This window comes from Lactobacillus colini, from assembly GCF_017874575.1.
Taxonomy (GTDB): Bacteria; Bacillota; Bacilli; order Lactobacillales; family Lactobacillaceae; genus Lactobacillus; species Lactobacillus colini.
Map to the genome: position 1 here is coordinate 115,343 of NZ_JAGGLU010000001.1, position 115,343 is coordinate 230,685.

Below are 115,343 nucleotides of genomic sequence, written 5' to 3' on the forward strand. Positions count from 1 at the left end.
TAATGTTCAAATTAAGAAGAATGACTATTTAGGTATCATTGATGGCGATATTAGTGTTGATAATCCTGACTTAGTTGCTGCAACCGTAGAAATGGTCGAGAAGATGCTTGACGAAGATAGTGAAATTATTACTTTAATGTATGGTAGTGATGCTACTGAATCTCAAGCTCAAGCCGTTGTAGACCAACTTGAACAAAAGCATGATGACCTAGAATTTGAAATTCATGATGGTGGTCAGCCTGTATACTACTTCTTAGTTTCAGTAGAATAAAATGAAAGAACAAACTGAGGATTTATTCTTACCCGTTACTTCCTTGAAGGGAGTAGGAGCTAAGACTGCAGAGTCTTTAGCTTCATTAGGGATTAATAGTGTTTATGATTTACTTTTTTATTTTCCATTTAGATACGATGATTTAGAAACTTTACCTTTGGACCAAATAATGGATGGACAAAAAGTCCTTCTCAAGGGTATTGTTACTACTGAACCATTTGTTAGTCATTTTGGTTATCGTAAAAGTCGGCTCAGTTTTAAGATGAGAATTGACCATGAGGTAATCATGGTCAATTTTTTTAACCAAGCATGGCTAAAAAAGAGTATTGAGACAGGGGCAGAAATTGCCATTTATGGCAAATATAATGTAGTTAGACAGAGCTTATCAGGATATAAAGTAGTAGCTCAAAAAGAAGAAGATAAAGATCTAATGCCAATCTATTCTGTTAATAAGCATATTAAGCAAAAAAAGCTGCAATCTTTGATAGACTTAGCAATTGGAGCGGATCTTACTCTGATAAAAGATACTGTGCCACTTGAATTAAGAAGAAAATATCGCTTAATGACTGACCAAGAGATTATTACTAACTTGCATCATCCTCAAGACTCAAATAGTGCCAAGTTAGCTAGAAGAAGTGCTATTTTCAGAGAATTTTTCTTATTTCAGGTTCAACTAGCTCAAATTGTTAATCAGCGTGATAGTCATTTGCAAGGCATTAGCAAAAAATATGATTTAGAAGCAGTCAAGGATCTAATTACTTCGCTTCCATTTGAGCTTTCACAAGATCAAAAGAAAGTTGTTAATGAAATATATGCAGATATGCATGAACCAATTCAAATGCACCGTCTTTTGCAAGGTGATGTAGGTAGCGGTAAGACTGTGGTAGCAGTATTTGCAATTTATGCAGCGATTACTGCGGGTTTTCAAGCAACATTAATGGTTCCAACCGAAATTCTAGCCCAGCAGCATTTTAATAAGATTGACAGCATTCTTAGACCATTGGGTGTTAGAGTAGCCTTGCTTACAGGAACAACTAAAGAATTAGAGAAGCAAGAAATTTATCGTGAATTAAAAGATGGCACAATTAATGTAGTTGTGGGAACTCATGCCTTAATTCAACCTAAAGTTGAATTTAAAGATTTGGGCTTAGTAATTATTGATGAACAGCATCGCTTTGGGGTTAACCAACGTAGTGAATTAGTTGCTAAAGGAGATAACCCAGATATTTTAGCAATGACAGCTACACCAATTCCAAGGACTTTAGCATTAACTGTATATGGTGATATGGCCGTGTCTGAGATTCATACTTTGCCTAATGGTCGTAAGCCTATTGAGTCGCAATGGGTAACTTCTAATCACTTAGATCGAGTTCTAATTAAGATGCGCCAGCAGCTAGAGGCGGGGTTTCAGATTTATGTGGTAACGCCTTTAATCTCAGAATCAGAAAAAAGCGACCTCAAAAATGCGGAAGATTTGCATAAAAAGATTGCCGAGTACTTTTCAGATTATAATGTCGCCTTATTGCATGGTCAGATGAAGGGCGATGATAAGAACGATATTATGTCTGAATTTGTGCAGGGCAATATTAATATTTTAGTAACGACTAGCGTAATTGAAGTCGGGGTTGATGTGCCTAATGCTAATATGATGATTATCTTTAATGCAGAAAGATTTGGTCTAAGTCAATTGCACCAACTTCGAGGACGTATTGGTCGTGGGCAGACAGCCAGTTATTGCTTCTTTGTTAGTGATCCTAAGAATGAAGAAGCTAAGAGAAGGATGGAGATCATTTCGACCACTTCTGACGGCTTTGAACTAGCTCAAGAAGACCTAAAGCTACGTGGCGAAGGAGATGTCTTTGGTAAGGCACAATCGGGTCTACCTCAGTTTAAGACTGGTGATGTAGTGACGAATTATAATACTCTAGTAGTTGCTAAAAAAGAAGCACGTAATTTAATTAACGATGATCCAAATTTAGAAAAAGAAGAAAATCATTTCTTAAAGAAAGTTATCCAGTATACTAATAAGCTGCAAAACGATTAAAAAAGTGAGAGTGATTAAATGAAAACTATCGCAATTGATGCAATGGGTGGCGAGAATGCCCCTAAGGCAATTATTGATGCTGTAAATAAAGCTAAGAAAAAAATGACTAATACCAAGTTCATTTTATTTGGTAATGAAGATGAAATTTTTAAATTTCTCAAAAAAGAAGAAATGGGTCAGCAAATTGAAGTAGTTAATACTACAGAAGTTATTACTGACAGTGATGAACCAGTTAAAGCTATTCGAAGAAAAAAAGATTCTTCGATGGTTGTAGCTGCTAGGTATGTTAAAGAAAAGAAAGCCGATGCCCTACTTTCTCTAGGAAATACGGGAGCCTTACTTGCGTGCGGTATCTTTATTGTTGGTAGGATTAAGGGTGTAGATCGCCCAGGATTGATGCCAACTATGCCAAGTGAGAAGGGAGATCAAGGTTTTAACATTATTGATGTTGGTGCTAATGCTCAAAGTAAACCAGAGTATTTGATTCAATGGGCTGAAATGGCAAATTTCTATGCTGAAAAGATTAGAAATGTCAAAAATCCTAAAGTAGCCCTGTTAAATAACGGTGCTGAATCAGATAAAGGTGATCCACTTCATCAACAAGCTTATGAAATGCTTGCTAAAACTGATTTGAACTTTATTGGAAATATTGAAGGTAATGAAGTTATGACTGGTAAAGCTGATGTAATTGTAACTGACGGCTTTACTGGCAATGCTGCCTTGAAATCTATTGAAGGTATGGCAAGCGTTCTGCTACATATGCTAAAGGATTCGCTGCTTAATAATGGCTTGAAAACTAAGATTGGTGCTGCTTTAGCTAAGCCAGCATTGAACTCATTAAAGAAGCGCTTTGATACTGCTAGACATGGCGGGGCGGTTTTATTAGGAATTGATGCTCCAGTAGTTAAGACCCATGGTCGTTCAGATGAAAGGCCAATCTATTACACCTTATTACAAATTGATAAGATGCTTGATCAACACTTAGTTGAAATATTAAGAGAACGTTTTAGTAAGTCAAACTAGACTTTAGCGCTTAATTGAATTAAACTAAAATTAAACTTTTGGAGGTTGCATATTATGACTGAACAGGAAATTTTTAATAAAATTGCTGATATGATTGCAGAACGTTTTGAAATTGATCGAGATAAGATTACTAATGATCTTAATTTCCAAAATGATCTCGATGCTGATTCAATTGATTTTGTGGAATTAGTAATGGATATGGAAGATACATTCGGTTCAGAAATTCCAGATGATGAAGCTGAAAAACTTCAAACAGTTGGTGAAGCTGTAAATTATGTTAAAGAGCATCAGAACTAAGTTTAATTCTTAGATTTGGAAAAGATACTATCATTATTTTTAAAACTTTAATTGCAAAGGTTATTGAAATGATGGTATCTTTTGTTTATAATAATGACATTAAATTGAAATTCTAATTGACTTTTAATATTGAATTTTATTAAAAGGTTGAGAGGAGAATGACCTTTGGAGAAGCAGAGCGATCTATTGTTAGATATACAACATCTGCACACGGCGTATCGTCTACAAGGTAACTTCTATGATGCAGCTGACGACATTAATTTAACACTGAAACGTGATGAAATTTTAGCGATTGTTGGTGAATCTGGAAGTGGCAAGAGTACGATTGCCTCAAGTATTATTGGATTGTATGATCACAAGAATACTAGAGTTACAGGTGATATTTTATATAATGAATTGAACTTGGTAGGATTGAACGAATCATTGTTTAATAAGATTCGTGGTAATAATATTGGAATGATCTTCCAAGATCCTTTGGCAAGTTTGAATCCGTTAATGAAGGTAGGAGATCAAGTAGCAGAAACTCTTTACTACCATACTGATATGAATGAGAAGCAGAGAGTTACACGTGTTATTGAGCTCTTCAATCAAGTAGGGATGCCACGTCCTGAAGAGATGTACAACATGTATCCACATGAGTTGTCAGGTGGACTGCGTCAACGTGTAGTTATCGCTATGGCAATTGCATGTAAGCCGGAGATTATTATCGCCGATGAGCCAACTACTGCTTTAGATGTAACCATTCAAGCGCAGATTCTAGACCTACTAGAAAGTATTCAAAAAGAATCACATTCAGGCATTATCTTAATCACTCACGACTTGGGTGTTGTTGCTGAAACAGCTGATGAAGTTGCAGTTATGTATGCTGGTCAAATCGTAGAGAAGGCAGATGTTAAGACAATCTTTGAGCATCCGCTTCATCCATATACTCGTTCACTGCTGAATTCTATGCCTCAAAGTGATGATGAAGATGAAGAACTTCACGTTATTCAAGGAACTGTACCTTCATTGAAGAATATGCCACGTACTGGTGATCGCTTTGCAGCAAGAATTCCTTGGATTCCAGCAAGTGCTCATGAAGATGAGCCAAAGGTACATGAAGTTGAACCGGGTCACTTTGTCAGATGTACTTGTTGGCAAGAGTTCCACTTCTTAGATGACGACAGTAATAAAGAAGTAGTAAAGAATAAGTAGGGAGTAGCATATGGCAGAAGAAATTATTCAAATCAAAGATTTAAAAGTCCATTATCCTATTCGCTCTGGCTTCTGGAATAGAATTACTGATTATGTCCGTGCTGTTGACGGTATTAACCTCTCTATTAAAGAAGGGGAAACCTACGGCCTAATCGGTGAATCTGGTTCAGGTAAGTCTACTACTGGTAAGGCAATCGTCGGAGTTGAGAAAGTAACTAGTGGGCAGATTCTTTATAAAGGACTTGACGTAACTAAGGCAAGTAATCGTAAGAAGCTTAACTACAATAAGGATGTTCAGATGATCTTTCAAGATTCAATGTCTAGCTTGAATCCACGTAAGAGAATTGAGGACATTATTGCTGAACCAATTAGAAATTTCGAGAACTTGACAACTGATGAAGAAAGAAAACGAGTTCAAGAACTATTAGATATCGTAGGTATGCCAAGCGATGCTATTTATAAATTCCCACATGAATTCTCAGGTGGTCAAAGACAAAGAATCGGTGTTGCTCGTGCAGTAGCCACTAATCCTAAGTTAATTGTAGCTGATGAGCCTACTTCAGCTCTAGACTTATCTGTTCAAGCTCAAGTGTTGAACTTTATGAAGCAGATTCAGCAACAATACAATATTGCCTTCTTATTCATCTCCCACGATTTAGGTGTTGTTAAGCATATGTCAGAAGATATTGCGATTATGCACCGTGGTCGTTTTGTAGAAATTGGTAAGCGGGATCAGATTTATAGCAATCCAATGCATATTTATACCAAGCGTCTATTATCTGCTATTCCGGTTGTTGATGTTGAGAATCGTGATCAGCATAAAAAAGACCGCCAAAGAGTAGAAAAAGAATTCCTAGAAAATCAAAGCAAATGGTATGACAAAGATGGTAGGGTACTCCCACTTAAGAAGGTTGGCGACCGCCACTGGGTAGCTTTACCTGATGATATTATTCAAGAAGAATTGAAGGAGGGAGAATAGACATGTGGAAAACGGTTTTACGTAGAATCCTGATTATGATCCCGCAATTGATTATTCTTAGTATGTTAGTTTTCATATTAGCTAAAATGATGCCGGGAGACCCATTCTCTGGAATGATTAATCCTAACTCTGACCCTAAAACCATTGCACGTCTAAAGCAAGAATATGGTTTAAATGATCCAGCTTGGGTTCAATATACTCGCTGGTTGGGGAATTTATTGCATGGTGACTTAGGCCAATCTTATATTCAGAAGGTTCCTGTTGCTTCTCTAATCTGGGATCGTGCGGTTAATACCTTCTGGTTATCATTGTTAACAGTTATCTTAACTTATGCAATTGCAATTCCTTTAGGTATTTCTGCTGGTCGTCACCAAGACCAATGGCAAGACCAAAGTATCCAAGTCTTTAACTATATTACATTTGCTGTTCCAGCATTCGTATTCTTTATTTTAGGTTTATGGTTATTTGGATTTACTTTAGGTTGGTTCCCAATTTCTGGATCTGTTAGTGGGGATGTCAATCCAGGAACGTTTGCCTATTATTGGAGCAGGTTATATCATATGCTCTTGCCGGCCATCTTAACCGCTTTAATAACAACTACTGGAACGGTTCAATACTTAAGAACGGGAATTGTTGATAACAAGGTTGAAGATTATGTTAGAACTGCTAGAAGTAAAGGTGTCCCTGAAAAAGTTGTCTTTAATAAGCATATTTTAAGAAACTCACTCCTACCAATTGCAGCTTTCTTCGGTAATACTATTACTGGATTACTCTCTGGTTCAATGGTTGTTGAAATGGTCTTCTCATACCCTGGTATGGGTAAGCTATTCCTTGACTCAATTAGTCAACGTGACTACACTACTTTAACTGCCTTGATACTTATCTTCGGTATCTTGACTTTAATTGGTAACTTGTTGTCAGATATTATTATGAGTATTGTTGACCCTAGAATTAGGGTTAAATAGGAGGAGAGGAGTTTAAAATGGCTAAAGAAAAAGAAAACAAAAATACCGAAACTAACCAACAGCCTTCTCTTCCACCTTCTGGCTTTAAAGTTGTTGTAAGAGAAATACTTCGTGATAAGGTGGCAATGGTTGCCTTCACGATTGTTGTCTTGATCTTATTGTTGACCTTCGGTGGTTCATTACTACTAAGTGGACAAAATGTAACCGAGATTAACGTTGCTGACGCTTACTATGGTTGGGGTGAAGCAGGACACTTACTAGGAACTGACGATGGTGGTCGAGACATCCTTAAGTTAGTAATTGTCGGTGGTAGGAATTCTATCTTAATTGGTCTAGCAGTTACTGTTATTACCGAATGCGTAGGGCTAGTTATTGGATTAATTACTGGTTATTATGGCGGTACTGTTGATGGTATTATCATGCGTATCGTAGACTTCATCCAGATTCTGCCACAAATGCCAATTATCATTGTCTTAACTACTGTTATTCCTAACTATAATGCCTTTACTTTAGTTTGGTTAGTGGCAATGTTTGGTTGGACAACTACTGTCAGATATTACCGTAGTTTTATCTTATCGCAACGTGGAAGAGACTATGTTCTAGCTTCTAAGACATCTGGATCATCAGATCTTAAAATTATGTTTAGAGAAGTATTGCCTAATATTACTTCAATGATTATTATTGATGTCGTCTTGACTGTTGCAGGTAACATTGGTATCGAAACTACTCTTTCATTCTTAGGTTATGGGTTACCAACTACAACACCATCACTTGGTACCTTAATTGGATTCGCTAATGATCCGGTTAATGTTACGACTAGACCATGGTTATGGTTGCCAGCAACTATCTTATTGTTACTTATTTCAATGAGTATTAACTATGTTGGTCGTGCACTTCAAAGAGCTGGTGATGCTCGTCAACGTGAAAATTAATTTATTTATTAAAAAGCATTCTGTTAGTGAGCAGAATGCTTTTTTATACATATAGATAATTCTAAAATTCGTGTAGATTTATTCATAATTATCCTTAAGTTTGAATTGGCGATAAATAAACAGGTATGTATTAATGATTTAAACCGCTTAACAATTAATATAATTTATAACTTATTATGAATCAAAGCTAAAATAAATTGAATAATTATAAGAAAACCGCTTGATAAAATTAGAATATGATGATAATATTTAATCATCAACTTGATCCAACAATAATGGGGGAAATAAATATGAAAAAAGCTAAATTATTCGGAAGTTTAACTTTACTTTCTGGTGTTGCGCTAACTTTAGCCGCATGTGGAAGTAGCAGTTCAAATAGTAATTCTGCATCCGATGTAAACAAACTTAAGTCAAGTACTCCTGAAAAGGCAACTAAAAAAGGTGGCACTGTAACTAGAGCTATTGAAACTGATACGCCGTTTACTGGTATCTTTTCAGACGAACTGTCTACATCTGCAACTGATAGTGAAGTTTCTGCTCCTGCAGATGAGTCACTATTTGGAACGGATGATAATTTTCAATTTAATAATAAGGGCGCTGCAACCATTAAACTTGATAATAAAGCTAAGACCGCAACTATTGAAATTAAGAAGGGCGTTAAATGGTCTGATGGTAAGCAAGTAACTGCCAAAGATTATGAATATTCTTATGAAATAATCGGTAATAAGGATACTAAGTCTCAACGTTATACTTCAAGCTTAGCTAACTTAGTTGGCTTCGAAGAATACCATGAAGGCAAGGCTAAGACTATTTCAGGGTTTGAAATGCCAGATGGTGAAAATGGACGTAAGGTTGTACTTCACTTCAAGGAAATGAAGCCAGGTATGAAGTTTAGTGGTAATGGTTACTTCTGGGAATCTGCTGCACCATACCACTACTTGAAGGATGTTCCATTTAAGAAGCTTGAATCTTCAGATCAAATTAGAAAGAACCCAATCTTCTTTGGTCCATATAAGGTAAGTAAGGTTGTTCGTGGTCAATCAGTAACTTTTGTACCAAACAAGTATTACTGGCGTGGTACTCCTAAATTGGATAAGATTACCTTCTCAGTAATTACTCCTAACTCAGCTACCCAAGCTATTAAGTCTAATAAGTTTGATATTGCTGGTGTTATTAATTCACAATGGACTAACGTTAAAAGTGCTAAGAACGTTAATTTTGTTGCTAGTGTTCCTTTGTCTTATGGATACTTAGGCTTTAAAGTTGGTAAGTGGGATGCTAAGGCTGGCAAGAACGTTATGAATCCTAATGCTAAGATGAGTAACAAGGCTCTTCGTCAGGCTATTGCTTATGGTATGAATATTGCTCCTGTTGCTAAGCGTTACACTCATGGTCTTAGCTTCCAAGTACCTACTCTAATTCCTAAGCAATTCGGTGATTACTATGACTCATCAATTAAGCCATATACCCAAAACTTAAAGAAGGCTAACAAGTTGTTGGACGATGCAGGTTACAAGAAGAAGGGTAAGTGGCGTGTACAACCTAATGGTAAGCCATTAACTATCCATTTAGCTGCAATGACTGGTTCATCTATTCAAGAACCAATTATTCAAAACTACATCCAACAATGGAAGAAGTTAGGCTTGAATGTTAAGTTAACTGGTGGTCGTCTAATTGAATTTAACTCATTCTATGATAAAGTTGAAAATGACTCTAAAGACGTTGATATGTTCTTAGGTGCTTGGTCACTTTCATCAGAACCATCACCAAATGACCTATACAGTGAGAAAGCCCCATTTAACTTCTCTCGCTTCGTAACTAAGAAGAATACTGAATTGTTACAAGAAATGGACTCTACTAAGGCATTCAATACTGATTACCGTGTCAAGAAGTTCCACGAATGGCAACAATACATGAAGGATGAAGCCTTTGTAGTACCAACAACTAATGCTTACTCCGTAGTTGCTGTAAACAATAAGTTAACTGGTTACTCAACTAAGCCATCTAAATCAAATGGTAATGGTTTTCCTAACTGGTTCTACATTGGTTACGCAAAATAATTTAAATTTTATACTTTTTTTGAAAGCTGCCCTCTTAGGCGGCTTTTTTCTAACTATAAAAATAGGTATAATTAAGAAGTTAAAGAAAGGAGAACAAATGGTTACAGAATCTTTTAAAAAGAATCTTAAAGAAAAATATGGAGTTAGCTTTCATAATGAACAACTTTTAGAAAATGCTTTTACACATTCTTCTTATGCAAATGAAAATCCAGGTACAACCAATTATGAAAAATTAGAATTTTTAGGTGATGCTGTCTTAGAGCTGGCAGTATCAGATTATTTATACCGCCATTTTCCTAAATTACATGAAGGCGAATTAACACGTTTACGTTCTAATGTTGTTAGGACAGAAGGATTTTCTAAGTTTGCAATTGAATGTGGTTTTCCTGACCAAATTAATTTGGGTAAAGGAGAAGAAAAATCTGGTGCTCGCAGTCGTAAGACCTTACTTGAAGATGTATTTGAGGCCTTTAATGGGGCATTATTCTTAGATAGTGGAATGCCTGCTGTGCAACATTTTTTACATTTGACAGTTTATCCAATGATTGCAGAAGGCGACTTCGATGATTCACGTGATTATAAGACGGAACTGCAAGAACGCTTGCAAGTCAATGGACCAGTTGATATTAAGTATGAAGTAATTGAGCAAGACGAAACTAAGCCGATGTTTACGGTTCAGTTATTTGTGAATGGTAGTGCCAAGACAACAGGCAAAGGTAGAAACAAGAAGACAGCGGAACAACAAGCTGCATCCCAAGAATTAAAAAATATTAAATAAGAATAGGTGAGATTTTGCCTTTACAAGAACTTATAATTAACGGCTTTAAGTCATTTGCCGATAAAACAATTATCAAATTTGACTCTGGAATAACAGGAATAGTTGGTCCTAATGGTAGTGGTAAGAGTAACATCACCGAGGCAGTTAGGTGGGTGATGGGAGAGAGTTCAGCTAAGTCACTACGCGGCGAGAATATGAAGGACATAATCTTTGCTGGGAGTCAATTTCGTACGCCAATGAATCATGCTGAAGTTACATTAATATTTGATAATCATAAGCATGATTTGAATTTGGATAGTGATCAAGTTGCTGTTACGCGCAAGATTTTGCGTAATGGAGACAGCCAGTATTTTATTAATAATAAGCAAGTAAGGCTACGTGATTTACGAAGTCTATTTGTAGATGCAGGAATGTCACAGAATAGTTTGGCGATTATTTCTCAAGGCAAGGTAGATCAAATTCTTAATTCTCGTCCCCAAGATCGCCGGAGTATTTTTGAAGAAGCGGCTGGAGTATTACACTTTAAAGAACAAAAGCAAACGGCACTTAAGCAACTGGAGAAGACTAATGACAATTTAATTCGAATTAACGACTTAGTTAAAGAATTATCTGATCGTGTTGAACCACTTGCCCAGCAAAGTTCTCTTGCTAAACAATATAAGTTTCAGAAGGCTCAACTAGATAAAAAAATGAAGCAGCTTTTAGCTATTCAGATTTATCAACTAAACGAGCAAAAAGAAGCTTTAGAAACAGAGGCTAAAAAGAATAGTCGTATCCTGTCTAAGTTAGATAATGAAGTTAAAAAATCTCAAACTAACCTAGAAGAAAAACGAAATCAATCAGAGTTGTTACATAACCGCAAGGATCAAGCGCAGAAGGCTGTTTTGGAATTGACACAAGAAGTGGCTGCTTTGAATACTAAAATTCAAATGCAAGAACAGACTTCAAAATACGATGCAGCAACTAAGAAAGAATATCAAGCTCAAAAACAAGAGCTTATAGGACGTGAGGAAGAATTAAAGCAGCAATTAAAAGAAAGTAATTCTGATTTTGAGAAGACTAAGACTACCCTTGAAAAATTAAAGTCAGAGCTACATTCTCTTAATGAACGCTTGCAAGAAGATCCTGATCAGCTTAACCATGCCTTGGAGCAGACCCGAAGCGACTATATCCAAACCCTTCAAGATCAAACTAGTATTAACAATGAGATCGTTTATACTCAAAATGAAATCACAAAATTAAAAAACAGTTCTAATGCTGATGAGTTACAACTAGAAGATGAATTAAATCGATCGACTAAACAGCTAAAGGACTTGAAGAGAGATGGTAGCGACTTAGAAGATAAGCGTGAAATCCTAAATAATAAATTAAGCAAGTTAACTGACGAATTAGAAAACAGCCAGACTGCGGCTAATCGAATTAAGCAGACGATTAATAACTTAATTACACTATTGAATCGCCAGACAGCACAAGTTGAAGGTTTAAATCGCTTAAAAGAGCGACATGAGGGTTACTACTATGGTGTTAAGTATGTTTTAAATCATGCAGCTGACTTCAGTGGGATTATTGGTGTAATCGGTGAATTAATTAGCTTTTCAAGTAAGTATCAAGCGGCAATGACTACTGCATTAGGAGCAGGAGTACAAGATTTAGTAGCAATTGACCGAACTAGTGCTAGGAATGCAATTTATAAATTAAAGCAAAGTGGTGGTGGTCGTGCGACCTTCCTACCATTAGATGGGTTACGCTATAATCCAATCCCAGAGTCGACCATTAACACCTTAAAATCAATCGAAGGCTTTTTAGGTGTGGCTAATCAATTGATTACAACTAAGTCTAAAGTAGACATAAGTAATGCGATTAATTACTTGCTTGGAAGTGTAATTGTTGTTGATAACATGGATACGGCTCTTCAAGTCCAAAGTAAGATGGGGAAGTTTTATCGGATTGTGACACTTGATGGGGATGTTATCAATCCTGGTGGTTCAATGACAGGTGGCGCGCGTAATCAGCGGACAAATTCTCCTTTAGCAACGAATACTGAAATTAATAAGTTAAATGCTGCAATCAAAGAAGAAAAATTAAGTCTAGCAGATAATAAGAAGGACTACGAAGCATGGACCAAAAAACTTGCTGACCAGCAAGATCGGCAAGCCAAGTTACAAGCTAGTTTGCAGACTATTTCAAGTAAGATTAGTGAATTAACTATGAGCTATCGAAGTCAAGAACGCGAAGTTAGACGCCTTGAGGACCTCCACCAGCGTCAATTATTAACTAAGAAGCAGAAGGCTAATGAACTAGAAGCTTTAAAGCAAAAACTGGTTGAGCAGAAGTCTAAAAAGCAAGAATTAGCCACTAAAGCAACAAAGCAAAAGTCTAAAATGGATCAAATTAAGCAAGACTTGTCTAACTTAGATATTGCCTATAACAAGGTTAAGGGACAAGTCAGTGACTTAAAGGCCAAGATTGCAGTTGCCAAAAACAAACTAGAAAATAGTTCCAATCAAAAGAATCAAACTCAACAGCAACTGCAATTAACTCAAGATCAGATTAATAACTTAACTACTAAGATAAATAATATAAATACTGATAGTACTGGTAACCAGGATAAGTCAACTCTGAAGTCCAAGATTGCTCGACTAGAAGCCAATAAGTCTAAGCGTCAAGCAGAATTATCTGATATCAATGAAGAATTGGGTAAATTAGATGCCCAGATTAATAACTTCGAATCAATCGCTTCACGTAACTATGACTTAAGAAAAGGAGCCGCCCAGCAGCAAGAAGACTATTCCGTCAAAAAAGCCCAGCTTTCTGAAAAGATTAATCATAATCTAACTCAACTAAGTGAAGATTATTCTTTAACTTATGAAGCAGCACTCAGCTTAACTAATGGCAAGCATGATAACGACAGCTTAGCCAGTCTTAAAAAGGCAGTTCATTTGCATAAGATGTCGATTGAAGATATTGGCCCCGTAAACTTAAAAGCGATTGAAGAGTATGATGAAGTTAAACAACGTTATGACTTTTTGAATAATCAACAAAATGACTTGCTAAAGGCTCGAGAAGATATTCAAAAGTCTATGTTAAAGCTTGATACTGAAGTAGAAGGTCGTTTTGGCAGTACATTTAATAAGATCGCCAAGAGTTTTAGTGAAATCTTTCCAATTATGTTTGGTGGAGGTCATGCTAAATTAGTTTTAACTGAACCGGATAATTTACTGGAAACAGGCGTCAAGATTGTAGCCCAGCCACCTGGTAAAAAACTCCAAAACTTATCATTACTTTCTGGCGGAGAAAGAGCTTTAACAGCGATTACCTTGCTATTTGCTATGTTGCAGGTTAATCCAGTACCATTTTGTATTTTAGACGAAGTAGAGGCAGCCTTGGATGAGGCTAATGTAGTTAGATTTGCCAAATTTTTAAATCGTTATGAATTTGCTACACAATTTATTGTAATTACACACCGTCGTGGTACTATGCAGAATGTCGATAACTTATATGGAGTAGTGATGCAGGAATCTGGTGTTTCACAAGTATTATCTGTATCATTGAAAGAATTAAGGAAAGAAGTGAATGATTAGTGGGATTATTTGATCGAATTAAAAAGTCTCTTTTTGGTAAAAAAGACGATGAAGAGCAATTATCAGCTCCTGAAACTAAAGTAACCAATGATGAAATATCTGAAGAAGCGGAAAAATCTACTGAGCAAGTAGCAACTGATAAAAAAGAAGTAAGTAATGAAGAGGACAAGAAGTCAGTTGAATCAGAAGATACACAAGATGTTCCTGAAACATTTGAAACTGAATCTGAAGTCCAAGTTGAAGAGCAACCTCAGGAAGTAGATATAGATGAGAATAATGATGAAGATTCTAATTCTGAGACAAGTGATTCACATCTGCAAGAAACTGAAACTGAACAAGAAAAGTATGACCGGGGTCTAAAAAAGACTAATAGCTCTTTTGGAGCTAAGCTAAATGCATTTTTTGCTAAGTTTAGAAGTGTTGATGAAGACTTCTTTGATGACTTGGAAGATTTATTAATTGAATCTGATGTTGGCTTTGAAACCGCTGAAGAACTAACTGATTCTCTACGTGATGAAGCTAAACTTCAAAACGCTAAAAGTCACGACGAGTTAAAACAAGTCATTGTTGAGAAACTAGTTGACATTTACGATAAAGGTGGTACCGGTAAGGATACAAGTCTAGCTTACGATCCTGATGCTAAGCCTAATGTGTACTTGTTTGTTGGTGTCAATGGTGCTGGTAAGACTACTACTATTGGCAAGTTAGCTAAACGCTTAAAAGATTCAGGTAAGTCGGTAATTATGGTGGCTGCTGATACATTCAGAGCTGGTGCGGTTGAGCAACTAGTAGAGTGGGGTAGACGAGATGAAGTTAGCGTAATTACTGGTAAGGAGAAGGCAGATCCCGCTTCCGTTGTCTTTGATGGTGTAAGCAAGGCCAAGCAAGAAGGAGTAGATTATGTCTTAGTTGATACTGCTGGTCGCTTGCAAAATAAAGTTAACTTGATGAATGAGCTAGACAAGATTGAAAGAACTATTAAAAAGATCTTACCAGATCAGCCAAATGAAGTACTTTTAGTCTTAGATGGCTCAACTGGTCAAAACGCCTTGTTGCAAGCTAAGGACTTCGATAAGACAACTAAGTTGACGGGATTAATTTTAACTAAGCTTGACGGCTCATCTAAAGGTGGGGTTGTTTTAGCGATTAGAAATGAAATGGACTTGCCAGTTAAACTAGTTGGTCTAGGTGAAAAGGTAGATGATCTAGCAGATTTTGATTCGGAAAAATTTGCAATTGGTCTTTTCCAAGGTTTGATTTAAAATAAAGTTATGTAATTTTTATTAAGAAAACGAGGAATTTTTTATGAAAGAGTATAGTGCTTGTACATCCATCCTAGTTGGTAAAAAAGCTTCTATTGACGGCTCAACTATGATTGCACGTAATGATGATACTTTTAGACCAATTACACCACAAAAATTTATTATTGAACCAGCTGCACACGGCGAAAAAGGTAGAAAAATTAAATCTTGGCTAAACAAGTTTGAAATGGACTTACCTGAAGATGCTCAACGTGTACCAGCAGTTCCTAATGTTGATTATAAGCATCGCGGTTATTATGATGAGAGTGGTATCAATGAAAAGAATGTTGCCATGTCTTGTACCGAGTCAACATATGGTAACGAAAGAACTTTGGCATTTGATCCACTAGTAGAAGATGGTCTTGATGAAGATTGTATGCAAACAGTTGTCTTACCATATATTGATTCTGCTCGCGATGGTGTACGCCGTTTAGGTAGCTTGATTGCTAAATATGGTTCACCAGCAGGTAATTCTGTTTTATTCAGTGATAAAGATGAAGTATGGTATATGGAAATTGTTACCGGTCACCACTGGTTAGCTCAACGCATTCCTGACGATTGCTATGCCACTACTGGTAATCGTGTAGCAATCCAGCAAGTTAACTTTGATGATCCTGATAATTTTATGTGGAGCGAAGGTATTCAAGAATTCGTTGAAGAGCATCATTTGAATCCTGACCATGAAGGTTGGAACTTCCGTCATATTTTTGGTACTTTTACTGAACAAGATCGTCACTATAATACAAGTCGTCAATGGTATATTCAAAAATTATTTAACCCTGAAATTGAACAAGATCCAGAAGATCCGGATATTCCATTTATCCGTAAGGCAAGCAAGAAGATTGCTAAGGAAGATATTGAATTTGCTTTAGGATCACATTATCAAGATACACCATTTGATCCATTTGGTAAGGGGACAGAGGAAGAGAAGCATCGCTATCGTCCAATCGGCTTGAACAGAACTCAGAATTCACATATTTTACAAATTAGAAGTGATGTTCCAGCTGAGATGGCTGCAATTATGTGGTTATGTATTGGTGGTCCAACATTTACACCATATATTCCATTCTTTACTAATATGAATGAAACTGATCCTTCATTTAACAATACTTCTATGACTTATAATAGAAATGATGCATGGTGGTATTACAAGTCACTTGCTGTTTTAGTAGAAAGCCACTATCCACAATTCGTTCAATTAGATACCACTTACTTGACTGAATTAAATAGATATTATCGCGGTCGTGTTGAAGAAATTATAGCTGGTGCTAAGGGCTTAAGTGGAGAAGATTTGACCAATTACTTAACACAAGAAAACCAAAAGACTGTAGCACATACTAAAGAAGACAGCGAAAAATTAATGGGACAAATGTTTACTGACGCTATTAATCTTTCTAAGTTGACTTTTAATATGGATGCTAATCTTTAATTAAAAATCGAAATAAAGCAGCTCAAGGTAGCTGTTTTATTTTTTAACAATTTTGATATACTGATTATTGGTGAGTTATATGGATGAATTAGTAAAAAGTGAAAAATTAGGTGACTTGTATGCGTATTATGGGCCGCTTTTAACTAAAGGACAGCGCCAATATTTTGAGGATTATTATTATAATGATCTTTCTTTAGGAGAAATTGCTGATAACCATCATGTCACTAGGCAAGCAGTTTATGATAATTTAAAGCGATCAAGTCGCGCACTTGAAAAATATGAGCAAAAACTGCATATGCAAAAAGATTATCAAGATTTAAGTAATCTTGCTTGGGATTTAGCTTGGGCAATTGATCATCGTCAATTAGATGAGGCTCATGATGAAGTAGGAGAACTATTGAAAAAATTAGGAGAAATGGAATAATGGCTTTTGAAAATTTAAGTGAACGACTTCAAAAAGCGTTACGTAGCTTAACTGGCAAGGGAAAAATTTCCGAAGAAGACATTAATAAGGCTAGTCGTGAGATCAGATTAGCGCTTTTAGAAGCTGACGTTAATTTTAAAGTTGTAAAAGACTTTATTAAGCAGATCAAAAAAGACGCTTTAGGCAAAGAAGTCCAAGAAAGTTTAAACCCGGGTCAACAAATCATCAAAATAGTTGATGAAGAATTGACTAAGATGATGGGGGAAGAGTCTGTTTCTTTAAATAAGTCCCCACATATTCCAACAATTATTATGATGGTAGGTCTGCAAGGTACTGGTAAGACTACTACTGTAGGTAAGCTTGCTAATTATCTGATGAAAAAAGACAAGGCACGGCCTCTCTTAATTGCGGGTGATATTTATCGGCCTGCTGCTATTGACCAATTAAAGCAAATCGGTGACAATCTAAATGTACCTGTTTATAGTGAATTAGATAATAAAGATGTTGCTGAGATCGTTAAGCACGGCTTGCAAGAAGCGGATAAAAATAAAAATGACTATGTCTTAATTGATACAGCCGGTCGACTAGAAATTGACGAGCAATTGATGGACGAGTTGAAACGAGTAACTGAAGTAGCTCACCCTGACAATACCTTGCTGGTAGTTGACGCAATGACTGGACAAGCAGCTACTAAGGTTGCCGAAGGCTTTAATGCTGATCTTGATTTAACGGGTATTATTTTAACTAAGCTTGATGGTGATACTCGTGGTGGTGCGGCGCTTTCAATTCGTGCGGTGACTGGACTGCCAATTATCTTCACTGGACAAGGTGAGAAGTTAACTGACTTAGATAGCTTCTATCCAGACCGTATGGCGTCCAGAATCTTAGGTATGGGCGACATGTTGACTTTAATTGAAAAAGCTCAACAAGATTACGATACTAAAGAAGCCGAAAAGATGGCTGAGAAGATGCGTGAGAACACCTTCGACTTCAATGACTTTGTTGACCAGATGGAACAAGTTCAAAAGCTAGGTCCTATTGACCAATTGATCAAAATGATTCCGGGAATGGCAAATAATCCGGCCTTAAAAAATATCCAAATTCCCGATAATGAAATTGATCATATTAAGGCAATTGTTTATTCAATGACGCCAGAAGAGCGTGAGAATCCAGATATTTTGAATCCGTCACGTCGTCGTAGAATAGCTGCAGGTTCAGGGATGCCAATCGTTCAAGTTAATAGAATGATTAAACAATTCAAGCAATCTAAAGAAATGATGCAGAAGATGACTTCTGGAAATATGAAGGGACTAGAAAATCTACCCGGAATGGATTCACCAATGGCACGACGTGCAATGCGTTCAATGGGGAAAAAATTTAAGAAGAATAAGAAGAAACGTCTCAAGAAGCTGAAACGATTCCATTCATAAAAAATAAAGGTGTTAAGTAAAAATACTTTACACTCCTTAAATGATGTGATATATTATTTAAGTCAAGAAATTTAGGAGGAATTTATTAATGTCTGTTAAAATTCGTATGCGCCGTATGGGCTCAAAGAGAAAACCTTTTTATCGTATCGTTGTAGCTGATTCACGTATGCCACGTGATGGTCGCTTCATCGAAGAAGTTGGTTACTACAACCCACTTACTAAGCCTGAAGCAGAAGTTAAGCTTGAAGAAGACAGAGTCTTCGATTGGCTTCAAAAGGGTGCACAACCATCTGATACTGTAAGAAGCTTGCTTTCAAAAGCTGGTTTAATGAAGAAATACCACGACGCAAAATACAGTAAATAATTACTGATGAATTAAGAGTTTGGGAGCAATTTCCCAAACTTTTTTGTTACTGCATTTTTAGAAAGCTATTTTATGAACGAATATTTTGAAGTAGGGAAAATTCTAACCACCCATGGCTTAAAGGGTGAAGTTAAGGTTAATGTTACAACTGACTTTCCTGAGGAACGTTTTTCTGAAGGAAGCAGGTTATTTGTAGAACTAAACGGTGACATGAAAGAGTTGACCGTTGAGTCTGCAAGAAGGCAAAAGCAATTTTATTTAGTATTCTTTGAAGGGATTCTTGATATTGATTCTGCAGAAAAAATTTGTCAGCATGAACTTTATGTAGCAGATGAAGATCGTCAAGACTTGCCTGAAGGAAGCTACTATTTTAAAGATATTATTGGCTGCCCAGTTTATGACCATGATAGTGGTGAAAAACTTGGTATCTTAAATGCTATTGAAACTCCTGGTGCAAATGATATTTGGGAGATTAAGCCAAACAAGGGGAAGAGCTTTTGGATTCCAAATATTACCTCAGTAGTAAATAAAATTGATTTAGCCAATAATAGGATTGAAGTTATTTTGCTTGAGGGATTAAGATAATGAAAATTAATGTTTTAACACTATTTCCAGATATGTTTACCCCCTTACAAGTATCAATGCTAGGGCGAGGATTAGAAGATGGTAAGTGGAAATTAAATTTAGTAAATTTTCGTGATTTTACCACCGATGTTCACCACCATGTAGATGATACCCCTTATGGCGGTGGAGCAGGAATGGTTTTACAAATCATGCCAATAAAAAAGGCCCTCGACTCTCTAAAAGAAAAGGGAAAAGTAATAATTACTGCACCTCAAGGAAAAACATTTAATGAAGAAATGGCTCAAAGCTGGTCAAAAGAAGAGAATTTAACTTTTATTTGCGGGCATTATGAAGGCTTTGATCAACGGATTTATGACCTGGCTGATGAAACTGTATCAATTGGTGATTATGTGTTGACTGGTGGGGAATTACCTACTATGAGCATGATAGATGCTACTGTTCGCTTATTACCAGGCATTTTAGGTAATAGTGCCTCTGCAGTGGAGGAGAGCTTTTCTCATGGATTGTTAGAGTATCCGCAATATACTCGACCAGCAGATTTTGAAGGAAAGAAGGTACCTGAAGTATTGACTTCAGGTAACCACCAAAAAATTGCGCAATGGCGACACAAACAAGCACTTAAAGCAACTTTATTACATCGACCAGATATGCTTGAAAAACGAGAATTGACTATCCAAGAGCAGGAGATGCTCAATGAAATAAAAGCAGAACTTAATGAATAACTATTTACAATGATAGTCTGATTTGTTAAACTATTACACGTGGCGACTTGCCATTATTATGGGTATTCCGCTGGCGCAGGACGTTAATGAATGCCGTAGAAGGAGAAGAAATAATGAATCCATTAATTCAAGAATTAACTAAAGATCAATTACGTAGTGATTTACCTGACTTCCGTCCTGGTGACACTATTCGTGTTCACGTTCGTGTTGTTGAAGGTAGCCATGAACGTATTCAAATTTTTGAAGGTGTTGTAATTAAGCGTAAGGGTGCTGGAATTAGTGCAACTTACACTGTACGTAAGATTTCATCTGGTATTGGTGTTGAACGTACTTTCCCAGTTAATGACCCACGTGTTGCTAAGGTTGAAGTTAAGCGCCAAGGTCGTGTACGTCGTGCTAAGCTTTACTACTTACGTGAACGTCACGGTAAGTCAGCAAGAATTGCTGAAAAGCACCGTTAATTCTAATAAATTGACGTTTTTTAGAACCGGATCGTTGATTCGGTTCTTTTTTCTACTTAAAATTAAATAATTTAATATCAAATCGGAGGAGTTATCTTTGAATCATACATTAAGTAAGCATCGCCTTCATGTAGTGCTGGCAATGTTTGTTTTAATTTCATTTATGCTGGGATGTAATGAATTCATGGTGGTTGGTAATCTGACGCTAATAGCTGATTCTTATCATGAGTCTTTAAGCCAAATTTCGTGGTTAGTGTCGGTTTTTGCTTGGACATATGCGTTTGCTACACCATTTATGGCTATTTTTACGAGTCGCTTTAATAAGTTTTATTTATTATTGAGTCTGTTATTTATCTTTTTAATTGGAACAGTAATGAGTGCGCTATCGCCCAACTTAAGTATTTTATTGCTTTCAAGAATTATTACTGCTGCAGTTGCTGGATTAATTGAGTCTATTCTTTCTGTGATTATTTATCAGCTGACAACAGACATTAAGCAACGTTCTCTGGCGGTGGCTTGGATTTATACTGGTTTTAGCCTGGCTTCAGTTATTGGAATTCCGATTGGAACAATTATAGCAGACCATTGGCGCTGGCAAGATTCATTTATTATGGTAGCTGTAATAACAGCTGTGGCTGGATTGATAACAGTTATCTTGTTACCAAGAAATTTACCTGGTGAAAAATCACACTTTAAAAATCAATTAGTGCTTTTTACTGATAAGGAAATTTGGTATGGCATTATTTTTATTGCTTGTTCATCTGCAAGTTTATATGGATATTATACCTATGTTAGACCTTTAATTAGGCAAACTTTAGATTTTACTGCCAGTCAGTTAAGTTTGATATTGCTAATTATTGGTGTAATTGACATTTTTGCTAACCAAACTTCAGGCAGATTAGCATCTAAGAATGGATTTAAAACATTGCGCTTCATTTATATTTTAGATATGTTTTTACTGCTTAGTTTTAGATTGATGATGCAGAACCAATGGACTGGCTTGATTTTAATTTTGGCTTTGGCTTATTTTATTGCGCTCTCTGGGTCACCTACACAAGTTTATTTTTTAGATTTAGCAACTGAGAAATATCCCACTGCAATAAATTTAGCCTCTACTTTAAATGCGGTTTTTTATAACGTTGGAATAGCCCTATCTTCAATGACGGCTGGAATTGTGTTGAAATATACTGATTTAAGCCATTTAGGTTGGAATTCGCTTGCGTATTGTATTGTTGCAGCGATCATGACATTCATACTTGCTAAAACTAAGATTGCTAATCATCAATAAAATTATGTTAATTTAGTAGAATACAAATTATTACACACTAACTAATTGAAACTTGAAAGCTGAAAATCACGTTCTTTTTGCGTTGTGTACATAAATTAGGTAAAAAATATGTGTCTAGTTTTTTCACAGACACTTCTTTGGTAACTTCATTATACAGAATTGGAGAGAATTATCATGTTAACAAAGGTTACAATTGTATGTGCTATTATTTTTGTTTTACTTTGCATTATTACGGTTTTTTCTACATGGAAAACTAATAAACTAAAAAGTAAAGTAGAACAAAAAAGGAATTATCGGAAAATGAACGTATTGTAAAAATATCTAGACAAAAATAAAATAAGCAAATATAAGATATACAAAGATACAGGTATATCTAAAATGACTTTGCCTCGTGCTTTGGCGGTGATGGGTATCTGCCATGCAATAATCTGAAGATTGGAAAGTTTTAATAATATAAATAACCACCTTAGAGGGGATTCTCTAAAGTGGTTATTTTTGTGCTTATGTTACCAAAAGAATTTAATATCAATTCTTATCTTGGATATAACAGCATTCTTTCTTTTAAATAAGGAGAGTACAGACTAAATTATAAAATTCTATAAAAACGGATGTGCTTAATGACGGCATTTTTTGGCAAAATAAAGCTTTATAAAATCCTATAAATTTTATAAATGGTGCACACATTAGTGCACAAAATCATCTAAGACATTCTCTATTTTGTTATCTTCTTGCGCCTTAAATTCATCAATCATATGAGAATATATTTTAGCGGTAACTAACATATTAGAGTGACCTAATCTCTTACTAATAGCGTACAACTGAACACCATTAAAAAGCAATAATGAAGCATGAGTGTGTCTAAGACTGTGAAAGTGAAATGTTTTACGGTAACAATCGCACTCTTTTAAATGTTTACGTAGTACTTTATTAACCCCAGCTGGAGAGGGTACAGAACCTTTGTCGTTAGCAAAAACAAATGGCTGTTTGTTTTCTTGTAAGTCACTTAATAAAGTTAACAGAAAATCATTCACTCTAATTACTCGTACCGAGGAAGCATTTTTAGGTCCTTTAAGCTTTTTATTTATATAATCGTATGATTTAGTAATGTCAATGGTTTTCTCTTTAAAATTGATATCTGACCATTTTAAAGCCATAATTTCACCTAAACGCATCCCTGTATAAAGAGCAGTAAGAATCATATATCTTGAAGTGAATTTAGGGTTAATCTTAGTTAGTAGATTCTTTTCTAATTTTTTGGCTTCATTTTCTGAAAGATAATCTTGCTTTCTGGTTAACTCAGCATTCCATACTAAATTGGTTCTTTCGGTAAAGTTATTAGTGATTATGTTGTCTATTTTTGCATCTTCTACACAAGCTTTTATGGTGCCATGGTTCTTTTGTACAGTAGATTTGGACTTATTAGAGCCGTATTCATTAATAAATTTTTGGTATTGTCTATGAGTAATAGTACTGATCTTTTGTTTACCAAAATAATCTTTTAAATATTTTTCTATTTGATCGTATCTTTGAATAGATGTAGTGGTTTTCCCTATTTTTCTGTAAGTTTTAGCCCACTCATTAAAATACTCGGCAAATACAGGATTTAACTTAGTAATTTGATGGTTATCTTTTTGGACTTCGTATTTATTAGCCCATCTCTTTGCCTCTGCTTTAGTTTTAAAGCCGGATTTACTTTTATAATTTCTTTTTCCGCTAGTGTACCAAGTTACACGAGCTTGCCATACTTCGCCTCGTTTTTTTATTGAAGCCATTTTAAAATTCTCCTTATTTTTGTTAAAATAGGGTAAGCAAAAGGTACTGATTTTGCATCAGTTAATTTTGTTTACACACATTTTTTATTTGAGCTATTGGCGTAGCTCTTTAAGTTCCCTCACTGTTGGTGCAGTGGGGGTTTTTGTTTATTTAAATTTATCAATTAAGTGCTGATCAGTATTCAGTTTTTTAATTGCTTCTAATTAAAACCAGTCGAAATCGACGGGTTTAAAACACGAATATAAAAATGCTTTTATGCTTTATATTGCTAAGACTATTGGACGTTTAATTTATGTCACTTAATTGACTCACTAGCTGTTGGCGCAGCTGGTGAGTTTTTTTGTTTTGTTTAGATTATTTATCTAAGTGTTGAATTGCATATTCGGCTTGAGCTTCGGTAAATTTATCTCCAGCGCTGGCAGTCAATTGTTGTTTAATTGCTGCTTTAGACATGCTTTGGTCTTTTTGGTAAGATTTAGCAGCTTTTAAAGCATTTTTATTCCAATCAGCCTTGATGTTATCAATTGCATATTTAGCTTGAGATTCAGTAAATTTATTACCGGCATCAGCAATTAATTGATCGTAAATAGCTTGCTTAGACATATGCATAGTGTCTGAGTAAGTTTCAGCACTCTTTAAAGCATTTTTGTTCCAATCAGCATCAACATTATCAACGGCATACTTAGCGGCTTTAGCTGGAAATTTATCGCCGGCATCGGCAGTCAGTTGTTCATAAATACCACGCTTAGACATGTGCATAGCATCAGCATAAGTCTTAGCTTTATTTAAAGCGGAAGTATATTCGGCTGATACTTTAGGTTTAGATGATGATTTCTTGCTACTACTTTTGGTAGTTTGTGAAGATTTCTCACTACTACTATTATCTGAATCACTACCGGGGTTCATGCCTCCAATACCAGCTATTACAATTACAACGATGACAATCCAAAACCACACGCGCTTATAAATTGGTTTTTTTACCTTGCCTTGCTTCTTACTCATTCGTTGTCCTCCTTTATATAAAAAATTGATTAACATTCAGCTTTTAATGTCTTCAGTAGTTGGACAAAAAGTTTAAAATAGTCCCCAATGTGATTTAACTATTGCGCCTGATATAATTAGAGTAAACACTCTAAGATAGAAGATAGGTGATTGATAATGAAAAATTTGAAAAATATTATTTATTTCACTAAGGAAGATGGTCAAAATAAACTTCTATTTTCTGTTGAAAGTGGTGGTTACTTTGAAGATGTACCTTTAGAACTTATTAAAAAAGCAACTAAAACACTTGGACACAAGCCATTAAATTGGTATTGTTTTGTAGACGGTACAGAGTTTAAGATAATCCCAAATGTGATTTAACTATTGAGGTTGCTAAGTCAGCTAATACAGGTATAGAAATATTTCCTAGCTTTGAAGCTATTTTTTTAGTTTCAGCCCAAACTTTATTACTTATGCTGCTAGTTCATCTAATACACTATTGCGCTCGGTAAATAGAACTGGTTTTATATTCTGTTCAATAAGTAATTCTTTAATCTCGGGTTTAATGGTTATTATCTTATCATCTGATGAACTATCATTTAAAAATACATAGAATGACGAGTTCTTTCTTAATTCTCTTGTTTGTAAAATATCTGTTAAAGCAGCTTTGGCGAATAAAGGATTATTAGGAGTAGATATTGTTTTAATAAAACGGGTAGGAATATCTTTATATCCAGAAATTAAATAATCAAAGTTAAAGGTAATACCACTTGAACCAGGAATAGAAACATCGGGTGTTGCACGAATATTATTTTCTTCCAGAAATACGCCTACATCTTCAAAGAATAACGACTTAGTATTATTTTTTGAAAGCATGAACATATCATTAACGGCTAAAATTGCCTGTAATAATCTATTTTTTGCCAAGGGGAAGTCTTTATATTTAACAGTAGTGGTTAACTCTTCATCTATTTCATTAATTCCGAATGCGTTAAGCCTTTCAGTAAATATTTTTTTGCGATTTTTTGATCTAGAAATCGTAACACCCTTACTCTCTAGATTAGCTAATGTCCAACCATCATCAGTAAGAGTAATAGTATTATCTTTATTTTTAATAACATACATAACTATTTCATCAGAAAATGAGTCCAAAAAAGGAACGTCAATTCTAATGATATTTTCTGAAAGGTCTCTAAACTTAGCTTCTTTTTTGTACCAGCTAAGATAATCAGTTAATAGACTATTTGAGAGTGTCACTGTTATCGCCTCCTATATGAACGAAATTTAGAAACTTATGAATAGCATCTCCAAGTTTATCAGTTGAGTTAAATATATAATCATCTAAAGGATATGCATAATCAAAAATATTATTATTAGCATATTTATAAATGTGAATGTGGTTTCCGTTTACTATTGTACCATCGTAATTATGATGATTTGAGCCGTTTATGCATAGACGAACCAGATGCACATTATTTTGCTTAAAGCGAATATGAAGAGAATATTTAGACTCTAGTGCTCCTCTATAGGCAAACCAAATATATTCTAAGTTGCTACTTTCGCCTAGTACATTTCTATTTTCTTTAAATTTTCCCAGAGGAACACTAAGTACAAAGTTTTCTAAAAAATGCTTAGCTTCATGTATTAATTCATTAACTTCATTATCAGTTAGTTTTTCTAAATCCATTGAATCGTTCCTTTTTTGTATTGTAGATAATTTTTTTAATTTTCTAAGCACTTTCCGGGGTGCTTTTTATTTTGTCCGACTAAATTGATTCGCTATGCATGTACTTTGCTAGTTCTTCGCGAACTAACCAGTAATTTTTAATTCCTATGCTTTTAGAAAAGTCTAACCAGTTTGCGCGTTCTATATCATTACCAAGGTCGATATATTTCTTGATAAAGTGTTTAATCATGAAGCTATTAGCCTTAGATTCGCTATGGAGGTGGCAAGCAGAACTAACATCACTATAATTACCGCTAATGTCGTTATCGTATTCTTTATGTCCAATTTCGTGTAGAATAACTCTTTCAACTTCTTCATCGGTTGCGTGTATTGGGACTACTATAAAATCAGGGTCATCATCATTAGTCGGCACTAAAAAGCCAGGACCGTGTATATCTTCATATCTTAGTTCTAAGTTATGATCTTTAAGCATTTGGGTCAGTTGCTTATCCATAACTGTTAACCTTCTTTACCTATATAGTATCCTTTTAACATGTTTTTGATTACTTCGCGGTCGTGGTCATCCATCGGCTTACCATCAAAACTACGAGCATTATCAATCATTTTATCTAGGTCTGTATCTGTAACTTTTTTATTTTCATTAGAAGTTGAAAAACGGGGATCTATTTCAGATTTATCAACATTGAAGAATTTAGCTAATTTAATAAGATTATCCTCAGAGGGTAGAGTTTTGCCACCAAAATAATCACTTATAGTACTTCTAGGAATATTGGTTGCTCTTTGCACGTCTACCTTTTTTAAATTTTTTTGATGTAATAGTTCATTTAAATTAGTTGAAATGATATTTTTTGCTTTTAATTCACTAGGTGTTAAATTACTTCGTCCCATTTTTTTGCTACCTCCGAATTAATTTCATCTATATTCTAACATTTTTTCAAAAAAAATTGAAAAAATACTTGATGTCCGACTTAATTCGGTGTAATATATTCATGTAAGGTCAAGCAAGACCTTAACACTAAGGAAAGGAGAAAGCTATGATTGAGAGCATAATAATAGCCCTTGGCTTAGCTTACGGCTTCTACAAGGTTAGACTTGAAAGAGCCAAAGCTATCAACCAAGAGCTACAAAACAAAAAGCTCAAACGTGAGCTTAACAAGTAATAAAACACTAGGCGGGTAACCGCCTGCTTAGTGTACGCTCTAATCATAGCAAGATATGATGATGATTGCAATTAGAATTGCAGCTTTAATTATTGCACTTATCTTAGTTGTAGCATGGTGCTACTACAGGATTAGATTAGTTAAAGCTAGAAAAGAAGGGCAAAAGTTGCAAGCCCGTTTAAAGCAAAAGGAGGCAGAGGATGCCAAAAATAACCGCTAAGGCGGCTAGGGTTAATGCTAATCTAACCCTTAAAGAGGCTGCTGAAAAATTAGGAATAGCCTATCAAACATTATCTTCTCTGGAAAATGATGAAGATAAAATATCTTTAGGCTTAGCTAAAAAGATGGCAAAAATCTATCAAATTCCGATGGATTTTATTTTTAAGTAAAACATCCGATTTAAATAGGATAAAAGGAGAAAGAAATGAAAGAATTACAACTATTTAACTTTGAAGGTAATCAAGTCAGAACGGTTTTGATTGATGAAACACCTTACTTCGTTGGTAAAGACGTGGCAATCATTTTGGATTACAAAAATACAAGGGATGCATTAATTAAACATGTTGATAAAGAAGATAAAAGAAACGAGATTGTGAAAGCTTCACAATTGTCGCAAAACGCGACAGGCTTTATGAATGTTGATTTAATCACTGAATCGGGTGTATATTCTCTGATTTTTGGTAGCAAAATGCCAAACGCCAAAAAGTTCAAGCACTGGGTTACAAGCGAGGTCCTACCATCAATCAGGAAACACGGGGCTTACATGACACCTGAAAAGATTGAAGAAGCACTTCTTAATCCGGATACAATCATTAACCTGGCTAAGCAGCTAAAGAGTGAACGTGAAAAACGCTTAATTGCAGAACAGAAGGTTAATGAATTAACACCTAAGGCAACTTATTACGACAAGGTTCTAGCAGATAAATCTTTAGTAAGCATTTCAATCATTGCTAAAGATTATGGTATGTCTGGTCAAGCAATGAATAAGACATTGCATGAGTTAGGTGTGATTTATAAGCAAGGTAAGACTTGGCTACTGTATGCAAAATATCAAAAAACCGGTTGGACACATTCAGAAACGGTAATGGTTAAGAAGAAAGATGGCACTGAAAAAGCAGTTCTCAACACTAAATGGACTCAAAAAGGTCGCTTAGGCTTATACGAACTGCTTAAGAATAATGATATTTTGCCACTGATTGAACGTGAGGATGTGGCTTAGGGAGTAGATAGCCCTAGAAAGAAGTTGAAACAAATGAAATTGGAAGTTAACGATGCGATTCTTACTGAAGCAGTGGACAAGATCATGCGCCAACGTGGTTATGTCCCTGAAGACGAGCTTACAGGTAAGACGATTACAATTAGGGAATTTGCCAAAAAGTATTGTTACCCACATGGCATTAGCTGGGTAAAGAGTGAAATCTTTTACAGGTTTAAGCCTGATTGGGTGGCGGACTTATATCCCGGCCGGGGTCGAAGCTTTACAATCTTTGAAAAACCAGCTGCTGAGTGGATGGAAAAACATCGCTCAGAAATTAACTGGAAATCTGAATAAATGTGTGTGAACAAATTAACTGAAAGGAAATTATTATGCTTAGCAAAAATCAAACCACTCAAGTGGGAGTAGACGTAAATGGAGCATTCACTAGAAATGCTAGTGAACGCTTGAAAGAAAGCCAACGCCGACAGGAAATTCTCGACGAAAAAGAGCACCGCTTAGCAGTCGGCTTCATGGGTTGGGCAATTGTTGCTGTATTCATTGCCTTGCTAGTTGGGTTAGCAATTTAAGGGACTAAGAGATGAAAGTGAAAGCAAAAAAAGAGCCTTGATACCCGACATATCAAGACTCAGCAAAAAAATATTATTCGCTATTTATTATAGCAGTTTCAATGAGGTTTAAACATGAAAAACATTTTTGAAATAAATGCTGCAATTAAAGCAGTACAAGAAAAGGACTTAGATCCTGAATTGATTCAGGACACCCTAGATAGCTTAGCTTTAGCCAGAGATGAAAAGCTTGATGGTGTAGCGGGCTGGATCGAAAGCAACAACGCAAAAATTGACTGGCTTTCTGAAAAAATCAAACAGCTTCAAGAAGTAAAGAAACGTTTCAACAATCAAAATACTAGGTTGATGGATTACCTAACCGCGGCAATTGATAACACTGGTAAGAAAGAAATCAAGACTGAACATCATTTACTTAAGCCTAGAAATTACCGGGCTTCAGTAATTGTTGAAAGTAGTAAAGATTTACCGGTTGACTACATCAAGTTCGAAGAAATTCAAAAAGTCGATAAAACCAAGCTTTATGAAGACTTAAAGAAGGGTAAAGAAATTACCGGTGCTTATCTTAAAGAAAACCGTAAAACAAGGATTATGTAATGAAATTCTTACAGTTTGTTACAGCTGCAGCTTTAAACAATAGGAAATTAGCATTATCTATCGTTAAAACTGAAGCTATTGAAAGCAATAAAAGCTTAGATACAGTCTTGCATGAGTACGCCCAATAAGCTGCTAATCAGAATTCATTAAGTGCCTTTGCTATGGCTACTAGGTTATTGAAAGAGAGGAAAGAGTGTATAAATTAAGACCCTATCAAACTGAATTAATCAAGAAGATTACTAATTCAATGAGAAAAGGCAATAAAAAAATCATCGTCCAGTCACCACCTCGCACGGGTAAGACCGTGGTGATGGCTGAAATAGCCCGCAGAACCACATTAAAAAGTAATCGTGTGATGTTCCTTATTCATAGAAAAGAAGTCCTAGACCAAGCGATTAAAACTTTTAGAGAGCAACAGGTTAATCAGCGCTTGCTAAAAGCTGGTATGGTTCAAACCTTAACTCGTAGAGTGGATAAGATGACGCATCCACCTAATTTAATTTTGGTTGATGAAGCTCATCACGTTTTAGCCAAGAGTTACCAAAGAATTTTAAAGAAGTTTCCTGATGCTTATGTGTTGATGTTTACGGCAACTCCACGCAGAACAGGCAAACAACAACTAGATTTAATTGCTGATGATATTATTGTTGGTCAATCTATCCACGATCTAACTGAACAAGGATTCTTAGCACCGTTTGATTATTATTCAATCGATGATATCAATTCCAAGAAGCTTAAAAAATCCTCTACGGGTGATTACACTAAGCAATCTATGGAAGACGCTGTGAGCCGTAAAATTTACGGACACATTGTCGAAAACTATCAACGACTAGCTTCAGGAAAACAAGCGGTAGTTTTTACTTATTCGATTGAATCAGCCAAAGAAATTACTAAGCAATTCAAGAAAGCTAATATAAGCGCATATGAGCTTGATGGAACGACTGAAGATAATCTTAGGAGTCGAGTTGTAAAAGCCTTTAGAAGTAAAAAGATTAGGGCTCTCGTTAACGTTAACTTGTTTACTGAAGGTGTGGACTTGCCGGACGTTGATTGTGTCATCATGGCACGACCAACACAGAGCTTAGCCTTATATTTACAGTTTTCAATGCGATGCTTAAATCCTAGACCAGGCAAACGGGCAATTATTATTGACCATGTTGCTAACTGGAAAACTTTCGGACTTCCTAATAGTGATAGAGATTGGAAAAATGCAATTAAAACCACTGATAGGAGTAAGACAATTAAAAATTCTACTCCAGAAGGTCCGCAAATCACACAATGCGATTACTGTTTTGCAGTAGTTGAAGTGAAAACTATTAAAGATGGTAGTTGTCCGATGTGTGGGAATCCTATCAAGGTTCATGACCCGGTAAAAGTTACCAACGATAAGCTAGTGAAGATTGAGCAAGATAGGCAAGCCAAAAAGCGAAAAGAAGTAATTGATAAGATGATGCACGATGATTTAGCTAAAAGAGTTGCTAATAAGTCAGTTAGTGAGCTGAAATCTTTCAAAGAATTACAAGTTTATGGAGAACTGCATGGATATAAAAAAGGTTGGGCATTCTTCATGGCTAAAAGAAAGGGAATATTTAGAAGATGATTACTTTACCTAAAGTAGAAAAATTACAACCAAAAACGCAACCACACAATTTTTTCTTGTGGGGAGCTACGATGTCAGGGAAGTCTTACTTTGCTAGTTTCTTCCCAAACCCATTAGTTTTAAACACTGATGGAAATAGTGAACAAGGTTCAGCACCTAGCATTCAAATTCGCAATATCAGGGATGCAAATGGACATCTTAAGCAATCAGCAATTAAACAACTTGATGATGTGATTACAGCCCTTCAGGTTGAGAATCCTAAGCGATCTAAGGAACAACAATTCCAAACTTTGGTGGTTGATGTAATTGATGACATCTGTGTAATGATTGAACAGGCTATTTGTATTGATGCCGGTGTTCAAGCTTTAAGTGATATTCCTTACGGTAAGGGCTATGCAATGTTTAACACTGCGCTGCAGCAATTCGTAATGGATCTTAAGGCATTGCCGATGAATGTAATTTATATCAGTCGCGAAATATCAATTACTGATGAAAATAGTGGTGTAACTACATTCGAACCTAGTCTAAAAACTAAGTACTACAACATCGTTAACGGTAATTGTGACTTAGTGATTAGAACTAAGAAAGTTGGTGATGGTCAAAATGCTTCATACTTCCGTGAAATTAAAGCAATCAGGACGAAGTATGAACCAGAAAACATTACTAACCACCGGGTACTGCAGTTACTTGAGAGCTGCAGCGGAATGTTTACTAAAGAACAAATGGAAAGATTAAAGAATAAGAAAGAGAGTAAATAAGAATGAGTTTATTAGATGCATTTAACACTTTAAAGCAGTCAGGTTTTGATGCTAAGAAGGACAAAGATTACAACCCTTACAAGGAAATTCCAGATGGTGAATATTTAGTTTCGCTTGATGGGGTAACTCACAACGCTAAAAATGATAGGGATTTCTTGATGATTAGCTTCATGGTTGTGCAAGGCGAGTATGAAGGGCAGAAAGAATCAGTCTTCCCAAGTTTGGCAACTAAGAAAGCAAACGGTGATCCAATGCCAAATTCAGTAATTGCACGCGGAATCGCTGAAATTCAATTAATTGGTGAAGCTGTAGGTGCTCCAATTCCTGATAGCTGCTTTGCTCATGATAATGAGACAGATGCATATGAAGCAATCGTTCCGGTTTTATCTCAAGCTAAAAATAAAGTTTTAAAGCTTACTAAGAAAACTACACCTAACAAGCGTAACCCGGACTATCCTTACAAGAATTATGAGTTTGAAAAGGCTGAACAACCTAGAGCTTTAGATATTGAAGGTGAAAATGACCCATTTAAAGATAGCAAGAACAATGTAGAGGTTAATGGAAGTGATTTTCCCTTTTAGGAGTTAAAAAATGCTAGTTAACTTAGTAAATTACGCAGTTAGTTACGCACAACATGGCTTCTCAGTAATTCCAATGGGTGCAGGTAAGAAGCCCTTAATTAAATTCGCTAATAAACCAGCCCTTACGCCAGAAGAAGTTAAAAAGTTGTGGGCTAAATATCCACTAGCTAATATCGCACTTAAAACTGATAAGTTTTTTGTGATCGATGTTGACCGTCACAATAGTGTTGATGGCATGAAAGCTATCAAAGAACTAGGTCATGATGAGTGGTTTAAAGATACCTTAACTGAAAAAACAGCACATGATGGTTATCATTTCTTCTTTCAAAAACCGAAAGATGTGGAGATAACTCAACAAATTGGAATGCTTGAGGGCGTAGACCTAAAAGCCCATGTTAATAACTATGTTGTCGTGGCTCCTAGCAGTAATGGAGATAAAAGATATAAGTGGTTAAATAAAGAACCAATTCGACCGGCTCCGGCCGGTTTGCTGGAATTAATTGAACAAAAGGCAAAAGAACATAAGCCAGTGACTATGCTTGAAGGTTATCAGTATAAGCCGACTGGTAAAACTCAAACAACTAAGCTTTTCGAAGCAATTGTTAACGGCTTAGGTCCAACAGGTGGAAGAAATAATGCACTAGCCGCTTTCGTGGGTGGCTTACTTTATCGAAACGTTGACCCGGACGTTGCAGCCAAGCTTGCCGTTTTAGCTAATGCTGCAACAGAAAGTTCTCTTCCACTTGAAGAAGTTCAAAGAACAGTTAATTCCATGATTGAAAAGGAAGATAGAAGAAGGGAGGCAGAATAGTGACCGATGAAATAAAAATCGATGAGAAGAAAGCCGATAAGCTTCGCAAGAAGCAAGTCCAACCACATAAGACAATTTTTGAAATTAAGCGTGATGGAACTTTAAAGACTAATTCTGTTAAAAATGTCGTTTTAATCCTTAAAACCGATAAGAACTTACAAAATTTGTTCAGATATAACGAATTCACTGCAGAAATTGATGTTGTAAGGGATGCAGATATTCAAACCGACTTTGGCTTAATTGAAATCTCAAAAGGTAAATTCACTGACCAAGTTTCTAACTCAGTTGAACTTTATATTGAGTCTAGTAATAAATACTTAGGTGCAGCTTTTAAAAATCAAATTATCGATCAAGGCATTTCAAACGTTGCTTATATGGATAAATACAATCCGGTTAAAGATTATATGAATAAAGCTTATACCTTATGGGATAAAAAGAAACGTTTAGATAAATTCTTTCATATTTATCTGGGGGCTGAAGAAAATGAAAGTTTAATTCTTATTACCAGATTATTCTTTATGGGCGTGGTGGCTAAAATTTATAATCCGAAAGTTAAATTTGATTTTGTTTTGGACTTAGTAGGTGGACAAGGTGCAGGTAAAACCACGCTGCTGCAAAGTATAGCCCCACTTGGCTTATACACAGACCAGTTTAACAGCTTCACAAATAAGGACGATTTCGAAGTTATGAAAAATGCGGTCATTGTAAATGATGATGAAATGACAGCTTCAAATGCGGCTAGTTTTGAAGAAATTAAGAAGTTCATCACTATGCAACAATTTGAATACCGCCGCTCATACGCTCGTAAATCTGAAAGATTTGCTAAGAAGTTTGTGATGACTAGAACCACCAACGAAAAGCGACACTTAAAGGACCGTTCTGGTGATAGAAGATTTATTTCAATTTTCGTTAATAAGGCTAAGCAAGAAAAGAGCCCAGTTACTGATTTAACTGATGAGTACATTCAACAGCTTTGGGGTGAAGCAGTGCACCTTTATAAAAATACCAAGGATCCATTTCTTCTTACTAAAGGTCAGGAAGAATTACTTAAAGAAAATAGAAATCAATTCCGTTACACTTCTGGTCTGGAAGATACTCTTATGGATGTTCTTGAAAATAAATTTAAAGGTGCTGAATTTATCCCTAACACGAAACTTGCATTTGAAATTTTTGCAGATAGGGATGCATTAAGCCGTAATAACAAAGAAACTCGTGATATTAGATATTACATGAGCCATTTAGGTTATGATACTGGAGCTAGAAGATGGGAAAATGGAAAAGCAGTAAGAGGCTTCAAAAAAGAATGACAGTACTGACAGTATCCTGACGGTTACTGTCATGGACTCAATCCATTGAGAGAGTAGGACTGTTATATGGTTACTGACACCATGACAGTAATATTAGAATAAACTTTTATAAATAATAATTAAGTAATAGTAATTAATATTTATATAAAGTTATAGGAAAAATTTCGTTTTACTGTCAGTAAAGTTTGTTAAAGCCTTGAGGGAGTAAGAATTAATAGCATGACAGTAACTGTCATTTTACTGTCACGGAACTGTCAACCAGGAGGTAAAAAATGTGTAAATTTTGTGAAATTAACAAAAAAACTCACCGCGGACGTGATTTTTATTCAGAAGAATATCTGAGTGACGATTACATTAGTAACTTAGATGGTGGCGATGCCTATCTAACTTATATTGAGAAAACTGAGCAAGATTTCTATCTGGTAATTAATGAACCAGATAATGAAATGTACGGCAGACAAATTTCAGAGTTGCTAATTAACAACTGTCCTTGGTGCGGTAGAAAACTAAATTAAATTATAGCGAGTTTGCATTTTATGCAAGGGTAAGTGGTGGGTGATTGGAGTGAAAAACGTGAGCAATAGAATAAAAGAGTTACGAAAAAAGAAAAATCTTACCTTAAGAGAACTAGGTGAGGCATTGAAGATGCGTGATAACACACTAAGTCAATATGAAAACGAAAAACGAAACCCTAAAAAAGAAACATGGCAAAAATTAGCTGATTTCTTTGGCGTATCTATTTCCTATTTACAAGGTTTTAACAAACCTAATTGCAACTTAAAAGGAATTTGTTTGCGGTGTGGTTTCACGTTCTACTTTGAATACCATTTATTGGGCAATGAACATTTTATTTGCCCTAAATGTGGATGCAAAACGGTATCTATTGAAGGATATTAACCATATGACAATCGAAGAATTAAAACTAGCCTTGCATGAGTATAACCCCAACTTTACTCTAAAAGGCTTTACCAAAGATAAGTACATACTCAGATATAAGAGCGAAAAGATTTTAAAAATTAGCTGGGATGCAGAGCTGGACTGGAGTGTGCAATTTCTGATGCATCCCTGTGACTGGTATCCAATCGCTAATTGGGCACCGGCTCCAATCTTGGATATGGTGGACTTATCTGAAGCATTAAGATTAATTTCTAAATTAGATTTGAGGTAAAAATGAAAGAATTTAAATCTGAAACAAAAGTAGTATATAGCTCAAAAGAGCTTGAAAATCCATTTCTTAGATACACCGATGAACTAGCCCAAGTTTTATTGCAAAAAAATAAAGCTTATGGAGATAGCTTTACTAAGTCGGTTGATGATTATGGCTTGCCTGTGATCGGCATTAGGCTGAGTGATAAATACAACCGTATTCATACCCTTATCACTAAAAAAGATATTGATGTAGGGGATGAATCTTTACAAGATACCCTGCTAGACACAGCAGGCTATGCGATTCTAGCTTATAAATATCTGAAGGAGAATGAAAGTGATGCAAAAACGAAAAGTCAGTAAAAAGGAAAGATTAAAAATAGATGGCTTTTATAAAAATAAAGCTATTAAAGAAGCTAGAATTTTAGCTTTAAATGTAGCTCATGCTAATGGATACAAGTACGGACGAGATGAAAGTAGTTGGATGCCGTTTATTAGTAGCCACATTAAGCCATCGGAAGCGCTGGAGGGCATCAAGATAATGGCTAGAGATAGTTTTAGCACTATTATGAATTCTGGCATTTGTGATACAGATATAAGAATCAAGTCTTTGTTTTGGGACATGTATCATGTCTTCAAGAAAGGAAAATATCAAAGAATGGTGGTAATACGTGAAAAACGAAACCATTAAGGCAGCTCATAGAGTCATCGATGAAATCAAAGTTGATGTAGTTGTTTTAGTAGATGCCTTAGACCAAAACGATAAGATAGCAGCAAAATTATACGCCAGTGATTTAGTTGATTGGGCGGATGAGCTACGAGAGATACTAGAGGAGGCTTAATGAAGATACAAGTATTCGAACGCAACGTTCTTACTAGTGAAGATTTAGCCGCTGAATTCAATGAGTGGCTAGACTTACACAAAAAGAATATCAAAGTTAACAAGTTAAATTACGGCTATAGTCGTCAAGGCTACTTAACAACTATAGTTGTTGAATATGATTTTAAATATTAAGGAGAAAATTATGCACGGTAAGGTTATTAGATTTAATGGTAACATTAACAACTTCAAGTCAAACGGTGAAAAGGTAACGATTACTTTAAGTGTCGATACTGCTGATATTTCATTAGATGCCTTAAATGATATCGCTGCTGGTCCTATCATGATTCAGCTCGAAGCAAGTCAAATTGAATTGCTTCCACAGGTTGAGGCTAGTGATGAAGAATAAGTCTGAGCATACAATACAGAAAGAAATTCAGTTAGCATTATCTCAGAGTGGCTGCAGTGTCTTTCGTACGAATGTCGGTAAGGTAAAAATGCAGGATGGTCGCTGGTTTGATACCGGATTGCCTAAAGGGTTCCCCGATTTAGAAGGTTTTAGGTGGTCAGATAATAAAATATTTTTTATTGAAGTAAAGAATGTAAGTGGTCGTATCCGTGACGATCAGATTAGGTTTCATGAATTTTTACAATCTCATGGAGTAATTCACGGTATTGCTAGAAGTAAAGAGGATGCTTTAAAGATCATATCTGAAGATTTAGTTGGATACGGATATTAGTTAGATTTGGAGTGAAATTAAATGAGTTTGTTATTCCCAGAGTTAAATAGAGCACGTACATTACAAAATGTGTCAGATTTCTTTGAGTACGATTTAGATCGTTTAGTTTTAATGAGTGGGAAGAATCTAACTGATTTAAAATCACCTCAAATCAGTAAAGCTCCAATTCATAGTACTGGCAGCAATAGTCGTGAAGACACTATGATTCGCGGTTTAGATGCTGGTGCTATGGTTGATGCTGTGAAAGATACGATCTTACATTGTTCATACGATTCGCGAGTTATATTGATTGAACTTTTTATAAATCACAAGACTTGGTTCGAAGTTGAAAATATTCTTTTTTGTAATCACAAACGCTTAGGATTTTTAAGAAAAAAAGCAATGTTTGAGTTTGCAGATGGGTTTGATTACTGGCAGAGGAGGCACAATTGCGAACCTATCATTGATCTGCATGCTTATAAAAGAAACTTTGGGGATACAAAATAGATACAAACTGGATACTTCAATGCTTATACTTCATGCAATAATAGTATTGTAGGATTTTTAGAAAAAGTCCTATCCAAACCGGTAGTAACAATTTATGTTCATTAGTTGAATCTCCTTTTATTGACTGGTTGCCATAGGTGGTCCGTAGGTCGGTTCGATTCCGGCTATGGCAATTGTGCTAGTAACTAGCACAAACCGCACGTATAGTGTAATTAGTTAGCACATCACCGCCGTTGAAGCTGTAGTAGACTGGGAGCGTAACCCGGTGCGTGCATTGCCTGCAATGCGGGCAAAAGCAAATTTATTATTCTTCTGTTATTGCTTCAAGTGATGTAAGGTATAGTCAGCCGTTGGTGAGCTGAGGCTATAATAATCGTAGCTGAGTATTGAAGCATGGCGCAGTGCTTACTCTCATCGGTTCAATTCCGATATACCTTATAGGTCCGAGATGACTTTAAACTATTGGAATAGGCATCCCCCTGAACAAATATAAAATAAATCCCCTTCACTTATGCGCATTAAATGTGTATAATGTATGTAGGAAGGAGGTTAAGAGTATGCCGTGGAAACCTGCTAAAATGCTTAGATTCCTTAAGAAACATGGGTTTGTAGAAATAAGTAGATATACAAGGCATGGTACTAGTCATATCAAACTTATCAATCATGAAACAGGTAGATATACAGAGGTACCAATGCATAAAGGTAAGGAATTGCGTAAGGGAACTCAGGATGGAATTTTAAAGCAGGCTGATTTAATTGAAGAAGCACGTTCAGAGTAACGCGCTTTTGGCGTATTCAAGATATTATGAGACGACAAGTTTTATATCCAGTCATTGTTAAAGAATATAATGACGATGAACATTATTTTGTGATTACTTCGCCAAACGTTCAAGGAATGGTAGCCGAAGGTGAAACTTTAGAAGAAGCTGTTGATGAGGCATCATACGATATTGCTGACTGGTTTGTAGTTAAAAAGCATATTGAAAAACCTCAAAACCCATCTAATTGGCATTTAGATGAAGGTGAAAGGATCGCATATATTCAAGTTGATCTTTCAAGATTCTATGAAAAATATGGTAAGAAAGTCAGGAGAAATATTACAGTTCCTGAATATTTATCTGATTGGGCAACAGAAAACAAAGTAAACGTTTCTTTAGTCGCATCTAATGCATTAAAAAAGTTACAAGAACAAGGTTAAGTAATAAAGTCAGCTAACAGCTGGCTTTTTATTATGCCCTAGGGGGCATAGAGATATGAGTGTTAGTCTTTAAATACCCCGGGGGATTTAAAAGATATCTGCCTATAGATTGAAGGTAGATGACACATGTAGACCGTAGGTTTAGAGTTTTATAGTACCCCTATCCTAGTTGTCATATATAGGCATCGCAGCAGATAGTATAGGTTTAATTATGTTGGTGATAATGATGATAAATCCTAGATATGCAAATGGTTCGCTTCGTCGTCGCAATCGTGAACGAATGAAGATAATGCAACTTCCTTGTGGAATTTGTAAAGGAAAGCTTGGACCAATTCATTATGATGAACCAAGCGATAGCAAGCATCCATTAAGCTTCGTGATTGATGAGATTAAACCAATCTCAAGATGGAAAGAGTTTGGTTATAGTTCGAAGCGTGAAGCAGCTGAAGATTGGAATAATCTTCAAGCAAGTCATTATTGTTGCAATGCGTTTAAATCGAATAAAACATTGAATGAGCTTACAGATGGTTACAGTCAAAATAAAAATGTCTTGAGAATGAATATAAACGTTTCTGACGGCGATTGGTAATCTTAGGTGGGGAGATACCCCGGCCCCGCATTAACGGCGACCAGCCCCGTCCAGCGCCTACACTCTTAAAATTAAAATCCACAATAGGAGGTGGTAGAATGCCAAAAAACAAACAGCCAAAATCCACAATACCGATGAGTATTGAACAAGCTTGGCGTAAAGGTGGAGAAATTGAAATGACTAAGGCGTTAATTGTTAAATATGCAAAAGTCTTAGACATGACTGACTCAGGCCGTGACATTAAACCACTAGCTACAGGGTTACTTGAATCGGTAGATAGACTAAAGTCTTTAGAAGCTCAAGATAGTAAGTCAACTAAAGATACACCATTAATGAAAATTTTAGGTGAAGCCAATGGTTAGAAGGGGTAATCAACAACCAACCTTTAGATATACAGCTAAATATAGTCAAACAGAGGGCGACCAAGCGGCCGCCCTTTCTGCTGCATATGATTTAAAACCGCATCCCTGGCAAAAAATGGTTTTGCAGGATTGGCTTGCTACCAATGAATACGGGGCTTTATTAAATAGCTACTGTATTCTTGAGGTACCAAGACAAAACGGAAAAACTGGTGTGTCTGATCCCCGCGAAACTTGGGGACTTGTAAAGCGCGGTGAACAAATATTACATACTGCTCAAGAATTTCAAACTGCTAAAAAAGCATTTGATAGGTTGCGTAAGAAGTTTGGTACTTGCAAAAATGATCCTTTTGCCGAATATCCTGAATTGAATGCATTAGTTGACCACTATACAGTTAGCGCAGGGCAAATGGTCTTAGATTTAGTGAATGGTGGTCATATTGAATTTCGTACTCGTGGTAGTAATTCTGATATGGGGCGTGGTGGTACTTTCGACTTAGTAGTTATTGATGAGGCTCAATCTTATACTGAAGCTCAAGATGCCGCTTTAAGCCCGCTAAATTCTGCAGCACCAAGTGGTAGTCCACAAACAATTTTAATGGGGACACCACCAACACCCGAAGCTGTGCACAAAGGCTTTATCTTTAGTAATTCAATCAAAATGCTGCACGATAATCCTAAACCGGGAATGTGCTTACACCAATGGTCAGTAGAACAAGTAGGCGATCCTTTAGATAAGAAAAGATGGTATAGAACTAATCCTTCACTTGGATTTCAATTACTTGAATCAGCACTAGATAAAGACAGCATTTCAATGGCTCCTGATATGTTTGCAAGGGAACACTTGGGCTTTATCAATCTTGACGAAATATTTAACTCTGATTTGGCTATTGATCCTGAAAAGTGGCAAGCTTGTGTGTCTGATTCCACAAAGCCAGAGGGAAAAACAGCTTACGGAATTAAATTTAGTCTTGATGGTTCAAGAGTTAGCTTGTGTGGCGCGGTAATTCCTAAAAATGGCAAAGCCAGGATTTCTCTTATAAAAGAAGAACCTACTTCAATTGGCTTGACATGGTTAGTTGATTGGCTAAGTGATAGATATACTAAAGCTTCTTGTGTAGTCATTGATGGAAAAAACGGTGTAGACATTTTAATTGATCGTATTAAGCCTATTTGGCGAGCTAAAACCTCTATTGTTCGTCCTAGCGCTACAGAAATGATTGATTGTGCAAGTTTATTAATAAATTCAATCAATGAAAATAAGTTGACTTGGTATCAAGGTCAAGAAATGCTTAATCAATCTGCAATTACTGCAACTAAGAGAAAAATAGCTGGAGGTTTTGGCTTTGGTGGCGATCAATCGGGACCAATTGAAGCATGTTCCCTTGCTTTATGGGGTGCAAAACACAGTAAGCGAAATCCAAAAAGAAAGATGAGGATAGGTTAATGTTAACGATGGGACTGGTTAAAAACTTGCCAACATATGAACAAAGCCTAGTGCGAGAATTGATAGATATTCTTAATGCTCATAATTCTAAGAATCGTCAAAAAATTAGGTATTATGAGGGTCATGTGACTGTTCAGGAAGTAAATTTAGATATTGCTTTACCTAGAGGACTTAGGAACTTAACAGTTGGCTGTTCTTGGGGACAAAAATGTGTTGATGTTCTTGCTGCAAGGTCTAAGTTTGATGGATTTGTTGACCAAAATGGTGCAGAAAATGATTTAATTAATAAAATTGTTCAAGATAATCAACTGGTTTATGAATATCAAAAGGCAACAAGAGATGAATTGAAATTTGGAAGTTCATTTGCGACTTTAGCAATGAACGGTGATAAAGTTTCAATTCGCTTTCATAGTCCCTTAGAGGCAAGTGGATTATGGGATGGTGAAAATAATCGCCTTCAAGCTGGATTAGCCATTATGGATAGTGTTCCAGATGAAACTCAGAAAGGTACTTGGCGTCCCTCAATGATTAACTTATACACTGATTCAGCTACATGGGTGTTAGAAAGACCATTTGGAGCTTCAGATTGGTTTGCTACAGAGTATAGTCACAAAATGGGGCGTCCTTTAATGGAAGCCATGACTTGGGATGCAACATCGAACAAGCCGTTTGGACGATCAAGGTTAAAAAAGCCTATTAGGAGCCTAATTGATGGGTATATTCGTACTATAGCCAATGCTTCAATTGCCTTAGAATTTGATACCACACCACAAAAGTATTTATTAGGTGTATCTGATGAGCAGTATGACGCTATTATTAGTGATAAGTTTAAGCAATATGTAGGTTCTATCTTAACTTCAACTTCTAATCCAGAAACTGGAGAAAATCCTGAGTTTGGTCAATTGGCTCAAGGTAATATTGAACCTCATATTCAAATGCTTCGAGCTTTAGCTACACAATTTAGTGCGGCAACAGGTTTAACTGTTACTGACACAGGTGTAGTTAATGATGCTAATCCAACTTCAAGTGATGCTATTTTAGCTCAGTCACAAACTTTAGTCTTGTTAGCGGAGCAATTAAACGCTGGTAATGCTAATGCATTAAAAAATATTGCTATGATGGCTCAAGCGATGCAGTTAAATACTACTTTAGATAAGTTAAGCGAAGAACAGACTAATGTAGTTGCCCATTTCAAGAACCCGGCAATGCCTAGTGTGTCTGTTACTGCAGATGCAGCAATAAAAATTGCTAGTGCGAGAAAGAATTTTGCTCAAACAGATGTCTTTATGGAAATGATTGGCTTTGACCAGGCTGATATTAGGCGTATTAAAGCTCAGGAATTGCGAGCAGAAGGCGCAAATGTACTTAATGAGGAATTCACCATAAACGCCGAAGAAGCCTCTCAGGTAGAAGAAAATGAACCAGACCAAGCAATTACTGATAAAGGTGTAGAAGATGAGAGTTAGTTATGCAGCTTGGTCAGAATATCGTGAAAAATTGCATCAGATTAATGCTAAAGCTGAAAAAGCTATGGACGATTTTATGAAGGCTAATTGGCCAGCAGATAGTCAAGCAATGATTGATTACGCATATTCATTAACTCAACATTATGGTAGTGCTGCAGCAGAGTTAGCATGTAGAATGTATGACAAGACGGCTAAGGCTAGCGGTGTAAGTGTCCCAAGTGCTGAACCAGCAGAATTAGCTTCTTATGAAGATGTTCAAAAGGGTGTTTATGGAACTTTAAAAAATCCTAGGGAAACTCCTAGAATGGTAAACCGATTAGTAAAACGAACAGCTGCAGATACTACTTTAAAAAATGCAATAAGAGACAAAGCACAGTGGGCTTGGATTCCAAGCGGAGAAACTTGTGCTTTTTGTTTGACCTTAGCAAGCCGTGGTTGGCAAAATGCTTCGAAGAAAGTATTAAAGGGTAATCATGCTGAACACATTCATGCCAACTGTGATTGTAATTTTCAAATTAGGTTTAGCGAAAAGGACACTGTTGAAGGATATGATCCAGATAAATATCTAAAGATGTATGAAAATGCTGAAGGTAATAGTCCAGAAGATAAGATTAACGCTTTAAGGCGGGAACATTACAAAATTTCTTCAGATCATAGTATGCCTAAGACTGGTGAGCCTTTGTCTATTTTGGATCATAAAAATAAAAATGGAATCATTGATAAAAGAAGATTTTATGATGAACATGGTATAATGAATTTAGATATCCATACTACAAATCATGGAAACCAAAAGCATCATGACTACGGTAAGCACGGAGAGCATGCACATGATTATGTTTTTGATAATAAAGGAAATTTCATTTCTAAAAACACACGGGAATTGACTGAAGAAGAGAGAAAGGAGAATAAGGATATATTATGAAACTACAACAATTAAAAGATTACCTTGACGATTATTCTTTAGATTTTTATTTTCAAGTAAATAAAAAAGACTGTGGTATTGAAACCGAAGTAAAAAATTATATCCCTACTTTCACTCTTTGGTATGGCGATTTTTATAGAGATTATAAAGACAAAGATTTATTAGTTAACGACAAAATTTTTGATGGAAAATCTTTGAGGCAATTATTGCCTAAATTAAATATAGAAGTGTATTAATATGTCTAAAGACGATTATGATGTTCTAGCCTTTAAAGTTCTTTTATATCTGTATGCTATTTTTAAAGGCAAGCAAGTATTCGACATCAATATATTTAAAAAAGCTGTCACTAATATTGATGATGGCTATTTAAATAGAATTCTATCTATGATGAAGGATGAAAAATTAATTCAAGGATTGGCTTTTCAAAAAGTTTGGGGCAATGAAAAGATTATCATCAATGATTTAAGTGATATGTCGATTACCAGCGATGGAATACATTATTTACTTGAAAATAAGAGAATGACCAAGGTTAAAAAATTATTATTGAATCAGACTGGAACAATAGGAAGTTTAATAAAAATGATATTTTAAGCGATTAACGAAAGTTGATCGCTTTTTATTTTGGCAACGCGTGCCACCTTAGTGAAAAACGCGGTATTTTTACACTCATTTAGGAGGAATTTTGTCATGGACGACAACAAAACTGTGGATCAGGTAAAGACCTTTACGCAAGAAGAATTAGATCAAGTAGTTAAAGAGCGTGTAGCACGTGAACGCGCAAAGTATAGTGACTATGATGATTTAAAAACTAAAGCTGGAAAATTTGATGAAATTGAAGAGGCTAATAAATCAGAATTAGAAAAATTAACTGAAACTAACCAAAAACTTCAATCTCAAATTGATAACTTTAATAAAGCTAACACCTTGCGTGAAGCACAAGATAAAGTTGCTGCTGAAACAGGATTACCACTATCAGTAGTTAAAACTTTATCGGGTAAGAATGTGGATGAATTAACCCAAAGTGCAAAAACGATTTTAGATTTTAATAAAAATCAAGGTAGTTCATATCCACGGGTTAAAAATTCAAGTAGTAGTAAATCTAGACCAGTATCTAAAGAAAATGAATTTTTAGACTGGTTGAATAGTAATTTAAAATAGGAGAAAGATATGGCAAATTTAGATTATGCAACTGACAAGTCAATTGAATTACCAGCAGAGTTTGCGAGTGAAATTATTCAAAAAACACAAGAATCTTCTGCAATTATGCAATTAGCAAGAAAGGTGAATCTTCCTGGAACTGGTGTAGATGTTCCAGTAATTATGAGTGATCCAGAAGCTTCATGGGTAGGTAGCGAAACAGATCAGCGTTCAGTATCAACTGGTAAGCTTGAGACTAAGCAATTAAGACCATATATTCTATCTGTAATTGTTCCGTTCTCAAATAAGTTTAGACGAGATGCTGCAGGATTATATAGTGCAATTGTAAATCGTTTACCAGGTGCTTTATCTAAGAAGTTTGATGAAACTGTTATGGGATCAGTTACTAAGCCTGGCGATAAGTTTGATAACTTTTCTAATGCAGTTAAACAAGTTTTAACTAAGGAAGATGCTTACAATACTTTAGTAGCAGCAGATGCAGATGTTTCAGCTCATGATGGTGTAGTAAATGGATATGTCTTGTCACCTAAAGCACGTTCTATTCTTTTAACCGCAACCGATAATAATAAGCGACCATTATTTATTAATAATGTTTCTGATGGTGCGATTCCAATGATTTTGGGTTCTCAAGTAATTCAATCACGTGGAGCTTATTCAAAAGGTGACTCTGAGAGTATAGTTGGAGTAGTTGGTGATTGGACTAAAGCAGTGTACGGGACAGTTGAAGGTGTAAATGTAACTCTATCTGACCAAGCTACATTAGTTGATGGTGAAACTACTATTAATTTATTCCAACAAGGTATGTTTGCGGTTAAAGCTGAAATTGAATTAGGATTCCGTGCAGATACTTCAGTATTTAATACTTTAGCTATTACCAATGCATAAGGGGGTATTTTAAATGATTAAGTTGATTACTGATTTTGGTACTGTTGCTTTTGTTCCTGAGGATAAGAAAGCAGAGTATTTAGAGCGTGGTTATACGGAACCGGAGAAACCAAAGAAAAAGATTCCTAAAAATAAAGAGGAAAAGGTTCCTAAAAATAATAAAGAGGAAAAATAATGTCTTATGCGACAGTTGACGATGTAGCAGCAAGTTTTAGAGAACTTACTGAAGTGGAAAAAGTACAGGCAGAGGCGTTACTTAAAGAGGCAGCTGTAGTAGTTGATGCATATAGCAAAAAAGCCACTGATGATGCTAAAAAAGTTGTATCTTGCCGCCTTGTTAGACGTCAGTTAGGTGATGGACAGTCTACTGGCTTACCAATTGGTGCTACTCAAGGGACAATGTCAGCTTTAGGCTATTCTCAATCTTGGACAGTAGGCAGTGGTTCCTATGGTGAGATGTACTTAACTAAGCTTGATAAAAAGCTGCTTGGCACAGCCACTAAACTAGGTATGGTTTCACCTTGGGAGGATTCACATGATAGCAACTGAAACAGTGATTTTGATTACTAAAATTCAAACTGGTGTAGACGATTTTAATGCTCCGGTTTATCAAGAAGAAAAAATTAAAGTCGATGATGTAGTTGTTGGATCCCCTACATTTGAGGAACAAGTTTCAGACTTAAATCTTACAGGTAAACATCTAACTTTTATTCTCGGCATCCCTAAAGGGGATAAGAATAAGTGGGAAGATAGTGAGGTTTTAATTCGAGGACATCGGTTCCAGACTTATGGTCCAGTTTTAGAACAAACTGAAGCTAATGTTCCTTTGAGATGGAATAAGCAAGTAAAGGTGGAATTGTATGAGTGATATTAAATTTACTCTAAATAGATCTGGTGTACGTGAACTTCTTAAAGGTTCGGCGATGCAAAATATGCTTACTAAGATGGGGAATGATGTCGCTAGTCGTGCAGGTAGTGATTATAAGGCAGTTACCTCTGTAAAAGGTACGCGTGCAATTAACACCATCATGCCCGATTCAGTACAAGCCCACTACAAAAATTTAAAGCATAATACGCTTTTAAAAGCTTTAGGTGGTGGTAATTAATGATTGAAATTGATTTAGTTCATTACTTATCTAGCCACAACTTCAAATGCGGGTTAGAAAGACAAAAAAATATTGATGTAATATTAGAAAAAACTGGTGGTCAACTTAAGGATCACCAGTTTTTGCATATATTTGCTATTCAAACTTATGGATCAAGCAAGCAAAAAGCCGCTGAGTTAGCTTATCAGGTAATGAATGTAATGTTAGCTTGGATGTCTAATAGAGTTGCTAATGTTGTCTTAAATGCTGGACCATATGATTTTACGGATACTAGTACAAAAGAATATCGCTACCAAGCGGTATATGAAATTTACGAATTTTAGGAGGAAACGCAATGTCAGATGTAAATTTAGTTTCTACTTTTAAACCAGATTTAGCAGGAGCAGTAAGTTATGCACCAGTTGGCACAACTTTACCAACTGATGCTACCACTGCATTAGATGCTAAATTTACTAAGCTAGGATATATATCTGAAGATGGTATGACAAAAGCTTCGGATTTTGATAGTGATACAGAGAAGGCTTGGGGTGGTGCCGTAGTTAATAACGTTTTCAATGGTAAAACTATTACCTTTGAATTCAAGTTAATTGAGTTATTAAACAAGGCAGTTAATCAAGCTGTATTTGGTCCAGATAATGTTACTGGCGACTTAGATACAGGTATGGTAGTTAAAGATACTAACACTGAGCCTGAAACATTTTCTTGGATTGTGGATACTATTGCAAAAAATGGAACGCTAGTAAGGATTGTTATTCCAAGTGCTTCTATTACTGATATGGACGATTTAGTTTTTGCAACTAGCGAAAGTGCAGGTTATGACATTACTATTACTGCAAATCCAGATGATAAAGGTGTTACTAATTACACTTATATGAAATCAGTAACTAACAGTGTTGAGAAAGAGAGTTAATTAAATGGCAAAGAATCGAAAGCAATATTTTGAGGGCGTGACAAAGACAGGATTTCGTTATCATGTAGAGCGAGATGTTATTGATGATATGGAATTGATTGATTTACTTGCTGACTTAGAAGATGGAAGTATTTCAGCCTTGCCCAAAATTTTAGTAAAGCTTCTAGGTGAAAAACAAAAACGAGCTTTATATGACCACTGTAAAGATAAGATGTCTAGTAGAATTCCTTCTTCAAAAGTTATGTCTGAAATCCAAGATATTATGACTAACCCAAATTTAAAAAAGTCCTAATTCTTTATGCAATGTTAAATCTTGATAGGGATGCATTAGAATGTGATTTTGCTGAAACCTATCACTTATATAACATTGAAGAATTAGGATTAAGAAAATTATCAATTTATGCTTATGGTTTACCAGAAAATAGCCGAATAAAGCAGAAAATTAGTGGCGAAAAAGTTTCAACTGATACTTATCTATTAGCCATGGCTGTTGATTCTCTCCAATTGTTAGTTTGGTCAAAAACTAAAGATGCGCAACATGGAATTAATCGGCCTAAGTCAATTGCCAAGGCATTTATTTCTACTAAAAATGACAATCGAACTTATAAGAGTGGGCAAGAATTCGAACAAGCTCGTGCAGCAATTTTAAGAGAAATAGAAGGCGGTGAGTAGATGGCTGATATAGGTAAGGCGTATGTTCAAATTGTTCCTAGTGCTAAAGGGATTAAAGGTCAAGTTGAAGCAATTTTAGGCAAAGAAATTCCAGCAGCTGGTAATTCTGGCGGTGAAAGTTTAGGTAGTTCAATTATTGGCAAAATGAAAGCCGTGATAGGTGCCGCAGCAATAGGTAAATTTATTGGGTCTGCAGTTACCCAAGGCGGTAAACTCCAGCAGTCACTAGGTGGGGTTGAAACTTTATTTAAAAATTCCGCTGGTATTGTTAAAGCTAACGCAACTAACGCTTTCAAAACGGCAGGTATGAGTGCTAATGATTACATGGAAAATGTAACTAGTTTTAGTGCCAGTTTGATAAGTTCTTTAGGTGGTAATACTAAAGATGCTGCTAACCTAGCAAACGTAGCCATGGTTGATATGTCAGATAATGCCAACAAAATGGGTACGAATCTTGATACTATTAACCAGACTTATCAATCCTTAGCCCGCGGTAATTATGCGATGTTAGATAACCTTAAACTGGGTTATGGTGGTACAAAATCCGAAATGGAGCGCTTAATGGCTGATGCTGAAAAGCTGACTGGTGAACACTACACTGTCGGTGATTTTGCTGATACAGTCAAAGCAATCCATGCAGTGCAAAAATCCTTAGGTATAACGGGTACAACCGCCAAAGAAGCTAGTCAAACCTTGGAAGGATCTTTCAATATGTTGAAAGGTTCATGGCAGAATTTTTTAGGTGCCTTAACAGGTGAAAGTCCTATTCCAGTAAAACAGGCTTTAGATGATTTGATTTCATCGGCAGGTACATTTTTAAGTAACTTGTCTCCAATGATCTTGCAAACACTGCAGGGTATTGGGGATGCTATTATGCAAGCGATCGGTAAGTTGCCTGCTCAGTTTCAACCGATAGCAGCAGGAGCGGCTGGATTCATCGGGGCTTTTATGGCATTTAAGAGTGTGATCTCCATAGTAAATATGGTTAAAAATTCTATGGTTGCACTTAACACTGTAATGATGGCTAATCCGTATATTCTTCTTGCTGCAGCAATAGCAGGTGTAGTAGCAGGTTTGATTTACTTCTTTACACAGACTAAAACTGGTAGGCAGTTGTGGCAACAATTTACTGATTTTCTTGGTAATGCTTGGAATAATTTGGTTAATATTGCTACCAATATTTGGAATTCAATAACTCAAGCTTTTCAGGGGCCAATTCAAATAATTCAAACAGCTTGGCAAGGAATATCAACCTTCTTTAGTAATTTATGGAACACTATTGTCACGGTTGCCTCTAATGTATGGAATAGCTTTATTACTGGTATGCAACCAATTATTATGGCTATTCAAAATTTATGGAATGCATTAGGACCATTTTTTAGTACTCTTTGGAATACGATAGTTACAGTTGCAACTACTATATGGAATACCTTGGTTATGATTATGCAGCCGATAATCACGACTATTTCGACAATTTGGCAGACACTAAGCCCAATATTCCAAGCGGTTATGACAACTATTCAAACAATCTGGCAAACGGCTTGGACTATAATTTCTACTGTTGTTCAAACTATCTGGACGGTAATTTCAACTATAGTTTCAACTGCAATTAATGTTGTTGCTGGCATAATTAGAGCTGTTACAGCAATTATGAAAGGCGATTGGTCTGCAGCTTGGAATGCAATCAAAGGTGTTGCCCAAACTATTTGGAATGGTATTAAAACTGTTGCTCAAACCATTTTTAATGCCATTAAATCAGTTATTACTACGGTTTGGAATGGCATTAAGTCTGTAACTTCTTCAATTTGGAACGGCATTAAGGGTGTTGTTTCTAATTTATGGAATGGACTTAAGTCCTTAGCGAGTTCCATTTTCAATAGTATTAAGTCGGTTATTACTAATATTTGGAACAGTATCAAATCTGTTACTTCAAGTATTTGGAATGGAATAAAGTCAACTGTTTCAGGTATCTGGAATGGAATAAAATCATTGGCTAAGTCAGTATTTGATGGTATTAAATCAACTATTTCTAACATCTGGAATACTGTAAAGTCTACAACTGTTAATACTTGGAATAATATTAGATCATCAGCCTCCAATATATGGAATGCAATAAAAACGGCTATTACTCGGCCAATTGAAACTGCTAAATCAACTGTAAGTAATATCATTGACCGTATCAAGGGTATTTTGAAAAGCGTTGGCAATGTAAACTTATTCTCAGCTGGTAAAGCTATAATTGATGGTTTTGTTAAAGGCTTGCAATCGGCTTGGGAAGCAGGTAAGAAGTTCGTTGGTGGAATTGGTAATTGGATTAAGCAACATAAAGGTCCTATTCAATATGACCGAAAGCTTTTAATTCCAGCAGGTCATGCAATTATGCAAGGATTTGGTCAAGGATTACAAGATCAATTTAAAGAAGTTCAATCCTTGATAGGCAGCGTAACCGGTCAAATTTCAACTAATGTTAATGCCAATATTTCTAGATATAATCCTGATTCAAGTAACTTCAAGAATGGTGATTCTACTTCAATAGAAGCTCCAACAACAATTAATGTTTATGCATCAAAAGACCAAGACGAAGAAGAAATAGCCAATAGGGTAATGGATAAGATGAGCAGAATTTACAGGCGTAAGAAGGCGGTGATTTAGTGCAAAAGTTAAAAATTGATGGTATAGATTTAGGTACTATTGGGATGTATATTTCACAAACTCAAGTTTTCAACGCACCCAAGAATCGGTTTGAAACTATTAGTATTCCGGGTCGCAATGGTGATTTAGTAACAGGCGAAGAAGCGTGGGATAACATTAAAGTTAGCTATAACTGTTATGTTCCTAAAAATGCTAAGCAAGTAATTGAGTACTTGAAGCAATTACTTTTCAATACCTCTGGTTATGTTCGCATAGAGGATACAATAAATGGAGATAAATTTAGATTAGGATTTTATGATTCTGGTTTGGATGATATTTCTATGTCTTTAAATGCAATTCAAGCAAGTTTCACTTTGACTTTTAATTGTAAGCCACAGCACTTTTTAAGAATCGGCGAAACTTGGTATGATTTTTTAAATAAGACTTCTAGCGGTGCGGTTAACCAAGTAAGAAACTTGCCTATTTTTTCTAGCCCTACTACGTTCCCATCATCGCCAATCATAAAAGTTTTAACTAATAACCAGTGGGGCTATTTTAAAATCGATGATGAAAAAATCGAAGTTGCTAATCTGCATAATAAAGTTTTAGTAATTGATACAGAAACTTTAAATTGTTTTGATGAGAATGGAAACTTGCAAAATGATTGTGTAAAGTTTTCATTTAATAAATCATTAAAAGTTAATTTCAATACTGCTAAGACACAATGCACTGATAATATAAGTAGAATTAGGGTTCAACCGAGGTGGTTCACACTATGAGCATTCCGACTTTATTTGGAGAAAATGCTACTGACTTTAATTCGAATGGCATTGGTAGATTATATGAAACTACTGAATCTCAGGTAAAAGAAAAAATCAATGGTGAATATGAATTAGAAATGAAGTATCCAATAACGGGTACTTTTTTTAATGATTTAAAAATTAATCGAATAATTGTTGCTACCATAGATGGTGAAAGTAATGTTCAACCCTTTAGCATTTATGAAATTTCAGAACCTATAAATGGTCAAGTTACAATTTACGCTGAACATATTAGCTACCGTCTAAAATTCATGATAGTAGCACCATTTCAAGCAATTGGAACACCTAAGCAATGCTGGGAAAAGTTAAAAGAAAATGCTTTGACCCCAATCCCGTTTAATTTCGAGTCAGATATACCTTCTACAAATTTGATAGTAGTTGACAAACCTACAAGTGTTAAAGAAATTTTACAAGGTACTGAGGGATCTTTTTTAGATCAATTTGGTGGTGAATATGAGTGGGATGGGTGGACTATCCGACTACATAAACATCGCGGCCAAGATAATGGATATTCTATTAGATATGGTAGTAATTTAACCGATTTGACTCGTCAAACTAATAATCAGGAAGCTTATTCCGGAATTGTTCCATATATCACACAAAAACAAGATAATGGAATAACTGTAGCTAAAATGCTACCAGAGAAAAAGTTGATGGGTAAATATGCAGCTAGTTATCCCTATGCTAAGCTGAAAGCTGTTGATTTAACAAGCAAGTTTAAAACTGATAACAATACACCAATCACTGAAGATCAGATTAGGTCTGAAGCTAAAAAATATATTTCTAACAATCAAATTGGGAAAAATAAAATATCTTTAGATATAAAGTTTGTTAATTTAGCTGATACGATTGAATACAAAAACTTAAAGCAAAGAAATATAAAAATTGGTGATTCAGTTCATATTACTGAGGAAAACTTAAACTTAAATCTTGTGGAAGAAGTAACAGAAATAAATTGGGACTCTTTACGTGATAAGTATAAGGAACTTCACTTGGGTGATCCTAAGCAAACTTTGATTACTCAAATTAGAACTGAAGAATTAGATAAGAATCAGCAAATCTCTAATATTAAAGTTGAACAGCAAAAAGACTATGATACTTATCTTGCTCAGATTCAGAGCATAGAAAAACAAGGAAAAGTTTTACAGCAAAATATAGATAAAGAGCGCGAAGAACGAATTGCTGCCCTTGAAAAAGAGGGATTAACGCGTGAACAAGCACTTGCTGAACTTCAAAAAGAAGAAGAGGCAAAGAGAAAAGCTGCAATTGATAAGTTGAGATCTGATTTAAGTCAAGACTATAAATCTCAAATTGGTCTGACTTCTGAAGATTTGAAGAAGCATTTTAATGAGCAGTTAAACAAAATCAATCAAGATTTTACTCAAGAAATGCGAACCAAAGTTGGTGAAGAGCATTTTAATAAAATTGTTAATGGAATTAAAGAAGACTTTGAAAAGGCACAAGGTGAAGTAGATCAAAAGTGGTCTAATCAAGTCAAAATTATTAATAGTGATATTAATAAGATTAATCAGGTTATGAGTTCTGATACTACGGGAACAATCAAATTGATTCGTTCTCCTAATAATCCGACTGAAATAAACCAACTCATTATCCAGAATAACAATGGCTCCAGCTTTCAAATGAATGGTAATGGTCTGGTTTACCGTGATAGATGGGGTAATATCACCACGGCTTTTACTGCTGATGGCCATGTTGCCGGGTCGGTTATCGATGGTGCCGTTGTCAATTCGTTGGTTCTTAATTCTGCAGCCATTTCAGCCGGAACAATTGAAGGTTCATCTATTTCAGGAACAGCTATCACAGGTGGTTCTCTCACTGCAACTAATATCTATGGCTCGAATATTTCAGGTGGGACAATCGTCGGTGGTCAAATTTATGGACCACTTGAGTTCTATACTGGCGACGGCGGTACTATGGCAATTCACATCGGTGCAGATAGCTATGGTGGTCTATATCCGCAAAATGGTGGTGAAGCGATTTTTGTGACTTCACAAAACTATACTTCAATGGTTTCTTCTGGTCAGGTTGCTGTTACTGGAGATAATGGGACTACCTCTATTCACCCTAGTTATATCGACATTAATAATAATACTGCTCTCCATACTGGTAATTGGGATTATTATTTAAGAGATACTATAAAGCAATGGGTACAGGATTGGGTCGCTGACTATGTAACCGAAACTGGCAATAAGGGCCACAGATTAATTATTTGGAAAGGATAGCCATGAAAGAAGAATCACAGTACGACATTTTTGCAGACCACTCTATGAGAATATTAAGAATGGTATTGAAAGAAAATGCTGCATTAACAGAAAGTGTCGTTAAGTTGTCTAATGAAAATACTGATTTAAAAGACCAATTAAAGAAAATGCAAGATAAAGCTAAGAAATAGAGAGGGGGGTTCTAAATGGTAGAAAATCCAAATAATCCGGTTCTTATCTTAGATGTGCAAAAAATGCAGACCTGGGTTGCTCCACCTAAGCTAATGTATCAGGGCGATAAAGGATATATTCAGCCGTTTCGCTTAACCAAAGCCTGGGTTGATTATACCGTGTCAGCCGATAATTTGTGTTTCTCAGCAACAAAGCCAGATGGTCAAATTATCCAAGTGACACATGAACCAGATAGATTTGAGAAAAAAGATGATATTTGGTATTTCAAACTTCCAAACGAATTAACGCAAGCTGTTGGCACGGTTAATTGCTTTTTCTATGTTCAAGATGAGAGAAATAATATTAACGCTTCAACTACTAAATTTTCATATGCAGTCGAAGCTAAGTTTTCTGATGCAGAACGATCATTGCCATATATATCTACCCTAGAAGAAATTGAGAAAAAATTTCAAGACTATCTTGAGCATGCTCGTGTTGATGTAAACAATATGGATTCGTTAACTGAAGACTATAAGCGGATGCTAAATACTCGCTTAGAGAACCTGTCTAAGCAAGTATCGGACTGGATCAATGGTAAGAAAGCTGAAATTGATACTAATATCGGCCAGCGTCAGACTAAATTGGATAAACTTTATTCTGATTATCAGACTCAGTACAATAATTTAGCCACTAAGTGGAATGACGAAATCACAAAAGCAGCAACGGAATTTCAAGCTTCACAGGAACAGCGGGCAAGTGAATTTTCTAAGGCACAAACTGATAGACTGACATCTTGGGAAATCGTGCTTAAAGCTTGGGGCTCTGATTATCACAAAGCCCGAGATAACTGGCTAGCTCAAGCAAATACCGATAAAGCTGCTAAACTTGCTGAGATAGATGCTGACTGGGCTAAAAAGCTGAAAGATTTGCAATTCAGTATAGACGCGTTTAAGGACGGTATAGTAACAGATTTTCAGAATATAAGAGATGGTATTCAACGAATATTGGGTACTGATCTTCCAGAGGCTAACAAGAAGCTAGATCAACTTAAACAATCTCTAAGTTCTGTTGACTTTACTAAACTTGCTACTAAAGATGAAGTAGCTAATCTGAATAAAAATGTAACTAGTGCTAACAATCAGATTCAAGATCTACAAACACAACTTCAAAGTTTTAATGACAAGATCAAGCTTGAGGGCTTTAGCTCAGATGCGGAAGCTAAACAGTGGTCAATTAATAATCATGGGATAACTTACTATCCTGATTAGTCTAGAAAGGAATAATTTATGAGTTTATTTGTTAACGGTGAGGAAGTACCAACCACTGAAAATTTAACATCTAAAGCATTTTCAGGGGTTAAAAATCTTAACAAAGATTCTGATTTAAATAATCTTTCGCCTGGAATTTGGTATTGTAGTGGGTTAGTAATTAAAAACTCACCATATACTACTAAAAATTGGTATTTAGTAGTCGTCTTTTCGAATTACTACCAATTGATTTTAAGTACTCGGAGTGATATTCAATTCAGATGTAAAACCGGTTATCCAATGGCTTGGGTACCGTGGAACCACATCGGGGGGGTAATTAAGTCCCTCTATATCAAGGCTTTAAGCCACTTTGCTTTAAGAAAGGCGGTGGCTTAAATGTCGATATACATTAATGGGATCAATATATTGAACAATTTACCTAATCCCAATCTATTAGTGGGCACTAAGGATTATAGTGGCGAATGGTTACAAGCTTCAAAAATATGGAGTCACGAATTTGATGGCACTTACCATGGCTTTAAAGTTCTAAAACAAATGCAGTCGTGGGGTGGATTAGGCTCGTATATCTATGTTGAAGCAGGCAAAGCGTATACATTTTCGGCTTACATAAAATCAACTGCAAGTTCTTGGGTGAGTTTTTACTATTCTATGAATGGTAATAATGAAAATGGATATACTCCATCTGCAACAACGACGCCTAATGGAAGTCTTAGAATAATGGCTACTGATTGGAAAAGGATTAGTCAAACTTTCACTGTTAAAACATCTGGATATATCCATCCTAGAGTTGAAAAATCTGTAGAAGATGGAGTTTTGTATATTGCTGGTATGAAGCTTGAAGAGGGATCGAGGGATACTGATTGGTGTCCAAATGTTAATGATTTTGCCAGTGCTTCAGAACTTGAAAGTTTAAAGAAGACTGTTGAAGAGCTAAAATCCCGCATTGGGGGGGGTAACTAGCCCTACCGTATGCGCTGCTTATCTTCCAGAAATGGAGGTGGCAGTATAATTAGTATTTTTGTAAATGGAGAAAAGATAGTAACAGAGGCTGCTTTAGCAGCTTTTTTAAATGCTTCAAATGCCCTAACCGTATCAAAAGGTAATCCAAATGATGACCTATTTAATGTGAAAAAAAGTGGAATAGTTGTATACCATGGCACTTACCATAGTGTTAAGAATAAGCCAATCGATGCAGAAAACACGATTGTTTTACATTTGAGGGCAGATATAAATAATCAAGGCCCTATTTGGGGTGTATGCTTGGTATTTTATCCAAGTGCTAATATCTGCTATGCAGCATCACAGTATGGCACTGATAAATGGAGCTCATGGAAAAAGATTTTTTAATTTGTTTTCTCGATGAGAGCAATTTTTTTAGAAAGGAAGTTATTATGTCAAAAGATGTTAAAGTATATATTTCAGGTGTTTTTGGCGGTCGTACAGTCGACTGCGAAGTAGCTAATTTATCTACGGGACTAGCTGGTACAGAAACCAACTGGCCTTTTGTTTTTGAAGCACCAGATCCAAGTTTTAGTCATCCAAAGTACGACTGGAGCAAAGGCGAGTGGGTTGATCAGTCAGAAGCTAGCCAGGCTCAGAAGCTTACTAGCCTTCAGGATGCGATCGATGGTCTAAAAAAACAGGCTGGCGCAATTGTTGAAAAACAAAAAACAATTGAGGGACAAAATGCAACCACCGCTGAAATGGTCAATGCTATTCCGCGGCAATTTGGTGTTTTATCTCAACAAATCACCACTGTAATGTCCCAACTAAATCAGTTAACTAGCTACGTTTCAGACTCAAAGGAGGCAGCAACAAATGAGTAAATTTAAGTATGTAAGACTATCTATGGCACCAGTATATAAGCTGAATTATCAGTTAGGCTGGATGACTAAGGATGACTTGCGTGATCTGGTCAAGGATAGTCCCGTTTCTGTCTTTTTACCTTCTGAATACGAAGAGATTACGGGTGAGTCATATGAGATTACTGCAGAAGCTAAGTAACCATCCTCTGCACTTATTGCTGGGCTATATAGCTATCTGCTTGGGATTAATCTTAATCTTTAATGATAATTATTATTTTTGGCCACCGTATGCAGCTCACTTTTTTAATTCTGATTTTGTTGGAGCTTGGGGCTTGTTTTCGGGTGTAGGGGTTACCTATGTAGCTGCACAATCTAGCTTTCCAATCCAAGCTAATCAAGTTTGGCTTATATCTCTATGTGGGTTCTTTGGCTTTGAAACAGGGCTAGAATTATCTCATGCAATTGCACTTGCCGACTCACATATGCTAGTAACATCATTGTTGTTTTCGGGATTTCTCTTTTTGACCTTTATCGCAATTAGAAAAGATACACATATAAAGGTTAAGCTAGAACAGCGTGATGAAAAGATGAAAGAAGGTCGATCAAAATTGAAAAAGATTGGATTTTAATCCTTACATCTAGTGTTTTTACAAGTCTAGTATCAATTTTGATTGGTGCATATCAAGAGCGCGTTAAGTATAAGGATAAGCGCAGAGATAAGCTCTTAAAGCGTGATACTAGTGACTTTTACAGTCGGTGGATTAGTGCAGAAGATGAAATAGATAGGCTAAAAGATGAAAATCGAAGATTGAAAGATCAAATAGCACGATTAAAGATAGAAAGGAATAAAAATGAATAACATTTTAATTGATTTAGCGGCTGTTATAGTCGCTATTTCTGTTTCATACGGAGTTTTTTGGTATAAAAAACATCAAACAGAAATAGATGCAAAACGTGAGAAAGGTGATGCATTGGCTTATACAATGGACATCTTGGGTAAGCTAGCAACTAATTTTGTCTATGATTTAAAGGACAGTGGCGAAACTGGCAAGGCTAAAAAGCAAGCTGTCACTACTAAAGTTAAATCAGCCCTTGGGGATGCTCACTTGCCAATACCTAGTGATGCGGCAATTAGTGGGGCAATTGAAAAGGCTGTGCTTGCTATGAAACTATCAGAAGATAAGACGAAAGAGAGTGAAAAGAATGACAAGTAGAAAGATTGTCATCGACATGGCAAGCTATCAAGCTGGGCTAACTATAGCCGACTATAAAATGATTAGTGCAGATTACGGAATCGTTAAAATTAGTGAAGGTACTAATTATGTCAATACTGCTGCACGTCAGATAATTAATTGTTCTGCTGCAGGTGGCATTAAGGGCTTCGCTTTTTATCATTTTTCACGTTTTACCACTGTAGCAGGTGCTAAAGCTGAAGCTGAATACTTCATCAAACAAGCTAAGGCTATTGCTAATATTCAGCCTGGGACTTTATTAATTGACGATGCCGAGATTCAAGGGATGACTACTGACAGTCATATCGCCTTCTTAAAGACATTACGTGAAGCTGGGTATCACACAGGCTTTTACACTTATAAGTACATGCTTCCGCAGTTTAACATGAAAGAAATTATGAAGTATGCAGATTTCTTCTGGTTAGCTGCATATCCTTTAGGCAATGGTGTAAAAGCAGATAAGAATCCTAACTTCGCTTACTTCCCATCTGCTGATAAGGTTGACTTGTGGCAGTATACGGATAACTTGTTAGGCTTTAATGTCGATGGATCTATTAGCTTGACTGATAATGCGATTAAGTTGTTTAATCCAAGTAAAGTTAAGAGTACTTGGGTTAAAGAGTCGGGTACTTTTATCTTAGGTGAGTCACTGAAAATTCATGAGAGCCCACACATTGACTCACCAGCAATTGCTAAATTGCCAAAAGGTAGTGTCATTAAGTATGATGCAACCTTACAAGGGCCGTTAAGATTATGGTTAAGACAACCACGCTCAGGCGGTAAATATGGCTATATCGTGGGTAAAGACAAGTATGGTAAAGCACTAGGTAAGTTTAAGTAAAAAAATAACCCCTCTGGAGATTTATTTCTCTGGAGGGGTTATTTTTATGCGTAAAAATTATTTATTAAAAAATAGCTTACAGTAGAGCTGAAGCTATTTGACCTATATGATGATGTTTAGCTAATAACATTATCATATAGGGCTTTTTTATAGACTCAAGTTATTCAAAAATGCAAAAAAGCTATTCCGGAAGATTTTTCCTCTGGAGTGGCTTTTTTGATGCTTGGTGCACAAATGGTGCACACATAGCTTTTTAAATACTGATATATCAAGCATTATAAACAAGTATATAAGGAGAGTACAGGATTTGAACCTGCGCGCCGGTATAAGCCGGTTCGCCGGATTTCGAGTCCGGTGCATTACCACTCTGCCAACTCTCCACATCGTTAATAATTATATCATACTTTATACCGAATAAGACAACTAATAATACATCTGTAGAGAAAAATTTAAGTAATCAGATATTTTTTTGAATTAAGTATCTTGAGATGTATAAAAAATACCTCTATAGCTTCCTTTTGATACTATAGAGGTATTTATCGTATAAATATAATTATCTGTTCTTCATAATTGGTTGGTAAATTAAATCAATAATTATAGCGGCAATAACTGCAACAATAATGGTTAATCCTAAGTTTATCAAACTTATCTTGGCCATTGCTAGACCGCAAATGGCTAAAATAAATGTTAATAGAACATCAATAATTTGCACACTTCCGACTAACTTGGATGGATGAGATTGCCAGAAGAACTTTCTAGTACGAGTAATTAGGACAATTAACATTGCGCTCAGTACTAAGTAAACATAAACCATAGTTGAAACAGTTCCTTGGGCGTAATTGTGAGAAACTAAGTACCAAACAAAAGCGAAACCAATTATGGTCCAGCCTGCAGCCAGTGAAAATGCGATTTTTGCAAGTTTGGCCATGTTCCAACTTTCTGGCTTATAAGTAATGTGGGTTCTATCTGTACCAATCATCATTGTAACCATATTATTCATGATAGTATAGATAACCATAGCATTAAGTGCCATAGGGATATAATTGAAACATAGGTATCCAAACGTCAATAACATTGTTAATTCAGCTGTACGAGAAAGCTTAGTTAATGACCAAGTAGTCATTCTTTGATAAACGCGGTGACCAGCGTCTAGAATTTTAACAATTGGACTTAATCCATCTTCTAAAAGAACCATCTTACCACTACGTTTAGCAACGTCAGCTGCATTTGCGACGGCAATACCAACTTCCGCTTGCTTAAGTGCAGGGGCATCATTAACACCGTCACCAGTCATACCAACAATATAGCCAGCTTTTTGGAATGTTTTAACCATTCTTAATTTATCTTCTGGTAAAACGTCAGCAATACCCGCTAATTCATTAATATCAGTTTCATCATCAAATTCATGGATAGAGATAACTTTGCCTTTTAAATCAACTTGTTTAGCTACAGCAGCAGCTGTTTTTTGATTATCACCGGTTAGCATAACAGGTTTAATGCCACGTTTTCTAAGTTCAGCTAAGGCAGACTTAGAATCAGAGCGTACCTTATCTTGTAAAATGAAAACCCCAGCCAGCTTGTTATTAATTAATGCAGCAACTGACCTACCAGCTTCAAAATCTACATCGTCTAGGTTTTTTTCGGCATTCTTATCAATTAAAGATAATTGCTTGAATGAGCCTAATTTAATATTGTAATTGTCAACGTCAGCTGTTGAGTAACCTGTATCAGATGTAAATGGAATAAAATTATCTGGAGTTGAAGCTGAGATATTATTCTCTTTTAAGTAATCGTCAATTGCTGTATCAATGATACTAGGACTTCTTTTATCTGTAGCTGATCCGATTAATGCTAAAACGTTGCTATTAGATAAATCGCTAAGGTTCTTCCATGTAGAGACAGCTGTCTTGTTTTCTGTGATAGTACCTGTCTTATCAAGTAATAGTAAGTTTAGGTTAGCTGCGTCTTGAATACCGGTTAAATCAGAAGTTAAAATTCCCTCCTTACTCAATCTAGTTGCTTCAAATGAATTAGAAAGGGCAAAGGTGGATGGCATAGCTACTGGAATTGATGCAATAAACATCATTGCTAGAAATGGTAGCATTTGAATTACGTCTTGACCGCGGATTAGTGCAGCAATAACTAAGATTAAAGTTAGGATGCCATCTAGTAAACATAGGTAGTAAATAATCTTTGTTAAAAGTTGTTGCAAGTGACCAGGTGCGGCTGATTGGTTAATTAAGTTAATCGTCTTACCTGAACGAGAGTTGCTACCGGTGGCAATAACATAGGCAAGTGCATCACCACTCATAACAGTTGTACCAGCATAAGCTATTTGATCGTTTGTTTTAGAAATGGCTTTTGATTCACCAGTGATTGAGCTTTCATCAACACTAATTTTTCCTTGGGCAATTTTAATATCGGCAGCTAAGACATCCCCACGCTTAAGGCTTATTAAATCTCCAACAGCTAAAAATTTAGAATCGAGTTTTAGCCACTTATTATCTCTCATAACTGCAACAGTTGGCGTCAATTTGTGAGAAATAGTATTGAGTACACGACGAGATTTTTTCTTTTGTGTAGCACCATTAAAAGCTGCAAATAGTAACATTAATAGTACAAAAATTGATTGTATCCACTTACCTAAGAAGCACTCAAGAAGCAGGGCGGCTTCTAGAATCCAGGCAGAAAGATTCCAGAGTTTAGACATAAATTCTTTGAAAAAGTTGAATTTAGGTTCTGGAACTTCATTAAGACCATCTTTTTGTAATCTTTTTTCGGCTTGAGCTTGTGTCAAACCTTGTAAGCTTTTTTCTTCCATAATAAGATCCTCCCGTACTGATTCCTTACTTAGCTAAGTTTAGCGCAGATATTGATATTTAGAAAATATTATTTTAAAATATCTGATATATAAAAAATTAATATTTACTAAGGTGAAAATATGAATATTAAGCAATTGAAGTATTTTTTAGTTGTGGCACAGGAGAGGCAAATTACAGCGGCAGCTCATCGCTTATATATTGCACAACCGCCATTATCTTATCAACTTAAGCAACTCGAAAAAGAACTGAATTCTACTTTATTTAATAGAACTGCATATGGGATAGAATTAACAGACGCTGGTAAGAAGTTTCAAAAATATGCTGAAGAAATTGTTAATTTAAGCCAAAAGGCAAAAGATGAGTTAGGTAAAGAAGAAGCAGGTGAAGTAGGAACAATTAGATTGGGTCTTATTTCTTCCAGTGGTGATATAGTACCAACTAATCAGTTTCCTAAGTTAACCCAATTTTACCCTGACCTAAATTTTGAAATTTATGAGAATAACACATTCGGCGTAATTGAAGACATGAAGAAAGACTTTATTGATATGGGAATAGTTCGCACACCCTTTAACATGAAAGGATTAGAGAATATTGAATTAAATACTGATCCAATGGTAGCCGTTTTCAATCCGAATTTTTATAACTTAGGTCAAGGTACTTTACAAATTAAAGACTTAAAAAATCTGCCTTTGATTCTATATCGTCGCTTTGAGGCTATCTTTAATGAAAGTTTTAGTCATCAGGGAGTTACGCCATTTTATGCTGTTAAGTGTGATGATGCAAGAACTGCAATTTTATGGTCAGATAAAGGTATGGGTGTAGCGTTAGTTCCTAAGTCGATTGCATGTGCATATTCTAAACAAGATTTTAGCATTATTGATCATTCAAGTTGGATAACCCATTTAGAACTTATTTGGAGCAAAGAAAAAGCTGTTACGCCAATTATGAAGAAAGTAATTGATAGCTTTCATAGTCAATCAAAAAAATAATTTAATTTATGTAAAGCTAATAATATTTATTTACAATTTGCTAAAGTTTATCCCATTTTATAAAAATCCTGATAAACTATTATTTGGAATTAATATTGGGTGTTGAGGTAATATTGTGGATTTTAGGTGCTTTGTAGATACGATAATAGCTGCAATAGTTTTAGCGGTATTAATTTTTAATATTAGAAATTCGCGCTTATTTAATTTTTATGATCATTGGTTACATCATAAATTGATAAGAAAAAATGAGTCATGTTTATGGAAAATAATAACTTTTTTAAATGAGCCAAAGTTAATTGTAGTTTGGGACTTAGTATTGGCTTTCCTTTTGTTTACTACTAAACATTATTATTTGGCAATTTGGGTAATCGCTACCTTAGCTTTTTCAGATGCAGTAGGGATTATTTTGAAGAAATCCATAAAACGGCGACGGCCAATTAATCCTAATCAAAAAAGAGAAGGGTATAGCTTTCCTAGCGGTCATGTATTAAGTATCACAGTTATGAGCTTAATTATTTGGAAGATTTTTGGCAGACAGCTAGGATTAGGGCTGTTTATATTTTTGCTTGCTGCTTGGCTATTGGTAGTAGTATCTCGCTTAAATATGAGGGCACATTATCCGTCAGATATTTTAGGGGCGACAACGCTTGGAATATTATGTTTTACAATCGCTCAACAATTTTTAAGTCTAGTCTAAGCACTAGACTTTTTATTTTTACTAGAAAAATTTTGATTAAAAGTTTACATACTCACAAAGTTGCATTAAAATAAGTCTGTAGTCAAAAAGGGCAGGTTGCCCAAAGGTGATAAGAGAGACTATCTAGTTAAGTAATTAATTAGTACGTATTTTTTGTCACAATTTCTAAGGAGGATTTTTTTACTAATGCTCAAATCAGTTATTGAAAACGTACATGCACTTGAAATCTTTGACTCACGTGGTAACCCAACTGTTGAAGTTTTCGTTACTCTTTCAAATGGTGTTGTAGGTAAGGCTGAAGTTCCTTCAGGTGCTTCAACTGGTGAAAACGAAGCTGTTGAATTACGTGATGGTGGCGAACGCCTTGGTGGTAAAGGTGTCATGAAGGCTGTTAACAATGTTAACACTGAAATTAATGATGCTTTAAAGGGCTTAGATCCACATGACCAAGCAAACATTGACGCAACTATGATTGCTTTGGATGGTACTCCAAACAAGGGTCGTCTTGGTGCTAACGCTATCTTGGGTGTATCTATGGCTACTGCTGCTGCAGCTGCTAAAGACAACCACCAACCATTATACAGATACCTTGGTGGTACTGATCTTGAAATGCCACAAACTTTCCACAATGTTATTAACGGTGGTGAACACGCTGACAACGGTATTGACATTCAAGAATTCATGATTACTCCAGTTGCTAAGACTTCATTCCGTGACGGTTTTGAAAAGATCGTTAACGTATACCACACTTTGAAGAAAGTTCTTGAAGACATGGGTTACGAAACTGGCTTAGGTGATGAAGGTGGTTTCGCTCCTAACATGAAGAACTCAGAAGAAGCTTTAAAGGCTTTACATGAATCAATTATTAAAGCTGGTTACAAGCCAGGTGAAGATATTGCTATTGCATGTGACTGTGCTGCTTCTTACTTCTACAACAAAGAAGATGGCAAGTACCATTTGGAAGGTAAAGTTCTTACTGATGAAGAATTAGCAGACTACTACGACAAGTTACTTGACGAATTCCCAGAATTAATTTCTATGGAAGACCCATACGACGAAAACGACGTAGAAGGTATGGTTAAGTTCACTGAAAGCCACAAAGACCGTATTCAAATCGTTCTTGATGACTTCATTTGTACTAACCCTAAGCTTTTGAACAAGGCTATTCACGAAGGTGCAGGTAACGCTTCATTAATTAAGTTGAACCAAATTGGTACTGTAACTGAAACTCTTGAAACTATTCGTCTTTCACGTAAGAATGGTTATAACACTATGATTTCTCACCGTTCTGGTGAAACTGGTGATACTTTCATCGCTGACTTCGCAGTTGCTGTTAACGGTGGTCAATTGAAGACCGGTGCACCAGCTCGTTCAGAACGTGTTGAAAAGTACAATCGCTTACTTGAAATTGAAGAAGAACTTGGTAAGGGTGAACGCTTAGCATTCTTCCCAGACAACGTTGACTTAGACTAATTTTGTTAGTATTAAATTAGTAAAAAAGAATCGACTTAGGTCGGTTCTTTTTTCTTTCAAAATGCAAACATCTATTCCTTTTTAATGTTACATCATGATATAATTACACTCATAGTAATTTTAGTAAGAAGAATATGACATAAATTGAAAGGACATCAAAAATTTGATTACAGTATCTGACTTAAGCTTAAATTTATCAGGCCGTACTTTATATGAAGATGTAAACTTAAAGTTTACTCCAGGTAATTGCTATGGAATTATTGGAGCAAATGGGGCTGGTAAATCAACTTTCCTCAAATTACTGGAAGGAAAAATTGAACCTACAACTGGAAATATTGCCATTGATCCTAATGAAAGAATGTCTAGTCTTAATCAGGACCACTTTGCCTTTGAAGACTTCACTGTAATTGATACAGTTATTCAAGGTCATAAAGAACTTTACCAAGTAATGAAGGAAAAAGATGCTTTATATGCAAAGCCTGATTTTGGTGATGAAGATGGCGTTAAAGCCGCAGAATTGGAAACTAAATTTGCGGAACTTGATGGTTGGAATGCTGAAGCTGATGCTTCAAGACTACTTCAATCTTTAGATATTCCTGAAAGTGTTCACCAGAGTATGATGAGTGAATTATCTGAAGCGGATAAGGTTAAGGTTTTACTTGCACAAGCTCTGTTTGGCGAGCCTGATATCCTTTTAATGGACGAGCCTACCAATGGTTTAGACGTTCATACAATTAATTGGCTAGAGAATTTCTTGGCTGATTATCCTAATATTGTTATCGTTGTTTCTCACGATCGTCATTTTTTGAATCAAGTATGTACACAGATGTGTGATGTCGATTATGGCAAAATTCAGCTTTATGTCGGAAACTATGATTTTTGGTATAAATCTAGTAAACTAGCTGCAGAATTAGCAGCTAATCAAAATGCTAAAAAAGAAGAAAAAATTAAAGAGTTACAAGAGTTTATTGCTCGCTTTTCTGCTAATGCATCTAAATCAAAACAAGCAACATCTCGTAAGAAACAGTTGGAGAAGATTACTTTGGATGATATTCGTCCATCTTTACGTAAATATCCATATGTAAAATTTGAACCTCATCGCGATTTAGGCAATGATTTACTTAGAATAGAAGATGTTTCTTATTCTGTTGATGGCGAAAAGATATTGGATAATGTCTCCTTTATTATCCGACCAGGTGATAAAGTAGCATTTTTATCTAAGAATACCTTGGCTACTACTGCATTAATGAATATTATTGCAGGCAAGCTTAAGCCAGATACGGGAACTGTAACTTGGGGTCAGACTACTTCATTTAATTACATGGCACGTGACTTGAATGCTAACTTTAATAATGATGAACTGACCATCTTAGATTGGTTAAGGCAATATGCATCTAAGGAGCAGGATGACAATACTTTCTTACGTGGATTCTTAGGAAGAATGCTATTTAGTGGTGATGAAATTGAAAAGCAAATCAAGGTTCTTTCTGGTGGAGAAAAGGTACGTTGTCAATTATCGAGAATGATGTTGCAACCAGCTAATGTCTTAGTAATGGATGATCCAACTAATCATTTAGATTTAGAATCAATTACTTCATTAAATGATGCATTAGAAGATTATCCTGGTTCAATCTTATTTACTTCCCATGACCACGAATTTATCCAAACTATCGCTAATCATATTATTGAAGTTGGGCCTAAAGGGATCGTTAGTCGAGCAGACACTGATTATGATGAATTTTTAAATAGAAATAGTATTCAAGAACAAGTTGCAAAAATATACTAATTTTAAATTAAAGTAAATAAATCCTTGACTATTTATGCTTAACATTATAATATATTTTTAACAATTAAATTTAAACATTTTTTAGTTGAGTAAATACTGAATCTACTTTTAGAGAGTCTATGTGTGGTGGAAATAGACAGAGATAGGTGTTGAACATGGACTAGTATTTTGAAAATGGCAGTAGTGAATTAGTTTAACTACTGACGGGGTTGCGCTCGTTAACATTGCAAGGTAATTCTTCACACATATGAGGAGCTACTTGTTGAGGCCAATTTAAACGTAAGTTGTTGGTAAATTAAGGTGGTAACGCGAAGCATTCGTCCTTTTATTGGGATGGGTGCTTTTTTTGTTAGGAGGAAAGTAATTATGCATAAACGTAAGGTAAGAAATAGAGTTATTTGGAGCGTAGTTGCAATTTTAATTATAATTGCTGGTTGGTTTAGCTTTGGACCAGTGGATAGTTCAAACAATGCTAAACAAAAGATAGTTACAATTGGCGTTGTTGGTTTGACTAAAGAGGATGAGACTATTTGGAATAGTGTAGAAAAAACCGCCCAAGAAAAATATGGCATTACAATAAAAATAAAAAACTTTACGGATTATAATCAACCTAATAAAGCTTTGGCTAATGGTGATATTGATCTAAATTCATTCCAGCACTATGCATTTTTAGATGCTTGGAATAAGGCAAATCATGGTACATTAGTTTCTATTGGTAATACTTACATTGCGCCAATAAGAATTTATTCTAAAAAGTATAAAAATATTAAAGATTTACCGAACGGTGCGACTATTGCAGTACCAAATGATGCTTCTAATGAATCAAGAGCCTTATACGTCTTAAAGAATGCAGGATTAATTAAGCTAAAAAAGGGTACTAAATTAGTAACTGTTGCTGATATTGAATCTAATCCAAAAAATCTAAAAATTAAAGAAGTATCTGCTGAGCAAACAGCTAGAGTAATTGATGATGTAGATGCAAGTATTGTCAATAATACTTACGCTACTCCTGCTAAATTAGGAGATAAAGAAACTATCTATATTGAGCCTTTGAATAAGGATTCTGAACAATGGATCAATTTGATCGCTGTCGACAAGAAAAATAAAAATAAAAAGATTTATAAGGAAGTAGTCAAAGCCTTTCAAACTGAAAAAACTAAAAAGTTAGTTAAAAAACTTTATGGTAATACTGAAGTTACCGCATGGGGCTTGAATTTAAAATAGGGAGGAGATAAGTATGACTGCACAAATTAATTTAAAAAACGTTAGTGTCCAATTTGGAGATAATAAAGCTGTTAATAATGTGAATTTAAAGATAGATAAAGGAGATATTTATGGTGTTATTGGATTTTCTGGAGCAGGAAAATCTACTTTAGTAAGGACTATTAACTTATTGCAGCAGCCTTCTGCAGGTTCAGTTGAAGTGAATGGAGATTTACTTTTTGATGATGGTAAACTAAAAGTTTCTAAAAAACAACTTCAACAAAAACGTCGTAAAATTGGGATGATTTTTCAACATTTTAATTTACTAAATGAAGAAACAGTTTTAGAAAACGTTGCTTTTTCTTTAAGTCATGCGGGGTTGACAGACAATGAATTGGAAAAAAAGTCACTGCACTTACTTGAATTAGTAGGTCTAAAAGATAAGGCGGACTTTTATCCAGCTCAGCTATCAGGTGGTCAGCAACAAAGAGTAGCTATAGCAAGAGCATTAGCCAATGAACCAGATATTTTAATTTCAGATGAAGCGACTAGTGCATTAGATCCTAAAACAACTAATCAAATTTTGGATTTACTGTATGATTTGAACAAAAAATTGAAATTAACTGTAGTTTTGATTACACATGAAATGGAAGCTGTTAAGCGAGTTGCCAATAAAATTGCTGTAATGGAAAATGGTCAAATAATTGAAAGAGGAACCTTAAGAGAAGTTTTTTTGCATCCACAAAAAGATCTTACCCGTCAATTTGTAGGAGGCGCCTTACAAGTGCGTCATATTTTGAATAATTATAATTTTGATGCAATAGCTCCTGATGATCAATTATTCCAACTTGTTTATAGCATCAATGATGTCACCAAATCTGTAGTAGCAGATTTAGATGTCGCTTTAGATACTAAGGCAAGTATTTTATATGGGAACGTAGAGGTTCTAAGTGGCGAACCAATTGGAACTTTAGCAATCTTGCTAAAATTAGATGCTGAGAAACAAAAGCAAGCTATTAAATTTTTAGAAAATAGAAACGTAGTAGTAACTAAGTTAGATAAAGGAGTGCTGACAAATGATTAATTTTTTTGCAAAGTATTTTCCTAATGTAATTTCTTTGGGTTGGAATGGAGATGCTGGCTGGGGGACATCAATTTTTCAGACTTTATTTATGACATTTTGGTCAGCAATTTTTGGTGGCATTTTAGGAATAATTTTTGGTTTATTATTAGTCTTAACTAAGCCAAAAGGAATATTAGCTAATAAGATAATGTATAGTATCGTTGATAAAGTAGTTTCGATTTTTAGAGCAGTGCCTTTTATTATTTTGTTAGCATTTGTTGCTCCACTAACTCAAAAGATCGTTGGTACTCAAATCGGTATGAAGGCGGCCCTTGTACCATTAACTCTAGGTGTATTTCCTTTCTTTGCTCGCCAAGTTCAAGTAGCATTAGAAAGTGTTGACCCAGGCAAGATTGAGGCAGCCCAAGCCTTAGGAGCATCTACAAAAGATATAATTTTTAGTGTTTATTTAAGAGAAAGCCGCTCAGAATTAATTAGAGTATCTACAGTAACTTTAATTAGTCTAATTGGGCTAACAGCAATGGCTGGTGCAGTTGGTGCTGGAGGATTAGGTAATACTGCCATTTCTTATGGTTATAATCGGTTTAATAATGATGTAACTTTAGTGGCTACTTTGTTAGTTTTGCTATTGGTCTTGCTAGTTCAAGTGTTGGGTGACTGGTTAGCCAAGAAGCTTAATCATCAAGAGCGCTAACTAAAAAATAAATTCATAAAACGCTTTCTTATAACTCTTAAAGTGTGTATACTAAGTTTGTGATAATAATAATTTAGATATATTTAGGAGCAATTATGAGTACAAGAAAAGTATTTTTAGTTGGTGATGGTCGAGTAGGTTCAACTTTTGCTAACGATTTATTGCAGAATGTTAAGATTGATGAATTGATAATTAGCGATGTAGTTAAAAAGGTACCCGAAGGGGATGCATTAGATCTTGAAGACTTGGCCCCATTTGTAGGTCAATGCAAGATTCGCGCTGGAGAATACGCAGATGCCAAGGATGCAGATATTGCAGTAATCACAGCTGGTGCTGCACGTAAGCCTGGCGAAACACGTTTAGATTTAGTTGATAAGAATGTTAAGATTTTAAAGTCAATCATTCCACCAATTGTTGAATCAGGATTTAAAGGTATTTTTGTTGTATCAGCTAATCCGGTTGATATTTTAACAACTTTAACGCAAAAGTTATCTGGATTCCCTAAGAATAGAGTTATTGGTACTGGAACATCACTAGATACTGCACGTTTGAGAGTGGCTTTATCTCATAAGACAGGTATTAATGTTAACCAAATTGATGCCTATGTTTTAGGCGAACATGGTGATACTTCTTTTGAAAACTTTGATGAAGCATTAATTGCACATAAGCCAATTAAGTCATATGAAGAATTAAATCAGGCAACTCTTGATGAATTAGAAACAGAGGTCCGTCAAAAGGGTGGCAAGATCATTGCTAATAAGGGAGCTACTTTCTATGGTGTAGCGATGTGTTTGACTCAAATTGTAAAGGCAATTTTTGAAAATCAATCACGTGTAATGGCTTTGTCTGCACCGATGGAAGGAGAATATGGCATTAATAATCTATATCTTGGCAATCCTTGTGTAATTAATGCTAACGGAATTGCTGATGTGATAGAATTACATCTTTCCGATGAAGAAAAAGCTAAAATGAAATATTCTGCACAAAAAATGCAAGAAGTTCTTAACGGTATAAACCTATAAATTACAAATTTAAAAGACCTGAACTTAAATTAAAAAAGGTTCAGGCCTTTTTTTGTGATAAAATCTTTAATGAAAATAATTTAAATTGGAAAGTGCAAAATGAATAAGAACAAAGAAGATAATATTACAAATCAAAATCGTAAATATACTTTGTCACACCATCATCATATGAGAATTCGCTGGCAAGAGTTTTACACTAGCGATAATATTACTCCGGCTAGAGATGCAACCTTAGCTGAAAAATCAATTATGGTTGGGCATATTGGAGTCATGTTATTGTCATGTGGTACTGGTGCTTGGCGGGTACGCGCAGCTATGAATACCATTGCACGGAGCTTGGATATGACTTGCAGCGCTGATATTGGATTAGTGTCACTAGAATATACTTGTGTAGACAGAGATGGACACAGTTATACTCAAGCGTTGAGTCTGCCCTCTACGGGAGTTAATACAGCTAAGTTAAATAAGATGGAAGCATTTGTTCAAGAATTCGAAAAGGATAAGGGAAATTGGACAATTGGTCAGATTCATAATCGCCTAGATGAAATTTCAAAGATGAAATCTCAATTTAAGCCTTGGCAAGTGGGATTATCAGCCGGTCTTGCTTGTGGGGGGTTTATTTTTTTACTAGGTGGAGGAATAATTGAGGTAATTTGTGCCTTTTTCGGTGCAGCAGCAGGCAATTATGTCAGAAGAAAAATGATTGATAGACATTTAACTATTCTCGCTAATACAGCTATAGGTGTAGCTGTTGCATGCTGCGTATACTTTTTAGTATTTACTTTGTTACATATGTTTGTCGAAATTAGCCCGCGAAGGTTAGATGGTTATATTGGGGCAATGTTGTTTGTTATTCCAGGTTTTCCATTTATTACTTCAGGATTAGACATGTCTAAGCTAGATATGAGATCTGGGCTTGAGCGAATGGCTTATGCAATTATGATAATTGTAGTTGCTACTGCAGTTGGCTGGGTTGTAGCTTTATGCTTAGGATTACATCCACAAGACTTTTTACCATTAAATTTGGATCCCGTTACTTTAACGCTTCTACGCTTACTTGCTAGTTTTTGTGGTGTATTTGGATTTTCAATTATGTTTAATAGTATTCCCAAAATGGCAGCTGTTGCTGGCTTAATTGGTGCCGTAGCCAATACAACAAGATTGAGCTTAACAGATTGGACTAGTGTTCCTCCTGCTGCTGCCGCATTTATCGGTGCATTTATTGCAGGGATGCTTGCATCAATTGTTCGGCGAAAGGTTGGTTATCCTAGAATCGGAATTACAGTTCCATCTATTGTAATTATGGTTCCTGGTCTTTATATGTACCGAGCAATGTTCAATTTTGGGTTAGTATCATTGAATGCAGGTGCATTATGGGCTGTTAAAGCTGTAATGATTGTTTTATGCCTACCTTTAGGCTTAATTGCTGCAAGAATTATTACTGATAAGAAATGGCGTCATGCTGGATAAATTAAATGCGTTGAATTCTCACAATTCAGCGCATTTTTTATAAGATTTATTCAATTAAGTCAACAAAATCGGCCTCGGTAATTTTTTGAAGTTGTTTAGGATTTATTTTAATACTTCGACCCACTTCACCACTTGATACAATAATTTGATCATGGTCTAGCATTTCTTTATCAAGGTAAATAGGAAAATGATGTTGTTCATATATTCCAATTGGTGTGTTTGCTCCATGAACGTAGCCAGTAGTAGCTACAAGCTTTTTAAGGGGTAGGAGCTCGCATTTTTTATTTCCAGATGCTTTTGCGAGTTTTTTCATGCTCAGATGTTCTGTAATTGGAATTACTCCTACGATAGGACTGATCTTATTTCCTTCACAAACTAGAGTTTTGTAGACCAAATGTTCATCTTCGTCTAAAATAGAAGTATCCATCTGTTTAACATCACCTTGTTGAACAGTAGCAAAAGACACTTGCTCATAGGGAATCTTTTTTTGATCTAACATTTTTTCGACTAAAGTTTTCTTGAGTTTTTTATTTTTATTTTTTTTCGACATATTATCACCGCTACTTATCATAACTGGTGATAAAGAGTGTGTCAAAGGGAGTACTGTATGAAATTATTAGCAATAAAAATCAATAGTAGTCATGAAATTGAAGATGGTTTAACGTACTTTTTGCAAGAAGAGCTTCAGGCTAAAGGAATTGAAGTTAGAAAGCGTAGTGATTTTATAGATCAAGGTAAGCTTCATGACTCTACTTTAGTAGAACTTGACGATATTGAAGACTTACCTGAAGATATGGAATTAACAGCTTATTTTGATGAAGATTGTGATAAAGATAAGTTGATTAGGAATATTGAATCTAAGATTTATACTATGAAGAGTTATGGCTTGGATGCTGGTAGAGTTTCTATTAGTACAAAATATATTGCAGATGAAGATTGGAATACTGTTTGGCAACAATACTATCATGTGATTGACTTCTCACGTCATCTTGCAATCGTGCCTGAATGGGAGAATTATCATCCTGCGTTTGAAGATCAGAAGCTAATCTTCCTTGATCCAGGTCTTGCATTTGGCACAGGAGGTCACACAACAACCCAGTTAGTGCTCCTAGCTCTAGAACGTGCTATGATTAAGCCGATGGATGTTATGGATATAGGTACTGGTTCAGGTATTTTAGCAATTGCAGCTTCTAAATTAGGTGCTAAAAGTGTGTTAGCGACTGATATTTCAGATGAAGCAGTAAGCGCAGCTAAAGAAAATATTAAGCTAAATGGTGTTAATAATATTGAGGTTCATAAGGCTAACCTATTAAAAGATACTGATCAAAAGTTTGACTTGATACTGGCTAATATTTTAGCTGAGATTTTGCTAGATTTAATTCCTGATTTAGATAGTCATCTGAATCAAGCTGGTCAAGTAATTTTTTCAGGAATTGATTATCTTCAGCTTCCTAAAATTCAAAGTAAGTTAGAAGAATATGGCTTTGAAATTAAGATGAAAATGAGAGAAAATCGGTGGATAGGTATTTTAATTGCAAGAAAAGGCAATTAAAGTGTTAAAATTATAACAAAGAAAAGTAGGGATACTATGAAAATGGCTTATGGCTTAATTGATTTTTTTAAGAATTTGAATAAGCATGAATATATGATTATTATTTGGCTGATTTTACTGGCATGTGCTATCTGGATTATCTGTTCCTTAATCCATCTTCCTGTTGTATGGCGCATAGGAGTAGTTTTTGCTATTTTTAATAATATTGTTGCATATATGATTGGTAGAATCGTAGAAAAAAGACAATTAAGTTTTTGGTGGCTATTACTTTTTCCGATAGTATTTGCTATTGCCGTAATAATTCACTATGCTCAATATAATTATTTATTCTGTGTAATTTACTTGTGCTTAGAATTATTTGGTTTGTGGCATGATAATTTCTATCATGAGAAGAACTAATTAGATTAGGTGAGGTGATCTTGATGTCAAAATATCATGAAATGACACATGAAGAGGTTTTTAACGAATGTAAGAAATATATGAACGAAGACCATCTAAAGTTCGTGGAATCTGCCTATGAGTTTGCTAGGGATGCACATGAAGGACAATATCGGGTTTCTGGGCAGCCTTATATCATTCACCCTACGCAAGTTGCAGGAACTTTAGCTAGTCTTCGTTTAGATCCAGATACAGTTGCGGCAGGTTATTTACATGACACTGTTGAAGATACCCCGGTTACTAATGATGATATAAAGGAAAAATTTGGCAAGGATGTAGCTTTCATCGTTGATGGAGTTACTAAACTAAAAAAGATTCAGTATAAATCAAAAACTCACGAAGAATATTTAGCAGATAATCATCGAAAAATGCTAATTGCAATGGCTAAAGATCTAAGAGTGATTATGGTCAAACTCGCAGATCGTTTGCATAATATGCATACGTTGGATCACTTGCGCCCTGATAAGCAACGTAGAATTGCTGATGAAACTTTAGATATTTATGCTCCTTTGGCAGATAGACTAGGTATTGGTTCTGTTAAGTGGGAATTGGAAGATATGAGCTTACACTATCTTAACCCACAGCAATACTATAGAATCGTTAACCTAATGCAATCTAAACGCAGTGAACGAGAGAAGTATATTGCAGATGCCATTAAGATTTTAAAACAGAATCTTGATAGTTTAGGAATTGAATATGAAGTATATGGTAGACCTAAGCATATCTATTCTATTTATAAAAAAATGGTTAATAAGCATAAGGACTTCAGTGAAATATATGATCTATTAGCTGTAAGAGTAATTGTAAAGTCAGTACGGGATTGTTATGCTGTTCTAGGTGCTGTACATACTAAGTGGAAGCCAATGCCAGGTAGGTTTAAGGATTATATTGCAGTTCCTAAGGTTAATGGTTACCAGTCGCTTCATACTACAATCATCGGCCCTGGTGGTAAGCCTTTAGAGATTCAAATTAGGACAGAAAAAATGCATCAAGTTGCTGAATATGGTGTAGCAGCACACTGGGCCTATAAAGAGGGCGTTAAGGGTGAAGTAGAACAGACTGAGTCTAATAAGAAACTAAATATGTTCCAAGAAATCCTTGAGCTTCAAGATGAAACTATGGACTCACACGAGTTTATGAAGAGTGTCAAGACTGATATCTTTTCAGACAGGGTTTATGTTTTTACTCCTAAAGGAGATGTTTATGAACTTCCTAAAGGATCAGTTCCACTAGACTTCGCCTACATGGTCCATTCGGAAGTTGGTGCTCATTCGGTTGGTGCCAGAATTAACGATAAGATAGTGCCATTAGATTACAAATTAAAAAATGGTGATGTTGTTGAGATGCTGACCCAGACAAGTGCGCGCCCATCTCGCGATTGGATTAATATTGTTAAAACGTCACGTGCCCGCAATAAGATTAAGCGTTTCTTTAAGACTGAAGATCGAGCTGAAAATATTGAAAAGGGTAAGAATTTAGTTGAGCAAGAGCTCCTTAATCGTGAACTGACTCCAAAAGACTTTTTAGATAAAAATCATGTTAACAAAGTAATTGCTCACTTTAATTTTCATAATGAAGACGAATTATTTGCGGCAGTAGGTTTTGGTGAAGTTTCTACACCAACGGTTGTTAATCGTTTAACTGAAGATATTAGAAAAGCTGCCGAAGATGAAAAACAACGTCAACTCGAAGAAAAAATTATGAACAAAGGCCAGCAAAGTGTAACAGAAGATAATACTTCAGACGCACCTGCTGATGTCATGCGCGTTAAGCATAATAATGGTGTGATGGTTCAAGGTGTTTCTGATTTAATGCTACACCTAGCTAAGTGTTGTAACCCAGTTCCGGGAGATCCAATTATTGGTTACGTTACTATGGGACGTGGGGTAACGGTACACAGAGCTGATTGTCCTAATATCACTAAAGAAGCCAAGCAACAGGGAAGATTAATTGATGTTGCTTGGGAAAATATTGCCAAAAATAATAAAAACGAAAGCTATAATGCTGACATTGAAGTTTATGGCTTTAATAGGTCACGCTTATTGAGCGATATTATTACTGCACTTAATTCCAAGACTAAAAATATTGTTAATATTTCTGGAAAAGTTGATAGTAATAATATGGCGCATATCTATGCTACAGTTTCTGTTAGGGATGCTGCCCATTTAGATGAGATTTTAAGCAGGATGAGAGATGTTCCAAATGTCTATGAAGCAAAGAGGTCGATAAATTAATGCGTGTAGTAATTCAAAGAGTGAATCATGCGCAAGTAGTGATTGATAATCAAGTCGTTGGTAAAATTAATAAAGGATTTTTATTATTAGTTGGTTTAAAAGATGGCGATGAACTAGGTGTCGTCAAAAAAGCGGCTGATAAGATTGCTAAGATGCGTATTTTTGAAGATGAAAATGGTAAGACAAATCTTTCTCTGAAAGAAGTTAATGGTGAAATTTTGAGTGTCAGTCAATTTACTTTGTTAGCCAATACTAAAAAAGGTAATCGTCCCAGCTTTGTTGAAGCGATGCGTCCGCCTAAATCGAAGCAACTATGGGAAGAATTTAATCATGAATTAGAATTTAAAGGATTTAAAGTTGAAACAGGTGAATTTGGTGCAGATATGCAAGTTAGTCTTGAAAATGACGGACCATTTACGATTGTTTTAGACATTTAAAAAATGTAACAAAATATTAGATAAAGGTTGACTTTATAGTCTTAAAAATATAAGCTAAAAAAGAATTATCAATGACAAAGATTGAAGACTGGTACGGTTCATTTCAGAGAATGCTTGTTTGGTGAAAGAGCATATGAACTACTGTCTGTGACACCTTTAACAGATAATGGGTCGTGTCGCGAGCGTTAATCGCAGCAGGCAAAAGGTGGTACCGTGCTGTTTTCAAGCGCCCTTGATTTTTTCAAGGACGCTTTTTATTTTTTAATTAAAAGGATGGATTTAATGAGAGTTCAAAGACCAAAAGGTACAGTTGACATCCTCCCTGAAGTGTCTTACCAATGGGAAAAGGTAGAGCAAACTGCTAGAGATTTCTTTTCACGTTCTAATTATCATGAGATAAGAACGCCAATGTTTGAAAATTATGAAGTATTTTCACGTTCAAGTGGTGAAACATCAGATATAGTTGAAAAAGAAATGTATGATTTCTACGATAAAGGAAATCGTCATATTGCACTTCGTCCAGAAGGAACCGCTGGAGTAGTGCGAGCATATGTCGAAAATAAGCTTTATGGCCCAGATGTAGTTAAGCCATTTAATGTTTTTTATATTGATCCAACTTTTCGTTATGAACGTCCTCAAGCAGGTCGACAACGTGAATTTCATCAAATTGGAATTGAAAGTTTTGGCTCAAGCAGTCCTTTAGCTGATGTAGAAACTATCATGATGGGGCATGATTTATTAGCTGAATTAGGCGTCAAAAATTATGAATTACATATTAATTCATTAGGTAATGCGCAAGTAAGACAAGATTATCATGATGCTTTGGTAGATTACTTTACTCCATTACGAGATCAGCTTTCAGAAGATTCTCAAAGAAGATTAGATAAAAATCCTCTAAGAATTTTAGATTCTAAAGCTCCGGAAGATCAGGAATTCTTGCCCAACGCCCCTAAGATAGTTGACTACTTAGATAATGATTCAAAGAATAATTTTGATACCATTACTAACACACTTAGTCAATTGGGGATTGATTACGTAATAGATGACGATTTGGTTCGTGGATTAGATTATTATACCGGTATTATTTTTGAATTTATGGTTGATGATAAGAGTTTATGGGAATCACCAACTACTATTCTTGGTGGTGGTAGATATGACCACTTAGTTGAAGAATTTGACGGTCCTGAAACTCCAGCAGTAGGATTCGGTATCGGTGAAGAGAGGTTGATGCTTGTCTTACAAAGACAAAATTCTGAATTCTTTGTTAATCCAGGAATTGATTTCTTTGTCACTAATATTGGTGCTGGTACTGATATAAAAGCTGTTGAAATTGTACGCTCACTTCGAAATCAAGGTTTTAAGGCACAATATGATGTTGACCAAAAGAAACTCAAAGCGCAATTTAAGAAGGCAGATCGTGTACATGCTAAATATGTAATTACTTTAGGTGCTAAAGAATTAGAAAACGGCGTGTTGAATATTAAGCGCTTAGCTGACGGAAAAACAATTGATTTAAGTTTAGAGGACTTAAATAATATAAAATCTGTAATGAAAGAAATAGAGGAATAATGATGGAACATATGGATAAAAGAACTGATTACTGCGGTAATATTACTGCTGAATATCTTAATCAAGAAGTAACTTTATATGGTTGGGTACAACGTGTACGTAATTTAGGTAATCTTGTATTTATTGATTTGCGTGATCGTGAAGGCATTGTTCAAGTGGTCGTTAACAAAGACTCTGGTGAAAAATTAATGGCTACTGCCGATGCTTTAGGTAATGAATATGTTATTGAAGTAAAGGGTCAAGTAGTAAAGCGCTCAAGCGTTAACCCTAAAATGAAAACTGGTGAGATAGAAGTTGATGCTAGTGATATTGAGATTCTAAATAAGTCACAAGTTCCACCATTTGAAGTTAAGGATGATATTACTGCAGCTGAACAAACTAGATTGAAATATCGTTATTTAGACTTACGCCGTCCAGCTTTACAAAAGAACATTATTTTACGTTCTAAGATTATGAAGGCTATTCATGAGTACTTTGACGAAAATGGCTTTATTGACATTGAAACCCCAATTTTAGGTAAGTCATCTCCAGAAGGTGCACGTGATTACTTAGTTCCTTCAAGAATTTATCCAGGGAGCTTTTATGCTTTACCACAATCACCACAATTGTTCAAACAATTATTAATGGGAGCAGGATTTGATAAGTATTACCAAATTTCTCGTTGTTTCCGTGATGAAGACTTACGTGGGGATCGTCAACCAGAATTCACCCAAATTGATATGGAAACTTCTTTCTTAGATGAACAAGGTGTGCAAGATTATACTGAAGGCCTTTTGAAGAAGATTATGAAAGATGTTAAGGGTATTGACTTAAAGACTCCAATCAAGCGCATTACCTGGGATGAAGCAATGAATAAGTATGGGTCTGATAAGCCTGATACTCGTTATGAAATGTACCTACATGATTTAAGTCCAATCTTCAAAGATAGTGGTTTTAAAGTATTTTCTGGTGCAATTGCTGACGGTGGTGTTGTTAAGGGAATCGCTGTTAAAAACGGTGCTAAGCAATATTCACGTAAGCATATCGAGCAAAAACAAGCCTATATTAAACGTTACCACGCTAAAGGTTTAGCATGGGTTAAGTATGAAGATGGTGAATTTTCTGGACCTGTTGCTAAATTCTTAACTGATGAAAATAAAGAGGCTTTGAAGAAGGAATTTAGTCTTGAAGGCGGAGAATTAGTAGTAATTGTTGCTGATAAGTGGAAGGTTGTAACTGATTCGCTTGACCACTTACGTCGTGAATTTGCTAAAGAAACTGGCATCATTCCAGAAGGTGTATATGACTTTGCTTGGGTTGTTGATTGGCCATTATTTGAATATGATGAAGGTTTAGGCCGCTGGATAGCTGCGCATCACCCATTCACAATGCCAGATGATGAAGGAATTAAGTTACTTGATACTGATCCACATAAAGCACATGCTCGTTCATATGATATTGTTATGAATGGTGATGAAATGGGTGGTGGCTCAATTCGTATTCATAAGCGCTCTATTCAAGAAAAAATGCTCAAGGCACTTGGATTTTCTAAAAAACGTGCTTATGAGCAATTTGGTTACTTGCTTGATGCTTTAGACATGGGATTCCCACCACACGCAGGGCTTGCGATTGGACTTGATCGTTTGGTAATGATGCTTGCAAATAAAGACAATATTCGTGATGTTATTGCCTTCCCTAAGAATGCTAGTGCTTCTGAACCAATGATGCATGCTCCAGCACCGGTTGCTGACCAACAATTAATTGACTTGGGTATTGAAGTTGAAAATCAATATCTAGATAGTGTAAAAGAAACGCAAGAACGTCTTGAAAAGGAAGCAGCAGAAGATGCTGCTAAAAATTCAACTTGGGATGAATAATCATAGCTAAGAAAAATGCTATCAGATTTTGTTATCTGATAGCATTTTTTTAGATGTGTGTCGGGCATGATATTTATCTAGTCTGGTGAAAATCCAGATTACGGGTATTTGTCGCCAAGTGTAGTGAACCACAAGCTGGTAGCGGTGACGCTATGAGAGAAGGAAGTGGCTAGCAAGTTTTCCAAACTTACGTACAGAAATCTGGTCAGGCCAAATGGTGGATAAGACTGCCTCACAAGTCGAAGTCCAAATGACAAACGTAAAACCAAGACGGTAAACTAGGAAGTTGTGGAGAATTAGAGATAAATGTCTTACCCCGAGAGATTTCATGGACAGGCGAAGCCGAGTAAGCTTTAACAACAGTGATCGTAAGCCTGGCCGAAAAAGGTTAATCATGACTAGTCATGAGGTCATAGTAGCGATGAAGACTCTGTAATGGAGCTGGATGCGAAGGACCTAATGTTTGTAGAAGTATATCCCACTATAAGCAATCTTCAGACAGTCCGAAAGAGAGAATAACCGTATCGGGGACAGTTCTGAATAAATTTGCAAGTAGAAATGGAGATATCAAGAGTATGGAATTAATAGAAGAGATTTTGAGTCAAAACAATCTCAAAGAAGCCATTAGGAGAGCCAAAATAAATAAAGGAGCTCCAGGTGTTGATCAAAGAAGTGTCGATGAACTCGATAGTTATTTTGAAAAGCACCAGGCTGAAATCAAAGAAGCGATTATGCATATGAAATATCGCCCACAAGCAGTTAGAAGAGTTTATATTCCTAAGCCAAATGGTAAGAAAAGACCTTTAGGAATCCCAACGGTAGTTGATCGAGTAATCCAACAAGCAGTAGCATAACCACTATCCTTGGTATTCACTAAGGTAAATCAAGTGGTCAGAGGATGGATCAATTACTTCAGAATTGGCAGTATGAACACTTTTCTAAAAGAATTTGGACAATGGCTCCGCCATAAAATTAGGATGGTCATTATCAAGCGGTGGAAGATTCCAAAACGAATCTACACTAACTTGATGTGAATTAATAAAGCTTTCAAGTGCAGTTTTAGCGATGAAGATATTTATATTTACAAAACAGCCAATACAAGACTAGGCTGGTATAAAAGAGCAATAGGCAATGTAATTAATTACCTATTAAGTTCCAAAGTATTAGGAATAAAGAAAGCGGATCGCCAGGCTGGGTCGATCCGCTAGAATACTATAAAGCTCGTATAATAATACAAATGTAGCGCCGTATACGGAACCGTACGTACGGTGCAATGAGAGGGGCAGAATTAATCTTCCTCTACTCTATTGAATTTAAAAAATCAGTGATTCTTTTTAAAGCTTCTTTTAAATTTTTAGTAGAAGATGCGTATGACATTCTCACATATCCTTGGCCACCTTTACCAAAATATCGTCCAGGTGTTACACCAACGTGAGCTTTTTTAGCTAATTCGGTAGCAAATGTTACATCATCTTGACCAAATTTTTTTGGAATTTTAGCAAAAATATAGAAAGCACCTTGTGGAGTAGCTAATTCAAAACCTAATTTTTCAAGTCCAGATTTCATGAAATTAAGGCGCTTTTCATAAACTTTTCTGGCATTAATAGGGTCATTTTGACCGTTAGTCAGCGCTTCAGTTGCAGCTACTTGAACATTATTAGTAACTGAAGTTATGAGGTAGGAATTCATTTTAATAATGCTTTTCATAATCTGATTAGGGGCAGCAATATAGCCTAATCGCCACCCGGTCATTGCGTATGCCTTGGAGAATCCAGAAATTAAAATATTGCGTTCAGGAATATACTGAGATAGAGAATGGTGCTGGTTATTGCCATAAACTAATTCACCATAAATTTCATCTGTAATAGAAAACAGATGATTTTTCGTAATGACATGTGCAAGCTGCTCTAATAATTCAGCATGGTATACGCGACCAGTAGGATTAGAAGGATCTGTCAAAATAATTGCTTTGGCACCTTTTCCTTCGTTCTCTAATACTTCTTGTAAGTGATCTGGAGTTAGGATAAATCCATCTTTTGAAGTGTCTATTTGAATCGGGATAGCTCCAATTACCTTAATTAATTGGAAGTATAATGCCCAAACAGGAGTAGGAACTAAAATTTTGTCACCAGGATTCAAAATTGACATAAAGACATTATTTAAAGCACCAGTTGCTCCAACTGTAACGCATATTTCTGATTCAGGGTTGTAATCAACTCCAAGGCTACGTTTCAAGTAATTGGCAATCGCTTCCTTAAGCTCTGGCTTACCGGATTGTGGAGCATAATGGGAATCATTAGCTTTAATATCATTAATAGCTGCTTGTTTTATGTGTTCAGGGGTATCTAGATCTGGCTCACCAATAGTTAATTTAATAATGTTTGGAATTGAAGAAATTTGCTGATCAAATGAGCGAATACGAGATGGTGTTAACTCATTAAGCCTATGATTAATAACTGATGATAAATCGCTAGCTAGTTTTGGCATGTACGATATTCACACTTTCTTTTAAAAATATTATTACTACAATTTTAAGGCAAGCTAAATCTAGTATCAATATAAAAATAAATAAATTATTAATTGCAATTTAGCGCCTAATTGTTAGAATGTTAAGGTACAAAGATTAATTTTTATAAAAGGGATAATTTATGGATCAATTTGAAAAACTTGCACGCCGTCATAATTATCTTTCTAGGATTTCTGCAGCCTTTTTATATGCATTAGCAGTTGCTGTAGCGCTGAACTTTTTTTGGACACCGGGAAAAATTTATGCTTCAGGTATTACTGGCTTTGCTCAAGTTTTGCAGTCTGTTTCAGAGAGATTTTTGCCATTTACATTAACTACATCAGTGATGTATTTTGTGTTAAACATTCCATTATTTATCTTGGGATGGTTTAAAATTGGACATAAGTTTACAATATTTACTATTATAGCTGTATTACTCGGTTCAATCATGATGAAGTTAATCTCTCCGATTAAGATAACTTATGATCCAATAATTTGCGCTATTTTTGGTGGCGTAGTAAATGGAGTAGGAACAGGTCTAGCTTTGAAGTCAGGGATTTCTACAGGTGGACTAGATGTTTTAGGTATTATTTTAAGAAGAAAAACAGGTAAAAGCTTTGGACAGATAAACATCTTTTTTAACTTAATAATTGTTATCTGTGCTGGCTTTGTTTTTGGATGGAGTAGAGCTTTATATACTGCGTTAAATATTTTTATTAATGGTAGAGTAATTGACGCTGTATATACTCAGCACCAAAAGATGCAGGTCATTATTGTTACTGAACATCCTAAGCATATTGTCGAAGGAATCCAAGAGAAGATGCACCGTGGAATTACAATTTTGCATGATGCTGAAGGTGGTTTTAGTCATACAGAGAAGACAGTATTGCTAACTGTAATTGATCGCTATGATATGTATGACATTTATAATATTGTTTTGAAAAATGATCCATATGCTTTTATGAGCTGTAGTGAGGTTTCGAAGGTGTATGGTCGCTTTATTGAGCAAAAGCCTGTGTAGCTAATTGTCGAATAAATCAGAATATACTAAAAAGCCAAAGCTCTTGTTAACTTGAGCTTTGGCTTTTTAATTACATCCTATCTAGCGTAATCGTCTAAACCTAAATGTTCTAAAATGAGTGCCGCTGTTTCTTCGATAGAACGATGAGCAACGTTAATTACATAGCAGCCGAGTTTATCATATAATGCTTGAGCAGATGACAACTCTTTATTAATAGCATCCATATTTGAATAGGTTGTATCTGGATCTAAGCCATATGCGATCATTCTTTGACGTCTAATTTCATTTAGAACCGATGGATCATTGGTTAAACCAATAATCTTTTTAGGATCAATTTCATAAATTTCCTTAGGAATATGGGTTTGAGGAACTAAAGGTAAGTTGGCTACTTTCAAATTTTTATTAGCTAAAAATAGTGAAAGCGGGGTCTTAGAAGTTCTAGATACACCTAGTAAAACTACATCTGCTTCTAAGAAGCCCTTGGGATCCTTACCATCATCATACATAACAGCAAATTCCATAGCGGAAATTCTATCAAAATAATTTTTACCCATTTCATGAACAGCGCCAATATTATGATTGGGCTCAACACCAGTCAGACTATGGATATTTTCAATTATGCCAGATAGTAAATCGACATATTTCATTTTATGTTCACGGGCGAATTTAATAACTGATAGTTGTTCAGACTCATTAACTAAGGTAAATGCAATCATGACATTATCCAAATTTTCAACTTCAGAAAATACTTTCTCAAGCTTCTTTTTATCTGTAATAAATGGATAGCGGCGGTAGATGAAGTTGACATCAGGATATTGAACAGCTCCTGCTTGTACCATGTTAAAGGCCGTATCGCCAACTGCATCAGAAATAATAATTAGGTTTACGATTTGTTTATTTTCTATTTTTTCCTTCATAAAATCACCTCATTACAATATAGATTTTATCATTTTTTGGAAACTTTTTTTATAATAAAAGCATTAAACTATTGACCGATTTTTATCGGTTAGCTATAATCTAATTATATTGTTGTGGCACGTATGTGCCAAGAAATGGAAGGAGGGATCACACATGGCTAAGACAATCGTTCACGAAAACGAGTCTATTGATGATGCTCTTCGTCGTTTCAAACGTTCCGTTTCTAGAAGTGGTACCTTGCAAGAATACCGCAAACGTGAATTCTACGAGAAACCAAGTGTTCGCAGAAAGTTAAAATCTGAAGCAGCTCGTAAGCGTAGACATTATTAAGAAAAAAAGCTCTGTTAGATTCGTTTCTATCAGAGCTTTTTTTCTATAAAAAGTTTACAATAGTAAGAGTAAAGAAAAATATAGAGAAAGGAATATGGATTATGTCATTAACTGATACATTGATGCAAGATATGAAGTCTGCTATGAAGGAACACGACAAGGAAGCTTTAACAACTATTCGCTCTTTGAAGGCTGCTTTAATGAATTATAAAATTAAGGTAAATCATGAACTTACTAATGATGATGAATTGAATGTATTGTCAAGTGCAATGAAGCAACGCAAGGAATCATTAGAAGAATTCACTAAGGCAAAACGTGAAGACTTAATAGAACAAACTCAAAATGAAATAAAAATAATTGAGAAGTATTTACCAAAACAAATGTCATTAGAGGAATTAGAAACAGTGGTTGAAGAAGTTATTAAAGAAACTGGTGCAACTTCTAAGAAAGATTTTGGTAAAGTTATGCAAGCTTTGATGCCTAAAATTAAGGGAAAAGCTGACGGTAAGCAAGCTTCAAATGTTGTAGGTAAAAAGCTTAACTAAAAAAGCACAGGGAGGCCCATTAGTGGAAAAGTCTTTATTAATTGGAACATTTACACCTACTCATCCTGATAATATTGTAAATTTAGTTGGGATTAATGATTCAAATTTAAAGTTAATTGAAGAAACATATGATGTAGTGATTACTGATACTGGTAATGAAATAGAGGTTAAGGGTCCCGATGACTTAGTAAAAAATGTAATGCAAATTCTTACTGCCTTGGATAAGGTGGTCACTAAGGGCGTGACTATTACTGCTACTGATGTTGTAAGTGCCGTTAAAATGGCAGATAAAGGTACGTTAGAATTCTTTGGTGAATTATATAATAAAGTTTTGATTAAAGATGCTAAAGGCCGCCCTGTCAGAGTAAAAAATATGGGTCAAAAACGTTATGTTGAGGCTATTAAGAAATATGACGTCGTATTTGGAATCGGACCTGCCGGAACAGGTAAGACTTTCTTAGCTGTTGTGATGGCTATCTCAGCTTTTAAGAAGGGTGAAGTTTCTAGAATTATATTAACCCGTCCTGCTGTAGAGGCTGGAGAATCTTTGGGATTTTTGCCAGGTGATTTAAAAGAAAAGGTGGATCCGTATTTAAGACCAATTTATGATTCATTATTTGCTATCTTAGGTGTAGAAACCACTAATCGATTAATGGATAGAGGATTAATTGAGGTCGCACCACTGGCATATATGCGTGGTCGTACATTAGATGATGCTTTTGTTATCTTGGATGAAGCTCAAAATACAACTCAGGCTCAAATGAAGATGTTTTTAACGCGTTTAGGCTTTAATTCAAAAATGGTAGTTAATGGTGATCAAACGCAGATAGATTTGCCAGGAAAGGCAAAAAGCGGCTTATTGCAAGCTAAGCGTATTTTAGCTAAGATTGAACAAGTAAAATTTATTGATTTTACATTTAATGATGTTGTAAGACACCCAGTTGTTGCTAAAATTGTCAAAGCATATGATGAAGAGGGACATTAGTGAATAATTTAGATATTTCTTTTAATGACGAAATAGATTTTTTAAAAGACAATACACGTTCATGGATTCCGTGGATTACCAATTTACTTTTGTCAGCTAAAAAAGAAATTGGCAAAAAAAATCCTCAAGAAGTAAGTATTAACTTTGTTTCCAGTGAAAAAATACATGAAATAAATAAAAAATATCGCGGTAAAGATCGTCCGACAGATGTGATTTCTTTTGCAATTGAAGATGGCGAAGAAGACGACTTGATGAGTAAGTTTGCAATTGAAGATCCTGATTTTGTTGAAGATATTGGTGATTTATTTATTTGTATTAATGTAGTAAAAAAACAAAGTATTGACTATGGAACGGGGTTTGATCGAGAATTTGGATATACGCTAGTACATGGGTATTTACATTTAAATGGCTATGATCATATTGAAGATCAAGAAGCTGAAAAAATGTTCTCTATTCAAGGTAAAGTATTGCGTGAATACGGCTTACCGCTTTATCCAGATCAGGAAACTCATGGTAAACAGATTCATTAATCTGAAAATACCGTATCTTTCAAAAGATGCGGTATTTTACATATTAAGAAAGGCACATTATGGAAGAAAAAAAGAATTTTAAGTCAGGTTTTGTAGCTTTAATTGGACGGCCTAATGTTGGTAAGTCTACATTATTAAATTACTTAGTTGGGCAAAAGGTAGCAATTATGTCACCTCAGCCACAAACGACTAGAAATAAGATCTCTGGTATTTATACTAATGAAAATGAGCAAATTGTATTTATTGATACGCCAGGCATTCATAAGCCAAAAAATAAATTAGATGATTTTATGGATAAGTCAAGTTATTCAGCTTTAGATGAAGTGGATGCCGTTGTATTTATGGTAGAACCTGAACCTGCTGGTAAAGGGGATCACTATATTGCTGAACTTTTGAACAAAGTTAATAAGCCAGTAATTTTAGTAATTAATAAAATAGACATGGTTCATCCAGATAAGTTATTACCTGTTTTAGACTCTTATAAAGATCTAGGTGATTTTGCAGATATTGTACCTATTTCAGCAAGTCAAGGTAACAATGTTTCGGAACTAATTAAGACAATTTCTGAGTACTTACCGTTAGGACCGCAATTTTATGATGAGGAACAGATTACAGATAGACCAGAATATTTTATTGTTGCAGAATTAATTCGTGAGCAAGTTTTACGATTGACTCATGAAGAAGTACCTCATGCAGCAGCGGTTGTAGTGGAGAGAATGAAGGATTATCAAGCTGGTAAGTTGCAAGTTGAAGCTACTATTTATGTAGAGCGTGATGGGCAAAAAGGTATCATTATTGGCAAGGGTGGTAAAATGCTAAAGCAAATTGGTATCGCTGCACGCCATGAAATTGAAAATCTTTTAGGTGAAAAAATTAATCTTAGATTATGGGTAAAAATTCAAAAAAATTGGCGCTCAGATCCAATCTTTTTGAAAAAAAATGGTTATAATGCTAAGGAATTACGTTAATGACACGTCAATTAGTTGAAGTAGAAGGAATAGTCTTTAAAAGAAAGAAATTTAAAGAAGCCGATATTTTAGCTAAAATTCTTACTGATCAGTATGGAATCATCACTCTAGAAATCAAAGGAGCATTGAAGGCAAAATCTCGGCTAGGTGGGGCTACCTTAAACTTTTCTTATGGAAATTATGTAATTAATACTAATTTTAGAGGAATTAGTACCTTACGAACTTTCAAACAAGTAAAGCAATTTGATGAAATATATTTAGATTTATTAAAAAATTCATATGCAAGCTATTTATTAGACTTAGTTGATCATGCTTTTTTAGAATATCAGTCTATCGGAGAATACTATCCTTTAATCATGACTGCATTAAAAAAAATAAATGATGGTTTTGATGTTGAGATCATTACACAATTAGTGCAACTAAAAATGTTGAAGGCCTTTGGTGTAGAACCGCAAATGAGGAAGTGTATAATTTGTGGCAAAGAAAAGGGAGTATTTGATTATTCAATCGAATTAGGCGGTATTATTTGCAACGATCATTTTAACGAAAATATTTCTAGAATGCATCTACAGTCTAAAACTGTCAGCTTATTGAGAACGTTGATGTTAATAAATATTGATCAAATCTCAAATATTAATATAAGTAAACAGCTCAAGCTAGATTCTAAAAAAGTAATAGACAGAGTCTACGCTAGTTATTTGGAATTAAATTTAAAAACTAAAAAATTTTTAGATGAATTGGTCTTGCTTTAGAGAAGACTATGACTAGTTTTTTTAGCTAAAAAATGATAAAATTAACAATGTATTTTGGCAAATATAAAGGATTAGAAAAGTACTAGTTCAGCGAGTGTGAGATGGTGAAAGCATACCTAGGAAAAGGCACCTTTTAGCCAATGCAAATTAAGAGCAGGAAGAATAACTTCCTGAATTAGGGTGGAACCGCGAATCAAATCGTCCCTATGCAATTTTTGCATAGGCTTTTTTTATGGCCTATGTCGTAAGGAGAGAAAAAGATGTCAGAAAAACTGAATATTCAGAATATGATTTTCAAATTGGAACAGTTCTGGGCCTCTAAAGGTTGTATGATTATGCCATCATATGATGAGCAAAAAGGTGCTGGAACGATGAGTCCGTATACCTTTTTGCGTGCAGTTGGGCCTGAGCCATGGGCTGCATGTTATGTTGAACCTTCAAGAAGACCAGCAGATGGGCGTTATGGTGATAATCCTAACCGCTTGTACCAACACCACCAATTCCAAGTAGTTATTAAACCTGCTCCAGAAGATATTCAACAATATTACTTAGATAGCTTACGTGTTTTAGGAATTGAGCCTTTAGAACATGATATTCGATTTGTTGAAGATAACTGGGCTAACCCATCAATGGGATGTGCTGGTGTCGGTTGGGAAGTATGGCTTGATGGAATGGAAGTTTCACAATTTACATATTTCCAAGTGGTAGGTGAATTAGACGTTAAGCCAACTATGAGTGAAATTACTTACGGTGTTGAGCGCTTAGCTTCATACATTCAAGATGTTAATTCTGTGTTTGATCTTGAGTGGGGCGATGGTGTACTTTATCGTGATATTTTTAAGCAGCCTGAATATGAGCACTCTAAGTATGCATTTGAAGAAAGTAATCAAGAAGAGTTGCTTAAGTTCTTTGACGTATATGAAGCTACTGCCAAGAATTTATTAAGTAAGAACTTAATTCATCCAGCTTACGACTATATCTTAAAATGTAGTCATACGTTTAACTTGCTCGATGCACGTGGTGCAGTTTCAGTTACTGAACGTGCAGGTTATCTTTCAAGAATTAGAAATTTAGCCCATCTTGCTGCAAAAGGATTTGTTGAAGAGCGTGAAAAGCGTGGCTTTCCATTATTAAAGCACCAAGAAGAAAAACAGAAAGCGGGGCAAGACAATGACTAAGGATTATTTATTTGAAATTGGTACAGAAGAAATGCCAGCCCATGTTGTTTCTAAAAGTGTAAAGCAATTGGCTGACAGGACTAAAAAATTTTTAAAGGAAAATGGCTTATCTTTTAAAGATATAAAGACTTTTTCTACACCGCGTCGCTTGACTATTTTGGTTGAAGAATTAGCTGATAAGCAAGATGATATTGATGAAGTGAAAAAGGGCCCAGCTAAAAAGATCGCTCAAGATCAAGATGGAAACTGGACTAAGGCTGCACAAGGTTTTGCCCGTGGTCAAGGCATGACAGTCGATGACATCTATTTTGAAGAGCTAAAGGGAACAGAATATGCTTATGTCCATGTTCAAAAGGAAGGTAAAAAAGCTTCTGATATTTTGATGGGTATGAGTGATGTTGTTAAAGCTATGACCTTCCCAACTAAGATGCGTTGGGGAAGTTATGATTTTGAATTTGTTCGTCCGATTCATTGGATGGTTTCATTATTAGATAGTGAAGTTGTGCCTGTTAAGATATTAGATATAGTTGCTGGTCGAAAGACACGCGGTCATCGCTTCTTAGGTGATAGCTTAGTTTTAGCTAATGCTGATGATTATGAAGAAGCTTTAAAGAGTCAATATGTTATAGCTAATGCAGTTGAACGTAAAGACATAATTAGAAACCAAATAGAAGAATTGGCTGCACAACACAATTGGAAAGTTAAGCTTGACAAGGGACTACTTGAAGAAGTCACTAATTTAGTAGAATATCCAACTGTATTTGCGGGCAATTTTGATAAGAAGTATTTAAATATTCCAGATGAAGTATTAATTACTTCAATGAAGGATAATCAGAGATACTTTGAAGTATATGATGAAGATGGTAATCTAATTAATCACTTTATTTCTATCAGAAACGGTAATAGTGAGTACCTTGATAACGTTATTTCTGGTAATGAAAAAGTTTTAGTTGCTCGTTTAGATGATGCACAATTTTTCTATGATGAAGATAAGAAATATCCTCTATCACACTTTGTTGATAAATTAGAAAATGTATCATTCCATGATAAGATTGGTTCAGTTTCTGAACACATGATGCGTGTTAAGATAATTGGAGACTACTTGGCTAAAAAGTTCGGACTTTCAGATGAAGTCGTACAGGACTTTAATCGTGCAGCTGATATTTATAAGTTTGACTTAGTAACTTCAATGGTTGGCGAATTTGCTGAGCTTCAAGGAATAATGGGAACACATTATGCTCGTCTAGCTGGTGAAAAAGAAGATGTTGCTACTGCAATTAAAGAAAGTTATATGCCTATAAGCGCTGAAGGCGATTTGCCACAAACACAAGTGGGGTCATTACTATCAGTAGCTGATAAGTTAGATACTATTATTTCGTTCTTTGGTGCAGGAATGATTCCAACATCATCTAATGATCCATATGCTTTAAGAAGAAATGCATATGGTATTGTAAGAATTCTTTTGAATGAGGGCTGGTCATTATCTATTAAAGATACTTTACCTGAATTAATTAAATTGCTCTCAGGTAAAACTCCAGCTAAACTTCCAAAGAACGAAGAATCTGAGAATGAAATTTCTGACTTTATTCGTGACCGTATTAAGCAATATCTCCAAGTTAATGACTATAAGTATGATGTTATTGATGGTGTGCTAGCATCAAGCCAGCAAGATCCAATTGAAGTCTTAGCTGCAGCTAAGACCTTGCAAAGCCATCATGACGATGATGCTTTCAAACCAGTTGTAGAGAGTTTAACTCGCATTTCCAATATCTTAAAGAAGGCAAAATTCAAAGCTATTCCCGAAATAAACGAAGAATTACTTGATTCTGCTAGTGAAAGAGAACTTTATACAGCTGTTGCTCAATTACAAAAGCAGGAAGAATTAACTATTGCTAATTTATACAAAGGCTTCGTTGAATTGCAGCCGGTAATTGATAACTACTTTGAAAATAATATGATTATGGATAAGAACGAAAGTGTTAAGAATAATCGCTTAGCACAGCTTGCACAAATCAATCAATTAGCAACTCGTATGGGTGACTTAAGTAAATTAGTTATTAAATAATAGAAAAAGGGCGATTAAATGGCAGGACGTATTCCAGAAAACTTCATTAATGAAGTACGCAATTCTGTCAATATTGTTGATGTAATTAGTCAATATGTTTCGCTAGAAAAGAAAGGTAAGGATTATATTGGTCTTTGTCCCTTTCATCAAGAAAAAACTCCGTCTTTTACGGTGAGTGAATCTAAGCAGTTTTTTAAATGCTTTGGATGTGGTAAGGGAGGAAATGTGTTCAAGTTTATGATGTATAAAGAGAACTTGAACTTCCCCGAAAGTGTAAAAGCTGTAGCCAAGTTTGCAAATGTCACTATGCCAGAAGGTATAGGAATGGGTGCTGCTAAGCTAAGTCCACTAAAGCAAATGTATAAAGAAGCTACAGAATTTTACCACCATATTTTAATGACAACAAAAATCGGTCAAAGAGCGCGCGATTATGCTGCTAAACGACAATTAAATGAAGATTTGTTGCAGCACTTTAATATAGGATATGCACCAAATAATGAGAATATTCTGTTGACATATTTACGCCAACAAGGTTATGAAAATAAGTTATTAGAAGAAAGTGGTCTTTTTGTTAAATCACAACAAGGTGAACTATTTGATCGATTTAGAGATCGATTGATGTTTCCACTGGCTGATGAGGGAGGATATACTGTTGGCTTTTCCGGGAGACGCATTTCAGATGACCCCGAAGTTGCTAAGTATATGAATAGTCCTGAAACTGAGATTTTTAATAAATCTAAGTTACTCTTTCATTTTTTTGAAGCTAAGAAGGCCGCTCGTTCTGAGAATAGACTAATTCTTTATGAGGGATATATGGATGTGATTGCTGCCTATAGGGCTGGAATCAAGTCTGGTGTTGCCTCAATGGGAACTAGTCTAACTGAGGACCAGGTCTATATGCTTAGACGGATAACCCCGAATATTATTATTAATTATGATGGTGATAATCCAGGTGTTCATGCAGCTGAGCGTGCAACTAAGCTATTTGACAAGGTTCCAGGATTTAACTTGGGTATAGTAGTTTTACCAGATAATCTTGATCCTGACGAGTATGTGAAAAAATACGGCGTTGAACGTTATCAAGGTGAGATTGCGGGGGCCTTAGCGCCTTTGGAATTTTTGCTTAAACGTTTAGCTTCTAAATACAATTTGCAAAATGATCGAGAAAAATTAGCCTATATTAATGAAGCTATCAAGCTAATTGCTCAAGTAAACGATCCAGTAGCAAATGATTTATACATCGAAAAGCTAGCTAAGCAAACGTCAGCAACAAGGGAATCTTTGAAGGCTAGCCTTTTAAGAGAACAGAGGAGACTTAGACAAGTCCAAAGACATAAGACTGTAGTTTCAAAAGCCAATAACTCAGATCCACCGCAAATAGATCTAGCCCCAATTCATGAGGATGAAGATCCTGCAATTATTCGTCTGTTTTATCTTTTTATTCATAGTGAAGAATCGCGCAAGTACTTATTAAGTAAAAGATTTCTTTTTCCTGATGAAAGTTATGCTGAATTAGCTGAATTATGGTTAAAGTATCATCAAAGTCATGAGAATGCGGATATTAAAGGTTTCGTAGATTTTATTCCTGATAGACTTCAGGAAATTGTTGCAAATGTAGAGATGACCGATATGCCGCCAGAATATTCCAAAAAAGAAGTAGACGATCAACTAGAGTCTTTAAGGCGCAAGAATATCCGTAAAAAATTAGCAAATTTACAGTCCGAAATTAAGGAAGCGCAGATTAAGCAAGATAATGCAACTGTGTTGAAGTTAGTAAGCGAATTGATTACACTAAAAAGGCAAGTAAATTAGAGGAGGCTTTTTGTATGGCAGAAAAAAAGACTACCAAAATGACGACTCAAAGTGTAGCTTCCCAAGAAGGGGCTGGTTTAACACTTGATAAAGTAGTTAAGCAAATCGTTAAGGAAGTAAAAAAAGACAAGCAAATTACTGATACAGAATTTACTGAACGATTAATTACACCTTATCATTTAGAAGGAAAAGCAGTTGACCAGCTTGTTCAGGAATTTGAAGACAATGGTATTTCTATTGTTGATGAAAAGGGTGAACCCTCTCAATTAGCTTTAAAAAAGCAAAAAGATGTTGAAAAAGCTGAATTAAAAGATATGTCTGCACCTTCAAGTGTTAGAATGAATGACCCGGTACGTATGTATCTGAAAGAAATTGGACGGGTATCTTTGTTAAGTGCAGATGAAGAAATATCTTTGGCAAAAAGAATTGAATCTGGTGATGAAGAAGCTAAGCAAGAATTAGCTGAGGCAAACTTGCGTTTAGTTGTTTCAATCGCAAAAAGATACGTTGGACGAGGGATGTCATTTTTGGACTTAATCCAAGAAGGTAATATGGGTTTAATGAAGGCTGTTGATAAGTTCGACTATCGATTAGGCTTCAAGTTTTCAACTTATGCTACTTGGTGGATTAGACAGGCTATTACTCGTGCAATTGCCGATCAAGCCAGAACTATTAGAATCCCTGTTCATATGGTTGAGACCATTAACAAATTGATCAGAATCCAGCGCCAATTACTTCAAGATTTAGGTCGTGAACCTACCCCAGAAGAAATTGGTGCCGAAATGGATATGCCTACTGACAAGGTTCGTGAAATTTTAAAAATTGCTCAGGAGCCAGTTTCAATGGAAACTCCTATTGGTGAGGAAGATGATTCACATTTGGGTGATTTCATTGAAGACAAAGATGCAACTAGTCCAGAACAACATGCATCTTATGAATTGTTAAAGGAACAATTGGAAGAGGTACTAGATACATTGACTGATAGAGAAGAAAATGTGTTACGTTTAAGATTCGGTCTAGATGACGGTCGTACTCGTACCCTTGAAGAAGTAGGTCGTGTATTTGGTGTTACTAGAGAACGTATTAGACAGATTGAAGCTAAAGCTTTACGTAAACTTCGTCACCCTAGTCGTTCTAACCAATTAAAGGACTTTTTAGATTAGTTTTTTTATTAAACGAGTTCTCTTTTTACAAAATTAGCGAGAACTCGTTTTTATTATGCTAAAATTTTTAATTGAGGAGGCGATTATTTTTGGAAGAAAGATTAGCTCAATTAGCTAAGATGGTAGATCAGGGAGCAAGAATCGCTGATATAGGTACGGATCATGCTTACTTGCCAATTGAATTAGTAAAGGATGGTAAAGTTAACTTTGCAGTTGCGAGTGATGTAGCTAAAGGCCCCTTACAGAATGCTCAAGATGATATTGAACAGGCTGGCTTACTTACTCAAATTTCTACCAGACTTGGTTCAGGATTGTCTACTATTAGAGAAGAAGATAAAATTGATACTGTAATTATTGCCGGAATGGGTGGAAAGCTAATGGTAGATCTACTCGAAAAAGCTAAAGAAAATAAGCAAGTATATCCTACTTTGATTTTAGAACCCAATGTTGGTGAAGCTAATGTAAGAAGTTGGTTGTCAAACAATAATTACAAAATTATTCAAGAAAAAATCATTAAGGTTGCGGGTCATATTTATGAACTGATTAAAGCTGAGCATAGCCACAAAGCAGTTCCACTATCTTTAAAAGATATAATCTTCGGCCCTATACTGGTAAAAGAAAAGAATGAAGTTTTTCATGAGAAGTGGACTAATCAATTAGCATATCAAAAAAATTTGATTAATAATCTAAGTAAAGCTAAAAATATTAATACTGAAAAAATTAATCAATCAAAAGAATTGATAAAAATGATCAAGGAAGTAATTGAAAAATGACCAAAGTTATAGATATTGTCGAAAGATTAAGGAAAGACTTTCCAGAAGATATTGCAAGTAAAGGAGATCCTGTAGGTATCCAAATTGGTTCTTTTGACCAAAAAGTTACCAATATAATGACAACTTTAGATGTACGCCCACAAGTGGTTAAAGAAGCCGTTGAAAAGGGAGTGGACTTCATTATTAGTCATCATCCGGTAATGTTTCGTCCAGCAAAAAATTTAGATTATTCTGATCCCCAAAATCTTATGTATGCAGATATTATAAAAAATGGCATTACAGTTTACTCAATTCATACTAATTCAGATAAGGCTCAAGATGGCTCATCTGATTGGGAAGCAGAGGAATTAGGCTTGCAAGACGTTAAGCCATTTGCTTTAGATGAGGATGGTATAGCTATTGGACGTAAAGGTGTCCTGCCTAAAGCAATGAGTGCATATGACTTTGCTTACTATGTCAAAGATAAGATGGATATCAAAATGTCACGTTTAATTACTAATGATAATGATAAAATGATTTCTACTGTTGGCCTTATTTGCGGGGATGGAGGTAAGTTTTGGCGTCAAGCTCTTGAAGATAAATTAGATGCATTTATTACTGGTGATGTATACTATCATGTAGGTCATGATATAGTTTCATCTGGCCTAACAGTTATTGATCCAGGACACTATACAGAAAAACTATTTAAATATAAGTTAGCTGATAGATTAAGGGAATGGAATAAAGAGAATAATTGGAAAATTTCTGTTGAGATTTCTGAAGTAACAACTAATCCATTTCAAGATTTATTTTAGATAAGGAGAATAATAATGACTGAATATTCAACACTTCTACCTCGTTTTTTAAAGTATGTAAAAGTAAACTCTCGTTCTGATGAACACAGTAATCGTTTTCCTTCAACTGAAAGAGAAGAAAAGTTTCAAAAAGACGTAATTATGAGAGACCTAGAGGATTTAGGCTTAGAAGATGTTCACTACAATCAAAAAAGTGGCTGCGTAATTGCAACCATTCCATCAAATATCGATTATGATGTACCAGTATTTGGATTGCTTGCTCATTGTGATACTGCTGATTTTAATTCAGAAGATGTTAAGCCGCAAATCACGGAGAATTATGATGGTAAGTCTAAGATACAACTAGGTGATAGCGAATTTTATCTTGATCCTGATGTTTTCCCACATTTAAAAAATTATAAGGGTAAAACTATCATTTCAGCTTCTGGTGATACTCTACTTGGTGGAGATGATAAGTGTGGTATTGCTGAATTAATTACATTTGCGGAATACTTGATGAATCATCCAGAAGAAAAGCATGGAAAGATTAGGTTAGCATTTACTCCAGATGAAGAAATTGGTACCGGAGCTAGTCATTTTGATGTAGATGAATTTGGTGCAGAATTTGCCTATACAGTTGATGGTGAAGCACCTGGAAAATTAGATTGGGGAACCTTTTCTGCTGCACAGTTTAGCTTAGATATTCAAGGTGTGAATGTCCATCCTGCTGTTGCTAAGGGACAGATGATAAATGCAATACAAGTGGGGATAGAATTTCAAAATAATTTACCACAAGGTGAGGTACCAGAAGAAACATCTGGTAGAGAAGGATTTTATCATTTGATGAACTTTGATGGTACTGTTGATAATGCTCATCTGGACTATATTATTCGTGACTTTGAACGTAAAGGTCTGGAAGAAAGAAAAAATCTTGTTAAATCTATTGTTAAGGAAATGAATGACAGATTTGGCACTGAACGCATAAAGTTGAAAATGTGGGATCAATATTACAATATGGCGGATGAACTTAAGAAAAATATGCATATTGTTGATCTAGCTAGGGATGCTTATAAAGCAGTTGGCTTAACGATTAATGAGGATCCGGTTCGTGGTGGTACTGATGGATCACAGTTAACTTACATGGGATTACCATGTCCAAACTTATTTGCCGGTGAAGAGAATATGCATGGCAGATATGAATATACAGTCTTAGAATCTATGTGGTTAGCTGTTGATGTTTTACGTGAAATTAACCGTTTGAATGTGGAAAGAAATAAGTAATATTAAGGAAAAGAGAGATAGCATTTATGCTATCTCTCTTTTGCATTGTTTTGCGTATTTAATGCAAAAAGCGAAAATTTTTTATTTTTTTCACCTATCTTAAGTTTAATTTTACTTTTAATGCATCAGTAAGAGCAGCTGAAAAGTTAATATCAGATTCTTTCGCTAATGTCTTTTTTACAAGCTTGTTTTGTTCTTTTTCGCGTTCAAGCTTTAAATCTACTTGAACAGGAACTAAGAAATCTGGAGCAACAACATCAAACTTATCTGAATTTTCAGTTGGTGCAAGAACGGCTTCATTGAAATCTTCTTGAGTAAGTAAGAAACCAACTAATGAATCATGGGCGCTTTGAATTGCTTCTTCTAAAGTATTACCGAAAGTAGCGGCATTAGGCTCTAAATCTAGAAATGTTACTTCATACTAGCCATGAGAGTTCTTGTGAAATTTTGCAAAGTACAACAACATAGTTTGTCCTCCGTATAAATCGAAAAGCATTGCCTATACACTCAAGATATCAAAATAAATGGATTATTTCCATTATTAGTGCAAGAATTCTTGGTGACACAGGTATTTATAAGTTGACGTATTACCCTATTACTAAGCACTAACCAGCACGGCTAGTGCTATTTTTATACCGTAATTGATCCGGTTGAATGTTCATTATCTTAGAATAAAATATTTAAAATCGTGAAACAAAAATCGACAAATTTTGCTTAGCTTAACTTTAATTAAACAAGTTTTTCTTTCTTATAAATACTATAATATCAATAATTTAATTTGAAATTATTCTTAAATTAAGTTTTACACTGATAGTGTTTATTTCAAAATTATATTTAATTAGTAGCTATATTACGGCAAATATTTATTTATTTGTCTACTAAATGCTCTTTAATCTAATTTTGTGAAACAAATAAAATTTTAGAGGTTGTAATATTAAACATACTTGATATAATAATAGTGTAGTAGATGTCTAATACACTAACTGCTAGGAGGGCACAAAATTGCAATTCCAAGATAATATTCCAATATATGTTCAAATAGAGAAGTACTTATATCGCCAAATTGCATTAGGCCAATTGAAACCAGGTGAGAAGGTTCCGTCTGTACGACAACTGGCTGTAGAACTGACAGTTAACGTAAATACAGTCCAGCGCGCATTAAATCAGATGAACAATGAAGGAATTCTTTATGTTAAACGAGGCTTAGGATCTTTTGTGACAGAGGACGTGGAGCTAATTTCTCAAAAAAGGCAGGAATTAGTAGAAGAGGCGCTGAGCGAATTTCTTAAGAGTACAGCTCAATTAGGTTTAACAGCTAAGCAAACATTAACTGCACTGAAGAAATATATTGAAGAGGAGAAGTAATATGTCAGATTTGCTAGAAATTAAAGATTTAACTTACCGGAAGAATTTGCGAGTAATTTTGGATAATGTGAATTTAAATATAGAATCAGGTAAGATCATTGCCTTATTAGGAGAAAATGGTGCAGGTAAGACTACCTTAATGAGAATTATTACCGGAATAGCTAAGCATTACAAGGGAAGTGTTGCTGTAGCTGGTAAGGAGAAAGAAGCAGAACGCAAATCTGCTCTCTCCATGACTGATTCTTTAAAGGGATTTAGCGATTCTGTAACAATAGGCTGGGTAAGAGATTTCTATAATAAAATTTATTCAGACTTTGATAAAGAACAATTTGAAGAACTACTGAAGTTTATGAAACTAAACTATGATATGAAGTTGGGACAGATTTCTAGAGGGATGAGAGAAAAATTAGTCATTGCCTTAACTCTAAGCAGGAAGGTTAAACTATATCTTCTTGATGAGCCATTCTCTGGAATTGATCCGATGTCGAGAAAGAGAATTATTAATTCAATCTTACTTTGGAAAGATGAGGACAGCACTTTAATTATTTCTGATCACTTTGTTAACGAAATCAGTAGTATCTTAGATGAAGTAATAATCGTTAAGGATAAAACGATTGCAAGTCATATATCAGCTGATGAAATCCGTGAACAAGGCAAAAGCATTGAACAATATTATGAGGATTTTTATCAAGATGAGGTGAGTGAATAATGACTAGATTTATAGATTTATTTGACGAGCTTTTTAAGACTAAAAGACGTGGCGTACACTTAATTATACTTTTACAGGTTGTAGCGGCCATAGTTCTAACCATTTGGGCTTTAATTGCTAAGTTTGAGATAGGGGAGCCAATGCTCTATTTTTGGGAGATGATGGCAGCTGCTTCAGTTTTTGCTGATTTAGCATATGTAGTAGTATCAACCTGGCAAAATGAGCGGATTTATAAATATCAGACCTGGCGTTTAATCCCTATATCCCCAACCAAAACCTATGTTGCAAATATCTTGTCAGGATTTGTTGCTGGAGTGTACTTAGTTATTATTCAAATAGGCTTAATGCTCATTTCGCTGTTGCCACTTCTGACTTCTAAGGATATTAGGATTCAAATTGGAGATGCAGCCCATCATTTAAAGAAAGTAAACACACATGTATTATGGTCTAAGTTCTGGGCTTTGTTTAGTTGGCAAGATCTGCTTAGTTTTTTAATAGCTTTCTTTTTATTTGCCATCCTGGTTTATAGTGCTGTATCGACCATTGATCTAAGTTCAAAAACAATTGCAGACTTTTTACCTGAAAAGTTTAATAAAATCGCTCGCTTCTGTATTATCTTAGTTCTTATAATTGTGGGAGATATTTTGTTAAGTAATTTATCTGATGCAGTTAATGGCTTTTTAAATAGTTTAATGGATCCTAATCATGCTTCTACTTATGGTATTTGGATCTCTAATGGTACTTTCTGCATTATAGATATAATTTTATCCGGAGTTAATATTTGGCTTCTTAGAGCTTATCATGAAGGAAAATAGAAGGGTGTTATAGTTGACAAGTTTCACTACGGTTTTTAAAATGTCTTTTACTAATAAAAGGCGATTTGTTCAAAGATTAGCTATTTTGCAATTTGTTGCAGCTATCTTGATTGCAATCTGGTGGCTGATATCGGAACATCAGGTAGGAACAACTTGGCGAATTAGTGGATTAGTAATGTTCTTGACGCTGTTACCAGTTGTCGATATTTTTTTCTTATGTGCGTCATCATATCAAAATGAAAAGTTAATCCATACTCAGTCATGGAATTTAATACCTATTTCAACTAGCAATTTATATATTGCAAATTTATGTTCTGCGATTGCTGAAGGAATATATTTAATTTTTATTCAAGTTATAATGGCTATAGTGTTGCTGATCCCAGCTGCTACAACACAGGACTTTTGGAAAAGCATGCAGAAGCAATTAGGAGCAATTGCTGAAGAGAAACTATGGCAATATATAAGAATACAAGATGTGATAGGCTTAGCCATATTTATATTCTTAGTTGCAATTTTCTTCTATTGTTTGGTTTCAATGTTGAATGTATCAAGTACAATTCTAAGCGATTTTGTCAGTGAAAATTACAATAAGATTGTTAAACTTATTATTGAAGTGATTTTATTAGTACTTGCTATTATTTTACTTTCTAAATTGGCCAGCTTTTTGTTTGACACAATTGAAGCATATCTACAATTGGGGATGTTCAAACATGTCTTAGGTAATAATATGACTGTTGACCCAAGTATTTGGGTTACAATTATAATTACTGCTATTTTAGACAGTATTATGTTAATAATTAATATTTACCTTCTAAAAAACTTTTATGAAGCAAAATAAAAAGAGATGAAATTCTGACTCTAAAAAATAGATAATCAGGATTTCATCTCTTTTTGATTGTTAAAACTTAGACCTGCTGACTTTGGATATAATTTAAAACTTGTTCAGCCTCTTCAATAGTATAAGTTTCTTCTCCAGCCTTCATAGCATGAATCTTTTCAACTGATAAATGACTAGAAAAAGCAAGAGCAGTGTCATTCACACCGTGTTTAACTTCAAAGTTAATAATTGCGTTAGTTAGTTCTTCTTGATTCATCATAAAAACTCCTTCTCTAAAATGCTTTTATTTGATTGAATGGGTAGTAACGTAGTTTTACCTCACCAACAATTGCGCTACGTTTAATGAAGCCAATCATTCTTGAATCTTTGGAAACGTTACGATGGTCCCCCATGACAAAATAACTATCTTTTGGGACTTTATTCACACCAAAAAGTTGTTTTAAAGAGAAATTATTGGTGTAAAGTTCCCCTTTAGGCAATCTTTTTTCATATTCTTTTAGGTAGGGTTGCTTAATTGGCTTGCCATTTATATACATTACATCATTCTTAGACTTAATTGTATCACCAGGTAAACCAATAATGCGTTTAATATATAATGCACCAGGTTCATCAGGCGCTTTTAAAATGACGATATCACCACGCTGTAAGCTAGAGTGCCGAACTGCAATAATGCGGTCGCCATTCTCAAATGTTGGCTGCATTGACGGACCTGAAACAGTTTCATTAGAAAATACAAACCTGAATAAAAGGAAGTATATTCCCATGAAAATAATAACCATTATCAGAATTTGAAGTATAGACTTACCCCAAGATTCTTGCTCAGGATCTTGTTTTTTTGATTTAGTCATAAATTTTAACTCCTTTTCTCGTTACTTTCTATTATAACTGTTTTTATCTTATATGAATGGTAAAATCATTTGGTAAAGGAATTTTTAACTATGGCAAATTTTGTAAAACAATTAATAAAAATCGACCAACAACTTAATATTCAAGCCCTACACCGGCAAGTGGAAGAAATAGTAAAGATATTAAATTACTTGAATCAAAAGCAGGTCTTGCCTGCAGCGCCTGATCCAATTGGATTCATGCCAGACGAATATGAGGAATTATCTCTTCTACTTGATCGACATGATACTCTCTTATTAAAGCAAGCAGATAATTTATTAAACAACTTTAGAAGCTATTTATCAAGAAACTATGGTCTGTGGTCACTTGCAAATTTGACTACCGCTAAGATGATTAGAAGGCAATATCATATTAAGAATAGTTTAGAAGTTATGGCTGGTAATAGCTATTGGTCGGCTGCCTTTGATAGAATAGGAGTACAAGCGATTAGTACTGATTCTATGTCATGGGCTAAAACATCTGAAACGGGTCGATATAGCTTTTATAGGACTGAACAACTTAGTGCACCGGCTGCTATTAAGAAATATCATGATGTAGACTTAGTTATTTGTTGCTGGGCTCCTAATTTTGGAAAAGGTGATCTAGATGTTTTAAAAGCTTTTAGAAAATATAATAATCAAGGACATTTACTATTTATTGGTGAAAAGGATGGCGCAACAAATACCGATGAATTTTGGAAAAATGCAAAAATCATACATAATTCCAAAATAAAATTAGTTAATCAAACTTTCCCCAATTTTGATTTTATTGATGAAAAAATTTACGAGATAAGATAAACAATGAAGTTAAAGAAAGTAATTATATTTTTGATATCGTTATTATGCTTTATAGGATTAGGCATAACTTTATCAATTCAGCAATCGCAGCAAGCAGATCAAGTTTTAAATAATAATGGCTTGTCTACTAAGTACTATGTTTATACAGTTAAAAAGCAGATCAAAGTAAAGAATTTATTGGATTTTCTTAATAAAACTCACAATAAACATCTTCAAGTTCATTTAAAATCAAAATATGATTCTAGTAGAATTCTTATTTGGGCAAACTATGATATTCCTAGTCAACCTTTGGCTACAACGACTTCACGCTATTTTACTAAGTCAGACTTTGATAGCCAAATACCACTAGCAGTAATTTCAGCTCAAACCCAAGAAGATATTGTAACTTTTCAAGGACATCGTTATTTGAAAGAAGATAATGATTATATTACTATCATTGGTCAGTTAAAGAGTAATAGTGAAAGTGAAAATAGTCAGAAAGTTTATTACCTAACAACTGGTATTTATCAACCTACGGCAGATGAGTTTTTAGGAGATTATCTTGTGTCAATTGATGGCTTAAATAATAAGCAAGCTACTAATGTTAGAAAGTTCTTAGGTGGAAAGCAAGAAATTGTTGATTTTGCCAAGACTTATAATCGTCAGCATGGAATTAATCCTACTAAGAAGTTCTTGTTTGCATTACTATGTGTCATTATTATTTTAGGCTCAAGTGTTGTTATTGGAATTTTAGATAGTAAGAATTCCAAGATAGCTTTTGCCAAGAAGAGATTATTCAAGTACTTGATTAAAAGTAATACCTTTAAATATATCTTTGCAAATATAATTGCAATTTTGGCAATTTTTTTAGTTTTACAATTTACTAATTTCTTCTCAAATAACTTGCAACTGTTTAATCTGTATGCAATTATCTTTGTTTTACAGTGTTGTACTTATAGCGGCGTAATGATGTTTAAGCAAAGAAAGGATAGATAATGAGTCAACTACCAGAAGAGTTTGTATCTAAATATCAAAGTTTATTAGGTGAAAAAGAAAGCCAAATCTTTTTCAATGCTATAAAAAATGATAATACAAAAAAAGGATTCAGATTAAATAGCCTAAAAAATAATTTTCAACAGGTAAGTTATTCTCTAGATAAGCCCATTAGTTTTGCTGATAACGCATATTATGGAATAGTTTCCGGCAGAGATATTGAATGGGTAAGCGGAACTGTTTATTCTCAAGACCCATCAGCTATGTATCCAGCAATAATTGCTGATATCCAACCAGGAGAAAGAGTACTAGACTTGTGTGCCGCACCGGGTGGTAAGTCTACTGCTCTCGCCGAGAAGTTAGCAGGTGAAGGTATATTAGTAGCAAATGAAATTTCTAGTGTGAGAGCTAAAATTCTACGTGAAAATCTAGAACGCTGGGGTGCTACGAATGTTGTTATTACTAATGAATCACCCGAAAAATTAGCAACCAAGTTCGTTAATTATTTTGATAAAATCGTGATTGATGCGCCATGCTCAGGTGAAGGCATGTTTAGAAAAGACCCAGATGCCATGGAATATTGGTCACAAGATTATGTAATAAAATGTCAAATCAGACAAAAAGAAATTATTAGCCAAGCGGTAAAAATGATCAAGCCTGGTGGTAAGTTAGTTTATTCAACTTGTACTTATGCCCCAGAAGAAGATGAACAGATTGTTAGTTGGCTAGTTGATAAATATAACTTTAGGATATTGCCAGTTAAGCACTATCAAGGGATGTCATCAGGCAGACCTGAATGGGCAGATAATAATGAACAATTGAAAGAAACAATAAGACTATGGTTTCAAGATGGAGTAGGTGAGGGGCAGTTTGCTGCTCTTGTTCAAGCACCAGATACTGCTGAATTAGGTACTTTTAATAAAAGCAAAAAGAAAAAGAGGAAAAACAACAGCAATACTAATGCTCAAAGATTAGATAAAAAGCAGCAACAATTAATTGACAAAGTAATAGATAAATTTAACTTGCCGACACAATTGGTTGATTGGCCTAAGTTAGCATTTAATAGCAATAATCATGTTTATCTACCTGTAGTTGAAGATTCAAGGCTTCAAGGACTGCATGTACTTAATAATGGTGTCGAATTAGGAATATTGAAGAAGAATCGTTTTGAGCCGGGTCATCAATTAGCTGAAGTCTTGGGACAAAACCATCAAAAACAAGTAGTAGAATTACAAAGTGAAGATAGTTATCAGAGATTTCTACATGGAGAAACTATAAGCATAACGACTGATTTAATAGGATTTGTGCTTGTTTCTTATCAAGGTCATATATTCAGTTTTGGTAAAGTGGGCGGAGATAAGATGCTAAAGAATTTTTATCCTAAAGGACTGAGAAAATAAGCACTGCCTTTTGCAGTTATAAATACAGTATTTATTTGAACATTAGGCTTTTAATTGGCAAAGTTTAGTTGTGTATGATCTTATGTAATAATTTTTGTTAGTGCATTAAAGCCTTAAGAACGACATTATTCTCAATAGAATAATGTTTTTTATTTGCATAATTCAAAATAAAAGTAAATTTTTGCTAAATTTATAAAAATTGCATAATTTGTGTTTTATTGAGCAAACTCAAGTGTATAATAGGAACTGGTCATGTTATTAATGTTAACGGAGGTTTAATTTATGACAAAGATTTTTGCTTATGCAATTCGTAAAGATGAAGAACCATTTTTGAACGAATGGAAGAATGCTCATAAGGACATTGACGTTGACTACACTGATCAACTTTTAACTCCTGAAACTGCTAAGTTAGCTAAAGGTGCTGATGGTGTTGTTGTTTACCAACAACTTGATTATACTGCTGATACTCTTCAAGCTTTAGCAGATGCCGGTGTAACTAAGATGTCATTACGTAATGTTGGTGTTGATAATATCGACATGGACAAGGCCAAGGAATTAGGCTTTGAAATTACTAATGTACCTGTTTACTCACCAGATGCTATTGCTGAACATGCCGCTATTCAAGCTGCTCGTGTCTTACGTCAGGATAAAGCTATGGATCAAAAGATGGCTAAGCGTGATTTACGCTGGGCTCCAACAATTGGTCGTGAAGTTCGTGACCAAGTTGTCGGTGTTGTAGGTACTGGTCATATTGGTCAAGTATTTATGCGTATTATGGAAGGCTTTGGTGCTAAAGTTATCGCTTACGATATCTTCAAGAATCCAGAGTTAGAGAAGAAGGGTTATTATGTAGACTCACTTGATGATTTATACAAGCAAGCCGACGTAATTTCTCTTCACGTACCTGATGTTCCAGCTAACGTACACATGATTAATGATGACTCAATAGCTAAGATGAAGGACGACGTAGTTATCGTTAACTGTTCACGTGGTCCACTTGTTGATACTGATGCTGTTATTCGTGGGTTAGATTCAGGCAAAATCTTTGGTTTTGTTATGGATACTTACGAAGGCGAAGTTGGTGTATTTAATGAAGATTGGGAAGGTAAGGAATTCCCTGACAAGCGTTTAGCAGACTTAATTGATCGTCCAAATGTTTTGGTAACTCCACATACAGCATTCTATACTACTCATGCTGTACGTAACATGGTTGTTAAGGCGTTTGACAACAACTTGGAGCTTATCAAGGGTGAAAAGCCTGAAGCTCCTGTAGCATTAGATAAGAATAAATTTTAATACAAAAAATAAACATTAATAAAAAGGCTCGAGGGTTACATTGAACTTCGAGCCTTTTTATTGTGAATAAAATATATATTATTAGCTTAATTGATTGATAAAACTAATTAAGTCAGTATCTAAGTAGTACTTTATGCTTGAAGCATCATCTATGCTATCAATTCCAAAAATAGCACATAAGGCGGTTAATTGCTTCTTAAAAGATCGAATTCTTTCTACTAATGATTCTTTGGACATAGATGCATATTGTAAAAATAAATTAGCTATTCCAACATAATTAGCACCTAAAACGAGTGCTTTAAAGATTTGCAAGGCGTCAGTAATTCCACCAGAAGCAATCAGCGTTTTAGGAACATTAATCTTTTTAGCACTTAATAGACATTTAGTGGTGGACAGGCCCAAATTATCAACAAAGCTAAATTCTGAATCTTGTCTGCGCTGATTTTCAATTTGAGAGAAGTTGGTACCACCACTGCCGCCAATATCAATAATATCAAACTTATTATCAATTAATGTACGTAGACTATCTAAAGGGATTCCAGCTCCGACTTCTTTAACAATAATTGGAACATCAACTTGCTGACGAATTTCTTGCATATTGTCTAACCAGTAAAAGTTACGATCTCCTTCTGGCATCACAATTTCTTGCAAGACATTGAGGTGAATTTGTAAAGCATCTGCTTGTAATTCATGAACAATTCTTTTAGCGACTTGTGGGTCCGTATTTGGATTAACATTAGCAAATAAAAGTCCATTAGGGTTTTCTTGACGAGCAATTAAAAAACTATCTAGCTGATTAGGTTCTTTTTCTAGAATACTAGCCGAGCCTAACGACATAGCGATATTTTCTTGGGCACAAGCTTGTGCTAAACGCTTATTTATTTCAAATGATTTTTGTGATCCACCTGTCATTGCATTAACAAAGAAGGGAGCACTAACTACTTTATTAAGAAATAATGTTTGAATCGAAGTGCTGTTAACTTCAGTTTCAGGTAGAGCGGGGCGGAATAAATGAACCTTATTAAAATCTGAATCTTGATTGGGATTAAATAGTTTTTTTGCAAGTAAAAGATGTTCTTCTTTTCTTAGTGATCTCTTAGACATATAAGTTCCTTATGCAATTGAATGAACTAAAAAATTAAGTGGCAAAATATTGTTTTCTTGCCATAAGGCTTTCATTTCATCAATATCAGAATTAGCATCAGCAATTACAATACCACAGTCACCATTGCCAGCCCCAGAAGTTTTAGCTGCTCCGCCAAATTGTTCAGCAATATCAATTAACTTGGTCAAACGGGGAATTTCAATAGCGATGTGATTTAGGCTAGCAAATTTACTTAATAAGCTTCTATTGACTCTGATTTGATGTTTAATAATATCGATGTTAGCTTGATTAAAGCCATCAATCATTCTTAAGACGCATTGTCGTGAATGATTTAAAAAGTCGTCATATTGAGTTTTAATATGTGATTTTTTAGCATTAGTTTTATCTACTAGTTGAGATGTGGAAGCCGGCTTTTGACTCCAGCCAATAACTAGTTTTAAGCCTTCAGGAGGCGTTAAAAGTTGTATCTTAAGCCCTGGCCATGCCTCATGCAACACATGGCTTAAAGTGTGCTTAGAAAGTTCTTTTTTGAGCCAAGTCTTATCAAATGTTTGATAAGCTAGCCAACCACCATACACGCTGGCAGCTATATCACCAGCTGAGCCATTTCCTTGTACAGTGTAGTGAGAGATAGCCGATAACTTGAAAATTAAGTCTTTACTACAATTTAAGCCGTAGAATTTAAGAATAGCCTTTACAGTAGCTACAGTTACTGCTGCAGAAGATCCTAAGCCGAATTTTTTACCATCTGCAGAGTCTAGGTCAGAATTTATGTGTAAGTCGTATAAGGACATCGACACATTTTGTTCTAAACAAAACATTTCTGTAAATTTAATTGCAGAAAGAATATATTCAAAAGGATTATCACGATTATCAATTACCATTTGGTTCCCCTTGCGAATCCAATGGATAGAATCTTGAGAATATTGCTTTGAATGAATTAATCCTGTAGAACCTTTACTTTCAGAAATAGAAACTCTGACGAATTCATTTACTGCTACTAAAATCGCAGGACAATTTTGTTCCAAAACTGCATATTCGCCGGCGATATACAACTTTCCGGGTGCCTTCTCAGTAATCAAAAATTATTCCTCTAATCTAATCAAAATGTTAGTCCAGAACTTGAACTCCTGGACCAAAACTTGCATCAATTATTTTAACATTGCCTAGTAGATTGTGAACATAGGAAATAATTTTTTTCCGATTTCTTAAAGTGCAGAGTATTTTAACGTTTGGTCCTGCATCAATCGTATAGTAACATTCAATTCCTTGATGTCGCAATTCTTGCACAAGGGTAATTAATTTTAAGGTATCTGCTTCAAAATAAGTAAAGCCCGGTTGAGCAGAAAGATTGAGTGCGTGCATTTCATTAGCTGAATTTTCGCTAAGTTGCCCCAGTTGAGTAAAATTTTTATTTTCAATTGCCTCTTTCATTGCAGCTATTTCTGTTGCATTATTATTCAACCAAGTTTTATAAAATGGAGAAGTTTGAGCTTGAATCATCCCTTGACTAGAAGAGATTTTCTTTTCATGAGTGTTGACTTCTATAGCTAACATGTGAAGATCCCAATTAGGATCTTCATCAATAGGAAGTGCATAAGAATTATCGTGATGTTTTCCTTTTTGCCATAAAACAAACCCGCCATAAATTGAACGAGTTGCTGAGCCTGAACCCAAGCGGGCTAGTTTAGATAATTCTGTTCTAGAAAGATTGAGATTATAGCTAGCAGCAAATGCTGTCGCCAAGGCTGCAAATGCTGAAGCTGATGAGGCTAAGCCTGCTGAAGTAGGAACATGATTGGTTGAATTAATTTCAAAATGATCACTGAAACCATAAATTCTTTGTAAAGTATGAATATAATCAATTACTCTTTTAGATTTTTGATTATCTTGTTTAATTCCATTTAAAGTAAATGTGTCTTTTTCTAAATGACTCCCATGTTCAAAGCTTGTATCAGTATAAAAAGCATCTAAAGTCATTGATAAGCTAGACATTAGGGGAGTTTTTAATTTCTTATCAGCTTTGCCCCAGTATTTAATTAAGGCAATATTTGTATGAGCGCGTGCATTTTTTTTCATTACTATATTTCCTCGATCCAATAATTAGAGAAGTTATCCTTGGCTTTTTGAGCAATCTTTTCAGCGGTATATTTATCATTGCATAGAGCAATCACGATTCCTCCAAGACCACCACCAGACAGTTTAGTTCCAAGAGCACCATTTACTTGAGCAATTTTAGATATTTCTTCAATTCGTTTAGTCGCTATTCCAAATGATGCTAAAATTTCTTCAGCTTCGTTAAATATTTGCCCAATAGCTGACACATCTTGCTTACCCCATAAGTCTTTGGTCTTGGTTGCTAATACTCCTAAACGTTCAATTTTTTTTGCTTCATTAGGATTAGACTCAATCTTATCACGTACTAATTTGACAGCTCTTTTGGTATTTCCCAATTCACCAGTATCCATGATTAGCAACGTTGCCCCTAGTTTTTTTGATATAGGATGGGGACCTATCTTTTTATTGAAAAAGACCACATAGTCAGAATTAACCGTTGCCGCATCAAGGCCAGAGGCTTTACCATGGTTAATCATTTCAGCATGATTCGTAATTTCCATTATTTTTTCTTCTGGTAACATTAGGTTAAAATAATTATTTAAGGCTTTGGTTGTACCTAAGGCAACTACTGCGCTGGAACCTAATCCGCGTTCCATTGGTATTTCACCAGTGTAGGTAACTTGTAGAGGTTCAGAATTTTTAGCTAATGAGTTTAAAGTATTAAAGACATATTTTAATCCATCGTATTCTGAAGGCGACTGTAAATATGGCCCTTGATAATGATTAGTAATCATGATACTTTCAGCTGTAGGGCTTTTTTCAATGGTTGTAATAATGTTTAAACCTTTGATTGGTAAGGCTAAGGCATCTTTTCCATAAACAACAGAATGTTCACCAATTAAAATAACTTTGCCATGAGTTGTAATAGATATTTTTTTATTATTCATTTTTTATCTTAATTCCTACTATAATATTTTATACGAACTATCCATTAAAAGGAGAATAGTGATGATTAATTTAATTACTGGACGCCAGAGTGATGACTTGCAAAGTGTGGTCATTAATCAGGCTATCAAAACATATCATGATAATAAAGAAAAAAAGACTTTTATTATCGTGCCAAATCATATCAAGTTTACCACAGAAGTTAAGTCTTTAAAGAAGCTAACCACACCAGATAATCAACAAGTTGCTACACACAATTTACAAATTTTATCATTTTCTCGACTAGCGTGGTACTTTTTAAGAAATGAATCAGTAATTTTACCACAAATTCTCGATGATGCAGCAAGTACAATGCTTTTGAAACAAATTGTCCAAGAGAAAAAGGAACAATTGCTTTTATTTAAGGATACAGAAGTAGCTAATGGTGCTTTGAAACAGATTTATGAAGCAATATTATCTGTTCGTCAAGGTAATCTAGATTTAGAGGACATAGATAAAACTAACTTAGACGAAGAAACTAATCGTAAGATTCATGACCTTAGGCTAATTTATAATGATTTCATTGATGCATTAGCAGGAAAGTTCGCTACGAAAGATGAAATGCAGTTTTTATTAAATAAATATCTGGCTGAGAGACAGTCTTTAGAGGGGGCTAACTTTTATTTTACTGATTTTTCTCATTTTTCATTACAAGAATTGTTAACTGTACAGTTGATTTCTAAAAAGGCTGCCAATACTAATTTATTTTTTAAAACAAAAAATGGAAAAATATCAGCTGATAACAAGCCAGGAAATTACGATTATATTGTACAAAGGACTATCGAACAATTAGAGCATTTTTGGCAAGATCAAAACCTAAATTATGCTACTTTAGAGTATCAAAACACTAGAAGTAAGACTAATAAGACTACTTTAAATGGCATCTGGACTAAAGAATTGCCTCCAAAGGGACAAGAGATTGGTAATTTTGTTCAATTTGTTAAGGCAGATTCACGTTATGCAGAAGCCTATTTTGTCGCACGGACTATCTATCAACAGGTTGCTCTAAATAATTATCGTTATCGCGATTTTTTGGTTTTAGCACCAAATCTAAGCGAATATGAGACTTATTTAGCTCCAATTTTACGTCAGAATAAGATCCCATTCTTTGATGATTTACAAAAGCAAATGAAATATCATCCACTAGTAGTTATAATCGAAAGCTTACAACACTTACTAAAAAATAATTTGTTAACTAATGATGTTCTTGCCCTAGCTAAGTCGAAGTTATTAATTCCTAGTAATTATGAAGATGAGATTGCATATCAGTATGACTTAGACCAGTTAGAAAACTTTGTACTAGCGCATGGAATTAATCATAACTTATGGCATCGAAAATTAAATGATTTTGTTGATGCTCAAGTAATAAAATTGGATAATGCGACTGATGAAATTGAACGATTAGAAAATTTACGTAAGTATCTAATTTCGAGAATTGACAAATTACTAAGTAAATTAAAAAATGCTAGTGATGTTCAAGCTGGGGTAATGGAGTTTTGGAATTTTTTAATAAGTAATAAAGTTTCTAAGCAATTAGAAAATTGGCGTACTCAAGCAATTGATAGAAATGATTTGCAATCGGCTCAAGAGCCAGAACAGGTGTGGTCAACGCTTCAACAACTAATCAAAGATTATCTACTAATTGCTAAAGATTTTGATGCTGAAGCATTTTTAGACTTGTTAGTGAGTGGTTTTAGCGAAGCGACCTTTTCGCAAATACCATCTACATTAGATGCTGTAAATATCTCAGAATTAGGAATGGTTCAAAACTTTGATTATAAGCAAGTATTCATTATTGGAGCAACAAGTTCCAACTTGCCTAAAATTCAGACAATACCTGGTTTTTTAACTAGTGAAAATATTGAAAAAATAAATGTTGGAAGTGAAGAAGATAAGTATCTAGAAGATAACCAAAAAGTTAATAATTTGGACCAAGAGTACCAGTTTGGTAATATCTTAAGTTTAGCCAGTGACAAGATATATCTTTCCTATCCGATATTAAATACTGCTAATGAGCGATTGCAACCATCAATTTACTATCGGCAACTAGTAAGTTTAACTGGCAATAAGGAGTTTGCTCAGCATGATTTACCAAGTGAGGACGGGGATGCACTATCATTTATTACTAATCCACAATCAAGTCTGGGTTATTTAGCATATATGAATAAAAATGACTACGCTTATAGTCATGATCTATTACAACTTACTCAAGATAAATTACCTAAGTTAACCAAGCAAGTTTTAACTGCCAATGAATTTAAGAATATACCGCTTGATTTGGATAGTAGCTTAGCTCAAGAATTATATGGTAAAAATATCGAAACATCTGTTTCACAGCTAGAACAATATTATCAGAATTCGTTTGAATATTTTTTAAACTATGGTTTGCGTTTGCGACCACGCTTTGAAAATGAATTGGATGTTATTCAGGCTGGTAACTATTATCATGAAACATTTGATAATTTAGTTAAATATTTAAAAAAGAGAAAACAGAATCTTGATGACTTAACCAGCAATGAATTAAACAAGGTTTTGCAAGAAATTCATTTTAATTTACAAGTTCAAGGGCGATACAGACAACTACTAGATGATCCATTTAATAAGTATCTTTTTAGAAAATTAGATCAAACTACTAACAATGTTGCTCATTTTTGGCATCGTAATCTAAGTAAAACGACCTTTAGACCACAATATTCAGAACTTAGCTTTGGTAAAGGTCAAAAGGTTAAGGGACTTGCATATGAAATTGTTGATTCAGATGGTCATAAGCATAATGTTAATTTAAGAGGCAAAATTGACCGAGTAGATTTAGCTAAAATTAATGAACATGATGTAGTCGGTCAAGTAATTGATTATAAATCATCACAAAAAAACTTTGATATGTCATTGTTTGCAAGCGGAATTTCTTTGCAGATGGTGTCTTATTTAGCTGTTTTAGACCAAAATACCAACTTCTTTACTGGAGATAAGAATAAGCAATTGGACGTTTTGGGGGCCTTTTATCAGACAATTACTAGGAAGATTAAAAGAATTAACGACAAAAACCTTATTAAGACAGATTATTCAGTTGATCCAGTAATGGAAGCAGTAAAGGCACTGCAATATCAAGGGATTCTAATTGATGATATTTCAC

General features: G+C 35.1%; 131 protein-coding genes, 1 tRNA gene and 1 pseudogene (2 of these 133 running past the window's edge). 116 read left to right on the top strand and 17 right to left on the bottom strand.

What is annotated here, in order from left to right:
* The 20 genes from J2Z60_RS00545 to J2Z60_RS00640 all read left to right on the top strand — a co-directional run.
* Positions 1-271: the 3' portion of a DAK2 domain-containing protein gene (locus tag J2Z60_RS00545; RefSeq protein WP_209685295.1), read on the top strand. It extends 1,391 nt beyond the left edge of the window; only the last 271 of its 1,662 coding nucleotides appear in the window; the start codon falls outside the window, past its left edge; it ends in the stop codon at positions 269-271.
* A gap of 1 nt (position 272) precedes the next feature.
* Entirely contained in the window at positions 273-2,315 is a 2,043-nt protein-coding gene (recG, locus tag J2Z60_RS00550) for an ATP-dependent DNA helicase RecG (RefSeq protein WP_209685297.1), read from the top strand.
* A gap of 18 nt (positions 2,316-2,333) precedes the next feature.
* Positions 2,334-3,338, top strand: a complete 1,005-nt coding sequence (gene plsX / locus J2Z60_RS00555; protein ID WP_209685299.1) for a phosphate acyltransferase PlsX — start codon at positions 2,334-2,336, stop codon at positions 3,336-3,338.
* Positions 3,339-3,392: 54 nt separating this feature from the next.
* Positions 3,393-3,635 (top strand): acyl carrier protein, encoded by a 243-nt coding sequence (gene acpP / locus J2Z60_RS00560; RefSeq protein WP_209685301.1) that lies wholly within the window; start codon positions 3,393-3,395, stop codon positions 3,633-3,635.
* Positions 3,636-3,800: 165 nt separating this feature from the next.
* The gene (locus tag J2Z60_RS00565) at positions 3,801-4,829 is read left to right on the top strand and encodes an ABC transporter ATP-binding protein (protein ID WP_209685303.1); all 1,029 of its coding nucleotides are present in this window, start codon (positions 3,801-3,803) and stop codon (positions 4,827-4,829) included.
* Positions 4,830-4,839: 10 nt separating this feature from the next.
* Positions 4,840-5,808 carry an ATP-binding cassette domain-containing protein gene (locus J2Z60_RS00570; protein ID WP_209685305.1) on the top strand — a complete coding sequence of 323 codons (969 nt, stop codon included), beginning with the start codon at positions 4,840-4,842 and terminating at the stop codon, positions 5,806-5,808.
* Between the two features lie 2 nt (positions 5,809-5,810).
* Positions 5,811-6,773 (top strand): oligopeptide ABC transporter permease, encoded by a 963-nt coding sequence (gene opp4B / locus J2Z60_RS00575; RefSeq protein ID WP_209685307.1) that lies wholly within the window; start codon positions 5,811-5,813, stop codon positions 6,771-6,773.
* Positions 6,774-6,790: 17 nt separating this feature from the next.
* Positions 6,791-7,705, top strand: coding sequence for an ABC transporter permease (locus J2Z60_RS00580; RefSeq protein ID WP_209685310.1), 915 nt, complete (start codon positions 6,791-6,793; stop codon positions 7,703-7,705).
* Positions 7,706-7,995: 290 nt separating this feature from the next.
* Complete coding sequence (locus J2Z60_RS00585; protein ID WP_209685312.1) at positions 7,996-9,765, top strand: oligopeptide ABC transporter substrate-binding protein; 1,770 nt, start codon at positions 7,996-7,998, stop codon at positions 9,763-9,765.
* Between the two features lie 97 nt (positions 9,766-9,862).
* A complete protein-coding gene (gene rnc / locus J2Z60_RS00590) occupies positions 9,863-10,543 on the top strand; it encodes a ribonuclease III (RefSeq protein ID WP_209685314.1) in 681 nt (226 codons plus the stop codon).
* Positions 10,544-10,557: 14 nt separating this feature from the next.
* Positions 10,558-14,124 (top strand): chromosome segregation protein SMC, encoded by a 3,567-nt coding sequence (smc, locus tag J2Z60_RS00595; RefSeq protein WP_209685316.1) that lies wholly within the window; start codon positions 10,558-10,560, stop codon positions 14,122-14,124.
* On the top strand, positions 14,124-15,386 hold the full coding sequence (gene ftsY / locus J2Z60_RS00600; RefSeq protein WP_209685319.1) for a signal recognition particle-docking protein FtsY: 1,263 nt from the start codon (positions 14,124-14,126) through the stop codon (positions 15,384-15,386). The genes smc and ftsY overlap by 1 nt, the downstream gene beginning before the upstream one ends.
* A gap of 43 nt (positions 15,387-15,429) precedes the next feature.
* The gene (locus tag J2Z60_RS00605) at positions 15,430-16,854 is read left to right on the top strand and encodes a C69 family dipeptidase (RefSeq protein WP_209685321.1); all 1,425 of its coding nucleotides are present in this window, start codon (positions 15,430-15,432) and stop codon (positions 16,852-16,854) included.
* Between the two features lie 79 nt (positions 16,855-16,933).
* Entirely contained in the window at positions 16,934-17,278 is a 345-nt protein-coding gene (gene ylxM, locus J2Z60_RS00610) for a YlxM family DNA-binding protein (RefSeq protein WP_209685323.1), read from the top strand.
* Positions 17,278-18,708, top strand: a complete 1,431-nt coding sequence (gene ffh, locus J2Z60_RS00615) for a signal recognition particle protein (RefSeq protein WP_209685325.1) — start codon at positions 17,278-17,280, stop codon at positions 18,706-18,708. The genes ylxM and ffh overlap by 1 nt, the downstream gene beginning before the upstream one ends.
* 88 nt (positions 18,709-18,796) lie before the next feature.
* Positions 18,797-19,072, top strand: a complete 276-nt coding sequence (rpsP, locus tag J2Z60_RS00620; RefSeq protein ID WP_209685327.1) for a 30S ribosomal protein S16 — start codon at positions 18,797-18,799, stop codon at positions 19,070-19,072.
* 72 nt (positions 19,073-19,144) lie between these two features.
* Positions 19,145-19,657: a ribosome maturation factor RimM gene (gene rimM / locus J2Z60_RS00625; RefSeq protein WP_209685329.1), complete on the top strand. Its 513-nt coding sequence runs from the start codon at positions 19,145-19,147 to the stop codon at positions 19,655-19,657.
* Positions 19,657-20,379 (top strand): tRNA (guanosine(37)-N1)-methyltransferase TrmD, encoded by a 723-nt coding sequence (gene trmD / locus J2Z60_RS00630; RefSeq protein ID WP_209685332.1) that lies wholly within the window; start codon positions 19,657-19,659, stop codon positions 20,377-20,379. The genes rimM and trmD overlap by 1 nt, the downstream gene beginning before the upstream one ends.
* A gap of 113 nt (positions 20,380-20,492) precedes the next feature.
* Positions 20,493-20,840, top strand: a complete 348-nt coding sequence (rplS, locus tag J2Z60_RS00635) for a 50S ribosomal protein L19 (protein WP_209685334.1) — start codon at positions 20,493-20,495, stop codon at positions 20,838-20,840.
* 97 nt (positions 20,841-20,937) lie between these two features.
* Positions 20,938-22,128: an MFS transporter gene (locus J2Z60_RS00640; RefSeq protein WP_245328665.1), complete on the top strand. Its 1,191-nt coding sequence runs from the start codon at positions 20,938-20,940 to the stop codon at positions 22,126-22,128.
* Positions 22,129-22,811: 683 nt separating this feature from the next.
* On the opposite strand, the gene J2Z60_RS00645 is transcribed toward J2Z60_RS00640, so the two are convergent.
* Together J2Z60_RS00645 and J2Z60_RS00650 are read right to left on the bottom strand one after the other, a co-directional pair.
* Positions 22,812-23,900, bottom strand: a complete 1,089-nt coding sequence (locus J2Z60_RS00645) for a site-specific integrase (protein ID WP_209685337.1) — start codon at positions 23,898-23,900, stop codon at positions 22,812-22,814.
* Between the two features lie 355 nt (positions 23,901-24,255).
* The gene (locus tag J2Z60_RS00650; RefSeq protein WP_209685339.1) at positions 24,256-24,903 is read right to left on the bottom strand and encodes an Ltp family lipoprotein; all 648 of its coding nucleotides are present in this window, start codon (positions 24,901-24,903) and stop codon (positions 24,256-24,258) included.
* A 156-nt stretch (positions 24,904-25,059) separates the two neighbouring features.
* On the opposite strand from J2Z60_RS00650, the gene J2Z60_RS00655 reads away from it, so the two are divergent.
* On the top strand, positions 25,060-25,263 hold the full coding sequence (locus J2Z60_RS00655) for a hypothetical protein (protein ID WP_209685341.1): 204 nt from the start codon (positions 25,060-25,062) through the stop codon (positions 25,261-25,263).
* Positions 25,264-25,353: 90 nt separating this feature from the next.
* On the opposite strand, the gene J2Z60_RS00660 is transcribed toward J2Z60_RS00655, so the two are convergent.
* The 4 genes from J2Z60_RS00660 to J2Z60_RS00675 all read right to left on the bottom strand — a co-directional run bounded on the left by J2Z60_RS00660 (position 25,354) and on the right by J2Z60_RS00675 (position 27,457).
* Positions 25,354-26,139 (bottom strand): DUF1828 domain-containing protein, encoded by a 786-nt coding sequence (locus tag J2Z60_RS00660; RefSeq protein WP_209685344.1) that lies wholly within the window; start codon positions 26,137-26,139, stop codon positions 25,354-25,356.
* Positions 26,123-26,569, bottom strand: a complete 447-nt coding sequence (locus J2Z60_RS00665; protein WP_209685346.1) for a DUF6978 family protein — start codon at positions 26,567-26,569, stop codon at positions 26,123-26,125. The genes J2Z60_RS00660 and J2Z60_RS00665 overlap by 17 nt, the downstream gene beginning before the upstream one ends.
* 79 nt (positions 26,570-26,648) lie before the next feature.
* A complete protein-coding gene (locus tag J2Z60_RS00670; RefSeq protein ID WP_209685349.1) occupies positions 26,649-27,062 on the bottom strand; it encodes an ImmA/IrrE family metallo-endopeptidase in 414 nt (137 codons plus the stop codon).
* Between the two features lie 5 nt (positions 27,063-27,067).
* Complete coding sequence (locus J2Z60_RS00675) at positions 27,068-27,457, bottom strand: helix-turn-helix domain-containing protein (protein ID WP_209685351.1); 390 nt, start codon at positions 27,455-27,457, stop codon at positions 27,068-27,070.
* 146 nt (positions 27,458-27,603) lie between these two features.
* Here J2Z60_RS00675 and J2Z60_RS10980 point away from each other — a divergent pair, with 146 nt between their 5' ends.
* From J2Z60_RS10980 to J2Z60_RS00945, 56 genes are all read left to right on the top strand, one after another.
* On the top strand, positions 27,604-27,729 hold the full coding sequence (locus tag J2Z60_RS10980; protein ID WP_281063404.1) for a hypothetical protein: 126 nt from the start codon (positions 27,604-27,606) through the stop codon (positions 27,727-27,729).
* A gap of 61 nt (positions 27,730-27,790) precedes the next feature.
* Positions 27,791-27,949 carry a hypothetical protein gene (locus J2Z60_RS00680; RefSeq protein WP_209685353.1) on the top strand — a complete coding sequence of 53 codons (159 nt, stop codon included), beginning with the start codon at positions 27,791-27,793 and terminating at the stop codon, positions 27,947-27,949.
* A complete protein-coding gene (locus J2Z60_RS00685; RefSeq protein WP_209685355.1) occupies positions 27,930-28,118 on the top strand; it encodes a helix-turn-helix domain-containing protein in 189 nt (62 codons plus the stop codon). Before J2Z60_RS00680 ends, J2Z60_RS00685 begins: the two co-directional genes overlap by 20 nt.
* A 35-nt stretch (positions 28,119-28,153) precedes the next feature.
* The gene (locus tag J2Z60_RS00690) at positions 28,154-28,948 is read left to right on the top strand and encodes a phage antirepressor (protein ID WP_209685357.1); all 795 of its coding nucleotides are present in this window, start codon (positions 28,154-28,156) and stop codon (positions 28,946-28,948) included.
* Positions 28,949-28,981: 33 nt separating this feature from the next.
* Positions 28,982-29,281: a hypothetical protein gene (locus J2Z60_RS00695; RefSeq protein WP_209685359.1), complete on the top strand. Its 300-nt coding sequence runs from the start codon at positions 28,982-28,984 to the stop codon at positions 29,279-29,281.
* A 35-nt stretch (positions 29,282-29,316) separates the two neighbouring features.
* Complete coding sequence (locus J2Z60_RS00700; protein ID WP_209685361.1) at positions 29,317-29,514, top strand: hypothetical protein; 198 nt, start codon at positions 29,317-29,319, stop codon at positions 29,512-29,514.
* 114 nt (positions 29,515-29,628) lie between these two features.
* Positions 29,629-30,108 carry a siphovirus Gp157 family protein gene (locus tag J2Z60_RS00705; protein ID WP_209685363.1) on the top strand — a complete coding sequence of 160 codons (480 nt, stop codon included), beginning with the start codon at positions 29,629-29,631 and terminating at the stop codon, positions 30,106-30,108.
* The gene (locus J2Z60_RS10985) at positions 30,108-30,236 is read left to right on the top strand and encodes a hypothetical protein (protein ID WP_281063405.1); all 129 of its coding nucleotides are present in this window, start codon (positions 30,108-30,110) and stop codon (positions 30,234-30,236) included. The genes J2Z60_RS00705 and J2Z60_RS10985 overlap by 1 nt, the downstream gene beginning before the upstream one ends.
* Positions 30,237-30,301: 65 nt before the next feature.
* Entirely contained in the window at positions 30,302-31,708 is a 1,407-nt protein-coding gene (locus tag J2Z60_RS00710; RefSeq protein ID WP_209685365.1) for a DEAD/DEAH box helicase, read from the top strand.
* On the top strand, positions 31,705-32,466 hold the full coding sequence (locus tag J2Z60_RS00715; protein WP_209685367.1) for an AAA family ATPase: 762 nt from the start codon (positions 31,705-31,707) through the stop codon (positions 32,464-32,466). Before J2Z60_RS00710 ends, J2Z60_RS00715 begins: the two co-directional genes overlap by 4 nt.
* 2 nt (positions 32,467-32,468) lie before the next feature.
* Positions 32,469-33,047, top strand: a complete 579-nt coding sequence (locus J2Z60_RS00720; protein ID WP_209685369.1) for a single-stranded DNA-binding protein — start codon at positions 32,469-32,471, stop codon at positions 33,045-33,047.
* Between the two features lie 10 nt (positions 33,048-33,057).
* Positions 33,058-33,858, top strand: a complete 801-nt coding sequence (locus tag J2Z60_RS00725) for a bifunctional DNA primase/polymerase (RefSeq protein WP_209685372.1) — start codon at positions 33,058-33,060, stop codon at positions 33,856-33,858.
* On the top strand, positions 33,858-35,165 hold the full coding sequence (locus J2Z60_RS00730; protein ID WP_209685374.1) for a VapE domain-containing protein: 1,308 nt from the start codon (positions 33,858-33,860) through the stop codon (positions 35,163-35,165). The genes J2Z60_RS00725 and J2Z60_RS00730 overlap by 1 nt, the downstream gene beginning before the upstream one ends.
* A 272-nt stretch (positions 35,166-35,437) precedes the next feature.
* Positions 35,438-35,680 (top strand): hypothetical protein, encoded by a 243-nt coding sequence (locus tag J2Z60_RS00735; RefSeq protein ID WP_209685376.1) that lies wholly within the window; start codon positions 35,438-35,440, stop codon positions 35,678-35,680.
* Between the two features lie 58 nt (positions 35,681-35,738).
* Positions 35,739-36,062, top strand: coding sequence for a helix-turn-helix domain-containing protein (locus tag J2Z60_RS00740; RefSeq protein WP_209685379.1), 324 nt, complete (start codon positions 35,739-35,741; stop codon positions 36,060-36,062).
* 4 nt (positions 36,063-36,066) lie between these two features.
* The gene (locus J2Z60_RS00745; protein ID WP_209685380.1) at positions 36,067-36,333 is read left to right on the top strand and encodes a hypothetical protein; all 267 of its coding nucleotides are present in this window, start codon (positions 36,067-36,069) and stop codon (positions 36,331-36,333) included.
* Positions 36,334-36,335: 2 nt separating this feature from the next.
* Complete coding sequence (locus J2Z60_RS00750; RefSeq protein WP_209685383.1) at positions 36,336-36,674, top strand: nucleotide modification associated domain-containing protein; 339 nt, start codon at positions 36,336-36,338, stop codon at positions 36,672-36,674.
* Positions 36,652-37,002 carry a hypothetical protein gene (locus tag J2Z60_RS00755; RefSeq protein ID WP_209685385.1) on the top strand — a complete coding sequence of 117 codons (351 nt, stop codon included), beginning with the start codon at positions 36,652-36,654 and terminating at the stop codon, positions 37,000-37,002. The genes J2Z60_RS00750 and J2Z60_RS00755 overlap by 23 nt, the downstream gene beginning before the upstream one ends.
* Entirely contained in the window at positions 36,983-37,153 is a 171-nt protein-coding gene (locus J2Z60_RS00760) for a hypothetical protein (protein WP_209685387.1), read from the top strand. The genes J2Z60_RS00755 and J2Z60_RS00760 overlap by 20 nt, the downstream gene beginning before the upstream one ends.
* Positions 37,153-37,326: a hypothetical protein gene (locus J2Z60_RS00765; RefSeq protein WP_209685389.1), complete on the top strand. Its 174-nt coding sequence runs from the start codon at positions 37,153-37,155 to the stop codon at positions 37,324-37,326. Before J2Z60_RS00760 ends, J2Z60_RS00765 begins: the two co-directional genes overlap by 1 nt.
* A gap of 10 nt (positions 37,327-37,336) precedes the next feature.
* Positions 37,337-37,540: a hypothetical protein gene (locus tag J2Z60_RS00770; RefSeq protein WP_209685391.1), complete on the top strand. Its 204-nt coding sequence runs from the start codon at positions 37,337-37,339 to the stop codon at positions 37,538-37,540.
* Positions 37,530-37,871: a VRR-NUC domain-containing protein gene (locus tag J2Z60_RS00775; protein WP_209685393.1), complete on the top strand. Its 342-nt coding sequence runs from the start codon at positions 37,530-37,532 to the stop codon at positions 37,869-37,871. The genes J2Z60_RS00770 and J2Z60_RS00775 overlap by 11 nt, the downstream gene beginning before the upstream one ends.
* Before the next feature lie 21 nt (positions 37,872-37,892).
* Positions 37,893-38,357 carry an ArpU family phage packaging/lysis transcriptional regulator gene (locus J2Z60_RS00780; protein ID WP_209685395.1) on the top strand — a complete coding sequence of 155 codons (465 nt, stop codon included), beginning with the start codon at positions 37,893-37,895 and terminating at the stop codon, positions 38,355-38,357.
* Between the two features lie 557 nt (positions 38,358-38,914).
* Positions 38,915-39,136 carry a type II toxin-antitoxin system HicA family toxin gene (locus J2Z60_RS00785; RefSeq protein WP_209685397.1) on the top strand — a complete coding sequence of 74 codons (222 nt, stop codon included), beginning with the start codon at positions 38,915-38,917 and terminating at the stop codon, positions 39,134-39,136.
* 26 nt (positions 39,137-39,162) lie between these two features.
* Entirely contained in the window at positions 39,163-39,555 is a 393-nt protein-coding gene (locus J2Z60_RS00790) for a type II toxin-antitoxin system HicB family antitoxin (protein ID WP_209685400.1), read from the top strand.
* Between the two features lie 223 nt (positions 39,556-39,778).
* Positions 39,779-40,144, top strand: a complete 366-nt coding sequence (locus J2Z60_RS00795; protein WP_209685402.1) for a hypothetical protein — start codon at positions 39,779-39,781, stop codon at positions 40,142-40,144.
* Positions 40,145-40,242: 98 nt separating this feature from the next.
* A complete protein-coding gene (locus tag J2Z60_RS00800; RefSeq protein ID WP_209685404.1) occupies positions 40,243-40,506 on the top strand; it encodes a hypothetical protein in 264 nt (87 codons plus the stop codon).
* Positions 40,499-41,950, top strand: coding sequence for a hypothetical protein (locus tag J2Z60_RS00805; protein WP_209685406.1), 1,452 nt, complete (start codon positions 40,499-40,501; stop codon positions 41,948-41,950). The genes J2Z60_RS00800 and J2Z60_RS00805 overlap by 8 nt, the downstream gene beginning before the upstream one ends.
* Positions 41,950-43,416: a phage portal protein gene (locus J2Z60_RS00810; RefSeq protein ID WP_209685409.1), complete on the top strand. Its 1,467-nt coding sequence runs from the start codon at positions 41,950-41,952 to the stop codon at positions 43,414-43,416. The genes J2Z60_RS00805 and J2Z60_RS00810 overlap by 1 nt, the downstream gene beginning before the upstream one ends.
* Positions 43,406-44,338, top strand: a complete 933-nt coding sequence (locus tag J2Z60_RS00815; RefSeq protein WP_209685411.1) for a VG15 protein — start codon at positions 43,406-43,408, stop codon at positions 44,336-44,338. Before J2Z60_RS00810 ends, J2Z60_RS00815 begins: the two co-directional genes overlap by 11 nt.
* Positions 44,335-44,574 carry a hypothetical protein gene (locus J2Z60_RS00820; protein ID WP_209685413.1) on the top strand — a complete coding sequence of 80 codons (240 nt, stop codon included), beginning with the start codon at positions 44,335-44,337 and terminating at the stop codon, positions 44,572-44,574. Before J2Z60_RS00815 ends, J2Z60_RS00820 begins: the two co-directional genes overlap by 4 nt.
* 1 nt (position 44,575) lies before the next feature.
* A complete protein-coding gene (locus J2Z60_RS00825; protein WP_209685416.1) occupies positions 44,576-44,929 on the top strand; it encodes a YjcQ family protein in 354 nt (117 codons plus the stop codon).
* 96 nt (positions 44,930-45,025) lie between these two features.
* Entirely contained in the window at positions 45,026-45,496 is a 471-nt protein-coding gene (locus J2Z60_RS00830) for a capsid assembly scaffolding protein Gp46 family protein (RefSeq protein ID WP_209685418.1), read from the top strand.
* 9 nt (positions 45,497-45,505) lie between these two features.
* A complete protein-coding gene (locus J2Z60_RS00835; protein ID WP_209685421.1) occupies positions 45,506-46,381 on the top strand; it encodes a phage major capsid protein in 876 nt (291 codons plus the stop codon).
* A gap of 13 nt (positions 46,382-46,394) precedes the next feature.
* On the top strand, positions 46,395-46,556 hold the full coding sequence (locus J2Z60_RS00840; protein WP_209685423.1) for a hypothetical protein: 162 nt from the start codon (positions 46,395-46,397) through the stop codon (positions 46,554-46,556).
* Entirely contained in the window at positions 46,556-46,930 is a 375-nt protein-coding gene (locus J2Z60_RS00845; protein ID WP_209685425.1) for a hypothetical protein, read from the top strand. Before J2Z60_RS00840 ends, J2Z60_RS00845 begins: the two co-directional genes overlap by 1 nt.
* Positions 46,917-47,249 (top strand): hypothetical protein, encoded by a 333-nt coding sequence (locus J2Z60_RS00850; RefSeq protein ID WP_209685427.1) that lies wholly within the window; start codon positions 46,917-46,919, stop codon positions 47,247-47,249. The genes J2Z60_RS00845 and J2Z60_RS00850 overlap by 14 nt, the downstream gene beginning before the upstream one ends.
* Entirely contained in the window at positions 47,242-47,487 is a 246-nt protein-coding gene (locus tag J2Z60_RS00855; protein ID WP_209685429.1) for a hypothetical protein, read from the top strand. The genes J2Z60_RS00850 and J2Z60_RS00855 overlap by 8 nt, the downstream gene beginning before the upstream one ends.
* Positions 47,487-47,810, top strand: a complete 324-nt coding sequence (locus J2Z60_RS00860; protein ID WP_245328666.1) for a hypothetical protein — start codon at positions 47,487-47,489, stop codon at positions 47,808-47,810. The genes J2Z60_RS00855 and J2Z60_RS00860 overlap by 1 nt, the downstream gene beginning before the upstream one ends.
* Positions 47,811-47,821: 11 nt before the next feature.
* Positions 47,822-48,397, top strand: coding sequence for a phage tail tube protein (locus J2Z60_RS00865; RefSeq protein WP_209685432.1), 576 nt, complete (start codon positions 47,822-47,824; stop codon positions 48,395-48,397).
* Between the two features lie 4 nt (positions 48,398-48,401).
* Positions 48,402-48,689, top strand: a complete 288-nt coding sequence (locus J2Z60_RS00870) for a hypothetical protein (protein ID WP_209685435.1) — start codon at positions 48,402-48,404, stop codon at positions 48,687-48,689.
* 11 nt (positions 48,690-48,700) lie between these two features.
* Positions 48,701-49,069, top strand: a complete 369-nt coding sequence (locus J2Z60_RS00875) for a DUF5361 domain-containing protein (protein WP_209685437.1) — start codon at positions 48,701-48,703, stop codon at positions 49,067-49,069.
* Complete coding sequence (locus J2Z60_RS00880) at positions 49,070-51,721, top strand: phage tail protein (RefSeq protein ID WP_209685440.1); 2,652 nt, start codon at positions 49,070-49,072, stop codon at positions 51,719-51,721.
* The gene (locus J2Z60_RS00885; protein ID WP_209685442.1) at positions 51,721-52,479 is read left to right on the top strand and encodes a hypothetical protein; all 759 of its coding nucleotides are present in this window, start codon (positions 51,721-51,723) and stop codon (positions 52,477-52,479) included. The genes J2Z60_RS00880 and J2Z60_RS00885 overlap by 1 nt, the downstream gene beginning before the upstream one ends.
* Positions 52,476-54,764: a phage tail spike protein gene (locus tag J2Z60_RS00890; RefSeq protein WP_209685444.1), complete on the top strand. Its 2,289-nt coding sequence runs from the start codon at positions 52,476-52,478 to the stop codon at positions 54,762-54,764. The genes J2Z60_RS00885 and J2Z60_RS00890 overlap by 4 nt, the downstream gene beginning before the upstream one ends.
* Positions 54,765-54,766: 2 nt before the next feature.
* Complete coding sequence (locus J2Z60_RS00895; protein ID WP_209685446.1) at positions 54,767-54,934, top strand: hypothetical protein; 168 nt, start codon at positions 54,767-54,769, stop codon at positions 54,932-54,934.
* Positions 54,935-54,949: 15 nt separating this feature from the next.
* Entirely contained in the window at positions 54,950-56,182 is a 1,233-nt protein-coding gene (locus J2Z60_RS00900) for a BppU family phage baseplate upper protein (protein ID WP_209685449.1), read from the top strand.
* 18 nt (positions 56,183-56,200) lie between these two features.
* Positions 56,201-56,557, top strand: coding sequence for a hypothetical protein (locus tag J2Z60_RS00905; protein ID WP_209685451.1), 357 nt, complete (start codon positions 56,201-56,203; stop codon positions 56,555-56,557).
* A complete protein-coding gene (locus J2Z60_RS00910; protein WP_209685454.1) occupies positions 56,558-57,142 on the top strand; it encodes a phage head spike fiber domain-containing protein in 585 nt (194 codons plus the stop codon).
* Between the two features lie 9 nt (positions 57,143-57,151).
* Positions 57,152-57,529 (top strand): hypothetical protein, encoded by a 378-nt coding sequence (locus tag J2Z60_RS00915; protein ID WP_209685456.1) that lies wholly within the window; start codon positions 57,152-57,154, stop codon positions 57,527-57,529.
* Complete coding sequence (locus J2Z60_RS00920) at positions 57,511-58,008, top strand: hypothetical protein (RefSeq protein ID WP_209685459.1); 498 nt, start codon at positions 57,511-57,513, stop codon at positions 58,006-58,008. Before J2Z60_RS00915 ends, J2Z60_RS00920 begins: the two co-directional genes overlap by 19 nt.
* Positions 58,001-58,186 (top strand): XkdX family protein, encoded by a 186-nt coding sequence (locus J2Z60_RS00925; RefSeq protein ID WP_209685461.1) that lies wholly within the window; start codon positions 58,001-58,003, stop codon positions 58,184-58,186. The genes J2Z60_RS00920 and J2Z60_RS00925 overlap by 8 nt, the downstream gene beginning before the upstream one ends.
* Complete coding sequence (locus tag J2Z60_RS00930; protein ID WP_209685463.1) at positions 58,161-58,616, top strand: hypothetical protein; 456 nt, start codon at positions 58,161-58,163, stop codon at positions 58,614-58,616. Before J2Z60_RS00925 ends, J2Z60_RS00930 begins: the two co-directional genes overlap by 26 nt.
* 38 nt (positions 58,617-58,654) lie before the next feature.
* The gene (locus J2Z60_RS00935; RefSeq protein ID WP_209685466.1) at positions 58,655-58,846 is read left to right on the top strand and encodes a hypothetical protein; all 192 of its coding nucleotides are present in this window, start codon (positions 58,655-58,657) and stop codon (positions 58,844-58,846) included.
* Entirely contained in the window at positions 58,839-59,201 is a 363-nt protein-coding gene (locus J2Z60_RS00940) for a phage holin (RefSeq protein WP_209685468.1), read from the top strand. The genes J2Z60_RS00935 and J2Z60_RS00940 overlap by 8 nt, the downstream gene beginning before the upstream one ends.
* Positions 59,191-60,060: a GH25 family lysozyme gene (locus J2Z60_RS00945; protein ID WP_209685470.1), complete on the top strand. Its 870-nt coding sequence runs from the start codon at positions 59,191-59,193 to the stop codon at positions 60,058-60,060. Before J2Z60_RS00940 ends, J2Z60_RS00945 begins: the two co-directional genes overlap by 11 nt.
* Before the next feature lie 292 nt (positions 60,061-60,352).
* Here the strand turns inward: J2Z60_RS00945 and J2Z60_RS00950 are convergent.
* Both J2Z60_RS00950 and J2Z60_RS00955 read right to left on the bottom strand, forming a co-directional pair.
* Positions 60,353-60,440 (bottom strand) — tRNA-Ser (locus J2Z60_RS00950).
* Positions 60,441-60,613: 173 nt separating this feature from the next.
* On the bottom strand, positions 60,614-62,881 hold the full coding sequence (locus J2Z60_RS00955; RefSeq protein ID WP_209685472.1) for an HAD-IC family P-type ATPase: 2,268 nt from the start codon (positions 62,879-62,881) through the stop codon (positions 60,614-60,616).
* 120 nt (positions 62,882-63,001) lie between these two features.
* On the opposite strand from J2Z60_RS00955, the gene J2Z60_RS00960 reads away from it, so the two are divergent.
* The 9 genes from J2Z60_RS00960 to J2Z60_RS01000 all read left to right on the top strand — a co-directional run bounded on the left by J2Z60_RS00960 (position 63,002) and on the right by J2Z60_RS01000 (position 73,300).
* Entirely contained in the window at positions 63,002-63,871 is an 870-nt protein-coding gene (locus J2Z60_RS00960; protein ID WP_209685474.1) for a LysR family transcriptional regulator, read from the top strand.
* 115 nt (positions 63,872-63,986) lie between these two features.
* Positions 63,987-64,568 carry a phosphatase PAP2 family protein gene (locus J2Z60_RS00965; protein WP_342590237.1) on the top strand — a complete coding sequence of 194 codons (582 nt, stop codon included), beginning with the start codon at positions 63,987-63,989 and terminating at the stop codon, positions 64,566-64,568.
* Positions 64,569-64,754: 186 nt separating this feature from the next.
* Positions 64,755-66,041 (top strand): phosphopyruvate hydratase, encoded by a 1,287-nt coding sequence (gene eno, locus J2Z60_RS00970; RefSeq protein WP_209685477.1) that lies wholly within the window; start codon positions 64,755-64,757, stop codon positions 66,039-66,041.
* A 163-nt stretch (positions 66,042-66,204) separates the two neighbouring features.
* Complete coding sequence (locus tag J2Z60_RS00975; RefSeq protein ID WP_209685479.1) at positions 66,205-67,827, top strand: ABC-F family ATP-binding cassette domain-containing protein; 1,623 nt, start codon at positions 66,205-66,207, stop codon at positions 67,825-67,827.
* Positions 67,828-68,193: 366 nt separating this feature from the next.
* Entirely contained in the window at positions 68,194-69,051 is an 858-nt protein-coding gene (locus J2Z60_RS00980; protein ID WP_209685481.1) for a MetQ/NlpA family ABC transporter substrate-binding protein, read from the top strand.
* 13 nt (positions 69,052-69,064) lie between these two features.
* Positions 69,065-70,114, top strand: a complete 1,050-nt coding sequence (locus tag J2Z60_RS00985; RefSeq protein ID WP_209685483.1) for a methionine ABC transporter ATP-binding protein — start codon at positions 69,065-69,067, stop codon at positions 70,112-70,114.
* Positions 70,107-70,808: a methionine ABC transporter permease gene (locus tag J2Z60_RS00990; protein ID WP_209685485.1), complete on the top strand. Its 702-nt coding sequence runs from the start codon at positions 70,107-70,109 to the stop codon at positions 70,806-70,808. The genes J2Z60_RS00985 and J2Z60_RS00990 overlap by 8 nt, the downstream gene beginning before the upstream one ends.
* 95 nt (positions 70,809-70,903) lie before the next feature.
* Positions 70,904-71,830: an L-lactate dehydrogenase gene (locus J2Z60_RS00995; RefSeq protein ID WP_209685487.1), complete on the top strand. Its 927-nt coding sequence runs from the start codon at positions 70,904-70,906 to the stop codon at positions 71,828-71,830.
* 99 nt (positions 71,831-71,929) lie between these two features.
* Positions 71,930-73,300 carry a threonine/serine exporter family protein gene (locus J2Z60_RS01000; RefSeq protein WP_209685489.1) on the top strand — a complete coding sequence of 457 codons (1,371 nt, stop codon included), beginning with the start codon at positions 71,930-71,932 and terminating at the stop codon, positions 73,298-73,300.
* A gap of 46 nt (positions 73,301-73,346) precedes the next feature.
* Here the strand turns inward: J2Z60_RS01000 and J2Z60_RS01005 are convergent, their stop codons facing one another.
* Complete coding sequence (locus tag J2Z60_RS01005; protein WP_209685491.1) at positions 73,347-73,850, bottom strand: aminoacyl-tRNA deacylase; 504 nt, start codon at positions 73,848-73,850, stop codon at positions 73,347-73,349.
* 57 nt (positions 73,851-73,907) lie between these two features.
* On the opposite strand from J2Z60_RS01005, the gene prmA reads away from it, so the two are divergent.
* From prmA to J2Z60_RS01040, 7 genes and pseudogenes are all read left to right on the top strand, one after another.
* Positions 73,908-74,852, top strand: coding sequence for a 50S ribosomal protein L11 methyltransferase (gene prmA / locus J2Z60_RS01010; RefSeq protein ID WP_209685493.1), 945 nt, complete (start codon positions 73,908-73,910; stop codon positions 74,850-74,852).
* A gap of 36 nt (positions 74,853-74,888) precedes the next feature.
* Positions 74,889-75,251: a hypothetical protein gene (locus J2Z60_RS01015; protein ID WP_209685495.1), complete on the top strand. Its 363-nt coding sequence runs from the start codon at positions 74,889-74,891 to the stop codon at positions 75,249-75,251.
* A 23-nt stretch (positions 75,252-75,274) separates the two neighbouring features.
* Complete coding sequence (locus tag J2Z60_RS01020; RefSeq protein ID WP_209685497.1) at positions 75,275-77,524, top strand: RelA/SpoT family protein; 2,250 nt, start codon at positions 75,275-75,277, stop codon at positions 77,522-77,524.
* The gene (gene dtd, locus J2Z60_RS01025; RefSeq protein ID WP_209685499.1) at positions 77,524-77,961 is read left to right on the top strand and encodes a D-aminoacyl-tRNA deacylase; all 438 of its coding nucleotides are present in this window, start codon (positions 77,524-77,526) and stop codon (positions 77,959-77,961) included. Before J2Z60_RS01020 ends, dtd begins: the two co-directional genes overlap by 1 nt.
* A gap of 282 nt (positions 77,962-78,243) precedes the next feature.
* The gene (hisS, locus tag J2Z60_RS01030; RefSeq protein ID WP_209685501.1) at positions 78,244-79,530 is read left to right on the top strand and encodes a histidine--tRNA ligase; all 1,287 of its coding nucleotides are present in this window, start codon (positions 78,244-78,246) and stop codon (positions 79,528-79,530) included.
* Between the two features lie 2 nt (positions 79,531-79,532).
* A complete protein-coding gene (aspS, locus tag J2Z60_RS01035) occupies positions 79,533-81,386 on the top strand; it encodes an aspartate--tRNA ligase (protein ID WP_209685842.1) in 1,854 nt (617 codons plus the stop codon).
* 575 nt (positions 81,387-81,961) lie between these two features.
* Positions 81,962-82,629: pseudogene (locus J2Z60_RS01040) on the top strand (group II intron maturase-specific domain-containing protein).
* 56 nt (positions 82,630-82,685) lie between these two features.
* On the opposite strand, the gene J2Z60_RS01045 reads toward J2Z60_RS01040, so the two are convergent.
* Positions 82,686-83,873: an aminotransferase class I/II-fold pyridoxal phosphate-dependent enzyme gene (locus tag J2Z60_RS01045; RefSeq protein WP_209685503.1), complete on the bottom strand. Its 1,188-nt coding sequence runs from the start codon at positions 83,871-83,873 to the stop codon at positions 82,686-82,688.
* Between the two features lie 161 nt (positions 83,874-84,034).
* Between J2Z60_RS01045 and J2Z60_RS01050 the strand changes: the two genes are divergently transcribed.
* On the top strand, positions 84,035-84,913 hold the full coding sequence (locus J2Z60_RS01050) for a YitT family protein (RefSeq protein ID WP_209685505.1): 879 nt from the start codon (positions 84,035-84,037) through the stop codon (positions 84,911-84,913).
* 77 nt (positions 84,914-84,990) lie between these two features.
* On the opposite strand, the gene J2Z60_RS01055 is transcribed toward J2Z60_RS01050, so the two are convergent.
* The gene (locus J2Z60_RS01055; protein WP_209685507.1) at positions 84,991-85,830 is read right to left on the bottom strand and encodes a pyruvate, water dikinase regulatory protein; all 840 of its coding nucleotides are present in this window, start codon (positions 85,828-85,830) and stop codon (positions 84,991-84,993) included.
* A 154-nt stretch (positions 85,831-85,984) separates the two neighbouring features.
* On the opposite strand from J2Z60_RS01055, the gene rpsU reads away from it, so the two are divergent.
* From rpsU to J2Z60_RS01140, 17 genes are all read left to right on the top strand, one after another.
* Complete coding sequence (rpsU, locus tag J2Z60_RS01060; RefSeq protein ID WP_002880182.1) at positions 85,985-86,161, top strand: 30S ribosomal protein S21; 177 nt, start codon at positions 85,985-85,987, stop codon at positions 86,159-86,161.
* A 101-nt stretch (positions 86,162-86,262) separates the two neighbouring features.
* A complete protein-coding gene (locus J2Z60_RS01065) occupies positions 86,263-86,706 on the top strand; it encodes a GatB/YqeY domain-containing protein (RefSeq protein WP_209685510.1) in 444 nt (147 codons plus the stop codon).
* Between the two features lie 22 nt (positions 86,707-86,728).
* Positions 86,729-87,691, top strand: a complete 963-nt coding sequence (locus tag J2Z60_RS01070; RefSeq protein WP_209685512.1) for a PhoH family protein — start codon at positions 86,729-86,731, stop codon at positions 87,689-87,691.
* Positions 87,691-88,221 (top strand): rRNA maturation RNase YbeY, encoded by a 531-nt coding sequence (ybeY, locus tag J2Z60_RS01075; RefSeq protein ID WP_209685514.1) that lies wholly within the window; start codon positions 87,691-87,693, stop codon positions 88,219-88,221. Before J2Z60_RS01070 ends, ybeY begins: the two co-directional genes overlap by 1 nt.
* Positions 88,222-88,280: 59 nt before the next feature.
* Positions 88,281-89,189 carry a GTPase Era gene (era, locus tag J2Z60_RS01080; RefSeq protein WP_209685516.1) on the top strand — a complete coding sequence of 303 codons (909 nt, stop codon included), beginning with the start codon at positions 88,281-88,283 and terminating at the stop codon, positions 89,187-89,189.
* Positions 89,189-89,941 carry a DNA repair protein RecO gene (recO, locus tag J2Z60_RS01085; RefSeq protein ID WP_209685519.1) on the top strand — a complete coding sequence of 251 codons (753 nt, stop codon included), beginning with the start codon at positions 89,189-89,191 and terminating at the stop codon, positions 89,939-89,941. The genes era and recO overlap by 1 nt, the downstream gene beginning before the upstream one ends.
* A 260-nt stretch (positions 89,942-90,201) precedes the next feature.
* Complete coding sequence (gene glyQ, locus J2Z60_RS01090) at positions 90,202-91,119, top strand: glycine--tRNA ligase subunit alpha (RefSeq protein ID WP_209685521.1); 918 nt, start codon at positions 90,202-90,204, stop codon at positions 91,117-91,119.
* Positions 91,112-93,184 (top strand): glycine--tRNA ligase subunit beta, encoded by a 2,073-nt coding sequence (glyS, locus tag J2Z60_RS01095; RefSeq protein WP_209685522.1) that lies wholly within the window; start codon positions 91,112-91,114, stop codon positions 93,182-93,184. The genes glyQ and glyS overlap by 8 nt, the downstream gene beginning before the upstream one ends.
* A gap of 18 nt (positions 93,185-93,202) precedes the next feature.
* The gene (gene dnaG, locus J2Z60_RS01100) at positions 93,203-94,996 is read left to right on the top strand and encodes a DNA primase (RefSeq protein WP_209685525.1); all 1,794 of its coding nucleotides are present in this window, start codon (positions 93,203-93,205) and stop codon (positions 94,994-94,996) included.
* 14 nt (positions 94,997-95,010) lie between these two features.
* Positions 95,011-96,159, top strand: coding sequence for an RNA polymerase sigma factor RpoD (gene rpoD / locus J2Z60_RS01105; protein ID WP_209685527.1), 1,149 nt, complete (start codon positions 95,011-95,013; stop codon positions 96,157-96,159).
* An 89-nt stretch (positions 96,160-96,248) separates the two neighbouring features.
* The gene (locus J2Z60_RS01110; RefSeq protein WP_209685529.1) at positions 96,249-96,932 is read left to right on the top strand and encodes a tRNA (adenine(22)-N(1))-methyltransferase; all 684 of its coding nucleotides are present in this window, start codon (positions 96,249-96,251) and stop codon (positions 96,930-96,932) included.
* Complete coding sequence (locus J2Z60_RS01115) at positions 96,929-97,726, top strand: Nif3-like dinuclear metal center hexameric protein (protein WP_209685532.1); 798 nt, start codon at positions 96,929-96,931, stop codon at positions 97,724-97,726. Before J2Z60_RS01110 ends, J2Z60_RS01115 begins: the two co-directional genes overlap by 4 nt.
* A gap of 15 nt (positions 97,727-97,741) precedes the next feature.
* Entirely contained in the window at positions 97,742-98,986 is a 1,245-nt protein-coding gene (gene pepT, locus J2Z60_RS01120) for a peptidase T (RefSeq protein WP_209685534.1), read from the top strand.
* 1,002 nt (positions 98,987-99,988) lie between these two features.
* Positions 99,989-100,351, top strand: a complete 363-nt coding sequence (locus tag J2Z60_RS01125; RefSeq protein ID WP_209685536.1) for a GntR family transcriptional regulator — start codon at positions 99,989-99,991, stop codon at positions 100,349-100,351.
* Between the two features lies 1 nt (position 100,352).
* Positions 100,353-101,060 (top strand): ATP-binding cassette domain-containing protein, encoded by a 708-nt coding sequence (locus J2Z60_RS01130; protein ID WP_209685538.1) that lies wholly within the window; start codon positions 100,353-100,355, stop codon positions 101,058-101,060.
* Positions 101,060-101,875 carry an ABC transporter permease gene (locus J2Z60_RS01135; protein ID WP_209685541.1) on the top strand — a complete coding sequence of 272 codons (816 nt, stop codon included), beginning with the start codon at positions 101,060-101,062 and terminating at the stop codon, positions 101,873-101,875. The genes J2Z60_RS01130 and J2Z60_RS01135 overlap by 1 nt, the downstream gene beginning before the upstream one ends.
* Before the next feature lie 13 nt (positions 101,876-101,888).
* On the top strand, positions 101,889-102,713 hold the full coding sequence (locus J2Z60_RS01140; protein WP_209685543.1) for a hypothetical protein: 825 nt from the start codon (positions 101,889-101,891) through the stop codon (positions 102,711-102,713).
* 67 nt (positions 102,714-102,780) lie between these two features.
* On the opposite strand, the gene J2Z60_RS01145 is transcribed toward J2Z60_RS01140, so the two are convergent.
* Both J2Z60_RS01145 and lepB read right to left on the bottom strand, forming a co-directional pair.
* On the bottom strand, positions 102,781-102,969 hold the full coding sequence (locus tag J2Z60_RS01145; RefSeq protein ID WP_209685843.1) for an LBP_cg2779 family protein: 189 nt from the start codon (positions 102,967-102,969) through the stop codon (positions 102,781-102,783).
* Between the two features lie 16 nt (positions 102,970-102,985).
* Entirely contained in the window at positions 102,986-103,561 is a 576-nt protein-coding gene (gene lepB, locus J2Z60_RS01150; RefSeq protein WP_209685545.1) for a signal peptidase I, read from the bottom strand.
* Positions 103,562-103,651: 90 nt separating this feature from the next.
* Here lepB and J2Z60_RS01155 point away from each other — a divergent pair, with 90 nt between their 5' ends.
* The 4 genes from J2Z60_RS01155 (at position 103,652) to J2Z60_RS01170 (ending at position 108,063) form a co-directional block, all read left to right on the top strand.
* Positions 103,652-104,395, top strand: coding sequence for an SAM-dependent methyltransferase (locus J2Z60_RS01155; RefSeq protein ID WP_209685547.1), 744 nt, complete (start codon positions 103,652-103,654; stop codon positions 104,393-104,395).
* Between the two features lie 3 nt (positions 104,396-104,398).
* A complete protein-coding gene (locus J2Z60_RS01160) occupies positions 104,399-105,370 on the top strand; it encodes a hypothetical protein (protein ID WP_209685548.1) in 972 nt (323 codons plus the stop codon).
* Complete coding sequence (locus J2Z60_RS01165) at positions 105,370-106,767, top strand: RsmB/NOP family class I SAM-dependent RNA methyltransferase (RefSeq protein WP_209685550.1); 1,398 nt, start codon at positions 105,370-105,372, stop codon at positions 106,765-106,767. The genes J2Z60_RS01160 and J2Z60_RS01165 overlap by 1 nt, the downstream gene beginning before the upstream one ends.
* 282 nt (positions 106,768-107,049) lie before the next feature.
* Positions 107,050-108,063, top strand: a complete 1,014-nt coding sequence (locus J2Z60_RS01170) for a D-2-hydroxyacid dehydrogenase (RefSeq protein WP_209685552.1) — start codon at positions 107,050-107,052, stop codon at positions 108,061-108,063.
* Between the two features lie 81 nt (positions 108,064-108,144).
* Here J2Z60_RS01170 and fni read toward each other — a convergent pair whose 3' ends face one another.
* Genes fni through mvk form a run of 4 tightly spaced genes read right to left on the bottom strand, consistent with a single transcriptional unit; the run spans position 108,145 to position 112,173 of the window.
* Complete coding sequence (gene fni / locus J2Z60_RS01175; RefSeq protein WP_209685554.1) at positions 108,145-109,167, bottom strand: type 2 isopentenyl-diphosphate Delta-isomerase; 1,023 nt, start codon at positions 109,165-109,167, stop codon at positions 108,145-108,147.
* A gap of 9 nt (positions 109,168-109,176) precedes the next feature.
* Positions 109,177-110,250, bottom strand: a complete 1,074-nt coding sequence (locus J2Z60_RS01180) for a phosphomevalonate kinase (RefSeq protein WP_209685556.1) — start codon at positions 110,248-110,250, stop codon at positions 109,177-109,179.
* Between the two features lie 28 nt (positions 110,251-110,278).
* Entirely contained in the window at positions 110,279-111,247 is a 969-nt protein-coding gene (mvaD, locus tag J2Z60_RS01185) for a diphosphomevalonate decarboxylase (protein WP_209685558.1), read from the bottom strand.
* A 2-nt stretch (positions 111,248-111,249) separates the two neighbouring features.
* The gene (gene mvk / locus J2Z60_RS01190; RefSeq protein WP_209685561.1) at positions 111,250-112,173 is read right to left on the bottom strand and encodes a mevalonate kinase; all 924 of its coding nucleotides are present in this window, start codon (positions 112,171-112,173) and stop codon (positions 111,250-111,252) included.
* Positions 112,174-112,234: 61 nt separating this feature from the next.
* Between mvk and J2Z60_RS01195 the strand changes: the two genes are divergently transcribed.
* Positions 112,235-115,343 carry the 5' portion of a PD-(D/E)XK nuclease family protein gene (locus J2Z60_RS01195; RefSeq protein WP_209685563.1) on the top strand. The gene runs 383 nt beyond the window's last position, so 3,109 of the gene's 3,492 nt are visible here — the first part of the coding sequence; its start codon is at positions 112,235-112,237; its stop codon lies beyond the right edge, outside the window.

Bases quoted from the DNA above. Each gene is read 5' to 3' on its own strand.
- J2Z60_RS00840 (WP_209685423.1), top strand. From the start codon at position 46,395: ATGATTAAGTTGATTACTGATTTTGGTACTGTTGCTTTTGTTCCTGAG.
- J2Z60_RS01130 (WP_209685538.1), top strand. From the start codon at position 100,353: ATGTCAGATTTGCTAGAAATTAAAGATTTAACTTACCGGAAGAATTTG.
- J2Z60_RS00815 (WP_209685411.1), top strand. From the start codon at position 43,406: ATGAGAGTTAGTTATGCAGCTTGGTCAGAATATCGTGAAAAATTGCAT.
- J2Z60_RS00830 (WP_209685418.1), top strand. From the start codon at position 45,026: ATGGACGACAACAAAACTGTGGATCAGGTAAAGACCTTTACGCAAGAA.
- J2Z60_RS01165 (WP_209685550.1), top strand. From the start codon at position 105,370: ATGAGTCAACTACCAGAAGAGTTTGTATCTAAATATCAAAGTTTATTA.
- rpoD (WP_209685527.1), top strand. From the start codon at position 95,011: ATGGCAGAAAAAAAGACTACCAAAATGACGACTCAAAGTGTAGCTTCC.
- J2Z60_RS00925 (WP_209685461.1), top strand. From the start codon at position 58,001: ATGAGTAAATTTAAGTATGTAAGACTATCTATGGCACCAGTATATAAG.
- J2Z60_RS00995 (WP_209685487.1), top strand. From the start codon at position 70,904: ATGAGTACAAGAAAAGTATTTTTAGTTGGTGATGGTCGAGTAGGTTCA.
- trmD (WP_209685332.1), top strand. From the start codon at position 19,657: ATGAAAATTAATGTTTTAACACTATTTCCAGATATGTTTACCCCCTTA.
- J2Z60_RS01145 (WP_209685843.1), bottom strand. From the start codon at position 102,969: ATGAATCAAGAAGAACTAACTAACGCAATTATTAACTTTGAAGTTAAA.
- J2Z60_RS00770 (WP_209685391.1), top strand. From the start codon at position 37,337: ATGCACGGTAAGGTTATTAGATTTAATGGTAACATTAACAACTTCAAG.
- mvaD (WP_209685558.1), bottom strand. From the start codon at position 111,247: ATGAAAAAAAATGCACGCGCTCATACAAATATTGCCTTAATTAAATAC.
- J2Z60_RS00960 (WP_209685474.1), top strand. From the start codon at position 63,002: ATGAATATTAAGCAATTGAAGTATTTTTTAGTTGTGGCACAGGAGAGG.
- eno (WP_209685477.1), top strand. From the start codon at position 64,755: ATGCTCAAATCAGTTATTGAAAACGTACATGCACTTGAAATCTTTGAC.
- J2Z60_RS00750 (WP_209685383.1), top strand. From the start codon at position 36,336: ATGAAAGAATTTAAATCTGAAACAAAAGTAGTATATAGCTCAAAAGAG.
- J2Z60_RS00745 (WP_209685380.1), top strand. From the start codon at position 36,067: ATGACAATCGAAGAATTAAAACTAGCCTTGCATGAGTATAACCCCAAC.
- J2Z60_RS00735 (WP_209685376.1), top strand. From the start codon at position 35,438: ATGTGTAAATTTTGTGAAATTAACAAAAAAACTCACCGCGGACGTGAT.
- J2Z60_RS01050 (WP_209685505.1), top strand. From the start codon at position 84,035: ATGGATCAATTTGAAAAACTTGCACGCCGTCATAATTATCTTTCTAGG.
- J2Z60_RS00910 (WP_209685454.1), top strand. From the start codon at position 56,558: ATGTCGATATACATTAATGGGATCAATATATTGAACAATTTACCTAAT.
- J2Z60_RS01055 (WP_209685507.1), bottom strand. From the start codon at position 85,830: ATGAAGGAAAAAATAGAAAATAAACAAATCGTAAACCTAATTATTATT.
- J2Z60_RS00940 (WP_209685468.1), top strand. From the start codon at position 58,839: ATGAATAACATTTTAATTGATTTAGCGGCTGTTATAGTCGCTATTTCT.
- J2Z60_RS01020 (WP_209685497.1), top strand. From the start codon at position 75,275: ATGTCAAAATATCATGAAATGACACATGAAGAGGTTTTTAACGAATGT.
- J2Z60_RS00775 (WP_209685393.1), top strand. From the start codon at position 37,530: ATGAAGAATAAGTCTGAGCATACAATACAGAAAGAAATTCAGTTAGCA.
- J2Z60_RS00780 (WP_209685395.1), top strand. From the start codon at position 37,893: ATGAGTTTGTTATTCCCAGAGTTAAATAGAGCACGTACATTACAAAAT.
- glyS (WP_209685522.1), top strand. From the start codon at position 91,112: ATGACTAAGGATTATTTATTTGAAATTGGTACAGAAGAAATGCCAGCC.
- glyQ (WP_209685521.1), top strand. From the start codon at position 90,202: ATGTCAGAAAAACTGAATATTCAGAATATGATTTTCAAATTGGAACAG.
- J2Z60_RS00930 (WP_209685463.1), top strand. From the start codon at position 58,161: ATGAGATTACTGCAGAAGCTAAGTAACCATCCTCTGCACTTATTGCTG.
- J2Z60_RS00795 (WP_209685402.1), top strand. From the start codon at position 39,779: ATGATGATAAATCCTAGATATGCAAATGGTTCGCTTCGTCGTCGCAAT.
- opp4B (WP_209685307.1), top strand. From the start codon at position 5,811: ATGTGGAAAACGGTTTTACGTAGAATCCTGATTATGATCCCGCAATTG.
- J2Z60_RS00715 (WP_209685367.1), top strand. From the start codon at position 31,705: ATGATTACTTTACCTAAAGTAGAAAAATTACAACCAAAAACGCAACCA.
- J2Z60_RS01155 (WP_209685547.1), top strand. From the start codon at position 103,652: ATGGCAAATTTTGTAAAACAATTAATAAAAATCGACCAACAACTTAAT.
- dtd (WP_209685499.1), top strand. From the start codon at position 77,524: ATGCGTGTAGTAATTCAAAGAGTGAATCATGCGCAAGTAGTGATTGAT.
- J2Z60_RS00860 (WP_245328666.1), top strand. From the start codon at position 47,487: ATGATTGAAATTGATTTAGTTCATTACTTATCTAGCCACAACTTCAAA.
- J2Z60_RS00880 (WP_209685440.1), top strand. From the start codon at position 49,070: ATGGCTGATATAGGTAAGGCGTATGTTCAAATTGTTCCTAGTGCTAAA.
- J2Z60_RS01065 (WP_209685510.1), top strand. From the start codon at position 86,263: ATGTCATTAACTGATACATTGATGCAAGATATGAAGTCTGCTATGAAG.
- J2Z60_RS01160 (WP_209685548.1), top strand. From the start codon at position 104,399: ATGAAGTTAAAGAAAGTAATTATATTTTTGATATCGTTATTATGCTTT.
- J2Z60_RS00680 (WP_209685353.1), top strand. From the start codon at position 27,791: ATGATTGCAATTAGAATTGCAGCTTTAATTATTGCACTTATCTTAGTT.
- dnaG (WP_209685525.1), top strand. From the start codon at position 93,203: ATGGCAGGACGTATTCCAGAAAACTTCATTAATGAAGTACGCAATTCT.
- rplS (WP_209685334.1), top strand. From the start codon at position 20,493: ATGAATCCATTAATTCAAGAATTAACTAAAGATCAATTACGTAGTGAT.
- J2Z60_RS00865 (WP_209685432.1), top strand. From the start codon at position 47,822: ATGTCAGATGTAAATTTAGTTTCTACTTTTAAACCAGATTTAGCAGGA.
- rnc (WP_209685314.1), top strand. From the start codon at position 9,863: ATGGTTACAGAATCTTTTAAAAAGAATCTTAAAGAAAAATATGGAGTT.
- J2Z60_RS00980 (WP_209685481.1), top strand. From the start codon at position 68,194: ATGCATAAACGTAAGGTAAGAAATAGAGTTATTTGGAGCGTAGTTGCA.
- J2Z60_RS00755 (WP_209685385.1), top strand. From the start codon at position 36,652: ATGCAAAAACGAAAAGTCAGTAAAAAGGAAAGATTAAAAATAGATGGC.
- J2Z60_RS01000 (WP_209685489.1), top strand. From the start codon at position 71,930: ATGAATAAGAACAAAGAAGATAATATTACAAATCAAAATCGTAAATAT.
- J2Z60_RS00670 (WP_209685349.1), bottom strand. From the start codon at position 27,062: ATGGATAAGCAACTGACCCAAATGCTTAAAGATCATAACTTAGAACTA.
- aspS (WP_209685842.1), top strand. From the start codon at position 79,533: ATGGAACATATGGATAAAAGAACTGATTACTGCGGTAATATTACTGCT.
- ylxM (WP_209685323.1), top strand. From the start codon at position 16,934: ATGGATGAATTAGTAAAAAGTGAAAAATTAGGTGACTTGTATGCGTAT.
- J2Z60_RS01015 (WP_209685495.1), top strand. From the start codon at position 74,889: ATGAAAATGGCTTATGGCTTAATTGATTTTTTTAAGAATTTGAATAAG.
- J2Z60_RS00855 (WP_209685429.1), top strand. From the start codon at position 47,242: ATGAGTGATATTAAATTTACTCTAAATAGATCTGGTGTACGTGAACTT.
- J2Z60_RS00720 (WP_209685369.1), top strand. From the start codon at position 32,469: ATGAGTTTATTAGATGCATTTAACACTTTAAAGCAGTCAGGTTTTGAT.
- J2Z60_RS00655 (WP_209685341.1), top strand. From the start codon at position 25,060: ATGAAAAATTTGAAAAATATTATTTATTTCACTAAGGAAGATGGTCAA.
- J2Z60_RS00985 (WP_209685483.1), top strand. From the start codon at position 69,065: ATGACTGCACAAATTAATTTAAAAAACGTTAGTGTCCAATTTGGAGAT.
- J2Z60_RS00945 (WP_209685470.1), top strand. From the start codon at position 59,191: ATGACAAGTAGAAAGATTGTCATCGACATGGCAAGCTATCAAGCTGGG.
- J2Z60_RS00695 (WP_209685359.1), top strand. From the start codon at position 28,982: ATGAAATTGGAAGTTAACGATGCGATTCTTACTGAAGCAGTGGACAAG.
- J2Z60_RS00800 (WP_209685404.1), top strand. From the start codon at position 40,243: ATGCCAAAAAACAAACAGCCAAAATCCACAATACCGATGAGTATTGAA.
- J2Z60_RS00825 (WP_209685416.1), top strand. From the start codon at position 44,576: ATGTCTAAAGACGATTATGATGTTCTAGCCTTTAAAGTTCTTTTATAT.
- J2Z60_RS00810 (WP_209685409.1), top strand. From the start codon at position 41,950: ATGTTAACGATGGGACTGGTTAAAAACTTGCCAACATATGAACAAAGC.
- J2Z60_RS00905 (WP_209685451.1), top strand. From the start codon at position 56,201: ATGAGTTTATTTGTTAACGGTGAGGAAGTACCAACCACTGAAAATTTA.
- J2Z60_RS00890 (WP_209685444.1), top strand. From the start codon at position 52,476: ATGAGCATTCCGACTTTATTTGGAGAAAATGCTACTGACTTTAATTCG.
- J2Z60_RS00785 (WP_209685397.1), top strand. From the start codon at position 38,915: ATGCCGTGGAAACCTGCTAAAATGCTTAGATTCCTTAAGAAACATGGG.
- J2Z60_RS00895 (WP_209685446.1), top strand. From the start codon at position 54,767: ATGAAAGAAGAATCACAGTACGACATTTTTGCAGACCACTCTATGAGA.
- J2Z60_RS01115 (WP_209685532.1), top strand. From the start codon at position 96,929: ATGACCAAAGTTATAGATATTGTCGAAAGATTAAGGAAAGACTTTCCA.
- J2Z60_RS00725 (WP_209685372.1), top strand. From the start codon at position 33,058: ATGCTAGTTAACTTAGTAAATTACGCAGTTAGTTACGCACAACATGGC.
- J2Z60_RS10980 (WP_281063404.1), top strand. From the start codon at position 27,604: ATGATTGAGAGCATAATAATAGCCCTTGGCTTAGCTTACGGCTTCTAC.
- J2Z60_RS00685 (WP_209685355.1), top strand. From the start codon at position 27,930: ATGCCAAAAATAACCGCTAAGGCGGCTAGGGTTAATGCTAATCTAACC.
- J2Z60_RS00765 (WP_209685389.1), top strand. From the start codon at position 37,153: ATGAAGATACAAGTATTCGAACGCAACGTTCTTACTAGTGAAGATTTA.
- J2Z60_RS01005 (WP_209685491.1), bottom strand. From the start codon at position 73,850: ATGTCGAAAAAAAATAAAAATAAAAAACTCAAGAAAACTTTAGTCGAA.
- J2Z60_RS00875 (WP_209685437.1), top strand. From the start codon at position 48,701: ATGTTAAATCTTGATAGGGATGCATTAGAATGTGATTTTGCTGAAACC.
- J2Z60_RS00870 (WP_209685435.1), top strand. From the start codon at position 48,402: ATGGCAAAGAATCGAAAGCAATATTTTGAGGGCGTGACAAAGACAGGA.
- recO (WP_209685519.1), top strand. From the start codon at position 89,189: ATGACACGTCAATTAGTTGAAGTAGAAGGAATAGTCTTTAAAAGAAAG.
- plsX (WP_209685299.1), top strand. From the start codon at position 2,334: ATGAAAACTATCGCAATTGATGCAATGGGTGGCGAGAATGCCCCTAAG.
- J2Z60_RS00585 (WP_209685312.1), top strand. From the start codon at position 7,996: ATGAAAAAAGCTAAATTATTCGGAAGTTTAACTTTACTTTCTGGTGTT.
- J2Z60_RS00900 (WP_209685449.1), top strand. From the start codon at position 54,950: ATGGTAGAAAATCCAAATAATCCGGTTCTTATCTTAGATGTGCAAAAA.
- J2Z60_RS00700 (WP_209685361.1), top strand. From the start codon at position 29,317: ATGCTTAGCAAAAATCAAACCACTCAAGTGGGAGTAGACGTAAATGGA.
- J2Z60_RS00650 (WP_209685339.1), bottom strand. From the start codon at position 24,903: ATGAGTAAGAAGCAAGGCAAGGTAAAAAAACCAATTTATAAGCGCGTG.
- rpsP (WP_209685327.1), top strand. From the start codon at position 18,797: ATGTCTGTTAAAATTCGTATGCGCCGTATGGGCTCAAAGAGAAAACCT.
- J2Z60_RS01170 (WP_209685552.1), top strand. From the start codon at position 107,050: ATGACAAAGATTTTTGCTTATGCAATTCGTAAAGATGAAGAACCATTT.
- J2Z60_RS01135 (WP_209685541.1), top strand. From the start codon at position 101,060: ATGACTAGATTTATAGATTTATTTGACGAGCTTTTTAAGACTAAAAGA.
- J2Z60_RS00955 (WP_209685472.1), bottom strand. From the start codon at position 62,881: ATGGAAGAAAAAAGCTTACAAGGTTTGACACAAGCTCAAGCCGAAAAA.
- prmA (WP_209685493.1), top strand. From the start codon at position 73,908: ATGAAATTATTAGCAATAAAAATCAATAGTAGTCATGAAATTGAAGAT.
- J2Z60_RS00805 (WP_209685406.1), top strand. From the start codon at position 40,499: ATGGTTAGAAGGGGTAATCAACAACCAACCTTTAGATATACAGCTAAA.
- mvk (WP_209685561.1), bottom strand. From the start codon at position 112,173: ATGAATAATAAAAAAATATCTATTACAACTCATGGCAAAGTTATTTTA.
- fni (WP_209685554.1), bottom strand. From the start codon at position 109,167: ATGTCTAAGAGATCACTAAGAAAAGAAGAACATCTTTTACTTGCAAAA.
- J2Z60_RS00845 (WP_209685425.1), top strand. From the start codon at position 46,556: ATGTCTTATGCGACAGTTGACGATGTAGCAGCAAGTTTTAGAGAACTT.
- J2Z60_RS00835 (WP_209685421.1), top strand. From the start codon at position 45,506: ATGGCAAATTTAGATTATGCAACTGACAAGTCAATTGAATTACCAGCA.
- recG (WP_209685297.1), top strand. From the start codon at position 273: ATGAAAGAACAAACTGAGGATTTATTCTTACCCGTTACTTCCTTGAAG.
- era (WP_209685516.1), top strand. From the start codon at position 88,281: ATGGAAGAAAAAAAGAATTTTAAGTCAGGTTTTGTAGCTTTAATTGGA.
- J2Z60_RS00920 (WP_209685459.1), top strand. From the start codon at position 57,511: ATGGAAAAAGATTTTTTAATTTGTTTTCTCGATGAGAGCAATTTTTTT.
- ffh (WP_209685325.1), top strand. From the start codon at position 17,278: ATGGCTTTTGAAAATTTAAGTGAACGACTTCAAAAAGCGTTACGTAGC.
- rimM (WP_209685329.1), top strand. From the start codon at position 19,145: ATGAACGAATATTTTGAAGTAGGGAAAATTCTAACCACCCATGGCTTA.
- J2Z60_RS00675 (WP_209685351.1), bottom strand. From the start codon at position 27,457: ATGGGACGAAGTAATTTAACACCTAGTGAATTAAAAGCAAAAAATATC.
- pepT (WP_209685534.1), top strand. From the start codon at position 97,742: ATGACTGAATATTCAACACTTCTACCTCGTTTTTTAAAGTATGTAAAA.
- lepB (WP_209685545.1), bottom strand. From the start codon at position 103,561: ATGACTAAATCAAAAAAACAAGATCCTGAGCAAGAATCTTGGGGTAAG.
- J2Z60_RS00790 (WP_209685400.1), top strand. From the start codon at position 39,163: ATGAGACGACAAGTTTTATATCCAGTCATTGTTAAAGAATATAATGAC.
- J2Z60_RS00690 (WP_209685357.1), top strand. From the start codon at position 28,154: ATGAAAGAATTACAACTATTTAACTTTGAAGGTAATCAAGTCAGAACG.
- J2Z60_RS00605 (WP_209685321.1), top strand. From the start codon at position 15,430: ATGAAAGAGTATAGTGCTTGTACATCCATCCTAGTTGGTAAAAAAGCT.
- J2Z60_RS00705 (WP_209685363.1), top strand. From the start codon at position 29,629: ATGAAAAACATTTTTGAAATAAATGCTGCAATTAAAGCAGTACAAGAA.
- J2Z60_RS01045 (WP_209685503.1), bottom strand. From the start codon at position 83,873: ATGCCAAAACTAGCTAGCGATTTATCATCAGTTATTAATCATAGGCTT.
- J2Z60_RS10985 (WP_281063405.1), top strand. From the start codon at position 30,108: ATGAAATTCTTACAGTTTGTTACAGCTGCAGCTTTAAACAATAGGAAA.
- J2Z60_RS00665 (WP_209685346.1), bottom strand. From the start codon at position 26,569: ATGGATTTAGAAAAACTAACTGATAATGAAGTTAATGAATTAATACAT.
- hisS (WP_209685501.1), top strand. From the start codon at position 78,244: ATGAGAGTTCAAAGACCAAAAGGTACAGTTGACATCCTCCCTGAAGTG.
- J2Z60_RS00820 (WP_209685413.1), top strand. From the start codon at position 44,335: ATGAAACTACAACAATTAAAAGATTACCTTGACGATTATTCTTTAGAT.
- J2Z60_RS00645 (WP_209685337.1), bottom strand. From the start codon at position 23,900: ATGGCTTCAATAAAAAAACGAGGCGAAGTATGGCAAGCTCGTGTAACT.
- J2Z60_RS00570 (WP_209685305.1), top strand. From the start codon at position 4,840: ATGGCAGAAGAAATTATTCAAATCAAAGATTTAAAAGTCCATTATCCT.
- rpsU (WP_002880182.1), top strand. From the start codon at position 85,985: ATGGCTAAGACAATCGTTCACGAAAACGAGTCTATTGATGATGCTCTT.
- J2Z60_RS00915 (WP_209685456.1), top strand. From the start codon at position 57,152: ATGCGCTGCTTATCTTCCAGAAATGGAGGTGGCAGTATAATTAGTATT.
- J2Z60_RS00850 (WP_209685427.1), top strand. From the start codon at position 46,917: ATGATAGCAACTGAAACAGTGATTTTGATTACTAAAATTCAAACTGGT.
- J2Z60_RS00580 (WP_209685310.1), top strand. From the start codon at position 6,791: ATGGCTAAAGAAAAAGAAAACAAAAATACCGAAACTAACCAACAGCCT.
- acpP (WP_209685301.1), top strand. From the start codon at position 3,393: ATGACTGAACAGGAAATTTTTAATAAAATTGCTGATATGATTGCAGAA.
- J2Z60_RS00990 (WP_209685485.1), top strand. From the start codon at position 70,107: ATGATTAATTTTTTTGCAAAGTATTTTCCTAATGTAATTTCTTTGGGT.